89 protein-coding genes (1 of these 89 running past the window's edge) are annotated in these 115,343 nt (G+C 37.2%); 19 read left to right on the plus strand and 70 right to left on the minus strand.

From position 1 onward, the window contains the following. Positions 1-406 precede the first annotated feature (406 nt). The 18 genes from SB679_RS20375 to SB679_RS20460 form a co-directional block, all read right to left on the minus strand. Positions 407-1,207 carry a Cof-type HAD-IIB family hydrolase gene (locus tag SB679_RS20375; RefSeq protein WP_410704148.1) on the minus strand — a complete coding sequence of 267 codons (801 nt, stop codon included), beginning with the start codon at positions 1,205-1,207 and terminating at the stop codon, positions 407-409. A 135-nt stretch (positions 1,208-1,342) separates the two neighbouring features. After that, entirely contained in the window at positions 1,343-3,379 is a 2,037-nt protein-coding gene (locus SB679_RS20380) for an alpha-glucuronidase (protein WP_410704235.1), read from the minus strand. Positions 3,380-3,442: 63 nt separating this feature from the next. Continuing rightward, positions 3,443-4,411, minus strand: a complete 969-nt coding sequence (locus SB679_RS20385) for a glycoside hydrolase family 43 protein (protein WP_410704149.1) — start codon at positions 4,409-4,411, stop codon at positions 3,443-3,445. 132 nt (positions 4,412-4,543) lie between these two features. After that, positions 4,544-5,659: an endo-1,4-beta-xylanase gene (locus tag SB679_RS20390; protein ID WP_410704150.1), complete on the minus strand. Its 1,116-nt coding sequence runs from the start codon at positions 5,657-5,659 to the stop codon at positions 4,544-4,546. An 11-nt stretch (positions 5,660-5,670) separates the two neighbouring features. Beyond that, positions 5,671-7,116, minus strand: a complete 1,446-nt coding sequence (locus tag SB679_RS20395) for an MFS transporter (RefSeq protein WP_410704151.1) — start codon at positions 7,114-7,116, stop codon at positions 5,671-5,673. A gap of 45 nt (positions 7,117-7,161) precedes the next feature. Continuing rightward, a complete protein-coding gene (locus tag SB679_RS20400) occupies positions 7,162-9,078 on the minus strand; it encodes a sialate O-acetylesterase (protein ID WP_410704152.1) in 1,917 nt (638 codons plus the stop codon). Between the two features lie 57 nt (positions 9,079-9,135). Beyond that, positions 9,136-10,860 carry a DUF5597 domain-containing protein gene (locus SB679_RS20405; RefSeq protein WP_410704153.1) on the minus strand — a complete coding sequence of 575 codons (1,725 nt, stop codon included), beginning with the start codon at positions 10,858-10,860 and terminating at the stop codon, positions 9,136-9,138. Between the two features lie 619 nt (positions 10,861-11,479). Further along, entirely contained in the window at positions 11,480-12,538 is a 1,059-nt protein-coding gene (locus SB679_RS20410) for an aldose epimerase family protein (RefSeq protein WP_410704154.1), read from the minus strand. Between the two features lie 274 nt (positions 12,539-12,812). After that, positions 12,813-15,338, minus strand: a complete 2,526-nt coding sequence (locus tag SB679_RS20415; RefSeq protein ID WP_410704155.1) for a glycosyl hydrolase 115 family protein — start codon at positions 15,336-15,338, stop codon at positions 12,813-12,815. Positions 15,339-15,371: 33 nt separating this feature from the next. Beyond that, positions 15,372-17,081, minus strand: a complete 1,710-nt coding sequence (locus tag SB679_RS20420; protein WP_410704156.1) for a glycoside hydrolase family 43 protein — start codon at positions 17,079-17,081, stop codon at positions 15,372-15,374. An 8-nt stretch (positions 17,082-17,089) separates the two neighbouring features. Continuing rightward, positions 17,090-18,388, minus strand: coding sequence for an MFS transporter (locus SB679_RS20425; RefSeq protein WP_410704157.1), 1,299 nt, complete (start codon positions 18,386-18,388; stop codon positions 17,090-17,092). Positions 18,389-18,527: 139 nt separating this feature from the next. Continuing rightward, entirely contained in the window at positions 18,528-19,343 is an 816-nt protein-coding gene (locus SB679_RS20430; protein WP_410704158.1) for an SDR family oxidoreductase, read from the minus strand. Positions 19,344-19,383: 40 nt separating this feature from the next. Then, a complete protein-coding gene (gene uxuA, locus SB679_RS20435) occupies positions 19,384-20,580 on the minus strand; it encodes a mannonate dehydratase (protein WP_410704159.1) in 1,197 nt (398 codons plus the stop codon). Between the two features lie 90 nt (positions 20,581-20,670). Then, a complete protein-coding gene (locus SB679_RS20440) occupies positions 20,671-22,614 on the minus strand; it encodes a RagB/SusD family nutrient uptake outer membrane protein (protein WP_410704160.1) in 1,944 nt (647 codons plus the stop codon). A gap of 12 nt (positions 22,615-22,626) precedes the next feature. Beyond that, complete coding sequence (locus SB679_RS20445) at positions 22,627-25,503, minus strand: SusC/RagA family TonB-linked outer membrane protein (protein WP_410704161.1); 2,877 nt, start codon at positions 25,501-25,503, stop codon at positions 22,627-22,629. Between the two features lie 76 nt (positions 25,504-25,579). Continuing rightward, on the minus strand, positions 25,580-26,908 hold the full coding sequence (gene xylA / locus SB679_RS20450) for a xylose isomerase (protein WP_410704162.1): 1,329 nt from the start codon (positions 26,906-26,908) through the stop codon (positions 25,580-25,582). A gap of 112 nt (positions 26,909-27,020) precedes the next feature. Then, on the minus strand, positions 27,021-28,505 hold the full coding sequence (locus SB679_RS20455) for a xylulokinase (protein WP_410704163.1): 1,485 nt from the start codon (positions 28,503-28,505) through the stop codon (positions 27,021-27,023). 18 nt (positions 28,506-28,523) lie between these two features. Then, a complete protein-coding gene (locus SB679_RS20460) occupies positions 28,524-29,249 on the minus strand; it encodes an NUDIX hydrolase (protein ID WP_034713413.1) in 726 nt (241 codons plus the stop codon). Between the two features lie 905 nt (positions 29,250-30,154). Here SB679_RS20460 and SB679_RS20465 point away from each other — a divergent pair. Next, positions 30,155-32,722, plus strand: coding sequence for a phosphatidylglycerol lysyltransferase domain-containing protein (locus tag SB679_RS20465; protein WP_410704164.1), 2,568 nt, complete (start codon positions 30,155-30,157; stop codon positions 32,720-32,722). Beyond that, a complete protein-coding gene (locus SB679_RS20470) occupies positions 32,719-33,423 on the plus strand; it encodes an AcvB/VirJ family lysyl-phosphatidylglycerol hydrolase (protein ID WP_410704165.1) in 705 nt (234 codons plus the stop codon). The genes SB679_RS20465 and SB679_RS20470 overlap by 4 nt, the downstream gene beginning before the upstream one ends. 51 nt (positions 33,424-33,474) lie before the next feature. Here SB679_RS20470 and SB679_RS20475 read toward each other — a convergent pair whose 3' ends face one another. From SB679_RS20475 to SB679_RS20530, 12 genes are all read right to left on the minus strand, one after another. After that, the gene (locus tag SB679_RS20475) at positions 33,475-34,035 is read right to left on the minus strand and encodes a cysteine hydrolase family protein (protein ID WP_410704166.1); all 561 of its coding nucleotides are present in this window, start codon (positions 34,033-34,035) and stop codon (positions 33,475-33,477) included. A gap of 11 nt (positions 34,036-34,046) precedes the next feature. Then, a complete protein-coding gene (locus SB679_RS20480; protein WP_410704167.1) occupies positions 34,047-35,318 on the minus strand; it encodes an MFS transporter in 1,272 nt (423 codons plus the stop codon). Positions 35,319-35,372: 54 nt separating this feature from the next. Beyond that, a complete protein-coding gene (locus SB679_RS20485; RefSeq protein WP_410704168.1) occupies positions 35,373-35,999 on the minus strand; it encodes a TetR/AcrR family transcriptional regulator in 627 nt (208 codons plus the stop codon). A gap of 124 nt (positions 36,000-36,123) precedes the next feature. Next, a complete protein-coding gene (locus tag SB679_RS20490; protein WP_034713408.1) occupies positions 36,124-36,516 on the minus strand; it encodes a membrane protein in 393 nt (130 codons plus the stop codon). A gap of 17 nt (positions 36,517-36,533) precedes the next feature. Beyond that, positions 36,534-37,532, minus strand: coding sequence for an SDR family oxidoreductase (locus SB679_RS20495; RefSeq protein ID WP_410704169.1), 999 nt, complete (start codon positions 37,530-37,532; stop codon positions 36,534-36,536). 210 nt (positions 37,533-37,742) lie between these two features. Next, on the minus strand, positions 37,743-38,039 hold the full coding sequence (locus SB679_RS20500; RefSeq protein ID WP_410704170.1) for a hypothetical protein: 297 nt from the start codon (positions 38,037-38,039) through the stop codon (positions 37,743-37,745). Between the two features lie 15 nt (positions 38,040-38,054). After that, positions 38,055-39,404: a S41 family peptidase gene (locus SB679_RS20505; RefSeq protein ID WP_410704171.1), complete on the minus strand. Its 1,350-nt coding sequence runs from the start codon at positions 39,402-39,404 to the stop codon at positions 38,055-38,057. Between the two features lie 28 nt (positions 39,405-39,432). Beyond that, positions 39,433-40,173: a hypothetical protein gene (locus tag SB679_RS20510; protein ID WP_410704172.1), complete on the minus strand. Its 741-nt coding sequence runs from the start codon at positions 40,171-40,173 to the stop codon at positions 39,433-39,435. Positions 40,174-40,370: 197 nt separating this feature from the next. Further along, a complete protein-coding gene (locus tag SB679_RS20515) occupies positions 40,371-41,291 on the minus strand; it encodes a choice-of-anchor J domain-containing protein (protein WP_410704173.1) in 921 nt (306 codons plus the stop codon). Positions 41,292-41,368: 77 nt separating this feature from the next. Continuing rightward, positions 41,369-42,658: a hypothetical protein gene (locus SB679_RS20520; protein ID WP_410704174.1), complete on the minus strand. Its 1,290-nt coding sequence runs from the start codon at positions 42,656-42,658 to the stop codon at positions 41,369-41,371. 298 nt (positions 42,659-42,956) lie between these two features. After that, the gene (locus SB679_RS20525) at positions 42,957-46,253 is read right to left on the minus strand and encodes a TonB-dependent receptor domain-containing protein (protein ID WP_410704175.1); all 3,297 of its coding nucleotides are present in this window, start codon (positions 46,251-46,253) and stop codon (positions 42,957-42,959) included. Between the two features lie 57 nt (positions 46,254-46,310). Next, complete coding sequence (locus SB679_RS20530; protein WP_410704176.1) at positions 46,311-47,258, minus strand: FecR family protein; 948 nt, start codon at positions 47,256-47,258, stop codon at positions 46,311-46,313. A gap of 243 nt (positions 47,259-47,501) precedes the next feature. Between SB679_RS20530 and SB679_RS20535 the strand changes: the two genes are divergently transcribed. Further along, positions 47,502-48,128 (plus strand): RNA polymerase sigma factor, encoded by a 627-nt coding sequence (locus tag SB679_RS20535; RefSeq protein ID WP_410704177.1) that lies wholly within the window; start codon positions 47,502-47,504, stop codon positions 48,126-48,128. A gap of 91 nt (positions 48,129-48,219) precedes the next feature. Here SB679_RS20535 and SB679_RS20540 read toward each other — a convergent pair whose 3' ends face one another. Together SB679_RS20540 and SB679_RS20545 are read right to left on the minus strand one after the other, a co-directional pair. Further along, positions 48,220-48,753 (minus strand): hypothetical protein, encoded by a 534-nt coding sequence (locus SB679_RS20540; protein WP_410704178.1) that lies wholly within the window; start codon positions 48,751-48,753, stop codon positions 48,220-48,222. A gap of 57 nt (positions 48,754-48,810) precedes the next feature. After that, the gene (locus SB679_RS20545) at positions 48,811-49,656 is read right to left on the minus strand and encodes a helix-turn-helix domain-containing protein (RefSeq protein ID WP_410704179.1); all 846 of its coding nucleotides are present in this window, start codon (positions 49,654-49,656) and stop codon (positions 48,811-48,813) included. 74 nt (positions 49,657-49,730) lie between these two features. On the opposite strand from SB679_RS20545, the gene SB679_RS20550 reads away from it, so the two are divergent. Both SB679_RS20550 and SB679_RS20555 read left to right on the plus strand, forming a co-directional pair. Then, on the plus strand, positions 49,731-51,113 hold the full coding sequence (locus SB679_RS20550; protein ID WP_410704180.1) for an MFS transporter: 1,383 nt from the start codon (positions 49,731-49,733) through the stop codon (positions 51,111-51,113). A gap of 40 nt (positions 51,114-51,153) precedes the next feature. Further along, positions 51,154-51,543: a hypothetical protein gene (locus SB679_RS20555; RefSeq protein WP_410704181.1), complete on the plus strand. Its 390-nt coding sequence runs from the start codon at positions 51,154-51,156 to the stop codon at positions 51,541-51,543. A gap of 72 nt (positions 51,544-51,615) precedes the next feature. On the opposite strand, the gene SB679_RS20560 is transcribed toward SB679_RS20555, so the two are convergent. Beyond that, on the minus strand, positions 51,616-52,236 hold the full coding sequence (locus SB679_RS20560; RefSeq protein ID WP_410704182.1) for a helix-turn-helix transcriptional regulator: 621 nt from the start codon (positions 52,234-52,236) through the stop codon (positions 51,616-51,618). 192 nt (positions 52,237-52,428) lie between these two features. Here SB679_RS20560 and SB679_RS20565 point away from each other — a divergent pair, with 192 nt between their 5' ends. From SB679_RS20565 to SB679_RS20580, 4 genes are all read left to right on the plus strand, one after another. Continuing rightward, positions 52,429-53,055: a superoxide dismutase gene (locus SB679_RS20565; RefSeq protein WP_410704183.1), complete on the plus strand. Its 627-nt coding sequence runs from the start codon at positions 52,429-52,431 to the stop codon at positions 53,053-53,055. A 29-nt stretch (positions 53,056-53,084) separates the two neighbouring features. Then, positions 53,085-53,582: a DUF2480 family protein gene (locus SB679_RS20570; RefSeq protein WP_410704184.1), complete on the plus strand. Its 498-nt coding sequence runs from the start codon at positions 53,085-53,087 to the stop codon at positions 53,580-53,582. Between the two features lie 6 nt (positions 53,583-53,588). Then, positions 53,589-54,155 (plus strand): NADPH-dependent FMN reductase, encoded by a 567-nt coding sequence (locus SB679_RS20575; RefSeq protein ID WP_410704185.1) that lies wholly within the window; start codon positions 53,589-53,591, stop codon positions 54,153-54,155. Between the two features lie 172 nt (positions 54,156-54,327). Continuing rightward, positions 54,328-54,675, plus strand: coding sequence for a 4Fe-4S dicluster domain-containing protein (locus SB679_RS20580; protein ID WP_410704186.1), 348 nt, complete (start codon positions 54,328-54,330; stop codon positions 54,673-54,675). A 105-nt stretch (positions 54,676-54,780) separates the two neighbouring features. Here the strand turns inward: SB679_RS20580 and SB679_RS20585 are convergent, their stop codons facing one another. The 3 genes from SB679_RS20585 to SB679_RS20595 form a co-directional block, all read right to left on the minus strand. Next, on the minus strand, positions 54,781-55,932 hold the full coding sequence (locus tag SB679_RS20585; protein ID WP_410704187.1) for a tetratricopeptide repeat protein: 1,152 nt from the start codon (positions 55,930-55,932) through the stop codon (positions 54,781-54,783). 117 nt (positions 55,933-56,049) lie between these two features. Continuing rightward, positions 56,050-56,985 (minus strand): ketopantoate reductase family protein, encoded by a 936-nt coding sequence (locus tag SB679_RS20590; RefSeq protein WP_410704188.1) that lies wholly within the window; start codon positions 56,983-56,985, stop codon positions 56,050-56,052. A 51-nt stretch (positions 56,986-57,036) separates the two neighbouring features. Then, positions 57,037-57,411: a VOC family protein gene (locus tag SB679_RS20595; RefSeq protein ID WP_410704189.1), complete on the minus strand. Its 375-nt coding sequence runs from the start codon at positions 57,409-57,411 to the stop codon at positions 57,037-57,039. A 636-nt stretch (positions 57,412-58,047) separates the two neighbouring features. Between SB679_RS20595 and SB679_RS20600 the strand changes: the two genes are divergently transcribed. Continuing rightward, entirely contained in the window at positions 58,048-60,378 is a 2,331-nt protein-coding gene (locus tag SB679_RS20600) for a TonB-dependent receptor (protein WP_410704190.1), read from the plus strand. Positions 60,379-60,381: 3 nt separating this feature from the next. Further along, positions 60,382-61,188, plus strand: coding sequence for a DUF4249 domain-containing protein (locus SB679_RS20605; protein ID WP_410704191.1), 807 nt, complete (start codon positions 60,382-60,384; stop codon positions 61,186-61,188). Positions 61,189-61,312: 124 nt separating this feature from the next. Here the strand turns inward: SB679_RS20605 and SB679_RS20610 are convergent, their stop codons facing one another. The 4 genes from SB679_RS20610 to SB679_RS20625 form a co-directional block, all read right to left on the minus strand. Continuing rightward, positions 61,313-62,611, minus strand: coding sequence for a TolC family protein (locus tag SB679_RS20610; protein ID WP_410704192.1), 1,299 nt, complete (start codon positions 62,609-62,611; stop codon positions 61,313-61,315). A gap of 48 nt (positions 62,612-62,659) precedes the next feature. Further along, complete coding sequence (locus tag SB679_RS20615; protein WP_410704193.1) at positions 62,660-65,074, minus strand: ABC transporter permease; 2,415 nt, start codon at positions 65,072-65,074, stop codon at positions 62,660-62,662. A gap of 32 nt (positions 65,075-65,106) precedes the next feature. Next, positions 65,107-65,844 carry an ABC transporter ATP-binding protein gene (locus tag SB679_RS20620; protein ID WP_410704194.1) on the minus strand — a complete coding sequence of 246 codons (738 nt, stop codon included), beginning with the start codon at positions 65,842-65,844 and terminating at the stop codon, positions 65,107-65,109. Between the two features lie 88 nt (positions 65,845-65,932). Beyond that, positions 65,933-67,174 (minus strand): efflux RND transporter periplasmic adaptor subunit, encoded by a 1,242-nt coding sequence (locus tag SB679_RS20625; RefSeq protein ID WP_410704195.1) that lies wholly within the window; start codon positions 67,172-67,174, stop codon positions 65,933-65,935. A gap of 194 nt (positions 67,175-67,368) precedes the next feature. Here SB679_RS20625 and SB679_RS20630 point away from each other — a divergent pair, with 194 nt between their 5' ends. The 3 genes from SB679_RS20630 to SB679_RS20640 all read left to right on the plus strand — a co-directional run bounded on the left by SB679_RS20630 (position 67,369) and on the right by SB679_RS20640 (position 70,850). After that, positions 67,369-68,712 (plus strand): sigma-54-dependent transcriptional regulator, encoded by a 1,344-nt coding sequence (locus SB679_RS20630; protein ID WP_410704196.1) that lies wholly within the window; start codon positions 67,369-67,371, stop codon positions 68,710-68,712. 126 nt (positions 68,713-68,838) lie between these two features. Then, entirely contained in the window at positions 68,839-70,155 is a 1,317-nt protein-coding gene (locus tag SB679_RS20635; protein WP_410704197.1) for a sensor histidine kinase, read from the plus strand. A 299-nt stretch (positions 70,156-70,454) separates the two neighbouring features. Further along, on the plus strand, positions 70,455-70,850 hold the full coding sequence (locus tag SB679_RS20640; RefSeq protein WP_410704198.1) for a VOC family protein: 396 nt from the start codon (positions 70,455-70,457) through the stop codon (positions 70,848-70,850). Between the two features lie 98 nt (positions 70,851-70,948). On the opposite strand, the gene SB679_RS20645 is transcribed toward SB679_RS20640, so the two are convergent. The 3 genes from SB679_RS20645 to SB679_RS20655 all read right to left on the minus strand — a co-directional run bounded on the left by SB679_RS20645 (position 70,949) and on the right by SB679_RS20655 (position 74,457). Then, the gene (locus tag SB679_RS20645) at positions 70,949-71,344 is read right to left on the minus strand and encodes an ACT domain-containing protein (protein ID WP_410704199.1); all 396 of its coding nucleotides are present in this window, start codon (positions 71,342-71,344) and stop codon (positions 70,949-70,951) included. Between the two features lie 113 nt (positions 71,345-71,457). Further along, complete coding sequence (locus SB679_RS20650; protein WP_410704200.1) at positions 71,458-72,549, minus strand: DUF5700 domain-containing putative Zn-dependent protease; 1,092 nt, start codon at positions 72,547-72,549, stop codon at positions 71,458-71,460. A gap of 102 nt (positions 72,550-72,651) precedes the next feature. Next, positions 72,652-74,457, minus strand: coding sequence for a serine hydrolase (locus tag SB679_RS20655; RefSeq protein ID WP_410704201.1), 1,806 nt, complete (start codon positions 74,455-74,457; stop codon positions 72,652-72,654). 252 nt (positions 74,458-74,709) lie between these two features. Here SB679_RS20655 and SB679_RS20660 point away from each other — a divergent pair, with 252 nt between their 5' ends. The 3 genes from SB679_RS20660 (at position 74,710) to SB679_RS20670 (ending at position 79,035) form a co-directional block, all read left to right on the plus strand. Beyond that, a complete protein-coding gene (locus SB679_RS20660) occupies positions 74,710-75,738 on the plus strand; it encodes a rod shape-determining protein (RefSeq protein WP_034713537.1) in 1,029 nt (342 codons plus the stop codon). Positions 75,739-75,940: 202 nt separating this feature from the next. Continuing rightward, entirely contained in the window at positions 75,941-77,941 is a 2,001-nt protein-coding gene (locus SB679_RS20665) for an ATP-binding protein (RefSeq protein WP_410704202.1), read from the plus strand. Positions 77,942-78,063: 122 nt separating this feature from the next. Further along, positions 78,064-79,035: an alpha/beta fold hydrolase gene (locus tag SB679_RS20670; protein ID WP_410704203.1), complete on the plus strand. Its 972-nt coding sequence runs from the start codon at positions 78,064-78,066 to the stop codon at positions 79,033-79,035. A gap of 31 nt (positions 79,036-79,066) precedes the next feature. Here the strand turns inward: SB679_RS20670 and SB679_RS20675 are convergent, their stop codons facing one another. Further along, complete coding sequence (locus SB679_RS20675) at positions 79,067-80,233, minus strand: cytochrome-c peroxidase (protein ID WP_410704204.1); 1,167 nt, start codon at positions 80,231-80,233, stop codon at positions 79,067-79,069. Between the two features lie 151 nt (positions 80,234-80,384). Here SB679_RS20675 and SB679_RS20680 point away from each other — a divergent pair, with 151 nt between their 5' ends. Beyond that, positions 80,385-80,552 carry a hypothetical protein gene (locus SB679_RS20680; protein ID WP_410704205.1) on the plus strand — a complete coding sequence of 56 codons (168 nt, stop codon included), beginning with the start codon at positions 80,385-80,387 and terminating at the stop codon, positions 80,550-80,552. On the opposite strand, the gene SB679_RS20685 is transcribed toward SB679_RS20680, so the two are convergent. The 18 genes from SB679_RS20685 to SB679_RS20770 form a co-directional block, all read right to left on the minus strand. Continuing rightward, complete coding sequence (locus SB679_RS20685) at positions 80,536-81,141, minus strand: hypothetical protein (protein WP_410704206.1); 606 nt, start codon at positions 81,139-81,141, stop codon at positions 80,536-80,538. The two genes, SB679_RS20680 and SB679_RS20685, sit on opposite strands and share 17 nt — an antisense overlap. A 1-nt stretch (position 81,142) precedes the next feature. Beyond that, a complete protein-coding gene (locus tag SB679_RS20690; RefSeq protein WP_410704207.1) occupies positions 81,143-81,643 on the minus strand; it encodes an RNA polymerase sigma factor in 501 nt (166 codons plus the stop codon). A 191-nt stretch (positions 81,644-81,834) separates the two neighbouring features. Next, the gene (locus tag SB679_RS20695; RefSeq protein WP_410704208.1) at positions 81,835-83,400 is read right to left on the minus strand and encodes an ABC transporter permease/substrate-binding protein; all 1,566 of its coding nucleotides are present in this window, start codon (positions 83,398-83,400) and stop codon (positions 81,835-81,837) included. Beyond that, positions 83,397-84,320, minus strand: a complete 924-nt coding sequence (locus SB679_RS20700; RefSeq protein WP_410704209.1) for an ABC transporter ATP-binding protein — start codon at positions 84,318-84,320, stop codon at positions 83,397-83,399. Before SB679_RS20700 ends, SB679_RS20695 begins: the two co-directional genes overlap by 4 nt. A gap of 9 nt (positions 84,321-84,329) precedes the next feature. Next, a complete protein-coding gene (gene egtB / locus SB679_RS20705; protein WP_410704210.1) occupies positions 84,330-85,502 on the minus strand; it encodes an ergothioneine biosynthesis protein EgtB in 1,173 nt (390 codons plus the stop codon). An 18-nt stretch (positions 85,503-85,520) separates the two neighbouring features. Continuing rightward, positions 85,521-86,510 carry an L-histidine N(alpha)-methyltransferase gene (locus SB679_RS20710; protein WP_410704211.1) on the minus strand — a complete coding sequence of 330 codons (990 nt, stop codon included), beginning with the start codon at positions 86,508-86,510 and terminating at the stop codon, positions 85,521-85,523. A gap of 626 nt (positions 86,511-87,136) precedes the next feature. Then, positions 87,137-87,970, minus strand: a complete 834-nt coding sequence (locus SB679_RS20715) for a GLPGLI family protein (protein ID WP_410704212.1) — start codon at positions 87,968-87,970, stop codon at positions 87,137-87,139. A 57-nt stretch (positions 87,971-88,027) separates the two neighbouring features. After that, positions 88,028-88,231, minus strand: a complete 204-nt coding sequence (locus SB679_RS20720; protein ID WP_131368579.1) for a bacteriocin-like protein — start codon at positions 88,229-88,231, stop codon at positions 88,028-88,030. Positions 88,232-88,275: 44 nt separating this feature from the next. Then, complete coding sequence (locus SB679_RS20725) at positions 88,276-88,473, minus strand: hypothetical protein (protein WP_410704213.1); 198 nt, start codon at positions 88,471-88,473, stop codon at positions 88,276-88,278. A gap of 175 nt (positions 88,474-88,648) precedes the next feature. Then, positions 88,649-89,014 carry a response regulator gene (locus SB679_RS20730; RefSeq protein ID WP_034713307.1) on the minus strand — a complete coding sequence of 122 codons (366 nt, stop codon included), beginning with the start codon at positions 89,012-89,014 and terminating at the stop codon, positions 88,649-88,651. Between the two features lie 29 nt (positions 89,015-89,043). Then, positions 89,044-89,619 carry a chemotaxis protein CheB gene (locus SB679_RS20735; RefSeq protein WP_410704214.1) on the minus strand — a complete coding sequence of 192 codons (576 nt, stop codon included), beginning with the start codon at positions 89,617-89,619 and terminating at the stop codon, positions 89,044-89,046. Positions 89,620-89,632: 13 nt separating this feature from the next. Beyond that, entirely contained in the window at positions 89,633-90,463 is an 831-nt protein-coding gene (locus SB679_RS20740; RefSeq protein ID WP_410704215.1) for a CheR family methyltransferase, read from the minus strand. Then, positions 90,464-90,829, minus strand: coding sequence for a response regulator (locus SB679_RS20745; RefSeq protein WP_410704216.1), 366 nt, complete (start codon positions 90,827-90,829; stop codon positions 90,464-90,466). A gap of 14 nt (positions 90,830-90,843) precedes the next feature. Continuing rightward, the gene (locus SB679_RS20750; protein ID WP_410704217.1) at positions 90,844-94,455 is read right to left on the minus strand and encodes a response regulator; all 3,612 of its coding nucleotides are present in this window, start codon (positions 94,453-94,455) and stop codon (positions 90,844-90,846) included. Between the two features lie 6 nt (positions 94,456-94,461). Beyond that, a complete protein-coding gene (locus SB679_RS20755) occupies positions 94,462-95,931 on the minus strand; it encodes an ATP-binding protein (protein ID WP_410704218.1) in 1,470 nt (489 codons plus the stop codon). A gap of 346 nt (positions 95,932-96,277) precedes the next feature. Further along, entirely contained in the window at positions 96,278-96,778 is a 501-nt protein-coding gene (locus SB679_RS20760; RefSeq protein WP_410704219.1) for a GNAT family N-acetyltransferase, read from the minus strand. A 31-nt stretch (positions 96,779-96,809) separates the two neighbouring features. Continuing rightward, positions 96,810-97,301 carry a GNAT family N-acetyltransferase gene (locus tag SB679_RS20765; RefSeq protein WP_410704220.1) on the minus strand — a complete coding sequence of 164 codons (492 nt, stop codon included), beginning with the start codon at positions 97,299-97,301 and terminating at the stop codon, positions 96,810-96,812. Between the two features lie 349 nt (positions 97,302-97,650). Next, positions 97,651-97,962, minus strand: coding sequence for a hypothetical protein (locus SB679_RS20770; protein WP_410704221.1), 312 nt, complete (start codon positions 97,960-97,962; stop codon positions 97,651-97,653). Between the two features lie 419 nt (positions 97,963-98,381). Here SB679_RS20770 and SB679_RS20775 point away from each other — a divergent pair, with 419 nt between their 5' ends. Further along, positions 98,382-100,388 (plus strand): peptidoglycan D,D-transpeptidase FtsI family protein, encoded by a 2,007-nt coding sequence (locus SB679_RS20775; protein WP_410704222.1) that lies wholly within the window; start codon positions 98,382-98,384, stop codon positions 100,386-100,388. A 479-nt stretch (positions 100,389-100,867) separates the two neighbouring features. On the opposite strand, the gene SB679_RS20780 is transcribed toward SB679_RS20775, so the two are convergent. From SB679_RS20780 to SB679_RS20815, 8 genes are all read right to left on the minus strand, one after another. Continuing rightward, entirely contained in the window at positions 100,868-102,775 is a 1,908-nt protein-coding gene (locus SB679_RS20780) for an alpha/beta fold hydrolase (RefSeq protein ID WP_410704223.1), read from the minus strand. Beyond that, on the minus strand, positions 102,776-103,420 hold the full coding sequence (locus tag SB679_RS20785) for a 4'-phosphopantetheinyl transferase family protein (RefSeq protein WP_410704224.1): 645 nt from the start codon (positions 103,418-103,420) through the stop codon (positions 102,776-102,778). Then, complete coding sequence (locus SB679_RS20790; protein WP_410704225.1) at positions 103,420-107,871, minus strand: amino acid adenylation domain-containing protein; 4,452 nt, start codon at positions 107,869-107,871, stop codon at positions 103,420-103,422. The genes SB679_RS20785 and SB679_RS20790 overlap by 1 nt, the downstream gene beginning before the upstream one ends. A gap of 14 nt (positions 107,872-107,885) precedes the next feature. Further along, positions 107,886-109,508 carry an ATP-binding cassette domain-containing protein gene (locus tag SB679_RS20795; RefSeq protein ID WP_410704226.1) on the minus strand — a complete coding sequence of 541 codons (1,623 nt, stop codon included), beginning with the start codon at positions 109,506-109,508 and terminating at the stop codon, positions 107,886-107,888. Positions 109,509-109,589: 81 nt separating this feature from the next. After that, a complete protein-coding gene (locus tag SB679_RS20800; protein ID WP_410704227.1) occupies positions 109,590-110,006 on the minus strand; it encodes a 6-pyruvoyl trahydropterin synthase family protein in 417 nt (138 codons plus the stop codon). A gap of 18 nt (positions 110,007-110,024) precedes the next feature. Next, entirely contained in the window at positions 110,025-110,732 is a 708-nt protein-coding gene (locus tag SB679_RS20805; protein WP_410704228.1) for an SDR family oxidoreductase, read from the minus strand. A 176-nt stretch (positions 110,733-110,908) separates the two neighbouring features. Beyond that, a complete protein-coding gene (locus tag SB679_RS20810; protein WP_410704229.1) occupies positions 110,909-111,607 on the minus strand; it encodes a thioesterase II family protein in 699 nt (232 codons plus the stop codon). Between the two features lie 199 nt (positions 111,608-111,806). Then, on the minus strand, positions 111,807-115,343 hold the 3' portion of the coding sequence (locus SB679_RS20815; RefSeq protein WP_410704230.1) for an amino acid adenylation domain-containing protein. Its footprint extends 870 nt past the window's final position; the window shows 3,537 of its 4,407 coding nt (coding positions 871-4,407); its start codon lies off the right edge, out of view; the stop codon is at positions 111,807-111,809.

Raw genomic sequence — 115,343 nt, forward strand, 5'->3', positions numbered from 1 at the left:
AATCTCTCTGTGTACGCTTGACATACTGGGTTTCTAAATGTTCTTCCATAACGATTCTTTTTTTGTGTATCGATATTTCAGGACTAGACATTGATATTAAAATAAAACCTTCAGATCATGTCTGAAGGTTTTTTATTGAGGAAATATTTTATAGAACTTGTCAAAACTTAAATCAATTAAAGTGTTGATAGTATTTCACACAGCTTTTGTGACTTTTGTGGTTATAAGATAAGAATATACAATTTCCACTAGGCTTTATTGCTAATTATTCTGCTGTCATTCAGAATGCAACGAAGTGAAATGAAGAATCTAATCTATAAATGAGATTCCTCCTTTGTCGGAATGACAATACAAGTGAAGTTCATAAATACGTTCAACTAGTACTTAACATATCTAAATTTTAAAATTATTCTGCGTTCAGATATCTTTTAATGGTGTTCAGTACCCCAAAGTTATCATTGGAACCCGCTTCAAAGCTTGCTGCTGCTTTTACGGCAGGGTGCGCATTTTCCATCGCATAAGAATACTGAGCTTTTTTAAGCATTTCGATATCATTCATATAATCTCCGAAGACCATGGTCTGTGCGGGAGTAATATTAAGGGTTTTCTGCAATTTTTCCAATGCATTTCCTTTGTTGATGTTTTTATTCATAATATCCATCCAATGCTGGCCAGAAATGACGACTTCAAGACCAAACTGATCAAAGTCTTTTACAACCGGATATAAATATTTTTCAGAGCTTTCAGGATGGTAAACAGCAATTTTAAAAATACTGTCATCTACCGGCTCCGTGAGGTCCTCTCTCCTTTCGTTATCGGTATAGAACCGAGCAATATAGTCTATGAAATCCTGGTTATCTGTTTCGTAATAGGCTTTTTTCTTCCCGGATAAAACGGCGGTTGCGGCTGGAACCGTACGGATAGAACGGATAATTTCCGCAATATTTTCCTGGTTCAGCTGATCAGCAAATAATTCCTGATTCTTGTACACCATATACCCTCCGTTTTCAGCAATAAAACCAATTTCATTTTCAATCGCTCCGAAATATTTGGTGATCCCCAGCATCTGCCTTCCGCTTGCCGGTACGAAGAGAATATTTCTTCTTTTCAGCTCTTCATAGATTTCCGGAAACTCCGGGCTTACTTCATATTGAGAATTCAGGAATGTTCCGTCCATATCGGTTACGATCAGCTTAATATCATTCATACAACATTTTTTTGGTTACAAAATTGTCAATCAAGGCACAAAGATACCACATATAGTTGTAACGGGTGACTTTCGGAGGATTGTAAAATTGTCAATATTGCATGAACCAGGTCTTAAAAACACTACAGATTAATTTTAGTTATGATGTTTCATATCCAGTTTGATTTTTTTAAGATCTTCCAGCTCATGAACAGGGCGTTCTATATCGTAAGGAACCGGCATCTTCGAATAGGTCTGAAAATAAAGCAGGCAGGCATCTTTCCACCACACGGCATCTTTCGACTGAATTTTTAACCTGGATTGAACATGATGGAATCTCTCTGCATCCACATACGGTTCCATTCTATCCCATGTTTTTTGATATTCACGAACGTTTTTCACGCCTTTATCATAGGTGTAGCAGAGTTCATCCCACAGGCTTTTCCCGTCTTTCATAGTATATTTCCAAGGAACATGATGGAACCAGAGGATGAGATTTTCAGGACAGGTTTCTATATTTCCATAGGTCTGGTTTAAAGGTGAAAAATACTGGGCAACCGCATTACTGCCTGTTTGCGTTCTGTTGAATCCCAGTCCGTTTTCATCGGCTTTATGATAATATACGGGCATCCAGTCCGGCCTTCCACCGGGAATATCTCCCCAGGGTTCAGGCCCATAATGATGGTCAAAAGCAAAAATATGGTGCAAACCAAGCGGCATCATGTAGTCTACAGCTGTTTCCCGGGAAGAAAGCATCATTTCTTTCACCGGATTTACAAAATTCCGGTCATTGGTGAACGTCATTTTTATCCACTCTGCGGCAATCTGATCGGAACTCAGCTGATGATTCCATGCCAGTCTTCCGAAGGCATACCAATTGGCCTGGGCAAAATGACTTCCGGTCCAGTTGGTTTCATCACCAATATTGGCTACGGCGGAAATAGCTGTTAATTTTGCAGGTCTCAATGTACCGTCTGTTATTTTTGAAACCGTAGATCCTTTTCCATAGGCATAGGTATCACTGTCCAGAGTTTCTTTAAACAGCGGGGCAAGAAAAACGAGATGGTTGGAAAACCCCAGATATTCCTGTGTAATTTGAAATTCCACCATTTCAGAGGTTTTTTTTAACGCTCCGAATAAGGGATTAAAAGGTTCGCGGGGCTGGAAATCAATCGGACCGTTTTTGATCTGAATAATCACATTATCCCTGAATTTTCCGTCCAGAGGCAGAAACTCCAGATAGGCCTGTTTGGCTCGGTCTTCCGGGCTCGGACTGTATACAAAAGCACGCCACATCACTATTCCGCCATGAGCTTTCAATACATCAGCCATCATATTGGCACCATCAGCATGGGTTCTTCCATAATCCTGAGGTCCGGGCTGCCCTTCTGAATTGGCTTTCACCAAAAAGCCTCCAAAATCCGGTATTATCTTATAAATTTCATTGGTTTTCTCCTTCCACCATTCCTGAACTTTTTTATTCAGTGGATCAGAATTTTCAAGTCCGCCAATGACTTTTGGGGAGGAAAAGTTCACTGAAAGATAGACCTTAATTCCATACGGACGAAAAATATCGGCCAGTGTTTTTACCTTGATCAGATATTCATTCTTCAGCATATTCGGTGAAGCATTGACATTATTCAGCACGACAGCGTTAATTCCGATCGAAGCATTGGCTCTTGCATAGGCTTCATAACGCGGGGAAATTGTGCCGGGCAGATCTTCCCATTTCCATAACGAATGTCCTGCATATCCTCTTTCTATACTTCCGTCCAGATTATCCCAATGGTTGAGAATTCTTACGTCATAAGAAGGCTTTTCTGTAATATTCAGGTGAGTAAGATCCGATTGCGTCTGCTGTAGGCGGAGAATATGATACACTCCATACAGCAAGCCCGTTTCTTTAGCTGAAGAAATAATGATTTTCTCCGGTCCGGATGTAATGGTGTATCCATCTTTAAGATTTTTCAATGATTTTTCTGTACGCAGTTCAACAGTCTGTCCCTGCCAATAAGTAGTAAGCTCTTTTTTCGCAATATCAAGCGTCGGATTTTTCCCTTTGGAAATAATCTTTTCTGCACTGATTCCATTTTTTACGTTTGGAAACCGAAGCCAGAGCTGGCTACCATCTTCTGCAAATACACAAAATGGAAAGAGAAAAAGAAACAGTATACAGGTTCGAAGATAAAACATACAGGAAATTTTCATAGATTTTTTATTTTTTATGAAAGGATAAAAACGACCTTATCGGTGACTTTAACCTTCTAATCCGTCAATGGTTTTGATGGTTCCGTCCGGATGATACTCCATTTCAATCATTTTCATGCTTCGTAACCAGGTTTTTCCACCGCTGGGAACACTGTCATGAAAAAATAAATACCATTTTCCTTTATATTCGGCAATGCTGTGATGCGTGGTCCATCCTACCACCGGGGTCAGGATAACGCCCTGATAAGTAAACGGTCCGTAAGGAGTATCCCCTGTAGCATAGCATAAAAGATGAGTATCTCCCGTGGAATAAGAAAAATAATATTTTCCATTGTATTTATGCATCCATGAGGCTTCAAAAAATCGGTGTTCATCGCCCTGAAGCAAAGGTTTTCCATCGGCATCGAGAATGATAAGATCTTTTGGTTCTTCTGCGAATTCCAACATATCATCACTCAATAAAGCAACTTTAGAATGAATTGCGGGTTCATCATCATTTGGAATGACTGCATATTCCAGTGCTTTATTGTTGCGGTAGCGTTGAAGCTGTCCACCCCAGATTCCGCCAAAATACATATAATGCTTCCCGTCTTCTTCAAAAATACAGGGATCAATACTGTAACTTCCCAACATCGGGTGTTTTTCAGGAATAAAAGGACCATAAGGTCTGTCGGCAACGGCCACTCCTATCCTGAAAATATCATTTTTATCTTTCAAAGGATAATACATATAATATTTCCCATTTTTAAATGCTACATCACAATCCCACAACTGACGCCCTGCCCATGGAATATCCTTTACCGAAAGGACAACTCCATGATCCGTTACCGCTCCGTTCTCTATGTCATCAATGGAAAATACATGGTAATCATTCATATCAAAATGATCTCCGTTGTCATTTTCCTCAATGCCGCTTTCTCTGTCGTGGGATGGATAAATATAGAGTTTACCTTCGAATACATGAACGGATGGATCTGCCATATAATCACTCGGGAATAGATATTTTGCTTTTTTCATGATCGTAAAATTTATCTTTTTTTATTTAGTTGTTGGTTGTCAGTTGCTAGTGTTTGGTCTTTAACCTGTGTGTTAAGCTGATAGTCTGATGTCTGATGTCTGATGTCTGAAATCTAACATCTTGTCTATTCCCTACTTTCCCGCCAGTTTGACGATCTTCTCAATCACCGGTTTTGCCTGATCTTGACGGTCAAAAAGTAAGGGATAATCTGTTCTTCCTTTTATCGGAAAATCATTTTTCCAGGACTGCGTATCGGTAACTCCCCACAAGGTAACTCTTCTGATTTTATCCGAATGTTTTAAAAACAGGCCAAAGAAATCCACATACCGCTTTTCCCATTGTGACTGTACATTCGCGGGAAGTCCCTGAGTATAGGGATTCATTTCTTTTTTATAAGCAACCGTGTCTGAAATGTTGGCGGAATTTCCTCCGGGTGAAGGAAGTGCGCTGATTTCCATCTCTGTCACATTCACTTTTACTCCGGTTTCAGCATAGGCAAGAATGGCTTTTTCATACTCGTCTATGGAAGGAGCGTCCATTCCGACATGGGCCTGCATTCCCACTCCGTCAATCCGGATTCCCTGAGATTTCAGCTTTTTCACCATTCTGGAAACAGCCTGTATTTTGCCAGGATACCATTCATTATAATCGTTGTAATAGAGTTCTGCGTCGGGATCTGCTTCATGTGCATATTGAAATGCCAGTGGAACAAATTCTTCGCCCAGTATTTCGTAAAACTTAGATTTCCGGTACGAACCGTCTTCCAAAATAGCCTCGTTCACCACATCCCAGCCTTTTACTCTTCCTTTGTACCTGGAAACAACAGTGGTAATGTGGTTTTTCATTCTCTGTTTCAATACTTCCGGAGATACATTGTTGCCATTACTGTCTGTGAAAAACCATTTCGGAGCCTGAGAGTGCCATATCAGGGTATGTCCAATAATAAACATTTTATTTTTCTCTCCGAAAGCAACAAACTGATCAGCGTCGTCAAAAAAGAATTTTCCTTCAGCAGGTTGCAGGAACATGCTTTTCATACAGTTTTCTGCAACAATAGAACTGAACTGTTGTTTGATAATTTCTACTGATTTCTGATCTGTTCCATGGATCTGCTGAAGATTCATGGCTGTTCCGATGTAGAATTTTTTATTAAAAGCTTCTTTCAATGAAGCATCGGAAGTACTCTGTTTTACTTGTGTGCAGGAAACGGCAAAAGCCATAAGGCCTACTAGGATAATACGATTCATATATTTGGTTTTTATTTTCTTCTTTCTGACAGATCTTTCTCAATCTGCACTTCCATTTCTTTATTGATTTTATAGAGGAAAAGCAGTCCGCATGCGATAAAAAACGGAATCGCAGGAAATACACTGACTAGCATTTTGGCGCCTTCTGCCACGGTTTCAGGCTGAATAACCTGCTGGGTCCCTTCGGTTGAAATATAACCGTATTTACCGATAATCATGGCAACCAATGAACTTCCAATGCTTAATCCCACTTTTAACCCTACCATCATGGCAGAAAAAATAATGGCTGTGGCTCTCCGGTTATTTTTCCATTCTGAATAGTCGGCTACATCAGCAATCATGGCCCAAAGTATGGGTGTACTGATTCCATAGAAAAAGCCGTGGCAGATCTGTGATAAAAACATCAGTTCAACTGATTTCGGCGGGTAAAAAATAAAGACTACAATAAATAAGGTTGAGATAAAAAGTGACAGGACAAATACATCTCTTTTTCCGTAACGGTCGGCAAACTTCTTTGAAAATGTAATTCCTACAATCATCATGATAATTCCACCGGCATTAAAAAGTCCAAATCCTGCAGATTTCACATTCTCTCCAAAAAAGTTCATCCCAATGGAGTCAAAGAAATGGGTAATCGGAGCAATGAAGCTTTTCAATGCTGCTTCGTCTACATAATTATTAAAATAATAGACATAGGAACCTCCTTTCATGGCCAATGTAATGAATATCAACGCTGTTACCGTCAGCATAATGACCCAGGGTTTATTCTGAAACAGATCTTTTACATCTTCTTTTACACTTGATTTTTGCTCCGGCTTAGGAATAACTCTTTCTTTCGTTGTAAAAAACGTGATTAAAAGCATCACAGAACCGATGATGGCCAGCCAGGTCATTACTTCTTCAATTCCCACTGCTTTATCTCCATTACCTACTGATAAAATAATCGGAAGCATGAAAACCTGTACAAAAAACTGCGCAAACATCACCGCTACGAAACGGTAGGAAGATATACTGTTTCTTTCACTCATATCCCCGGTAATGACTCCGCTCAAAGCTGAATAAGGAAGATTGTTGGAAGAGTATAATAATAACAGTAACGTGTAGGTAACAGCAGCATACACCATCTTGCCTTTATAAGAAAAATCCGGGGTACTGAAAGCCAGCAAGGCGGCAATTCCTAACGGAACGGCTGTAAACAGAATCCAAGGACGGAATTTCCCCCATTTTGTAACGGTACGATCTGCCAGGGCGCCAATCAACGGATTGAATCCAAAACCGGCTACCAGGCCTACAATCAGAGTGATGACCGAAGCATCTTTGGCTTTTAATCCATAAATATCTGTGTAAAAATACGCCAGATAAGTCACCAGAGTCTGGAATACTAAATTGGCAGCCAGATCGCCTAAACTGTAGCCTATTTTTTCAAGGACCGATATTTTTTGAGATTGATTATTCATAAGTAGTTGTAATTTCAGATAGGATAATGGATATTTTATGTTTTTTTATTCCGTGGTAAAAGGGGAAGCCGGAAGCCCGTTTTTATTTTTCAGGTTGGCCTGATCCGGATTGTCTGCCCAGGCATATCTTACAGCAGTTGGATTTTTAGCAGCATCGCTCCATACCATGATTTTATTTCCTTCTATTGCTGCATTGGCCCATACAAAATTTCCGTTTTCATTTTTAACGGCAAAACCTTTCAGTGAGGAAACCGGAGAAAAGTCATCGGTTCCTTTTTTAAACGAAAGAATGATGGTATTCCCCTCTTTTTTGAATGATTCATAGACAGGGCCGTCTGCCACTATGTTTTCTTTATAGGCGATTTTCAGTGCCTGAAGAGCAAGCCTGTCACCAATTGTTTTCTTGTGTAAAGGATGGATATCGTTCCATTCTCCGGCGTCGATGGCCACGGCAAGTCCGGTATTGGGAACGGTAAGGGAAACATTGCGCTGCTGTTCGCGCAGTTGTGCCCAACTGCTTTCTACAGGCTGGGATTTCGCTTCCATAAAATTGGCAAGCTGTACAATGAGAAAAGGAAGATCCTTTTGATTCCATTGGGAACGCCAATCCTTAATCATCGTGGAAAGCAGATCTTCATATTCATTAGGTTTTGCAGTATTGCTTTCTCCCTGGTACCATATTACTCCTTTTATCGCATATCCTGTAAGCGGATGAATCATGGCATTATACAATCCCGTTGGTTTCCAGCGGATGAAAGTCTGCCCGGGAGCATTTCCATTCATTTTGTACCCTATTTTGTATTTCCATTCACCTTTCAGGTCTATTGTCTGATCTCCAATATGTAGTTCATAAGGTTTGTCTTTAATAAACTCTCCTTTTCCACTCCCGTTGAGTACACGTACCGTAATGATGTTTTTCCCTTCTTTTAATACCCCTGCCGGAATATCATACCAGCGGGGTGGATATTCATAGGTCACATTTCCAGCTTTTATCCCGTTGATATAGGTGATATCGGCATCTTTTATTCTTCCCAGGTTGAGAAAAGCAGCTTTAGCTCCTGCTCCTTTGGGAAGTGTTATCTCTTTCCTAAACCACACAGACCCTTCAAAAGCCCCTTCTTTATCTTCCCAGGAGCCCGGAATATTCATGGTGCTCCACCCGGAATCATTCCATTGAGACTGTTCCCAGTGTTCGCTCACTCCTTTGTCATTCTTATCTAGTTCAGAATACCAGGCTTTGCTTAGAGCCTGTTCAGAAGATTCTGTGGTTTGTATGAGTTGGTCATTCTGCCATTTTTTGGCTTCTGAAAGGTATTCCGGATATTTTTTAAGGGAATTTTCACCCATCCAAGCCTGAACGGGTGAACCGCCTAAACTTGCATTGATAATTCCTACCGGAACATTCATTTTTTCTTGTATTGATTTGGCAAAAAAATAGGCCACTGCAGAGAAATTTAAAATGGTCTGCTGGTTGGTCGTTTCCCATACTCCACCGTCCAGGTCTTCCTGCGGCGATTTGAAATCGTATTTTTGAGGAACAGTAAAGAAACGGATGTTCTGATTATTCGCGCTTTGGATTTCCTCCTGATACAAAGGTTTTACCCTCCGCATCGGAAGCTCCATATTGGATTGCCCTGATGCCAGCCATACTTCACCAATCATGATATTATGCAATGTTATTTCATTCACGGTCATGGTAAAAGGGCCTCCTGCTTTCATGGCAGGCAGCATTAGATTCCAGTTTCCTGTTGTATTGGCTGTGGTGCTGTATTTTTTATTCTGAAAGGTTATATTCACTTTTTCACCTACATCTGCTTTGCCCCATATTTTTATGTTCTGATCTCTTTGCAATACCATTCCATCTGAAACCAAAGCCGGAAGTTTCACTTTGGCATTAACCATATCGGTCACCCAAAAAGCAGTGAACAGGATCAATATTTTTAAAACATTACAGGTACTCATTTTTATAGATTTGTATACAATATTGTTAATAGAAGTTCTTCAGTAAGCTCATCCAGTCTATTGATATTCATATAATCTGACGTGAAGAATCGCAAACTCATCAACACCAATCCGTACATGTCTTCCCTGATGGGTTTGGTCGCCATTCAGTCTTCTTATTGGAATGAAATTTCCTTTCTCATCGATTCTTATTTCATCCACAGGACCAATTCCTGCCCTTTTTCCGCCCGTCCATTGATTTTGAGTATTTTGAGTCTGCGTTTTTCCACCTTGCGCGGCAAAACCATCTTCTCCCAAATCTTTAGCCTGAATTTCTTTTTTTTCATTGAGTTTTTCAAACTCCACCACGATCCCGCTTCCGGCAATAAGGTATTCGTCTTTAGCCAACCGGAGAATGATTCCGCCTCCTTCAGGCCACACACTTCCGTCTTTTGCTCTTGGATCCCAAGGAAGAGTGAAAAAGTGTTTTGCCGTAAGGGTAAGATCATCAAAACTGATTTTACGTTCTGAATTGTTCTGATCGAATAAAAGTCCTTTGGACCATCCCTGGCCCTGATATTTTGTAAGAACCGGAATCAGCTGTTTCAATTTGGAGTAGGCATCTGCCAGCCTTTTGCTCCCTGTTTCGGAATTATTCTCTATGGAAAACGGACTGTATCCAATGGCATCATGTTCCCCGAAAGCATAGAAAGCCTGCACCCCGTTATTAGCCGTCATTTTTACTTCCGGTACAAAAAGCGGATTATTATGAAGTCTGTATTTAGATACCCATTCGGCAAAATTCCCGTCATATAAATCAGGGGAAAGTATATCTATGTTGGGTGCTGCTGCATGCCAGATATCAATCAGATGAGCCAGCGGACCACCTGCAGGATATTCTCCCGGCTGTCTGTTCCGGCTGTTCATAGCCGCATTTACATATAAAGGAATATGATAAATGGATTTGGATGTTTTAGCCAGTTTTTCTACATACTGAGCATATGACCAGGCCGTAAAAAGTTCATCGGTATACAGGTCATTTCCAAAGATTTCCTGCCAGTTTCCTTTGGTTTTAAACCCTTGTTTCCCCCATTTCTCTGCCAGGGAGGAATGAAGTTCTTTTTTATTGTTAATTAAAAATTTGATCAGTGTTTCAGGAACCTGGGCATTGAAGGAAGCATTGGCTTCTTTAGAATAATCACGAGCACCTTCCAGCATTCCGATTTCGTTTTCTACCTGTACCATAATGACCGTTCCCTGTTTGGAATCTACGGAAGCAATATGTTTCATTACTTCAGAGAAGGCTTTGTGATCGGCATTCAGGACGTTTTGTGAGAAAGAGCTTGCTATTTCCATAGGTTTTCCGGCTTTGGAATAGGCTCTGGGATATTTTTTATAGTCTTTTTTAAACCACAACGGAGCATAGCAGCTCATTGAGTTTTTCCAGGCTCCGAACCATAAGAAAACAATTTTAAGATCATTTTTCCTGGCCTGATCAATAGCTTTGTCAAGTAAACTAAAATCTAATTTCCCTTCTTCGGGTTCTATCATATCCCAATAGGCAGGCACTAAAACGGTGTTCAATCCCATCTGCTGAAGTTTTGGAAAATGCGTTTCAATATCCTGAGCGGAAGATGCGGAAGAATTTCCCAACTCACCGCCTATGATAAGAAATGGTTTCTGCTCTACGACAAGCTGGGTTGCCGTACCTTTTTTCTGCAAATGAGGAATGTTATCCTGCGCCTGTAAACAGAACGAAAGGGCTATTCCTGAAAGAATCAACGCTTTATGTATCGTCATCATCAATTGATTGATTTTTAGTTCATATGTATTGTATTATTTACAAGACAAATGGTATATTATGTACCGTTTTAAAAACAAATAAAACTGAATGTTAAAATATTCTCACCATAGATTGTATTAACCTACCAATATCTTTGTGATCGTTTTTAAAAATATAAGAAACAATCTATATAGCAAAGGAATCCTGAGAGTACCAGCTCTCCGTTTGTCAAAGTGAGCCGTAACACTTTAGTATTTCTTAGAAAAAAACAACACCCTTATCATAGATTGTACGATTATAAAAATGGAGTCTTTTTCATTTCCGGATCCTGCACCAACCTCAGCATACAGCATAAAAATATTCCGGGCCAATTCTTTACACTTTCAACACAGGGCTTATCATATTTTTGACAATAACTATACTGTTGTTTATTTTTAAAATTAAATCTGCAATATTAATAAACTTTAACATATGTTTAACATTAATTTTGCTTTATTTCCGCCTATTTTTTACATAAAACACAAATATTCACTTGATTGTATTGCCTGAAATGAGATCCAACATCGTTTATTAATGAAAACCTTTTCTCAAATGTTCAAAAAGCAAAATTTCCAATGAGTAAAAAAGCAAACTTTACCTTTATCCTACTGAAAATTTATAGATCGTTTTTGTCTGATATTTTTCTCCAGGAAAAAGCTTTACAGATGGAAAATGAACCTGATTGGGAGCATCGGGATAATGTTGCGTTTCTAAACAAATTCCTGTTCTTGCCGTATTTTTACCTCCTGTTTTTGTAGTATGTTTTCCATCTAAAAAATTCCCGGAATAGACTTGCATACCCGGCTGATCGGTAAAAGCCTCCATTTTCCGTCCGCTTTCCGGGTGATATAATGTTCCGGTCCGCCTCATCCCGCTTCCTCTAAGGACAAAGCAATGGTCATATCCGTTGGCTCTCTTTAGCTGCTCATTTTCGGTATCGATATCTTTTCCTATGAGTTTGGAAATCCTGAAATCAAAGGGGCTACCTTCAACATCCTGAAATCCTCCTTCGGGAATAGAAAAGGTGTCAATAGGAATAAACTGGTCTGCTTCCAACTGTAATTCATGATCGGTAATGGGCTTTGTAAACCGACCGGAAAGATTGAAATAGGAATGATGCGTCAGATTGATAATAGTCGCATGATCAGTTACCGCTTCATAAGAAATAATGAGTTCATTATCGTCGGTCAGGCTGTAAAAAACCTTCGCTATAAGTGTCCCCGGATATCCTTCTTCACCATCAGGACTTTCATAAGTTAATTGTAAAGTGGGGATTTCAGTCTTCTGTACCACTTCAGCAGTCCAAATCTTGTTAAAAAATCCTTCTTTCCCGCCATGAAGATGATTGGGGCCATTATTTTCTGCCAGGTGATAGCTTTTACCTTCCAATTGAAAAACAGCATTTGCAATCCTGTTCGCAAATCTCCCAATAATGGCTCCGTAGAAATATGAATTCTGGTTAAAATAATCCTGTGGTTCTACAAAACCCAGCACCACATCTTCATAGTTCCCGTTTTTATCCGGAGCGGTTAATGAAGTAACAATCGCTCCATAGTTGATGATTTCAGCGGTCATTCCATTTTTATTCGTGAGGGTGTATTTTTTGATGTTCTCCCCTTTATCTGTGGTTCCATATTCTGAAATCTGAATATTTTCCATATTGTTTTGTCTTTTCGTTTTTTTATTATTAGATGTCAGATATGAGATTTCAGATATCAGACGTCAAACTTGCTTATAAGAATGTTTCTATTAAAATGTATAATTATGTAAGGTTATTATATACAATTTTTTATGTATTGTTATTCCGGCGAAGGAGGAATCCCATTCATCGATTAGATTCTTCATTTCACTACGTTACATTCTGAATGACAGCAGAATGAAGACAATAAAGTCCGTGTAAAATTGTATATTTTTACTTAATTTTATATTAATATTATTCATAGTCACTTTCGGGAGGGCCTAAATAGGATGGCTGTAATCCTCCTGTATTGATGAGTATTTTTTCGATGACAATTCCGGAATCCAGCACCCGGAAACGCAGGGTATGTTTTCCTGGTATCGTTATGGTATGCTTTGTCATTGATTTTATAATATGCTCAGACTGCCATTGTCCCAGTTCGCCCCGGTAATTTCCGTTAAAATTAATGATTTGCGGTTGTTGTCCGTCAAAAGAAATTTCATACCGCAAGCCTTTATTGCTGTTAAAATTAAGGGTAGGCGCCAATAAAAGCTGGACTTCAAATAGTCCTGTTGAGGTAACATTCATATCATATTCGAGATAGATATTGTCCTCATTCTTAAGCTGACTCTTCTGCGGAAAGGTAGTTACACCGGACTTTGTTTTTCCGAAATCGGGAATTACTTTCCACTGTATATTGTCTGAAGTATGCTGATCTGCAAAATTCTCCGCTTCTATTGAAATATAGCCCTCTTTTTCTTTGAACGTTTTATTTTTTTGAGTGGATGTTTTTGAAACATAAACTACTTCCGGCATTATATTTTGATCGGGCTGGTTCCAGCCTGTATATCCGATGTGAGGCTGATCCATCATATGTTTCCATTTTCCGCCTGCAATTTCAGTGTTGTATTGCTGCTGCAGCAAAGCGTCATATGCAAAGTTCTTTTTTACTTTATCGGCATATTCGTTGGCACTAGGATCATTTTTCGCCGCCAGCTGCTTGTTTTTTGCCACGTTATAATACATTTCATACAGAGTACTGCAAGCCTCGATCGGATAGAGCACCAACTGGAAATAAGCATCCTTATATTCCTGCGGGAGTTCTCTGGACAAGCGTATTGCATCAAGAGCCAGAGTACGGTACTCATTTACCACCGTTTCAAATTCATTATAATTATCGAGGCTGTACGTGGTACTGTTAAGCGTTTCAGGTGTTACTCTGCGGTTGTATTTTGCATACAGATTGATCATTCTTGCAATTTCTTTGGAATGCTTCTCACCAAACTGCTCTGATGCCCATTTTTGGGTATATTCCATTAGATTATCCGCAGTAAACTGTTTGGGATTCCAGGCCATATCCATAAAGAAACTGATCGGAAATTCCATAGGTTTTAAATCGCCTACGTTGACTACCCATACCTTATTCACCTGATGTTCGTAGGTCAGGTTCATCTGTTCCCAAACCCGCTGAATAGGACTGATGTTGATCCATTTTGAATTTCTCGGTCCACCCACATAATCAAAATGATAATACATTCCATAGCCGCCTTTGTGAAGCGGTTTTGACAGATCGGGAAGTTTGCGGACATTTCCCCAGTTGTCATCACAAAACAGCAGAATGACATCATCAGGAACTTTCATTCCTTCATCATAATAGTCCTGGACTTCTTTGTACAATGCCCAGATCTGAGGTATTTTTCTGGCCTGCTTTCCTGTTTCGTTTTCTATAATCTTCCGCTGATCTTTTACAATCTTCTCTAAAAGAGAAATATTCGTTTTCTCTCCCATGGCTTCGTCCCCGTCACCACGCATTCCTATGGTGATCAACTTTTCCCAGTTTTTACTTCTCTTGATCCCCGTTTTCCAGAATTGCTGCAATACATCAGCATTTTTGTTATAATCCCAGATATTGGAAAGGTCATTTTTCTTGATATATCGATGCCAGTCAGTTTGTGCCAGTGCCATCGGCTCATGATGGGAAGTTCCCATGATAATTCCCATTTCATCCGCCAACACTCCATTTTGAGGATCATCATCATAGAAAGCTTTTCCCCACATTGCAGGCCAGAGGTAATTACCTTTAAGGCGAAGGATTAACTCAAAAACCTTTTCATAAAACTGGCTGTTGATTCCACCAAAGCTGTTTCTCGCCCAGGTTCCCAAAGAAGGTTCTTCGTCGTTCAGGAAAATACCCCTATACTCTACTGCTGGCTCTCCGTCGGTATATGTTCCTTTTTTAAAATATAGATTTTCTTTTTTTTGTACCGGAACATCCGCCCAATAATACCATGGTGAAACGCCGATCTGTTTTGAAAATTCATAAATCCCGTAGATCGTCCCGCGTTTGTCACTGCCGGCAATCACAACAGCTTCTGAAACTCCTTCGAAGGGATTTTTAATATTCTGAATGATGAATTTTTCCCGTTTTCCGTTTAGTTCTTTACCATCCAGTTTATGTTGTCTGATCAGAAGATCAATGATTGAATTCGTTCCTGCACTTCCAATAATAATCAGCGGAGAAGATCGATTTGGATTTTGATGAATCGTATCAGGTAATTCTCCGGTTACTTTCTGAAGATCAGTACTTAGCGTATGAACGGCTCTTGCAATACCTTTATCAATTCCCTGATCGGTATACAAGGCCAGCTTTACGGATTGATTTTTTAACAGCAATCCTTCTGCACTTGTTTCAGTAGTGATAAAGGATCCAACAGACTGAGCCGTCCCGCTAACGCAGAATATAAAGGCTGTGATGATGATTACTTTTGATAAAACTTTCATTGGATTGACTATGTACGTTGATTAAAGAATTTTTCACCAGTTCATATCATTGGATACTGTACTGTACAATCCGATCAGGCTACCTGTAAATCCCCCTGCAATATCGGTTGACAGGATATCTCCTGAAACTTTTCCGCCCAGATTTTTAAAAGTTTTCCCGTCAAGAGAATAATTAAAGGTATAATCATCCCCTTCGGCGATTACCTTAAGTTGCATCGTCTTAGAAAGCTCAATTTTTTCATGGGCAACAATGGTTGAGTTTCCTTTTTCTGTTCTTTCCAATACCAGATAATAATCTTTATCTTTTTTCGTCAGTCCAAATACGTAGTTAAATTTTTCATTTTGATAACACGTAATTCCGGCCAATTCCTTCTCAGATTTCGGGGTAAAATCTAAAGTAACGGCCGCCTCAAATGATGCATGCTGCTGCCTGTGAAATAATGCTGAAATGGGAGCTTTTGCTTTAACATTGGTGGCAAAAGAATTTATTTTCAATCCTTTTTTAGTGATGGTGATAAAATTTTCACGCGGACCTCTCATCGCAATCCACCTCTGATCGAGATCAGGATTCGTTAAAGCATCTGAAAACGTAAAATTCCCATTCGGAAAAAATCCGGTTTCCCCGGTTTGATTTTTAACTCCTTTCGGCATCTTAAGTGCAGGTTTCATAGGAACTAATCCATTTTGAAATACAGGATATGTTCCGCTCCAGTCTACAGGGAGGATAAAAGTTTCTCTTCCCGTATTTACCCGGTTCTTTTCATTGGGACGGATGGCTAAAAATACTCCGTAATAGTCACCTTCAGGGGTTTCTACCAGATCGGCATGTCCTGCCCAATCCACTTTATCTTTTCTGTCTTTCGGAAAATAGCGCTGGGTAAGAATGGGATTATTTCCTGCGGGAATAAAGGGACCTTTTGGACTGTCGCTCACAAAAATAACTTCACTGTGATTGCCTCCTGTACCTCCTTCCGCGCACATCAGATAATATTTTCCACCTTTTTTATAGAGATGCGGACCTTCTATCCAGATTGGTTTCTGGCTGAGGTCTACTCCACCATTCACAATGATTTTATCCGTGCCCGCTACCACCTGATCTTTCTCGAGATCATAATCCCATATTTTAATCACACGGTGACCACTGTATTGTTCCGTTCCTTTTGGTGGTGCATCGTTATGAATAATATATGCTTTTCCGTTGTCATCAAAGAAAATGGAAGGATCAATCCCATCAAAATTAAGTTTTTGAACTTCACTCCAACCTTTTTCAGGATCTTTGGTTTTGACAATCATATTTCCGATTCCGCTGGCAATCTGAGTGGTCACCATATAAAACGTATCGTTGTATGGGTTGTATTTAATATCCGGAGCATAGATTCCTTCTGAAACACCCGATTTTTCCACTTTCAGCTGTGAAGGCCTGTCTAAAACATGCCCAATCTGCTTCCAGTTGACCAGATCTTTAGACTGAAAGATCGGAACTCCCGGAAACATTGAAAATGAGGAATTCACGAGATAATAATCGCTTCCTTTTCGCGTGATACTGGGATCGGGATAACAACCCTGAAGCACCGGTGAATAGAATTCATCGTCTTTGAGTGGGTTATCCGTGTATATTTTATCATTTCCCTTGTACGTAAAGCCGGAAAAAACCTGGGCTGAAATATTCAGGGAAAGTAATACTGTAACAGCTAAGGCCGTTTTATTTTTAAAAACAATTGGATTGATTAGTCTTCTTTTCATAATTATTATCAATTCGTTTTTATCTTATTTTCTGGCTTTCGGTTAATGAAACGGATAATTAGCCAGGCAGCGATATAGGATATTCCGGCAATAAAAAAGATAATATTGTATCCTCCGTTGATATTTCCGGCTTTTTTAAAAGTATCCAGTATAATTCCAATAAACAAAGGAAAGATAATCCCGGCAACAGAGCCTAGCATTCCGCCGAATCCAATCACTGAGCTTACATATTTATTCGGCAGCCTGTCTCCAACCGTTGTCATCAGATTGGCTCCCCAACCCTGATGCGCTGCTGTAGCAAAAGCAATCACAATGGTAATAACCCACATATTTCCAAGATATTTCGAAAACATCACGGGCACAACCATCAATGCAAAAAGCAGCATCGTTACATTTCTTGCTTTGTTGATTTCCCATCCTTTTTTGATGAGCCACGATGAAAGGTAGCCGCCACCGATACTTCCGATGGTTGTTCCGCTGTAAATAAGGATCAGAGGAAGGGATGGTTTCGTAAGGTCCATTTTAAAAACATCGACAAAATAAGCGGGAAGCCAGAACATAAAGAAATACCATATTGGATCGGTCATGATTTTCCCGATGGCAAATGACCAGGTTACTTTGTATTTGAATAATTCGGAAAGAGGGACTTTAGACTGTTCTTCTGGCTGTGCATCCTGATCGCTTTTTATATATTGGTATTCTTCATGGGTTAGTTTTTTTGATTGTTCAGGAGCGCGATAAAATTTCCACCAAAGAACAATCCAGATCAGTCCGGCTGCTCCAATCCACACAAAAGTCTGCTGCCATCCATAATGTCCGAGAATCCATGGAACTAAAAGAGGGGCCAAAATAGCTCCTACCGTCGCTCCGGAATTAAAAAGACCTGTCGCCAGCGCTCTTTCTTTTTTGGGGAACCATTCTGCTACGGATTTTATAGCTGCAGGAAAATTTCCGGCCTCGCTTAGTCCAAGAGCTGTTCTTGCGAGAATAAATCCGAAGGTATTTTTCACAAAACCATGTCCGATAGACGCCAGACTCCAGATGATTAAAGAAACAGCATATCCTATTTTTGTACCCACTCTATCGATAAAACGCCCCATTGCGAGGTATCCTAATGCGTAAGAAGCGGTAAAAGCCATCACAATATAACTGTAATCTTTTTCTGTCCAGTGAAAGTCTGCTTCCAGGGTTGGCTTCAGCAATCCCATTACCTGACGGTCTAAATAATTGATCGTAGTGGCCAGGAAAACCAAAGACAGCATCCACCATCTCATATTTTGTTTTTTAGGAGGATGTATTTTGATCATGGTTGTATTAATGATTAATTGAGATTTTTACTTTACTTTTTTATAGATGATTTCAAACTAAAAAACAGGGCCTTTCAATCCAATGAATGGCTCCAAGCCCCGTCTACTAAGTATATGAAACTATATGAAACGTGTTTATTTACACTCCGCTGAATGCACTGAAACCGCCGTCAACAGGCAGCAGTGCACCAGTAATGAAGCTTGCTGCATCTGAACACAGGAACTGTACCGCTCCGTTGAGTTCTTCGGCATCTCCAAAACGGCCCATCGGAGTTTTTGCAATGACTTTTACGCTTCGTTCTGTTAATGATCCGTCAGGATTCAATAAAATGTTACGGTTCTGATCACCGATAAAAAATCCGGGAGCAATGGCATTTACTCTTATTGTATCGCCATATTTTAAGGCTAAATCGGAGGCCAGCCATTGGGTAAAATTGGTAATTGCCGCTTTTGCCGCTGAATATCCGGCTACTCTTGTAATGGCTGAATAGGCTGCCATAGAAGAGATGTTGACGATACTTCCACTTCCGTGCTGTGCCATTACTTTTCCGAAAACGTAGCTTGGATATACTGTTCCATTGATGTTAAGATCAGTGACCTGGTTCCATCCTTCGATGTTCATATCAAGAAAAGACTGGTCGGGAGATAAGGTGGCCGCTGGAATATTTCCGCCGGCTATATTGAGTAGAATATCAATTTTACCATATTTTTCCACGATCTTATTTGCTGCGGCTTCTAAGCTTTCTACATCCATCACATTGGCTTCCACAGCAAATGCCTCACCTCCTGAATCCGTAAGTTTTTTCACACGAGCATCCAGGGTTTCCTGGTTTCTTCCTAGTGCGACAACGGTAGCGCCTGCTTTTACGAAACTTTCGGCAAGACTTCCGCCTAATACCCCTGAAGCTCCTGTAATGACAGCTATTTTCCCTTGTATACTAAATATTTCGTTCATTTCTTTTAATTCATTTAATAGCATTTCATTCTATGATTTATTAAGATATTCCACCGGAAATTGTCTTAATTTTCATTTCATTTTGTACGGTTGCCATCACTCCTTCAATTTGGCCAAGTGCTAGCATTCTTCCCAGAAATGAATAACCGGGATTGTATCCTTTATCCATATCATCGGTTAAAAGACGGCCGTGATCGATACGCATCGGCAGGGATGGATTTTCTTTTTCAAATATCCGGATGACGTCGATAAGTTTTCCTCTTCCTCCGAGGTGATGGGCTTCGATAAAGTCTCCGTTCTCAAAAACATTGGTACTTCTGAGGTGCACAAATCTGGTACGTAAAGCGTATTTCTGAGCAAGCTTAGGAACATCATTCTGCAATCCTGCACTGAGTGAACCGGTACAGAATGTGAGTCCGTTGTGGGGATTATCTACAGCATTCAGGAACCAGTCGATATCTTCTTCACAGGTGACAATCCGAGGTAATCCTAACAGGGAAAATGGCGGATCATCAGGATGTACGCACATTTGAATATTCCATTCTTCACATATGGGCAGGATCTTTTCAAGGAAATATTTCATATTCTGACGGAGCTGTTCTTTGTCAATACCATCATACAGCGCCAATAAACTTTTAAAAATCGCTACGGGATCCTGATCGCCTTCTTTAATGTTTCCATTGACGAATCCCTGGGTTTTAACAATTATGGAATCGATCAGATCATTTTTTTCTTCTTCTGTAATGATGTTTTTAAGCTGTTCAACTTTTTCAAGAATCTCTGACGAATAGTCTTTTTCTGCTCCTTTTCTTTCAAGAATATGAATTTCAAAATAGGCAAACTTTGCTTTATCAAAATAAAGCGATGATGAACCATCTTCCCATGGATAATACAAATCTGTTCTTGCCCAGTCGAGAACCGGCATGAAGTTGTAACAAACCGTTGTAATGCCTGCTTTCCCTAAGTTTTCTAGGCTTTTACCATAGTTTTCTATCAGCTGATCCCGGTCTTCTCCTCCATATTTGATGGATTCACTTACCGGAAGACTTTCCACGACCGACCAGCGGAGCCCGGAGCTTTCTATGTGATTTTTATAGTCATTGATGGCTTCCAGCGGCCAGATTTCTCCGTTCGGAATATCATGAAGAGCGGACACAATGCCTTCTACCCCAATCTGCCGAAGCATTTCAAGTTTTATTTTATCCTTTTTTCCAAACCAGCGCCAAGTTTTTTCCATAGCTTTTTTAGATATTTTTCATGAAAACAAAGCAGGTGTTGTAAGCACCTACTTTGTCGTTAATATGAATGTAAAATTGTCTTTTAAATATTAATATCCCGGATTCTGATAGGCCGCCAATGCTGTTGCACTCATTTCCATCGCATCCAGCTGGGATTGAGGAATTGGTCTTAAATACAGGTAATTGGCAATATTTCTGGTATAGACTTTTGGAGTATGATCTCCCACTGCTGTCCCTGCGATGGTATAAGTCTGAGCCAGCTCACCCCATTTTTGGGTTCTTACAAGATCAAACCATCTGTGCCCTTCTCCGTAGTATTCTCTGGATCTTTCTGCCAAGATGTAATCAACGGTGATTGTAGCTGGAGTTGCAGCTGTCATTGCTGCGCTGTTGTCTTCATTTTTGGCAACGTTTCCATTGTTGTCCCAACGCCATTTTCCGGCTCTGCTTCTGATCACATTTACCAGGTCTCTTGCGGTCATTGATCCTGAAGCTCCTTTTACTGCTGCTTCTGCTGCAATGAAATACAGTTCTGAAAACTTAGCAATAGGAAAAGGACGGGTGATTCCACCGTTAGGCTGTCCAAGCCCTGTTCCGTTGTCTGTTCTGTACGTTCCAATTTTCCATAGGTTTGGATAGGCGTATCTGCTGATTCCGCTCGGGGCAATTACATAATCTGCTCTGCCCGGTAAAAACCCTGCGCCAACATTGCTTTTGTACATTGAGTTGGTATAATCTATGGTTTGTGCCGGATCATCATTCAGGAAGGTAAGAATTGCACTTCCGGGTTGTACCGGAAGGCCGTTAGCATTGTATAATGTAGCATTTGAAATTCCTGCTTTATTCCAATTTGCACGGAACGTCGTTACAAAAGTACCGTCGTATCTTGAATCCTGTGTTTTATTAGCGAATGTATTTTTTACGGCTTCAATGGTAGGAGCCATTGTTTTCCATGGTCTTCCGTAAGCCTGAGCGGCTTCTCTCTGTACAGACCGTACTGAAGTACCTGTCCATTGCGGATTTTGAGAACTTTCAAGGAATGTATAATCCCAGGTTGTCATCCATGCCGCAAAATTTCCAGGAGAAGATCCTGTATTATACGAGTGGCTGGATCCGTCATAATATTCACTGGATTCTGTGTGGTCTGCATACAGCAGCATTTCTTTATTTCGGTCGTTCTGAGCAAGATTTACATCATAATAAGTTGCCTGTAATCCGTAAGCTCCGGGACTATTGATCCCTGCTAAAGCAATATCATAAGCCTGTTGGAAGTACCACTGAGCGTTGTGCCCGTCAAGGTCTACCCTTGGCGCCTGCGGATACGTGGGAATTCCGTTGGGATTCTGAAGCCACCATCCGTAGGTAAGATACGCTTTTGCTAAAAATAATCTAGCCACTGTTTTAGTAACACCACCGGTAACACGGGCTCCGGTCGGCAGATCCTGTACTGCCTTTAGCAGATCGGGAAAGATGACTTTTGAATAGACTTCAGGAACGGTATTTCGTACAGACCCTCTGACCGTACTGGTATTAAATTGTAATTCTCCGGACCCCAGATCCAACGGTACTCCTCCAAACGTCTGAGCCAGCATAAAGTAATCAAAAGCCCTGAAAAACCTGGCTTCCGCGATAATACCATCAGAAACTCCTACTCCAGAACCTTTTTGAATAACTCCGTTGGCAGTATTGATATTTCTGAATGCATTGTTCCACAAAACGTCAGCACGGCTGGATGAAGGGGTAAGATTCCCCACTCCGGACATATCCATATCTTTAAAGTTGGCGTCTGCCGCATAACCATAGGTATATTCGTCGGTTCCTGTTTCACAGGCATTCAGCCAGTATCCGTTTCCGTAAATGTATCGTAAATGGGCATACATTGAGGTAATTCCACCCAGTACCCCAGCTTCCGTTTCAAAGTATTCTGGGGTATAAATATTACGGGGTTCTTCATCCAACAGGTTAGAGCAGCTGGAAAGCACCACAGTACACAGTAAAATTTTTGCTGTCGTATGTATTCTGAACTTTTTCATGTGAGTCAATTTTTAGAAGGTTAAGTTGACACCGATCATATAGTTTCTAAGTGATGGTGTATTAGTTCCTATGGTTAAAAATCTTGATGGATAAACATCTGATACAGCCTGGTTTTCATTACCATATGAGTTGGTTTCAGGGTCCATGCCTGATTGTTTATGGTAAGGAGAGAAAAATACAAACGGATTGGTAACAGTAGTATACACTCTCAGTTTGCTGATTCCTGCTTTTTTGAAAACTCCCTGCGTAAAATTATATCCCAACGTGATGGTTCTTATTTTAAGATAAGAGGCATCAAAATAGGCTAATGTACTTCCGTATTTAGGGTTATTGTTACTTTGTACACTTCCGGGTCTTGGATAGTAAGCGCCTGTATTTTCCGGAGTCCAGTAGTCAACATCCACGTTGTTTCGTCTTCCGTTCATCATGTTCAGGTAACTGGTATTTCCGTAAAGCGTACTGATCAGGATTCCGCCGCTTTTGAACGCTCCGATGATACTTAAATCAAAATTCTTGTACGCCAGTCTTGTATTGAAACCTCCCTGGAAGTCAGGATCGGCATTCAGGATCTGTCGGTCATCGGCATTGATAGCTCTCACCGGACTTCCGTCAGCATTATAACCTCCGGTATATTTTACTTTGATAGAACCTTCCACCGATTTAGGATCTCCCGGTTCCAAAATACTCATATAAGGATCTCCCGGCTGCCATAATCCTACATACTGATAATCGTAGATGGAATTGATGGAATGTCCCACAAACCACCAGTTGGCAACGTCTCTTGTCGCTCCTGAAGATAATGAAGTGATCTTGTTTTTATTCGCATAAAAGTTAACCCCGAAATCCCAGGAAAATCCGTCAGGATTATGGATGATGGCTCCGTTTAATGAGATTTCAATTCCTTTATTGCTTGTTGAACCTACATTTCCGGTGTAGCTTCCTACTCCTGAGGTTGCAGGCAGTTTAACATCAAGTAATAAATTTTTTGTATTGGTGGTATAATATTCTACTGTACCCGTTAACCGGTTATTAAATAATCCGAAATCCAATCCGTAATTCAGTGTTTCTGAAAATTCCCATCCTAATTTTGAATTAGGCAGCGTAGATACATACGTTCCGATTGCATAGGTATCTCCAAAATTATACGGTTCAGTTGTTAATCGGCCAAAAGTAGAATAAGGTGCCACAGCCTGATTGGAAGTTTCCCCGTATCCGAAACGCAATTTCATGGTATTAATGACTTTGGAATCTTTAAGGAATTTTTCTTTTGCAATATTCCAGCCTGCTGAAAAGGCATTATAGATATTCCATTGGTATCCCGGAGCCAATACGGAGGAAGCATCTCCCCTGATCGAGGCAGTAAACATATAACGTCCGTCATATTCATACATTACCCTTCCCATCCAGGATTTAAGCCCTCTTTTATAGTATCCCTGGCTATCAGGATTGATCGTAATTTCTCCCTGCGCCTGTCCCAGGTTATAAAACTGAAACTGGTCTGCCGGAATATCCCTGGCTGTGATGTAAGAACTGTTGAAAGTTCTCTGTTCCTGAGACTGTAAAGCCACCACATTCACTTTATGTTTCTCTGCAAAAGTCCTGTCAAACGTTAAAATATTTTCGTTCACCCAATGCGTTGTTAAAGAATTTCCAATAGATGCTGTAGACAGGTTATTCGGTTCTGAACTGAACACTCCTTTCCCGGTATAACTTCCTGTATTGGTGGTTTTAAAATTCAGTCCGACATTGGTTCTTAATGTCAATCCCTGTACCCACGGAATTTTGAATTCCCCAAAGAAATTGTTGTAAGAACTGAACGCAATCGCTTTATCTACCCACGCATCTCCTAGGTTATCAATTACATCTCTTGAATAGACATATTGCGTATCCGCAGACATCACTACCCGCTCTTTCCAGCTTCCATCTGCATTGTAAGGATTGGTAACAGGCGTTGTACTTAATGTATTGTACAGCCCTAGGTTGCTTCCTTTATTTACAGTATAAGCATTATTCGTCGTCATCCCGACCCGGAAATATTTTCCTAATTCCTGATCAAGGCTTCCTCTGATATTGAACCTTTCAAAATTTTGCCCCGGCAATACAGACTGCTCATTGTAATAGCTCATCCCAAAGTTGTAGGAACCTTTTTCTGTTCCTCCGGAAATCCCGATATCGTGGTTGGTAAGAATGCCGTTTTTATACATTAAATCCTGCCAGTCTGTATTCACGTTTTTGGATTCATCCACGCCATATTGGGTGAAAAGTCCGGCATCCTGACGCAGTTTAATAAATTTTTGAGCATCCATCATCGGATATTTAGCAAAAACCGATGTAATCCCGGTATAGGTATTATACGTGAAAGTAGCTTTCTGGCGCTTTCTTCCTGTTTTTGTACTGATTAAAATTACACCGTTTGCTCCACGGGATCCATAAATCGCGGTAGACGATGCATCTTTAAGGATATCCATACTTTGGATATCGTTCGGGCTGATATCAGCAAGTGATCCTGGAAAAGGAATTCCATCCAGTACAATCAAAGGATCGTTATCTGCCGTTAAAGAACGGGTTCCTCTGATCCTGATCTGCATGGGAGCTCCCGGCTTACTTGAAGTCTGTGAAATATCTACTCCTGCTACCCTGCCCTGTAATGCCTGGCTGACATTCGCGGAGGGAACTTCTCTCATTACATCTCCTTTTACAGAGGCTACAGATCCGGTTACTGCTTCTTTTCTCTGTTTTCCATATCCTATCACCACCACCTCATCTATCTTCTTCTCCTTTTCAACAGTATCATTTTTAACCTGGGAATACGCTAAGCCTGAAGGCAGTAAAGCCATTGCAAAAAACAATGCAGCTCTATTACTTTTGGCAAAATAAAGTCGGTTCATAATTATTCTTTTTAAGTATTAAGGGGGAAACGAAAAGGCTGGTGCGGATGATTACGGCAGCAGCCTTCCCGTTTTTTTAGATATACATGTTCACGATCGCTTCAAACAGTTCCTGTTTTCCGCTTTTGGTCTGAGGTTCTCCTACCTCGTGAGCAATTCTCTGAAGATCTTCAAGGGTAAGACTTCCTTCTTCAAAAGCTTTTCCGTTGCCACTATCAAAAGAAGCATATCGTTCTGTACGTAATTTTTTGTAATCGGAGTTTTCAAGAATATCTGCAGCCACTAACAAGCCTTTTGCAAAAACATCCATCCCTGAAATATGAGAGATAAATAAATCTTCCGGATCAGTAGAATTTCTTCTGATCTTTGCATCAAAATTAACTCCGCCATTTCCTAATCCTCCTGCCGGAAGCAATACCAGCCATGCCTGAGCCAGATCACGGTAATCCACAGGGAACTGATCGGTATCCCAACCGTTTTGATAATCTCCTCTGTTGGCATCGATGCTTCCTAATAAACCTGCATCTACCGCAGCCTGAAGTTCATGCTCAAAAGTATGTCCTGCCAGCGTAGCGTGGTTCACTTCGATATTCAGTTTAAAATCTTTGTCTAAACCGTAATGTCTTAAGAAACCAATCACGGTTTCAGAATCGTAATCATACTGGTGTTTGGTTGGTTCCATCGGCTTTGGCTCAATCAGGAAAGTTCCTTTGAAGCCCTGGCTGCGTGCATAATCTCTGGACATAGAAAGGAAACGGGCAAGGTGATCTTTTTCACGTTTCATTTCGGTATTCAGCAAGCTCATGTATCCTTCTCTACCACCCCAGAACACGTAGTTTTCTCCTCCAAGTGCGATCGTTGCATCGATGGAGTTTTTCACCTGTGTTCCTGCGCAGGCTACCACATCAAAATTAGGATTGGTAGAAGCTCCGTTCATATACCTTTCATGCGTGAAAACATTTGCAGTTCCCCATAAAAGCTTGATTCCTGATTCTTTTTGTTTTTCTTTGGCGTATTCCACCACTGCCTGAAGATTGCTTTCATAATTTTTCCAGTTATCAGCGGGTGCCACTAGGTCTACATCATGGAAACAGTAGTATTGAAATCCTATTTTAGACATAAATTCAAAACCTGCATCCATTTTATGTTTCGCTCTGGAAACAGCATCATTTCCAATATCCCATGGATGATGAATCGTTGCTCCTCCGAACGGATCACTACCGTCTGCACACAAGGTATGCCACCATGCCATGGCAAACCGCATCCATTCTTTCATTGGTTTTCCCATTACTACCCTGTCTGCATCGTAATATCGGAATGCCATTGGATTTCTACTTTCTTTACCTTCAAATTTGATGGTATCAACACCCGGGAAAAACGCTTTCTTTTCTGTTAAAATGTTCATATGTATTTGATTTTTATTTTTAGTTTGTTTTTTATAATTTGGCATAAGAATCCCCTGCCTGCCGGGTTTTTATAAGTCCGCAGGTACTATGAAAAGCTTTATTCTAGGGTGATTACATTATTTCGTTAAGATGTTGTTTCCATCTGGTATAGGCTTCTAAATATTGTTCTCTTTTTTCTGTTTCCGGCTCTATCACAGCAATTTTTTCGAGGGAAGAAAATGCTTCTTTAGAATCTGCATAGAATCCGATTCCCATTCCGGCTGCCCTGGCCGCTCCTACTGCTCCGTCCGTATCGTAAAGTTCAATCACTGCATTGCTGACACTGGCAAGAGACTGCCGGAAAATTGAACTTAAAAACATATTGGCGTTTCCTGCCCGGATAACCTGAATATCCATACCCATATTTCTCATGATATTCATTCCGTATTCGTAAGAAAAGACGATTCCTTCCTGTGCGGCACGCAAAATATCTCCTTTTGAATGAATATTGAAATTAATGCCATGCATAGAACAGCTGGTATCTCTATTTTCCAGTACTCTTTCTGCCCCGTTTCCGAAAGGAATGATGCTTAATCCTTTTGATCCTACCGGAGAAAGTGAGGCCAGATCATTCATATCACCGTAAGAGGAAAGTGAAGTGGCAAAATTATGTTTTAGCCATGAATTTAAGATTCCGGTTCCATTGATGCACAATAATACGCCTAACCTGATCTGTTCAGGGGTATAATTGACGTGGGCAAATGTATTGACTCTTGAAAGAGGATCATATTCCAATTGGTCCAGTACTCCATATACCACTCCTGAAGTTCCGGCTGTTGAAGCGATTTCTCCGGGATTGAAAACATTCAGGGAAAGTGCGTTATTGGGCTGATCTCCTGCCCGGTATGAAATCGGTGTTCCTTCTTTTAATCCCAGTTCCTGAGCAGCAGATGCAGAAACGGTAGACTGGATCCCGAATGTAGGGATGATTTCCGGGAAAAAACTTTTAGGAATTCCGTAATAATTAATCACATCTTCGGAAATACAGTTGTTTTTAAAATCCCAGAATATTCCTTCAGAAAGCCCTTCAATGGTTATTCCTATTTCTCCTGAAAGCTTCATCGCGATATAATCCCCGGGAAGCATTATTTTATCAATTTTTTCAAAAATTTCGGGCTCATTATCTTTTACCCAAGCTAGTTTTGATGCCGTAAAATTCCCCGGTGAATTCAATAAATGGGATAAACATTTTTCTGTTCCTATTGCCTGAAAAGCCTTTTCCCCATAAGATACGGCACGGCTGTCGCACCATATAATAGAGGGACGCAGCAGGTTTTGGTCTTTATCTACCAGGATCAATCCATGCATCTGCCAGGTAATACCGATTCCTTTTATATCTTCAGGATGGATTCCAGATTCATGCATTACAGATTCGTGGGCGAGTTTTAAATTCAGCCACCATTCTGCAGGGTTCTGCTCAGCCCAACCCGGGTTGGCTGCCATGATTTTCATTTCTTTTTTAGGAGAAAAATCTGATGCAATAATTTTCCCACTGGATGCCTCTATGAGACAAACTTTAACAGAAGAACTGCCTATGTCATATCCTAGCAAATACATAATTTCAAAAGGGGGTGTTTATTTGATGAGTTTGGTATTGTTTTTCTTAAATATTTTAGCATCGAATTTATAATATCTTGCCGCCCGATGCGATACATTCGTTTCTATCTCTTCTAAAGGAATGATATAATTGAATGACGAGATCTTCTTGTGAAAATTCTTGATGTCGATCTGTTTTTCGCTTAATGCACTGTACAGCTGATACAATTGTCTTATGATAAATTTTTTCGGCAGCAGTTCAAAAATAATAGAGAAATCGGATTCTATCCATTTTCTGATCTCTGTTAACGATTCGTTGATGATCTTATTGTGGTCAAATGGCAGTGTCGGTACTTTATCTATAGGACACCAGTCTACCGTATCATATTTTGTGCTGTTGATTTTATGATCAATCTTGCAAAGAGAAAGATAGGCTACCGTAATAATCCTGTCGATATCATGCTCATACTCCTTCCCCATCCATTTGATATCCTCCTGATTGCTTGCCCGCACGGGATCTGCAAAACACTTAAACTGTTTGAGAACCATTTTTTTGATTCCGGTTAATTCATACAGCACCCGTTGTGCAGCATCATCTACATCTTCATCACTCAGAATTAAACTTCCTGGCAATTTTTTCTGCTTCTCCTTCGGAAAATCATCAAGACGGCGCTGTACCAATAAAATATTCAATTGGTTTTCATGGTCAAATCCAAAAACAACACAATCGACAGAAACATAAGTATGAATAAAATTTGGGCTCATTGATATGTTAACATTTGCGTAACATCACAAATATAAAAATTCAATCGAGATAAAAAAATAAATCTAACATTATCAACTGCATATCAACAGTTTACATATCTATTTTTTATGATAAGAATGACATACATTTTATGATAAGGTTATCGTAAAAGTGATGATATAAAATGCTAAAGAAATTCATTAAGAGTGATTTAACTCTAAAAAAAGACTGTAAAAAGTGAATCGTTTTTAAAACAAAAAATATGATAAGAGAAATTTTAAAATTCTTTAATTTTTTTTCAAAATATGGCAAAAAAAAGCATTTTTAAGTGTAAAATAATTATAAAAATGGAAAATGTTTTACCCATTTACCAGCTCAATTTCCCAATTTTATCAAAATGAGAGAATAATTCATAAAAAATGATCAAAAATTGATCATACTGTGAGCTAGTATTTCACCGGACGATATAAAAAGTCATGAAATAAGCATAAAAATTTGATTTAATGGATGTTAAAACAATATTAATAATACGTTTTACTCCTGTACAAACCTTTTGATGGAATCTGCTCTTGCGGGTAAAATTTCATTGGCTCAAAAATCTCATTTGAATTTGCCCGTAGAAAATACAATAAGTTGTTTCCGTTCCGATTCGTCTCAGCTGTTTTGAAACATTTTGCCATGAATCAATAAGATTCCAATCTTTACTAAATGCTGAATCTGATACAGTAAATGCTGTATTTGATAAGAACCGGATGTTTTTTTTAAAATATGCAGTATTAAGAAATGATCACTAGAAGGCTAACCGCCTTATTCATAGCTATTTGATTTGGGTATAAATATAATCCACTTCTAAAAAATTTTTAATTATTTTTATAAGGTGTTTTTATAGGGATAAACCTATAAAGCTCACATCACTATAAAGCTCATGAAAATTTCAAAAATTATTAAACAGGTAGGCTGGAAAGAAGTCCTGGCTATTATTATTTTGCTGCTGGCATTTGTGTTTTTCAGGAGTGAAAGACATGAAATGGCTTCCATTGGTCCGGAACTTCAAAATGCAGATCTATGGTGGATCGTATCCGGAATTATACTGACGTTTTTTTATGTTCTTCTGCAGGGATTGATGTATGTAACGAGCTTTCGGAGTACCGGATTGAATATAAAGCTGGCTGATGCAGTCGGCTTATTTCTTAAGCGAAATTTTCTGAGTATTTTTCTTCCGGCCGGAGGAGTAAGTTCCCTGGCCTATCTTCCGAGGAATATCAGAACCAAAGGCTATAAGTCGTCTAAAATTCATCAGGCAAGTGCGGTTTACGGCTTTGTAGGATTACTGACGGTTTTAATGGTAGGTATTCCGTTGATTGGTTATGCTGTATTTATCAATAAAAATTTTGGTGACAGCTGGATCGGAATTTCTATACTTTCTGTTGTACTTGCGGGATGTTATTGTATTTTTATTTCATTCAGAAAGAAAAATTCTTTCTATCTGTTTTTCGAGAAAAAATTCCCCAAACTGATCAGTTCTGCTGAGGAAATTTTCAGCAGTGACATTGATAAAAAACAATTCTGGCTCACCGTCCTGGTTTCGATAGCTATTGAATTTTGTGGTGTTTTTCACCTTTTAATAGCCATGTATGCTTTTGGTGTTCCGGCTTCTTTTTCTGCAGCGGCAATTTCATATGTCGTTTCTGTATTACTGATGATCGTATCACCATTTCTGCGCGGATTGGGAGCTGTAGAATTTTCTCTCACTTTTATCCTTGCTAATTTCGGATATAGCCACGCTGATGGTTTAGGAGTTACGCTGTTATATCGTGTCTTTGAATTCTGGCTTCCTTTGGTATTGGGAATTTTTTCTTATTTGTGGAGCGGAAGAAAGCTTTTCGCCAGGGTACTTCCGGTTTTCATGATTTTTTCTTTAGGGATTATAAATCTCCTTTCCGTTATTACTCCGGCACTTACCAACAGAATTCATATCCTAAAAAATTATCTTCCTCTGGAGGCAATTCATCTCTCTAAAATACTGACGCTTATTTCGGGAATCCTGCTGCTGGTAACTTCAGCTAATCTTTTTCGTGGTTCTAAAAGAGCATGGTATTTTGCGGTAGTGCTTACCATAACTTCGGCTGTATTCAATGTATTAAAGGCATTAGATTATGAAGAAGCGTTATTTGCTTTATTTACTTTAGGGTTATTGATATACAGCAGGAAGGAATATATTTTAAAGGCAAAAAGAATATCTATACATCGTGGATTCAGCTGGTTTTTAGGAATTTTCATTATTATATTTATTTTTGACTGTCTTGCTTTTTACTTTATCAGTGAACGGCATTTTGGAATTAACTTCACCAAAGAACAGGCAGTATATTATACGTTACACACCTTTCTTCTGTTTAAAGATTCAGGGCTCGTTGCCAACACTGCGTTTGGAAGGGATTTTCAAAACCTGAATTATATTTTAGGAATTACTTCCTGGCTTTTCCTTATATTTTCATTTTACAGAATGAATATTCACAGGGAACAGGATGATACTGAAAACCGCAGTAATGCGGAGAATCTTGTAAAAGAATACGGAAATTCTTCATTGGATTATTTTAAACTTACCCAGGAAAAGCAGTTCTATTTTTCCGAAGATGTTCACGGATTTGTTTCATTCAGGACAGCTAATGGGTTTGCAGTGGTACTGGAAGAACCCGTATGTCTGGAAAGGGATAAAACAGACCTTATCCGCGAATTTGATCATTACTGTCAGCAAAATAATTTAAAAACCTGCTATTACCGGATAGATGAAAGTGGGTTAATTTACTTTAATCCCCTGAAAAAGCAAAAACTTTTCATCGGCCAGGATGCTATAGTAGATACTGAAAAATTCAGTCTGACCGGCAAGGATAAAAAATCAATCCGGAACAGCATTAACGGATTAGAAAAATCCGGATATTATGCAGAGATACTCTATGCTCCTCATCCGGAAGAGATTATTGCCCAGATAAAAAATGTGTCCGATCTTTGGCTGACAGAATCTGATAAAAAAGAAATCGTTTTTGCTGAAGGAATGTTCAATGCTGAAACGGTACAATCTGAAGATCTTATCCTTATATGGAATGCTGAACGGAAATGTGTTGCTTTCCTGAATATCATTCCACACTGCGCTCCTGATGAATGCAGCTATGATATGGTGAGAAAAACTGAAGCTGCTCCCAGCGGCAGTATCGATCTGCTTATTGTAAAGTTGGTAGAATATGCCAAAAGCAAGAATCTTCAATACATCAATATGGGAATGACTCCTATGGCCGGAATGCAGCAGCCCAGCAATACGGCAGAAGATGTCTTACAGTTTGCGTATCAGAGAGTCGGCAGTTTTAAATCGTATCAGACGCTTAGAAATTTTAAAGAAAAATATGCCAGTACCTGGGAAAATAAATATCTGGTCTACAACAGTGATTTTGATCTGTTACAAATTCCAGCCTCACTTAATAAGGTTATGAAGCCATGAAAAATGCAGTATTATTCCTCCTGAAACTACTTCCTGTTGCCGCATTGTTGCTGTTGCAGGCCTGCAGTTCTAAAAATGATTTTGAAATATCTGTATGGAATTCGCATACTGATAAGCCTATTATTTTTTACATCAGTGGAGATGCAGGGTTTAATTCTTTTTCAAAAGGGTTAAACAATGACTTTCATACGTTAGGATATGATGTTTTTGCTTTAAATACAAAAACGTATTTCTGGAATAAAAAAACACCGAAACAAACTTCTGCAGAGATCGAATGGTATATCAATCAGCAGCTTAACGGACGAAAAAATCAAAAAGTTATTTTAGTAGGTTATTCTTTCGGTGCGGACGTCACCCCTTTTGTGTACAATCATTTTACCGGTCATTTAAAAAAGAAAATTCAGCATATTTTCATTATTGGTCCTTCAAAAACTACTGATTTTAAAATCCATCTCAACGAATATTTCGGTATGGAACCTAAAGGCAGTATGGCTGTAGTCCCTGAAATCAATAAAATACATACGGTTCCGGTAACCTTGATCCTGAGTAATTTTGAATTTCTCCACTTTCCTTACCAGCAAATTACACTGGGTTCCAATTATCAGATGAAACATATTCAGGGAAATCATCATTATAGCGGGAATACAAAGCTCCTGTCCGGGTATATTCAGAAGGTTCTTGAAAATAAAACGGCACATTAGCAGTAGTTTAGAAAAAATCCCCGATACACAATGTACAGGGGAAAATTTCATTTAACCTTTGATCCACTCTTCACAGGTCTGAATAACAGCGTGTCTGGGAAGTATTTTTTCCATCAACATCTGATGAACATCAAGCTGTTGGTCCTGGCAACCATCGGACAAAATGGTCAGCTGATAATCTTTATCAGCCGCTTCCAGTGCCGTAGACAGAATAACACCGCTTGTAACGACCCCGCACATGACCAGATGTTTGATTTGCTGTGACCTTACAATAACTTCCAGATCACTGCCCACAAAAGCACTGAATCTTTTTTTGATAACAACGGGCTCATTTTCAACCGGGGCCAATTGAGGTACGATGGTCATAAAGTCTTCCATTCTCGTTTTTTCCAACATGGATGCTAAATTCCCAAAGGTTTTGTTGTGGATATTAATTTCCGGAAGGCCTTTTTTAAATCCTACCACTGCATAGATCACCGGAATGGTATTCTCCCTGGCATATTGTATGGCTTTTGACACGTTATCAATCAGTTTTTCACTTCCCTCCAATCTCTGCAGCAGATTTTCCTGCATGTCGAGAACTAGCAATGCTGTTGAATTGTTGTTTTGCATTTTTATCGTATTTATGGGTTTAAAATAATATCTTTTTTATGTTGAATCTCCAGATCGCCTTCACAGGAATCCGGTTTCTTTTCCCCTTTTAAAAATTTGTAGAAAAACATCACAATAATAAGACAGAGAATTCCCTGCGCCAATTGGCAATGCTGTGCGCTGATGTATTTAGAAATCCAGCCAATAATCAGACTTCCCAAAGGCAATGTTCCCAGCGTAGCCATGGCAAAGAAACCAATCACACGTCCACGCATTTCCACTACAGAAACGGTTTGAATAATGGTATTACAGATCGGCATAATAGACATGGTTCCAAATCCGCAGATGAAACAGAATATGATATAAACGGGAAATATTTTTACAAATGACATGGCTATAAGCCCTGCTCCCAGTAGCAAAAGATTGAAAAAAAGTATTGTTTTAAGATTGCTTACTTTTTTCTGTGACGCTATGAATAAAGTACTGGTAAAAGCACCCAGTCCTGTCGCCGCAGTCATATACCCGTAGGTAGCGGCATCTCCATGAAACACCGATTTGGCAAAATAAGGCTGCAATGTATTATAGGTAATTACAAAAAAACTGACCAGGCTGCAGAGCAAAAGTGTTTTAGAAATCTCCGGCTGTTTTTTCATATAATCGAAGCCTTCTTTAAAGTCTGTCCACGGTTTTTTTCTTTTCAGAGGAGCTTTATAGGCCGGAAAATGGATCATATTTAAACAAATAATCACTGCAATAAAACTGATGGCATTGGTTCCAAAACAAATGGCTGCACCATAGTTGGCAATAACAATTCCCGCTAGCGCAGGTCCCGCAAGACGGGTTAGGTTATTGAGGGAGGAATTCATGGCGATAGCGGCCGGCAGATCTTCATTGGATTTTACCAGATCATTGACCATAGCCTGTCGAGCCGGAATATCGTAGGCATTGGCGATCCCAAGCATTAGACTTAACAATAGCAGTATGGTTACAGAATGGTATCCGTACACATAAGAAACAGTTAATAAAACAGCTTGCAGTGCGGAGATAATTTGCGTCGCCATCAGAATTTTGTAGCGGTTGTACCGGTCGGCGGTAATTCCTCCCGCCGGAGATAATAAAAAGGAAGGAAACTGCTCGGCAAAAGTGGCAACTCCTACCATCAGAACAGAGTTCGTCATGGTGTAGATTACCCAGATTACCGCGGTACGCTGCATCCACATTCCTATTCTTGAAATTAACTGTCCGGTAAAAAACAACCGGTAATCACGGGATTTAAAGACTCTGAAGGCGTTAGCAAAATTCATATTATTTTTTATAGACTAAAATTAAAATTGGGTCGAAAAATGAATAAAAAAATATTATCGGATTCCCCGATAATATAATTCACAGAATTGGTTAAGAACATCTTTTCCATCATCATCAGGATTTCCATGAACAACAAACTCTCTGTTGATCCCACGTATCGCGGAAAGAAAGAGAAAAATATTCTTTTCAATCTGATTAATATCCATGTCAGGAATTTCATTCCGTTGTATGGCATTAAAAAATACCTGTTGTAAAATAAGAATCTCTTTCTGCAGATATTTTTGGTGAATCTGTTTTTTAGCTTCCATATACTGGGAAAATGCCTCAGCATCCATACCGGCTTCCATGGCTTTATATAAGGATTTACGCTTTTGAACCATCTCAAATTTTGTATGGGTAAAAGCTTTCAGTTTATCCAGGAAAATATCATGTATGCTGAGCCTTTTTAATGTTTCAGTAACTACATCACTGATCTCAGAATCCAAAACTGCATTGAAGATTTCTTCTTTGCTTTTAAAATAATAATAAAGGGTACTTTTCCCTTTTCCTACCGCTTTTGCGACATCTTCCATGGTCACCATACCTAATCCGTGTTCCTGGAAAAGCTTTTGAGCAGCAGTAATTACCTGATTTTTAAAATTCTCGTTGGCCATACTTATAATCCTGATGCAAATGTACATATTTTTCGACTACATTTTAATATTGGTCTAAAATTTATATTATTTTTAACTAAAAAGAAATTCTTTCCCATTTTTGAAGATTATTTTTCAGGTAATTCCCCTTGTAATCTTAATAATAGTCTATTTATTTATCTGTTTTTGTAGAACCAAGAGCCCAGGCTATTAAAACCGGCTGAAAGAATAATCTCAGCAGTCTTTTATTATCAGTATCCAGACCGAAACCATCTTTCCGGTCTTTATACTGCGCAATATTTCCTGGGAATACCGCAGCGAAAAAAGTTCCTGCCACTTTTCCTACGATATCCTGTTGTTTTTCAGAAGCTCCAATTAATGCAGTTCCCAAAGCAATTTCAGCAATACCTGAGTAGAATACAGTATCATCTTTTTCAAGAGGTACCCATTCCGGCACCTGTGCTTTAAATTCTTTTCGGGCAAAGGTTAAATGTCCTATACCGGCTGATATTAAAAATCCGCCTAATGCATATCTTCCTATTTTTTTGATGAGTTGCGTATCCATGTGATTAATGTTTAAGTTTAACTGTCTTTTTTATCAGTGTGGCTTTTCAGCAGTATATAAGTTAATCCAATTCCAAGTCCTGCCAACAATGCCATTTTAGTATTTCGGGAAGGTACGGGAAGCATGGTTTCTCCATAAATTCTGTGGGGATTTTTGGATTCCTGCAGAACATTTCCGGGATCAGAGGGCGCATTTTTCATCTTCATCATGAGACGCATTCCTGCTGAAGCGATATTAATAATAGGTTTTGGGAATAGGCCGTATACGGTTTTAAGAACGAGTGAAGTGGTATCGGGAAAGAGGTCTTTTTGCGGACTTCTTGCGAGTTGTACTATTTTAGCGGCAGTATCGCGTGGATCGGCTGCAAATGGCGGTATTTTAAAATCCAGTCCGGAATATTTTGCGGAATGCATATTTCCTGTAGACTGCTGGATTTGCGGATAGAGATTACAGATGTGAATATCTTTAGAATCGGAAATTTCTCCATTCAGGCATTCCATCATTCCCCGGATCCCAAATTTTGTAGCGGAATAAACGGCACTGTAAGGCGCCGGCATAAAGCCTCCAATGGATACATTATTGATAAGAATTCCTTCCTGCTGTTTTTTAAAAATCGGCAGCACGCTGTAGGCACCATGCATGTATCCAAATAAATTGGTTTTTATGACCTGTTCATGAAGTTCCATGGGAATTTCCTCAAATTTTCCACTGGCCATGACGCCTGCATTATTAACCCAGATATCAATTCTTCCATTGAACTGTAAGGCTTCTTTGGCCAGATTTTCAACCTCTGATGCTATGGAAACATCGGTAACAACACCAATGACTATGGCTCCTAAATCTCTGCATAATGCTACGGTTTCATCCAGAGCTTCTTTTCCTCTGGCGGCAATAACGATATTACATCCTTCTAATGCAAATGCTTCAGCAGCAGCTCTTCCTACTCCGCTGCTTCCTCCTGTAATAACAACGGTTTTCCCGCTTATTTTTTGTGGTAATTGATCCTGTGATTTCATTTTGTGAGTGGTTTTAAAGTTTCAAGTAGTTAGTTATAATGAACCTATTATTGTGCCACAAAAATGAATATTATTCTTAAAATGTATAATTTTTGATTTAAAATTTACCAATAGACAGTAAATTCATTTATTTATTTCACTCCTTGTTTTTAATAATATCGGGAAGTTTGGAGCCGGAACTGGGAGGTTATTGTTGCTTCTAAACTCACATTATTTATGTATTTTCTTTTCCCTTTTGCGTAATTCTTCAGTTTTTTTTAATTCACGCATTTTTATGTTCAGCAGCTTGCGGAGATCGTTATTATATTTTCTGTAATTTTTTATAGTCTGCTCCAGTTTTCTTTTGGTAATCAGATAGTCTTCATACAATCCACCCAGTTCTGAAGCCCGGGAAATAATATCTCCGGACTGTCCATCAGCATCATCAGCGATTTGTTTTACTAACCAGCGGTAATGCTCCATCCTTTCGGTCAGGTTGCTGTGAAATTTAGGTTCTATTCCCTGCATAATTATATTTATTGATTAGTTTTCAATACTGATCAGCGGTGCATCACTTTGAAATATAATTTTCATTTTCTCACCGGATATTTCTTTGCTTCCCTGTTTTGAATAAATCGAATTGAGCACTGATGAAAGCAAAACCTCATCGGGATTTCCTAAAGGAAGTAAGGGCAACGATGCATATTCACTGACCGGTTTCTGTGGGGTAATTCCACTGCTGTATCCGCCTTCGTCATTGGCATTGAAAACTTTATAAATAACGGGATGAATCTGCCAGGAGATTTTACGCGGTTTTCGTTTATCTTCTACGGTAAATCCTGCCATATCTTTTCCCAGCGTGATGTCACCAACCTGTACGACCTGCATATACGGTTTAAGATTATTGATCACGATTTCAGAGGCTGATGCGGTACTGCCGGATGTGAGAATATATACTTTATTTATTCCCAATGCATTGGCCCGTAATGTAGTGAAACCCAGAGCACCGGGATCATAGGCAATCTGCTGAGAGAAGGTTCTCTTTACTTCTCCGCCGTTTTTATTTCCTTTATAGGTAATGAAATGGGAGCCGGAGGTGATGCCTGAAGGAATCAGTGTACAAAGTGCAGCCGCAGAGGCAACGGAACCGCCATAGTTGTAGCGGAGATCCAGAATTAAATCCTGTATTCCTGCTGCTTTAAATTCTGCAAATTTCTGATTGAGTATGGGAGTCATTCCATCAGGAAAATCATACACATACAGGTATCCTGTTTTTTTTCCGTTTTCTTCAAAAATTTTCGACATCACGGGCTGATCTAAAGAAAACCCGTAATAAATAGTCATATTTTTTTCGTTAATGACAGTGTCGTCTTTCCAGTCTCCCACGGTAAGTGTAAGGATGGTTTGCTCAGGAATGGAGGTGGTCAACTGTTCTGCATTAGAAGCTGTGACAGATGTTCCATTAATTTTCGTAATGATTTTTCCTCTTTCCAGTCCGGCATTCTGGGCCGGAGAATTTTTAAGGACAAGCTTGATAACAGTGACCACTTTACCCCCCGGTATTTGAAGAGTGGCATAATCAAAACCGTACATATTCCGTACTGAACGGGGATATGTCGAGGGATCATCTGTATTGACAATGAAGGAGAAACGGTCCTGGGAAGAGAGCAAACTTTTAAAGAAGTCTTTGACCGGCAGGTGATAATCCGGTTTTGCAGGCATCTGCTCTGCCCAATAGTAATACCGCCTCATACTGTCCTGAACCCAGACATTCACTGATTCTGTACTTCCTTCCGGAAAGTTGGGAATATCTTCATCCCTATCTTTGCAGGAAATGATAAAGACAGCGATTACTGCAAGTACCGGTACAGCATTTTTAAAAAAACGTATCATATTTTGAGTTGGCATACAATTCAATTCTTTATAAGTAATCGGCTACATCAATGTCGCCTTTAACAACTAATTTTCCGTTCTCCAATACTTCCTGAAGAACGATCATATTGGCGCCGATATCCTGTTTGATTTTAACTTTAATGATTTCAGAACCGATGTATGGATCTGTAGTTCCGGGTTTGTATAATTCCAGATATACGGGTGCTGAAGCGCTGAAAAAATTATATATTTTCACAGCCGTAAAATGATCTTTTCCGATGTTGTCGAATTCTGCAAGGACAACTCCGTTTTCTCTTTTCAACACTCCTTTTATATTTGTCAATTGGGAACCGGAATATTCCCCGAGATTTGGGAAAATAAATTCAAATCCTACTTTCCCAAGATTGACCTGAGGTTTTACAGCATAGGTTTGCAGAAAAACACCCGGAAGATTGAAGAAATTCAGATCTTTGAAATCCTGTATATTATGATAATTGATGGTGTATCTGGCTATTTCCGTATGGGTCTGATTATTATGAATGGTAAGCTGATCGGTTTCATTTTCGTCTACCACAAAACTCAGCCTGGTTTCTATTTTATTGGTATAGGAGGTATTTCCATTAATGGATACGGGAACTCCGTTCAGCCTGAGCTGAATGATATCCGGTTTGGAATATCCTATAATATTGATGTCCGCAGGCTTCTGCGCTTTGTCGTACGGCTGCATCACACTGCTGTCTGTACAGGAAAACAGGATGAACAGTACGATCAGTGTTACAATCTTTTTCATGGGTATTATATTAAATTATAGTGTATCGGTTTAAAACTATTGCCCTACCCAATCGCAGGACAATAGAACAATTATAAAAAAAACTATGTTGGATATATTTTTGAGTCAAAGTTTTTGCGGTCAGGCGTTTAACTTATCTTTATATAAATTGTATTTCATGGCAATTCCAGCGGAATTAGTTTTAAGGATAAAAAGACTTACTTTTTGATAAATTTCAGTCTTTCTGTGATAATTCCATCAGACACTTCCAGCATATACGTTCCGGTATACAGCATCATAACATTGATACTTTTTAAATATTGCGTCATCAAAACTTTTTGTCCGGCCATATTATATACGGCAACCTTTGTATTATTTTCTTTCAATGCTGGATTGAGTTTCAGCTGTAAAAATGCTGTTACAGGATTCTCCGCTACCTGTGTTTTGTTTTTATTTGCTTTGGTATCTTTTGTTACTAACAATGAAGTGGAAAAAATAGCCATCTCATCAATATTGATATTCTGCGAATTGGAAGCGGCTCCAGATGAAACTCTGTTGGACCAAAGTCCGATGTAAATTTTCTTTCCGGCGAAAGTTGAGATATCAATTAATGATTCAGCAAACTGAGTTAGGTCTGTAGGCAAAACAGCACTAGTTGCACTGAATTTATATAATGCCCCGCCTGTATTTTGTGCCTCTGTTGCCAATTGCTGGAAGTCAGACAATCCGGGAACCTGTTTTTGGGGAGTGCTCACAAAAATATACACATCTCTGCTCACACTGTTATGGGTAGATCTTTGTCTTCCGATGTATCCGGCTAATGTGATGGTTCCGCCCACTCCTGTAAGATCAATTTCAGGGGAAATGATCCAGTCATTTTCTGTGGCAAAATTTGTAGCATTTCCCGTAGGAACCAAATTGATAGAATGACGAAGAACGCCCGATGTTCCGTAGGTTAGTGCGGTACCGTTATGGTAAATATTCTGTCCCTGCATCCATCCGTTTCCGTTGCTGTTCAAATCATGGAACGTCCATCCCTGTAAAGCTGCTGCAGAATCAAAAGAATTACTCCAAACCACATACTGTGCAGCGATTGATTCTGATAAAAATACAATAGATAATAAAATTATTTTTTTCATAATACCAATTATTAAAGTTTTTGTTTGTAATAAAAGCAGGGAATAACAAGACTGCCTTCCCTGCTTTTTAAGTAAGTTTATTGTACTACTGAGAAATCATATTTTGTCCAGATTCCCTGGAAATTTCCACAGTTTCTTGGCGATACATTCCATCCTCCGTTGTTAAAGAATGGCTGTGACATTCCCCAAACTGAAGATGCTCCTGTTAATAAATTAGCAACAGGAATTCCCGCTGTTCCTGTTCCCAGAACAGCTGTTGAAAATCCGTGTACTTTAATCGTACTGTAAGCAGAGGCAGAAGATAATTCTGAACCTGAACCTTCTACTCTGATTCCTGTAGGATATCCTGTAACGACCGCATCATTTAACGTTAATCTACCATTTCTTCTGATATGGATTCCGTTTTCATATACTGCTCCGTTAGCTGTACTTGAAGCTCCTATAATCGTAAGGTTATTGATGACAGGATGAGTAAGCAATGCAGTAGAGGTACCACCGGCATTGTTATCTAGCTCGATACCGTTGGAATCAGGACTTCCACCACTTACGGTATGTGTAGAATTATAATCCGCTAAAGAAAGTGCACAGGTAATTGTTCCGGTGTACCCATTGTCAAAATCGAAGTTATCATCTTCTGCAGCAAAAGAAACCAGGTTGGAAGCGTTAACCGTACCTCCGAAGAATTCGAAAGAATCATCCTGACCGTAAGATACCTGGATATGGTCTAATGTTGTTCCGTTTCCGACACCTCCTAATGACAAGGCATTTACTTCGTTACCAGAATTAGCGCCTACAAAATCGTATCCGGCAAATTCAATACGAACATATTTTAATGTACCTGCATTATGGGCAGCATTGGTACCTCCAAAATAATAATCGCTACCTGTTAAACCTTCGATAGTCGTTGTAGTCGGTACATTGGTTGGTGCATCTCCCAAAATAACAACTCCTCCGAAATCTCCCGGCGTAGCTGTGGTATCTTCGTTTCCATCCAATAACTTATAACTTGTAAAAATAATAGGCTGAGATTCTGTTCCGGTAGCATTGATTTTACCTGTTTTAGTAATCACCAATATTCCTGAACCTTCTCCTATAGCGTTTGGTTTTGCCTTAATAAATGTACCTGGCTGTATGGTAAGCGTTGCTCCATCTTTAACGGTAACAATCCCGTTGATTTCTACCACTCCACTCCATGTCGTATTGGACGTAATGGCACCACTAACAGTAGTTACAGGAAGTGCAGAAGCCGTAATATATTCAGCAGAAGCTGATTTCATTTCAAACGGAGTTGATGAATCTGCTAATGAATCATGTTGACACGCAGTAAGTGATAATGTTGCTGCAGCGATCAAAGTTAGTTTTCTCATAGTTAAAGATTTTAGAATAATCAGATCGGTTGTTGATGTTTCAGACCTGATGATTTTTATTTTAGAAATACCCACCTCAGCATTTCTACGATTTGGTTAATTTTTTTTACCCTGCAATACCGGAGGAGCTGTAGTGCAACGTTTCCCAATTGATCTGTCCGTATCCGGGAACCACAACGGACATCCGGTTTTGCCTGAATCTGTACTGTTTTGCGCATGAACAGTAACTATTTGATTCATTCTCAGGGTACCGAAACCTGTACATTGCTATTCTGAGCTCTTTTCTTTATTGTATGTTTTAAAAAGTATAATTCACACTTACTCCCAATACCCTTCCGCTGTAGGCCCGAAAAAGTATTTTATCAATTCCTTTGTCGTATTTATCAGTAGCACCGGGCAGTAATCCCCACAATTCCCTTTCTGTTTGGGAAGCACCGCCTTTTGACACTGAGTAGGAATTGTAATTGTTGTAGTATTCCTTCACTCTGTTGAACAGATTTTTGACATTGAATTTCAGCTCCAGATTTTTATTTCTCAGGAATTTATAAGAGATCTGTGCATCTGCCACGGCATAGGCACGCTGTATTTCTTCTCCGTTGTACGCATAGCCTACAGTAATGTACTGGTCGCCTTTTGCATTGTATAAAAAGCTTAGTCCCAAACGATCTCCATCGTACATCAGGCCCAGGTTATAGGCATACGGTGTCTGCCCGTACAGAGGTCTTTCCACTTCATAGGTATCATCGGTGTCCATTGTTTTTTCCCTGTCTTTGAAAGCAATGACCTTCGTATTGTTGTAGGTAAAATTTCCGCTTATAAAAAGTTTCTCCAGGAAAGAATCCGTTGCAATGAATCCCAGGTTTTTTCTTATTTCCGCTTCAAACCCTTTCAGTTTGGCATTTTTTGAATTTCCGTTATAGAGGTATAAATTTCCTTCGTTGGAAATATATCCTTCCCGTTCAATGGGACGGTCGATATTTTTATAGTATAATCCTGCAGAGAATATCTCTCCCAATCCCGGAAACCACTCGAATTTAAAATCATAATTATTTACCACCGATGAAACCATTTCAGTATTGTAGATGAGGCCGTTGGCTACCGGATCAAAATAAGGTAATCCCGTTCTTTCATTAAACTGAGGACGGATTACCGTTCTGCTGTAGGCCAGCCTCAGATTTATTGTATTTGTGGGGCTGTATGTAAAATTGGCCGAAGGCATCCATTGCCAGGGTTTATCTTCAACCTCAGTTTTATTTACATTCCTTGAATCTTTGGGATCCAGCTGCTGGGAAATAAGATCATACTTGAAATATTCTGCCCGGACTCCCCAGACCAGCCTCAGTTTATTTTTCCAGCGGTTGTCAAACATCACATACATCGCATGCTGTTTCACTTTCCCTTCATATTTTTCGTTTTTATAGAGCGGTCTTGTCTGCCATCCAATTCCTCCCGGTACATAATGAGAGCCGTTAAACCACTCAGCAAGTGAGCCGTCCAGGGTCAGCATATTGTTTCCGCCGTTCGGTACGTCCCTGTTTTCATCTACCCGTAATAAAAATTTCTGCTGCTGATTGGTATTGCTTTTTGAAGCTCCTGCATATCCAATTTTCAGATCATTTTTAAAGTTGCCTGTATTTCTGTTCCATTTAAGGGACCCGCCGTAATTATAATCTATTTCTTTGCTTTCGATATACCCTCTGGAGAAATCACTTGAGGAATTATTAATCTGATGATAGGTTAAAATTTCGCTTCCTATGAAATCATAAAAAGTCTGATGTTGTGTATAATCTTTGGTATCCGAAGAAACTCCCGTTCTTGCTGCAAACCAATCGACATCCAGATTTCCTATTTTGTGATTGCCTTCCAGCTTATTCTGTAAAAGGGTCTGGTAGATAGGATAATCCGTATTGTCTGTATAAGGTTTGTCTAAAGATTTTATTTGGGAAGGGTCATTGTTCGGGATGACTCCGTTATAAAAATAATTATAGGAAGTTTCGGCATTGGCAGGCATTCCGCTTCCGCCGGTATATTCATTCCAGCCTGTAATTCTCGTTAGGGTATTGTCATAAATATGCGTGTACGAGTTTCGGAAAGAAAGCCTGTTTTTACCAAGCTGCAATCCGAAATTCAGCATGCCCGCTACCGTAGAATTATAGGTGTAGGAAGCTCCTTTATTTTTAAAATTGTAAAATTTAACGGGTGCTGCTCCTTTTTCCTGCCAGTCATTGATAAGTTCAGTCGTATCCAGCCAGTTTCCTCTTCCTGTATGATCAATATCCAGCTTATTCTGTTCATTTCTTATCGTAAAAGCTCCTGCAAAGCCCCATTTGTTATTGCTTTTAAGCTTAAAGCTTCTTCCCAGGGCCAACTGCATATTGGAACCCAGATCTGCTTTTGTTCCGTAGGTTGTGAAATTATCATTGACAAATTGTTTAGACTGGGTAAAAAATAAAGGATTGTTCCAGTCCATGGGTTCGAGTCCTTTAGGGAAATTCCTCGTTCCGTCATCATACCCGAAATAATCATATTTACCCTGTTTACGCGTCAGAAATTCTTTAAATGTTGAAAGGTCATTATAAGAGGAACCCACACTTACCGTCGTAAAGTTTTCATTAGGAATATCTTTTGTTTTTACTTCCACATACCCCCCGGCAAAATTGGCATTCATATCAGGAGTGGCTGTTTTGCTTACCACAATACTCTCCACCATCGCGGTAGGAATAATATCAAATGAAAAATTCTGGTTATACGCTTCCGTACTCGGCAAACTGATTCCGTCCATTGCTGCCGTATTCCAACGTTCTCCCATGGAACGCACCACTACATATTTGTTATCAATGGTTGTGATTCCCGTCACTCTTTTCAGCGTTCCGCCCACGTCATTATCAGGGGTTTTGGAGATCTGTTCCGCAGAAATACCGTCACTCATCTGGGCCGCTCTTTTCTGCTGGGCGAGTAATCCTGCCTGGGTATCAGTCTTTCTGTTTCCCGTAATGACTACTTCTTTGATATCTGTTATTTTATCTGAAGCGGGCTTTAACGCAAATGAAATCATATTTGTTTCATGAGTACGTACTGACAGCTTTTCTACCCGTAAACTGTTGAATTTTGTAGCTTTTATCATCAAAACATATACTCCGGAAGGCAAATCCACCACAAAATCACCATTATTATCCGTTACTACAGTCTTTCCTGCCACTGTAATCTGTGCTCCCACTACCGGGTTTCCAACTTCATCTACAATTTTCCCTGAAATTCTACCTTCTCCCGCTACGGAAACAGTTGCTCCTTCATATTTAATTGAAATAAGATCCCCACGAAGGCGAAACGCCACCGGAAGTCCGTTTACGATATCTTTCAGACAGTTATTCACAGGAATATTTTCACATTTCACTCCTTTTACTTTCAATTCTTTAATATCCATTTTTGAATAGGCCAGCCGCATTCCTGTTTTACCAGCAAAGTCTTCCAGGACTTCAATCAGCGGTTTGCTGGCAGGGACCGAAAACGATACCTTTTGTATCAGTTCCTGTGCTTCTGCTGTCACCGTAAAAAATAGTACCGCGGTGGTAAACCCGCATTTCAAACTTTTCATCTTCACTTTCTCTTTTTAATTTTATGTATCTGATTATTGTTTTTTGATGATCGGATCTTATTTTTTCAGGGTATAGATGCGTTTTTCTTTTTGTACCTCCAGCCCCAGTATAAAGGCCAGTGCGTCCATATTTTCATCCGTACTGCCTCCCGTAAAATCTGCGGTGATCTTCTTTTCTGCTGCTTCCGAAGGATACAGGATACGTATTTCATCATTTTTCTGTAAAATATCAACGACTTGTTTTAACGGAACATCATTAAAGCTTAAGGACAACACTACCGGATGTTTTTTACCGGATATTTTTGGTACGATCAGAGAAACAACTGCTGATGTATGGGCTATCCCGAAGTTGGTCCATTTCTGATGAGGTGTAAGATAAGATACTGGAGTTCCGGACGAGGATACTGCCACTTTCCCTTCGTAAAGCTCTACAGCCTTGGTGATTCCCGATTGGGAAATTTTAAAAACCGTTCCCAATACTTTGGTGCTGAAACCATCAGCACGAACGATAAAAGGATGGATTTTAGATTTGGCTACAGAAAAGATAGCATCTCCCTTTAAGTTGACCACCCGGGTTTCTGCAGGAAAAGACTTTTCTACCGTAAGTTCAGCACCCCGTAAAAGTGTTACGACTGAACCATCTTCTAAATGTACAGTACGCGTCCCGGATTCTGCAGTATAAATATCTGCTTTAAAGAATGTTTGGTACGCAAAAATACCTCCCAACGAAAGGAGTAAAATAATGACTGCAGCAACTTTATATGCATAGTTCCTAAAAGTAAGACGTGGAGCTATGGTAACGGGCTGTATAAAATAAGGTTCCAGCAATGATAGAACCCTTTCTCTGGATTCCTCCAAATGGGTTTGGTCAAGGCTTTTTTCTGCATGTGCTTTCCAGATGGTTAAAACTTCCGTTTCTTTTTCAGAAATGGTCTCGCCTGATATTTCCCGCTTCCAGAGTTTGAAGACAAAAGCTTCGGTATTTTTATATTTTAAACTTTTCATACAGTATTTCATTGGCATCCACAGATGCTGCTATCTATAAGACTATGAAAATGAAATACTTCCCTAAGCTATTCGTAACATTCTATTAACTTTACACGAGCTTATCAACAATTTTGAGGGATTTTATCTGTTTTATCAACATTCCCGTCATATTTACCTGCTGATTTTCAGAAATAATTAATCTTACCTTATTGAAAGTTCACAAAAAGTTAATTTTTCTTTAGGTAATTTTGCGGTACAACTATGACACCTACAGATTATACTTTATTAAAGAAAATAAAATCAGGCGACCGGCCTGCCTTTATGCTATTGTATGAACGGTACTGGGCCCATCTCTACCGCTTTGTTTTCGTAAGAACCAAAGACAAAGAGATCTCAGAAGAACTTCTGCAAAACCTTTGGATAAAGATCCTTGAGGATACGGCCACGATACAGACAGATGAATCGGAAAGCGCCAAAGGTTATCTGCTTCGTTACCTGCATTACAGGGTAATTGATCATTATAACAGCTATAAAAAAACGCCTTCAACAGTAAGTATTGATGAGTTTGATATTCCAGCGGTGGCAGAGAGTACGGATACCGAATATTTTGAAATCCTTGAAGGAAATGAAATCTCTGAACTGCTGTCTATGATTGATGAGGTAGTTAGTCAGCTTTCTTCTACCGAACAGCAGGTTTATGATATGAGGATCCGGAAAAACATGTCTGTGAATGATACGGCAGAAGCTTTAGGAATAAGCAGCAAAACCGTCAGTAATAAGCTTAGCAAAGCTCTTGGAGAAATCCGGGAACAGCTCAACCCAGAATATCAGTCTTCTAAAAAACTGGTTTCTATATTGATGCTGATGGAGGTGCTGACTAGGTATTGATTATAATAAAAAAAGATAGAAATTATAATCCATCAGAAAATTTATTGCCAATGAATTGATAGAAAAGAGAAAGATAAAACAGATTTTTCACCTACCCTAAAGCCAAAAGTTCCTTCCCTTTAAAAACCCACTTGTCATTTACCTGCTTAAAATAATAAATTTCATATTTTGCTCCGCTTCCTAAAGATTTAACAACCTCAACAGCAGCATATTGACTGTTTTTGCTAATAACCAGATTAACAAAAGAAACATTGATTACGTCATTGCGGCTTTTAGAAGTATTATCACTGTTAAAAAAAAGTCGATACTCACCAATCTTTTTTTGGGGTATTTCTGCCAGCTTTATAGGATCATTATCTATTTTTTCATTGCTTAATTTAAACTTATCCTGAAATTTTTTAATTACAGTTTCTTGGTCAGCCTTAATCTCGCCTACATATTGATAAATGGAAACATCCAAAGGATTACCAGATAATTTGAAATAATCTAAATGATCTAACAGTATTGTGAAATTTTGTGTAATTAATTGTTTTCCCAGCTGCGTTTTTTGTTTATTATTCTGACATGAAAAAAGTAAAAAAAGCAGCAGATACTTAAAATTTCCAAGTATGTCTATTTGTTTCATATTATTACTATTAATTTAATCATAATCAATTCATTACCATCGTAAACACTTTCACTTTTAGATTTTCTTTCGATATTCCCCCGGCGTCATTCCTTTATGTTTTTTAAAGAGCCTTGAAAGGTGGCTTTCATCACTGAACTGAAGGTCATAGGCGATTTCAGCAAGCCTTACACTGCTGTACCTCAAATAGGTTTCTACAAGTTTGAGACGGTAATCCAGCAGATAGTCCTGATAAGCTACGCCAGTCTGCTGTTTAAAATATTCTCCAAAATAATTTTTGGAAATCCCAAAATGAGCAGCAACTTCCTGAATACGTGTTTTCTCTTTATCTTTTATGTGCTGTTGAATATAGGTGATGATTTTCATGATAGAAAAAGCCTTGGTGTTTTTCTGCAGATCGGAAGTTTCACTTTCTATAAGATTTCTGGCGATAAGATTTAAAAGTATGGAAATGCAGTTCCGGATAATCAGATAATCATCAGCAGCACTTCTATATTCTCTTGCAATTTGCAGGATAAGCATTTCCGCCAATCTTTCATCATCCCGGTTCCGGAATATACATCCAGCCCTGGCATGATAATGATTACTAATGTACTGGAGTTTGTAAAGATTTTCACAGCTTTCTATACGATCTGCTTCCATCCTGATCCTGTCGATAAATTCTACCGGACATTCTATAACGATCAGTTCCGCATCTTCACTGGTAAAATGATACAACTGATGCTGAGGAATCATAAAAAGCTTGTTTTTTGTAAAAGTAATGGTATGGTCTTCGTACACCAGCTTTCCGGTTCCGGCAGCTACATATACAAAGGAAAGAAAAGCCTTTGTTTTCAAAGCAATTGCTTCATTCTTTACCCTGAGTTCTTTTACTTCAATACGTTCAACAGATAAAACCTTCATCTAATCATACTAATTATTCCTCCAAAAGTACAATTTAAATAGTATAATTGAAGGTTAATTTTGCAAAAAAAAAGATGAATTTGTATCCAAAAAGATGGCATGCGCTGGGATATCTGATTGCCGGGGCCTTTCTTTCCCCACTGGATTATTTTATTGTTAATATGGCACTGCCTTCCATACAAAAAGCATTCAGAGCCAGTGATCAGCAGCTTCAAATGGTCATTGCCATTTATGGCCTCACCTATGCTGCTCTGGTTGTTTGCGGAGGACGCCTGGGAGATCTGTATGGGCGGAAGAAGATATTTACTTTGGGGCTATACCTCTTTTTATTGTCTTCCATTGCCTGCGCCTGTTCTCCCGACATTGGATTTCTGATTATTTCCCGACTGTTTCAGGGTATCGGAGCTTCGCTTCTTGCCCCGCAGGTATTGGCTTCAATCCGTATTTTATTCAGTACCGGGGAACAGCCTAAAGCAGTAAGTTTCTTCAGTTCTGTATTCGGGCTCGCTTCCGTTGCAGGGCAGCTTCTCGGTGGTCTGCTGCTTAATCTTCATTGGATGAAGTTGTCATGGGAAATGGTATTTCTTGTGAATGTGCCTATTACCCTTATTTGCATTACAGGTATTCATTTTACTATGGATAATACACCTGAAGAGAAAAAACAGAGTATTGATTATAGAGGAGCATTATTATTAATATCAGGATTGCTGGTCCTGATCTGTCCTCTTATTTTCGGACAGAAATACCATTGGGCATGGTGGATATTTGGTCTTATTTCTCTTGGTTTATTGTTACTGATTATATTTTTAAAATATGAAGTACAACTGCAGCAACAAGGAAAACCTGTTTTGATTGACCCTGTGCTGCTGCGACACAGGCCCTTTGCCTTATGCCTCTCCGTTATTTTCTTTTATAATTTCACATCAGGCTTATTTATATGCTATCCCTATTATTTGCAGCAATTTCTTTACTTAAACCCTGTTGAAACAGGACTAGCCATTATTCCCTATGGAGCTTCTTTTTTCCTCGGCCCCTTCCTTATTCCAAGAATACAATACCCGCCCAGTGCCATGATATTTTTAGGACTGGGATTCCTGATCAGCGGATTCTCGCTGACCGCTTTATATTTTTATTTCTATCAGCAACCCGGCTTTACAACCAATATCACCTTATTTTTAGCGGGTTTGGGTCATGGAATTATCATGCCTGTCATCATGCGGGAATCCATTTCTCTTGTGACAAAGGATAAAGCAGGCCAGGCATCAGGACTGATCAGCATTGCTATTCAGGTGGGAAGTGTGACGGGAGGTACTGTTATTGGGACGCTATTTTTCGGTACTATAGAAATTTTCGGATTTTCCAAAGCTTTTGCGCTGGCTATAGGCATGATCGCTGTCTTTCAGGTAGCTGGAATATTCAGTACGACTCAGCTTCTCAAATACAATAAAAGCCTCTAAAACTTGATGAATTACCCCTAAATATTATAATTTTAACCTTATGAATACTACAGAAAAAATTAGTAAAGAAGTGAAAGGATTCCATGAAGATATTGAAAAATGGTTCCACGGACAGGAAAAAGATCAGGATAGTCTGTATGAAAAGCTTTTGTCCGGTTTTGCACCCGATTTTACAATGGTGAATGGTAATGATGATATTATTTCTTTATCTGCCTTTGCTGAATGGCTACCAGGAGTATACGGTAAGTTTCCTGAGCGTCGTATTATTCTTGAAAATATTGAAATAACCCATACCGAAAGCCATGGACTGGCTTCCTATATTGAGATCCAGATCACGGGTGATGCTACGACGAGACGTCAGTCGTCCGCAGTATTTCTGGTGAATGAGGAAAAAGCAGTATGGCTTCACCTTATCGAACACTGGATTTAGTGCTTGTTCCGGAAAAGTTATCCCGTAAGATAAAGGTCCGGAAACAATATTATTGTAAAGAAAGTTTATAATTTACTGAGTGATTTTATACACACAACGCTGTGCTCCTGAAAGAATATGCTTCACGCGGTCTACTTTGTAAGGGCTGCCGATCAGGTTTTGAAAATTAGATAATTCGGCACGGCAAAATCCCTGACATTCAGCAGCAGCGGCACATATCGGACAGTGATTTTCAATAAGGAAATATTCACCCTCTTCTTTTTTCCATTCTGCCATATATCCTTCTTCCGTTCTGATATTAGCCAAAATTTCCAGGCGCTGTTCCAGTGATTCTGCTTTTTCCAGTAGTTTTTCATACCGTTCATAGGTATTCTTTTCACGGTCATTGATTAACAAATTCAATGCATTTTCACCCAACAGATTTTTTACCGATCTCAGCAGCTGAACGGTTACATCGGCGTGCATATCGGGAAATTGTGCAAAGCCTTTTTCTGTCAGGGTATAATAGGTAGAAGGTCTTCCGACTCCTTCACTTTTAGCAACAGATCTGATCAAACCTTCTTGTGAAAGATTCAGTAAATGTTTTCTCGCCCCTTCCTTTGTTATGGCTAATTCTTCAGAGATTAAAAGCGAAGTCGCCTCTCCTCTCATCTTTAAAAACATTAAAATGCGTTCTGCTGCCGGTTTTTTCATTTGACAATACTTACGTTGTTTTATTTTAAGACAACAAATATAGTCATTTTCTATAATCTCCAATTTACAAGCATAAATCAATATTGTACAGCCAGTTATCAAATGACTGCATAATTTAATTAAACAACTTAAAGGTTGCTTAATTAAATTATAGTATTACCTTTGTCACCTACTAATCAAATAAACTACGTTATGAAACCATTTACATTACCACAGCTGCCTTATGCTTATGATGCACTGGAACCTTTTATTGATCAGGAAACGATGACCATTCATCATCAGCGTCATCATCAGGCCTATGTTGATAATCTGAACGCAGCTTTAGAAAAAAGCAATGAAACCACTACTGATCTGGAGGCTCTATTACAAAGAATAAGTGAATACAGCCCGGCAGTAAGAAACAACGGCGGCGGACATTATAATCATTCTTTATTCTGGGAACTTCTTTCTCCTGAACCGAAGCATATTCCTGAAGGAAAATTGGCAGAAGCTATTGATTCAGCTTTTGAAAGTTTAGAAAACCTAAAAGCAGAAATGAAGAAAGGCGGTTTGGGACAATTCGGATCTGGATGGGTGTGGCTGTATGTAAAATTCAGCGGTACTCTTGCCGTAAGCTCAACACCGAATCAGGACAATCCTATGATGGATATACAGTCAACAAACAGAGGTTTTCCCATTCTGGGAATTGATGTATGGGAGCATGCCTATTATTTAGCATATCAGAACAAAAGAGCCGATTATTTAGAAGCTTTCTGGTCCGTACTGGATTGGTCTGTTGTTGAGAAAAAATATGAAGAAGCTCTTTCAAAAATCAAATAACAGATCGGTATCTGATTAAAATATATATCATGGATCAAGTATTCGTTAACAAAGCAGCAGCCTCGGGAATTATAGCCATTGACCTGTTACTCTATAAACCTTCGATTGAAGTACTGGAATTAGATATTAAAGATCATCTTTTCATGGGAATGATTGTGAAAGAAAAGGAGTTTAAAGATTCCGTTTCGGCAGTAGATTTTTCTATGTATCAAGGGAGAGCAGTGGCTGTATGCTGTTCCGTAGATGCTATCATTCCGCCCTGGGTATATATGATGCTGATGGAAAAGCTGTATCCACATGCCATTTATACTGATCTGAACACTTCTGACATCGTAATTCTGGATCTATGGAAACAAAATCTTATCCGTGCAAATCTGGAACCGTATAAAAATCAGAAAGTGGTAGTCCGGGCAGGAACAGATATCCCTCCTGCCCTATACCTTCTGGCTACCCAACTGTTGAAACCGTTAGTCAAAAGTCTGATGTACGGCGAAATTGGCCTGCCAAAGATAATTTTCAAAAATTAAAACAAAATGAAAGCACTTATATTTAACGGAGCGTTAGAAAGAAGACCATTTTCTACGTCAGGGCTCCTTACTACCTATTTTACAGAGAAACTCAAAATGCTGGGGATTACTCATGAAACTTTTGCGCTAGCAGATTCAGGTATTCCTCTTTATGATATCACCCTTACCAAAACGCCGCTGGCCGTAGAGCGTATGACTCAATTGTTTCTGGATGCAGATATTCATTTCTGGCTGGCACCGCTTTATCATGGAAGCATTCCGGGAGTAATGAAAAACTGTCTGGACTGGCTTGAAGTCACTGCGGATGCACCACAGCCTTATTTAACCGACAAAACGGTAGGAATGGTATGCTGGGCGGATGGTCTTCAAGCCATGCAGGGCATTAATACAATGGACGCTATTGCCAAGTCATTACGGGCATGGCCGCTTCCCTTCAGTGTTGCTATGATTCGAACGTCTTTATTCGATCAGGAAAATAGAATTACCCCGATGTATGCTGATAAACTCGACCGGCTGATTGACATTGCAACCACCAAGAAAATAGAAAAAATTGTACTTGCGGATAGTTTATAGATAAGATAAACAGAACTCCGTAGCTATTGTTCATTATTTTTGATTACATTTAGTAAAGGGATTCTAAAACAAAATCCTGTTGAAAGAATCCCTTTTTGAACAATTAAGATTCGGAGCATTGTTCATCATCTCTTCAAATTAAAAAAGTAACTGAGCCTAAATAATTAACAGCATGGCAATAAAAATAACAGACGATTGCATTAACTGCGGTGCATGTGAGCCTGAATGTCCTAATTCAGCTATTTATGAAGGTGCCATTGACTGGCGGTGGCAGGACAAAACAAAACTTTCCGGAAAAGTAATTTTTCCTGACGGTACAGAAAAAGATACCAGTGCTTTCAACGAGGCTGTTTCAGATGATGTCTATTACATCGTTGCCGGAAAATGTACGGAGTGTAAAGGATTTCATGAGGAACCGCAGTGTAAAGCGGTATGCCCGGTAGATTGCTGCGTTGACGATCCTGACCATCGTGAAACAGAGGAAGTCCTGCTGAGCCGGCAGAGATTCCTTCATACCTAATCAAATTTATAGTTACCTGTCTCATCATAATATAACCACTGTTTTGCAGTGGTTAATTTGTGTAAATAAATAGGTAAAGCAATATATTCCCGCAAAAACAGCTCCTTACCGAACTTCTTTAGGATTGGCTAAAGCGGTTATCCTGAATTTTGCATAATTAATCTGCTCTTTTTCTTTTTCCTGATCCGGTTTGTTTTTCAGGTACATCGTATAATAATTGACTGCATTTTTAGGCTGTTTTAAATTGAGGTCATACAACAGGCCCAGCCGATAATAAATAACATTACTGGTTGTAAAAGTCAGACCTCTTTTATACGCAGCGAGAGCATCTGGAAATTGATTTTTAGCCTCGTAAATTCCTGCCAATGCAGCATAATAGACCGAAATGTGATCTGAAACAGCTTCATCTATCGTTTTCTGGGCATACAGAGCAGCCTTATCATATTCTTTCAGTTCGCGATAACTCAAAGCCATATAATATAAAGTTCCTTCATTCTGAATATCCAAAGCTTCTAACATGCTATAAAAACTGATACATTTCTGATAGTCTTTAAGATAAAAATAAGCCTGTCCCATATCATTCATTACATTCGGATCAGCATTTACTTTCATTAGTTTTTCTCCTGTTTCAACAACTTCCTGGTATTTGCCCAATTGATTTGCCAGTGATAATTGACTCTGCTGCAATGTGAAATTTTCCGGATCCGCAGCAATGGCAGTTTTCAGCACATCATATCCCTGCTGATATTGTCTGAGATCACGGTACAGCATCGCCAGATCATAGGCCGCATCTGGATCTGCAGGATTCAGGGTATTGGCTTTTTTGAGGTAAGAAAGTTTTGTTCCAGGCTTATCTTCAAATACCGCCAGTTGTTTATAGGCATTGAAATTGAGGCTGTCCAGCTGGATAATCTGCTGAAGATAGGATTTGGCTTTCGTGGCATTCTTCCGTCTGGAATTGATATGAGCCAAACTAAAGAGAACCGGGAGGTTGCTGGGTTCTATAGCATTTACTTTCAGGTAGTTTTTTTCTGCTTCCTGTAATTTTCCGGCCATCATATTGCAGTAGGCCATTTGGGTTAATGCTTTTATATCCTGTGTGTTTTCAGGGTAGATGCTTTGCAGGTATTGGGCAGCATCCGCGTAACGCTGTGTTTCGTAATATCCGAGGAGTTTTTCTTTATCTATATCTGCTTTTTGTGCAGCTGCATTATGAAAAATGCATACCATAAAAAGCAAGGGAAGCCCGATTTTCATATGCTGTGATTTTTAACCAAATTATCAGTTATTTATTAAGCCACCAAATTTTTCTGTTATATTATGATCTATATTCAGCTCATTTTAAGAAAATTTGGTGGCTTAAACAGCACTCCTTTATTTTGCTTTTACTTCATCGTATATCTTTTGAGTATTAGGTGTATCTACATGAAGTTTCGCACCCAGTTGTAAGACGGCACCGCCTAACAATTCCAATTCATTATTTTCTTTTCCTGAGTTGACATCCAGTTGTAACGATGTAGGAGTTTCAGGAGGAAATCCGGCTGCTTTTTCAAATGTCTTTTCAATAATATCCTTTTGAAGAGGAATATTTTTACGGTCAGCAATCTGCTGTATTTCCTTCATGATTTCCTTGGCTTCCTGTTTCTGCAATTCGTCCGTACAAACTGTACCAATGGAAGAATTATGCTTTGCCGTTACCAGTCCGAAGCTTGATATGAAAATAAACTTTGTCCAGATATCCGTTAATGAATTGTCCTTAAAATCAAGATCAATTTTACTTTCTCTTAATAAACTGACAATCCAGTCCACATCTGCCGAAAAATGCTCCGGATCTCGTCCTACGATCATCTTTCCAGCCTTTCCTTTATGTTCTACCACTCCTTTTTCTTTGATATGGGAAGCTACATAAATACAGGTTGGCAAAATAACGTTATCAGGAATTACTTTTCGTATTCTTTCGTAAATATCAGCCCCATTCATCATTGGAAGCAATACTGTATCTTTATTGATAACCTGCAACAACTGGCTGCAGACATTCTCCAGATCATATTCTTTCACACAGATCAGAACCAGATCAGGATTTTTAATATCACTGATATGCTGCACTACGGCATCGGGATGCGTCTGGCTTACGGGATGCTCAGGAGAAAGTAAGGTTAATCCTTCTTCTTTTACTTTTTTATAGGTTTCTCCTCTTGCAATAAAGGAAATGGTATGGTGTTGCAGAGTTTCATTAGTTTGGTTAATTTTAAAACCAAAATATCCGCCTACGCCACCAAGTCCGGCGATAACAACATGTTTCTTATTCATTAATTTATTTTTAAAATGCTTCCAGTTCTGAAAGCAAAAAGTTGATGATCTTTATTTCGGTTCCCACAATTCTATTTTGTTGCCTTCCGCATCAAGAATGTGAACAAATTTTCCAAAATCATAGGTTTCTATCTTGTCTACAATGGTTACGCCTTCTTTTTTGAGCTCTTCCACCAATCCTTCCAGATCTGCAACTCTATAATTGATCATAAAATCTTTTGAAGAAGGCTCAAAATATTTTGTATCGGCAGCAAAAGGAGTCCATTGGGTAGCTCCTTCCTTTGTCGTATCGGATGCTTCCCGCCACTCAAAAGTTGCTCCATAATCGTTGGTGTCTAAACCAAGATGCGTTTTATACCATTCTTTCATTTTGTTTGGATCTTTGCATTTAAAAAAAATACCTCCAATTCCTGTTACTTTTTCCATATTTTCTGTTGTAATTAAAATTTCAGGCAGCATCATCACCGAATGATACCAACACAATTGATAAAATTATTACTATTTTTTTATTTTCAGGCAATATTTTATGCTTTACATAGTTTTTATGTAGAATTCCGGACCACCTTTTATTCAAACTTAGAATCCTTAATTAAAGGTAAACGATATCTCTGAAAAACAATTATACTGGCTTACTTATTTAAAGTGTGGTATTAATGAATGATCAAAATATCAAAATGAATAATGACTCATTTGCTTAAAAATTAAACAATGATCATTTATTATTTCACAATACATTGAAAAATATCAAATAAAAATACAGTAATGCAATCCAATAATTAAGGTTTAATCCCGTTTAAAACATAAAAATTAACATATCCGAATCTTTTTTAAAAATTAAAATACCTATTTTCGCGCTACTTATTTTAGGTATAAAAAAATTTAAACACCATCACCTTATAAAAAACTATTTAGCCTTGACTTATCTATATATTTTCTTCTCTGTTCTTTCGATAGACCACTCAACATAAGTTTTATCTTTTAAAACACGATATTTTCTATTTTCTTTAACCCTAATCCACATCCTATTATTCTTAGATTTTTACTATTTTAAACATCAACTGAATGCAAACATCTTTTTTAAAAATTGCTACTGCCACAGCTGCGCTCTGTTTCAGCACGTTCGCAATAGCACAACAGAAGTATTCCGTAAGCGGAACCATTAAAGACAAAAAAAATGGGGAATTGCTAATCGGAGTAACTGTAAAAGTGGCTGAGGATCCAACGATTAACGTTGTTGCTAATGAGTACGGCTTTTACTCGCTGTCATTACCAGAGGGTAATTATACGATGATCATTTCGTATCCGGGTTACAGAGATTTTGAACAGCAGGTAAAAGTGGATCAGAATATTAAACTGGATCTGCCGCTCAACCAGGAAGAACAAAGCGTAGGAAAGATTGATGAAGTCGTTATTTCCGGGATTAAAAAAGATAAAAACCTGACGTCTGCCCAAATGGGTACTGAGACGTTAAGCATCAAAAATATAGAAAAACTGCCTGTCTTGTTCGGGGAAAAGGACGTTATGAAGACGATACAGCTGTTGCCGGGTATTAAAAGCAACGGTGAAGGAAGCAGCGGATTCAGTGTAAGAGGTGGTGCTACGGATCAGAATTTAATATTATTAGATGAAGCGCCTGTTTACAATGCGTCTCACCTATTAGGATTTTTCAGCACATTCAACAGTGATGCATTAAAAGATGCCAGCATCATCAAAGGAAATAGCCCGGCACAATACGGAGGCCGTCTTTCTTCGGTGATGGATGTAAAAATGAAGGACGGAAATAATCAGGATTATAACGTCAACGGAGGAATCGGTCTTATCAGCAGCAGGCTGAGTGTGGAAGGACCCATTCAAAAAGAGAAATCATCATTTATTGTATCGGGAAGAAGAACCTATGCCGATTTGTTTCTGAAATCAACGGATGATTTTAAAGACAGCAAATTGTATTTTTATGATCTTAACCTGAAAGCCAATTATCAGATCAATGATAATAACCGCCTTTATCTGTCCGGATATTTTGGAAGAGATGTGCTGGGTATCGGGAAAACGTTCTCAACAGATTGGGGAAATACTACCGCGACATTGAGATGGAACAGTATTATCAACAGTAAATTGTTCTCCAATACTTCATTCATCTACAGCAATTACAATTATAAAATCAGCTTAGAAAGCAACGATAATACCTTTGGCTTAAATTCCCAGATTGAAGACTGGAATCTTAAGCAGGATTTTACATGGTTTGCAGGAAATAAACATTCCGTTCGTTTTGGTTTCCAGTCTATTTACCATACCCTGACGCCAAGCAGTGCTTCCGGTACCAGCGTAAGCAGTTTTCCAAGAAATCCAAGATATTCATGGGAAAATGCGGTGTATATGAATGACGATTTTAAAGCTTCAGATAAGCTTACCGTTAATTATGGACTAAGACTTTCTACCTTCAGTGTGCTGGGTGGTGACACATTCAATACGTATGAAAATGGAATTCTTACAGGCAGCCAATATTTAGAAAAAGGGAAATTCGGAAAGACGTATGTTAATCTTGAACCGCGTATTACTGCCAATTACCGTATCAATGAAGTAAGCAGTGTAAAAGGTGGCTATTCCCGTAACACTCAAAATCTCCATCTCCTAAGCAACAGCAGCAGCGGAAATCCTACCGACCAGTGGATCGGAAGCAGCTATACCGTAAAACCGGAAATTGCAGACCAGGTAAGTTTGGGATACAGCCGAAATTTCAATCATAACAATTATGAGATTAATGCAGAGATTTATTATAAATCCATGCAAAACCAGATTGATTTTAAAAATGGTGCTCAAATCACCTTTGATACAGCCGCAGATGTAGAAAGTGAATTGCTGTTTGGGAAAGGAAGAGCTTATGGTCTGGAACTGATCGCCAAAAAGAAATCCGGGAAACTGACAGGCTGGATCTCTTATACGTTATCTAAAACGGAAAGAAAAATCAATGGTATCAATGATAATGAATGGTACGATGCAAGAATGGATAAAACCCATGATCTTTCGATCGTTGCAACGTATGAACTGAATAAAAAGTGGTCTGTTTCAGGGTTGTTCCTTTACAGCACCGGAAATGCCGTTACGTTTCCTACCGGGAAATATGAGCTGAACGGGCAAACGATCTTCCAGTACAGCAGCCGGAATGCAGACAGAATGCCTGCATACCACAGAATGGATCTGAGTGCTACGTATGAGCCGGAAACCACCAAACGTTTCCGTGGATCATGGTCATTCGGTATTTATAATCTGTATGGACGCGAAAATGCCTATACGATCACTTTTGAAGACAATCCGAATAACCCGGGGACTACCCGTGCTATGCAGACATCATTATTCCGTTGGGTACCAAACATCACTTACAATTTCAAATTTTAAATCATGAAGAATACATTTTTTATCATATTATCGCTGTTTTTATTAACGTCTTGTGAAAAAGAAATCGACCTGGATCTTGCCGACAAAAGCGGAAACATCGTTATCGAAGGAAATATCACCGACCAGCCCGGACCTTATTATGTGAAAATAACAAAATCCGTAGCTTTTACTCAAAACAATCAGTATCCTGCTGTTACAGGTGCAGAAGTTATTTTAAGTGATAACACCGGACAAACCGAAACCTTGCAGTATGTAGGCGACGGAAAATACAGAACGTCAACCTTCACAGCGGTTACCGGGAGAACGTATACATTGAAAGTTCAGGCGGAAGGAAAACAATATACTGCCCAGAGTACAATGCCGGCGGCAGTAAATTTCGATGGTCTTACGCAGGACTCTTTTGTTTTCGGTGGCGTAACGACTTATACCCTTTTACCTGTTTTTACGGATCCTGCAGCATTAGGCAACCGTTATCTCTTTAATTTTACGGTTAATGATAAACCTAAAAAGACCTTTGAAGTATTTTCGGATAACGTTAATAACGGATTAGTTAATCAGCGTCCTCTTTTCCTTCCTAATGATGATGGCGACGATCCTGATGATGTTAAAGTAGTCCCTGGAGATACCATCCACGTTGAAATGCAGTGTATTGATAACAACATTTTTACGTTTTACAGTGCTCTCCTTCAGATCAGCGGAGATAATGGCGGCGGTGTCACTCCCTCCAATCCTCCAAGTAATGTAAGCAATGGAGCTTTAGGTTATTTTTCTGCCCATACAACGAGCACGAAAAATTTTGTGATTCAATAAGAAGTTATACACTTACATCTTATATAAAATAACAGGCTATTAAATAACAGGCTATTCCTAATGATTGAGAATAGCCTGTTTCTATTGAAATGAAACGTGATTTTATTTTTTAAAGCCAGATCCTCTATTGACTGGACTCAAGTACTTTTAATAATTCTGTTTGCTGGATCACCTCATTTTTACTGCTGATAAGATTATAATTGGCCTGAAGCCAGCCGTTACGTACCACAAAAAAGGTGTAGGCATCCATCAATCCTTCTTTATATTTTTCCTCAGATTTCTGAAAAGAAAGTTTCTGATTTTCGAAATTGGCATCCAGCAGAGTATATTTTTCCTGAGCATTTAAAAACTGGGCTTTAATGGCATTAATGCTCTGGGTAAGGGTATTAACAATCAATTCTTTATCATACTCCGAATAGATTGTGTTCAGTTTTGCCATTTCGCTATTGATTTTCACCTGTAACTTATTGAAAACAGGAATACTGAGTCCAAAAGAAAGTGACTGGTTTTTATTCTGGGTAAACTGATCCGAGAAACTGATCGCAGGAACATCATTTTTACCCAGCACTTTATTATAAAAACTCGACCAGCTGTAACTTCCATTCAGCGTTGGCCAATACCCTGCTCTCGCGATATCTTCTCTTTTTTTCTGGGCATTGATTTCTGCCATCACCGATTGATAGGCAGGATTTTTTTCCAGCAGCTTTCGGGTAAAATCAGGATCCTGAAATTCATTTTCGGAAAGAACTTCTCCATCCGTCATCACAAAGTCCAGAGAATCCTGAGTAACCGCCAAAGCATTCAGAAGATTAATTTTTGACAGATCACGCTGATTTTTTGCGGATACCCACTGTTCCTGCAACGTTCCAAGATTCGCTTTGATATCGTACACATCGCTTTTGGGACGGTTGCCGATTTCCACTTCTTTTTCGGTACGCCTGATCTGTTCTTCAATCCCTGAAATCTGTGTTTCCAGTACATTCAACCAGCTTCTGCTGTTCTGGTAAGTAAAAAACATTTGAATTACGCTCAATTTCACTTCATTCTGCGCTTGTTTGAGCTTGTAAGTACTGGTTTCTTTATTAAGCTTAGACAGGGAAATATTCAGAAAATTTTTCCAGTTGAAAAGTTCCCAATCTGCTCTTGCATAAAATTGGTCATATTGCGTATTGAGCGTTTCCCTTTGATTGCTCGACTGGTTGATGGAAGATCCAAAGCTGTTCGTGTGATTGACACCTGCTTCTACAGAAGGAAGCAGCATTCCTTTTGAGCCAACCACCAGCCTCTCATTCTTTGTAACGGTAACCGTAGCCTGCTTAATCAACGGATGATGCGCCGTGGCATAGTCGAGACACTGTTGCAGGTTCCATGATTGCTGTGCCGGAAAAAGGCCAACAAAAAATATGAAAATGAAATTTTTCATGAGTTCGTTCTGGTTTTAATACATAGTAAAAGTAATAGGATAATCCGGTTACTCATACTTCAGGTAGGTGACAAGATTAACTTTGGTTGCTTTATAGGCTTTAATGCTTACCACAGCAAACGTCAGCACAAGCAGTACACAGAAACTGACGATAAACGGCCAGACCGGCATATCAATTCTGTAGGCAAAATCTTTTAGCCACTCATTCATCAGATAATAACAGATAGGAATGCTGATGAACACGGCTATCACAGTAATCCATAAGAACTGGCGGGTAAGCCCGAATATCAGCATATTGTCTGATGCTCCCAGTGTTTTTCTGATGGCTACATCCTTCAGTTTCTGCTCGATCATTAAGGAAGAAAGTGCAAAAAGCCCCAGTAAAGCTACCATAAGTACCATGGCATTCAGAATGGTAAATAAGGTCTGCTGTTTTTGATAGGTAACAAAGGTTTTTGCAAACTTCTGATCGATAAAAGAATATTCAAAAGGATAGCCTGATTCTGCTGTGGTTCCCCAGAATTTTTTAATCCTATTTACGGTTTCATCAATATCATTCGCTTTTAATTTCACCTGAATATTATATACTGTAAATCTTTTCCAATCGGTAACTTTATAATGAAAAAATAATACCGGATCAATCTTATAATTAAGACTCTTAAGATTAAAATCTTTAACAATACCTACAATTCTATATTTTTTATTATCAAATCCAGGATCAAAACTACGCTCTAATACCTGCTCATCTGTAAAACCAAATTTTTTAACAAATGCTTCATTAACGATTGCATTGCTTATTGTATCCGATGCCAAAGAGGGATTCAACCAACGTCCTTTTAATAATTTCACCCCCATAAACTGGAGATAATTATAATCCATAGAGCCCATTTGTATACCCACAACATCTTGTTTATACTTTATATCCGAGCTACTTATCCGTTCATCTCCTGCCACTGCTTCACCAAAAGAAACAGCTTCCACTCCATTAATTTTTGAAAGTTCGGTCTTAAGTCTTTCATATTTCAGCCATGGTTTAGGATGATTTCCTCTAAAGTCGATCATCATAACCTGCTTTCCATTAAAGCTAAGGTCTTTATTCATCATGTATTTAACTTGACTGTTAACAATGAGCCCGCCAATAATAAAAAATGAAGAAATAACAAGCTGAAGCGTAAGAATTCCGTTTCTGAGCCATATGCCGTTCTTGCTTCCTGCAAAATTTCCTTTCAGAGTTTCAATAGCCTTAAAACTGGAGAGATAAAAAGCAGGAATTGATCCGGACAGTAAAGTGACCATCATCACCATCGCGAATGAATAAGCATAGACATGCCAATCATTGAGCTTTATTTCTTTATTAAAGAACTTATTGAAAGAGGGAATTAAAAACTCGGTCATTGCCAAAGAAAGAAGATACGACAGCAAACAAATAATAAAAGTTTCCAAAAAGAACTGTATCATCAGAGAAGATCTTGTTCCGCCAATCGCTTTTCGTACTCCAACCTCTTTAGCCCGTTGTGATGCTTCCGCCGTTTTCAGGTTGATAAAATTAATAGCTGATAAAACAACAATCAAAACAGATAATGTAAATAAAATCATAATTGTCTTGAGATCCCCTACTCCGAACCATGATGCTTTTGAATGGAGTTTCATCTTATCCAATGGTGTGAGTAAAATTCCGTTAGGACCATACATATACCTAAATTGCTCCAGGGTTATTCCTGTGTTTTTAGCACCAACCGCCACTCTTAATTCTATAATATCGTTTTTTAATTTCTCTTGTATTACCTTAGGATCAGCCCCTTTTTTAAGCATGAAAAGACATCCATAATTATAATTTCCCCATTCTTCTTTATCATTTTTCAGTTGTTCAGAAGGAAGGATAACAAATTGAGGTTTTATCTGACTGTTACCTTCAGCAAGTTCATAGACAGCTGTAATAATAAAATTTTTATCATCAACTTTTATGGTCTCGCCTGCCACTTCAGTTTTTCCGAACAGTCTTTTTGCAGTCTGCGTAGAAATAGCGATTGAAGTCTCTGATTTTAAAGCATCTTTAGCACTTCCTGAAACAATTTTAAATGGAAAAAAATTAAAAAAACTATCTGACACTGTGAAACCTTCCTTCTGAAAAACAGTTGTCGATTTTGTCATTATCTTACATCCTAACTTTGGATTGTTAAAAAGAAGAAAATCTTCCACTTCAGGAATCTTTTTTACAGCATTAAAAGCTATAGGATAGGATATTCCTCCTCCATACGTTTTATCTTTTTTATAATAAGTCTGATAGATATAGATCTGATCTTTTTTGGGATTCCATTTTTCATAGGATTCCTCGTCATTCCAATGCATCAGGATCAGCATAAATCCCGTAAGTCCTATCGTAAGTCCAAAGAGATTAATGAGGGTGGACAACGCTTTTTTTTTATAATTGATCAGAGCAATTTTGAGCCAGTTTTTGAGCATATTTGTAGTGTTGTAATGAGTGATACTTAACCTTAATCCTTCTTAATGTATTCGAATTCTTTAGCATCCGCTTTTGCAAAAACATCCTTTCTCTGGGAAGCATGTTCTTCGTTAAAAATTTCGCCATCTTTCATATTGATGATCCTGGACGCAAATCCTGCATCGTATGAAGAGTGGGTCACCATGACAATGGTAGATCCTTCCCGGTGAAGTTCTGCCAGAACATTCATCACTTCATTTCCGTTGGAGCTGTCAAGATTTCCGGTCGGCTCATCAGCAAGGATGAGTCTTGGTTTCGTCACCAAAGCTCTTGCTACCGCTGCCCTTTGCTGCTGCCCTCCTGAAAGCTGTTGAGGATAATGCTTGGCACGGTGGGAAATATTTATCTTTTCCATAATTTCTTCCACTTTTCTTTTTCTTTCTGAGGAAGAAACGCCGTTATAAATCAAAGGCAGTTCGATGTTTTCATACACAGTAAGCTCATCAATCAGGTTAAAATTCTGGAAAATAAAACCTATATTTTTTTTACGGACATCAGATTTCTTTCTTTCACTCAGTCCTATCATTTCAGCTCCTTCAAACTGATAAGAACCGGCAGAAGCTGAGTCGAGAAGTCCAAGGATACTTAAAAAAGTAGATTTCCCACAACCCGAAGGTCCCATTATGCCCAAAAATTCGCCTTCTGTAATACTGAGATTCACTTTGTTTAAGGCATGGGTCTGTACATCTTCTGCTTTATAAATTTTTGAAAGATTATGGATATTGATCATTGTATGTATGTTTAAGGGTAATGTTTAATGATATTGTTGATAGCTTTTTATGGCTGATGGTTATCAAGGTCTAAAAATATTCATCTTTTTACTTTTTAATGGTAAGGATTTCATATTTTTTCAGATCTGAATAATCTGAAGTAATAACGGTTTCTCCGGCCTTTAGCCCTGATATCACTTCATAATACAGAGGGTTTTCTCTTCCAAGGCTGATGGTTCTTTTTTCAGCCTGATTTCCTTTGACCACAAATATCCATTTCCCGTTAGTGTCTTTGGAGAAACTCCCTTTAGGAATCATCATGCTTTGGGTATCGGCTGAAAGTTTTAATTTCACCCCGAAAGTCATTCCTATTTTCAGGTTTTCCGGCTTTCTTTCGGTAAAGGTAAGCTCTGCTGAAAACTGTCCGTCTTTTACCTCCGGCAGAATTTTCGTAATCATTACTTCGTCGGATTTACTGTTATTATCAAGCGTTCCTTTGATCCCGATATGAAGTTTGTTGATATAATACTCATCTACCTTCGCTACGAGTTTATATCCGTCCATCAGGTCGATTTTCCCGATGCTCAATCCGCCCGTCAGGTTCTCTCCGAGTGAAATATTGAATGATGAAAGTCTTCCGGAAGCCGGTGCCGTGATCAGGAAATTATTTGTATTGGAACGTAAAATCTGAAGACTTTTCTCCATCTGTCCTATGGATGTATTCACCGACGACATCTGGGCATTTCTGGAGTTTTTCTCCGTTGAAAATCCTTTTTCTACAATTGATTTTCTTTGTTTCTGGTAGGTAAGGTTCTGCATACTGATATCGTAATCTGTTTTTTTACCGATCTCGGCATCGTAAAGACGTTTCTGAAGATTAAAGTTCTGCAATGCCGTATTGTAATCATTCTGGGCTTGCAGTAATTCTTTATCCTGAGCGAACTCCTGATTCTTCATTTCAAGAAGGGTACTCCGCATCTGGCTGATCTGCTGCATAATCCCCGTTTCCTGGTTCATATAATTAAACTCCGTATTGGGATTGTAGACCCTGGCAATAGGCTGGCCTTTGATCAACATAGCTCCGTCCTCGGCAAAAATTTCCTTCACGACTCCCCCTTCCAGTACATTCACCAGTGAAGAATTAAGAGATTGTGTCTGTGCGGTAACCATAAGCATATCTTCAAATTTCCCATGGGTTACCTGGTCTGTCTGGATGTCTTCTGCGGAGACATTGTACGTTTTTTTCTGTCTTATAAAATACAAACTGGAGGCTGGTATGATCACCATTACTGCCAATCCGATTAAAACAAATTTTAATTTCGATTTCTTTTTTACTATTTTCGTATCCATATTGAAGATAACTCATTTTGTCACAATGAATTACACAAGGCAAGTGCCAGAAAATTATAAACGCGTAAGTCTCTGACAATCTGCAATACTCATGTAAGCAGCAGAAAGCTCACTGTTCATTATCGGACACTTTTTGTCCGAAAGTGAACACTTTAATTAAAAAAGAATTAGTTTTAATACAGTCAATACAAAACATGCGTAAAAAAGAAGCCCACATTCTGATTGTGGATGATGAAGAAGATATTCTATTCTCTGCAAGAGTCTGGCTTAAAAAGTTTTTTTCAGAAGTGAGCTGTCTCAGTAAGCCTGCCCAGATTCTGAAATTCATGACCGAAAACCAAGTGGATGCTGTCGTTCTGGATATGAATTTCAGAAAAGGATTTGAAAGCGGACAGGATGGTCTTTACTGGATGAACGAGATCAAAACCCTCGACCCCAACCTTCCTATTATCCTGATGACGGCTTATGGCGAAGTGGAATTGGCTGTAGAAGCGTTAAAAAATGGTGCCTCTGATTTCATTCTAAAACCCTGGAACAATGAAAAACTTTATGCTTCGGTAAACCTTGCTGTAGATATTTCAAGAAAAAACAGAAAGCTCAGCCAATGGGTGAATGTGAGCCAGAAAAGTAATCAATATCAGCTGGACACTTATTCTTTAAAAATGAAGGAAGTGCTTGAGCAACTCAGAAAAGTAGCCCCCACAGAAGCCAATGTTCTGCTGTTGGGAGAAAATGGAACCGGAAAATATGTGCTGGCGGAATCGATTCATGAACAGTCGGACAGGAAGAACCAGCCTTTTGTTCATATTGATCTGGGCAGTATTTCTGAAGGGCTCTTTGAATCTGAATTGTTTGGATATAAAAAAGGAGCTTTTACGGATGCCCATCAGGATTACGCCGGAAAAATTGAAAATGCCCAAAACGGAACCGTATTTCTAGATGAGATCGGAAACCTGTCAATTCAGCTGCAGACCAAACTTTTAAGTTTAATTCAAAACAGAAAATTATCGAGGTTAGGAGAATCGAAAGAGCGTTTATTGGATGTCCGCTTTATTTTTGCGACTAATGAAAACCTTAAAAAAGCGGTTGCTGAAAATCGTTTCCGGCAGGATCTCTATTACAGGATCAATACGGTAGAGATTCAGATTCCGGCTTTAAGGGAAAGACCGGAGGACATTGGCTTATTAGCTCATTATTTCCTCGACCGCTACAAGCAGAAATACCATCAGCCGAATCTTGAACTTACGGATGATTTACTGCTGACCTTAAAAAATTATCCATGGCCGGGAAATATCCGCGAATTGGATCACTGTCTGGAAAGAAGTGTTATCCTGTCTAATGATAATCATCTTCAGCTGCTTATGCCGCAACCGGAAGAGTTTGAAAATACCATCGTCAACCTCAACATTGAGGAAATGGAAGAAATCCTGATCAAAAAAGCGTTAAAAAAACATACGGGAAATATTTCTTTAGCCGCTGAAGACCTAGGACTTTCACGGGCTGCGCTGTACAGAAGAATGGAGAAGTTTGGGTTGTAGGGAGAAGCCAAGATTTTAGATGTCAGATATCAGATATCAGATGTCAGATGTCAGATGTCAGATTGTTGGTTAAGGAAAGTATTGTTACATTGTTACATTGTTACATTTAAAAAATATACAGAATTTATGGGTAAAAACAGGTATCTGTGGGTGATTTACAATCTTCTTACCATCGCCAGTGGTATTACAGCATATCATTTCTTTTCAGAAGGAAAATGGTTTAATGCCCTGCTTTTTGTTGGTTTTATCGTTGTTTTTCTGGTTATGGTGTATTCCTCACTTACTTCGCAGATTTCTAAAGCGGAAAAAATCATTCTTTCCATCAGGAGAAAAGATTTTTCGTTATTTCCAACGGAGGAAGGCAATGAACTTGTGGACAGCAGTATCCGTTTATATTACCAGAGCAAAGAGGAACAGCTTTCCCTATCTTCCTATAAACTCCTGTATGAAACTATCCTTGATCATATGGAAACAGGGCTGATGATTCTTTCCGCACAGCATGAAAAGTGGGATGTATTTTATGTGAACGGTGCTTTTCTTGAGATTTTACAGGTTCCCAAGTACAACAGCTGGGAGTTGTATGCCACAAAAGTTCCGGAGTTTTATAAGATTATTGAGGACACGGGCTATAACAATTCTCAGGAATTTTTTGACATTTCGATTCATGGAAATTCCAAACAGTCTTTTTCATTACGGACAAAACAGGTGAAAAATACACAGCATCATTTCTATATTATCACCCTTGAATCGGTCCAGAAAATCATCGAACAGAAAGAAAAAATGGCATGGAACAACCTGATGAAAGTAATTTCGCATGAGCTTCTTAACACCTTAACCCCAGTTAACAGCCTGATCCAGAACCTGGAATATATCAGCAACCAGGAAACCATTGATAAAGAGGATCAGCAGGAGATGAAAGAAAGTCTGATGATCATTAATTCCAAATCAAAACAGCTTTTGAATTTCGTGGATGATTACCGCCAGGTAGCCGAACTTCCCAAACCTGTCCTGGCTCCTGTTTCGCTGAAAAATGTGATAGAATCTGCTGCCAGTATTTTAAAATCTACGCTTACACAACAAAATATTCAAATGATGATGGATATTGAAGATTTCAGAGTTTTTGCAGATGAGAAAATGATAGAACGCAGTCTTATTAATCTTTATCTGAATGCGATCTTTGCCGTTTCCGAAAAGGAACACAAAGCTATCAAAACAAGTGTCAGATCACACAATAACAGGATTGTGGTAAGTATTACGGATAATGGGTCTGGTATTATACCTGAAATTAAGGACAAAATATTCCTGCCTTTTTTTACCACAAGAGCCGGCGGCTCCGGAATTGGATTAACGCTGACCAAAAGCATTATGGAAGCACATGGCGGATACCTCAACTATCAGGCACTGGAAGAAGGAAGCACTTTTGAGTTATGGTTTTTGAAATAAATATTCAGCGTTTCTATTGATTTCCAATCAATAGAAATAGGCATTAAAATTCTATTAATTTGTTGGAAATCGCAAAGGCGCAAAGTCATACTAACCTAATGAATTTTTTTAAGACGCAAGAAAATCAAAGATTTTCAGCAAAAGGTTTATGTAAATTTGTAGATATGTTCAATTAATCTCTGATACAATTTTTACTTTTAAAACTAGTTTCAACAAAAATCTATGACCCTGCTGACATGCTGTTGTCATAGCTCTGCCCTACTTTTGTATTATTATTTACATGATCTATTTCAAAGCGTATGAAACTAACTTCATTAAGAATTATTACAAAAGACATCCAACAATCTGTTGCATTTTATGAAAAGGCAATTGGATTAACAGCTCAGTGGTATACCGAAGATTTTGCAGAGCTTTCTGCCAGCTCCATTACCTTAGCCATTGGAAGCACCCGTACCATGAAAATGTTTGGTGAAAATCTAACAGGGTCAACTGGTGGTAAAAACAGTATTATCGAATTTCTGGTTGCCAATGTTGATGATGAATATGAAAGAATTAAAGAGATGACAACCGACATCATTCAGCAGCCAACTACTATGCCTTGGGGCAACCGATCGCTGCTGTTTTGTGATCCGGATGGAAATTTAATTAACTTTTTCACTCCTGTAAGTGTTGAAGCAATTAAAAAATTTAGCTAGTATTTTAGTCTCTTATGAAAATTCCGCTTCAGTTGTGAGGCGGAATTATTTATTAATATAAAAGAGACAATTGCTTGGAGTTCATATGATAATGCAATTTAAGTACTGAGTTTTCTCAACGCTTCCATCGCCCTTCCGGCATCCCCTTTCGCTACAAAAATATGATCATGAAAATAGGCGGCAATTACATTACAGCTAATGTTTTCGCGCTTCAGTGCATTGGCAAAAGCAGCTGTTAATCCTACCGCTTCCAGTGAAGAATGCACACTGAGGGTAATCCAGGATGAAATATAATTGTATTTTAAATTCCATTCATCAGCAATAGATTTTTCCAACACTACCGTAACAGCCTCTTTTTCCCGAAAGAAAAACAACAACTTTTCCATATTTGGGATTTGGCTCAGATTTTCTACGGTAGAGAAAACATAGTCGCCTGAATTCAATACAGGTTCCATGTTTTGAAGCAATATGGTAAGATTTTTTTCTCCTGACATTTTTTCTGTAAAACTAAAAGTTATGAACCAAAATTTATTTATCAATTGATAAAAAATATAGTTCTGATTTCTAAAAAAAATATTCAGCTTATCCTTTACATCAGTACTATACTTTACTGATACTGTTCAATCTTAGCTTTAGGTCTGTACTTTTTATCCAGCTCACGAACAAGTTCCATTGTCGTTGCAGAGAGAACATAGGCATTTTTGTCTTTTTTCGATGCTTCATCATACAGATAGATAAACTTGAAAGGATCTTCAATATGTTTGATCAGTTCTTTTTTATAACCTCCTTTTTCGATGATATTGGACATATAATATCCCGGAACGTGACCGCTGGTGTTCCAGTTATTAATGAGTTTATTCATCTTTAGCTTAGACCGGTCTAAAGGTTTTACAGATAATAAAGAATCAATATTTTTAAGCACGCTTGCTCCGTCTGTAATGAATTCTGCAGCAGTTTCCCGCTGAAATGCCAATAGCTTTACCGCGTCTTTGCCCATATATCTTTTATCTGTTAAATCAGCACTTCCTTCATTCAGTATTTTCTGAAGCAGGTTTATGATAACAGCATCCTGATCTTCCACTTCAAATACAAGTTGGGGCCTCAAAACATGATGGAATTCGTGACCTCCCATTGCACCCATCTTATTAGAATCTTGAAAATAAGCTGCTATAAGGGTGAATACCATCCAACCATTCTCAATGTGGGCATCATTATGTATCGGAATGATGGTCACTTTGTATTCAGGGACTGTTTTGTGGCTTTGCTTGGGAAGCATCTGATAGGTATATTGATAACACGTTTCAAAATAATGTTTAGGATCTTTTTTGATATCGGTGAGATAAGTTTTCATCTGGTCTTCGTTCACCTTATATTCATTCACAATATAGATCCACCAGTTTTTTAGAGGATCTTTTAGCCTTTCCTGTAATGCCACACTGTTTTTTGGCATATAGACTATTTCCATGCTCCTCCTATAATTTTCTATATAAGCACTGTCGACACCCTGATCTTTCAGATATACCTGTATGGCTTCATTTTTTAAAAAGGTATTCCATGTTTTTTTGTCAAGAGGCTTATTATTTTTTAAGTCTGCCGTAATTTTAAAATATTCCCAGCAGGAAGTATCATCAAAAGTTTGAGAATACATCATCTGAGAAGATAAAAAAGCAAACAAAATGAATATAATTTGTTTAATCATTGATTTATTTTTTAATGAAATGTTATGTAGTTAAAGTATAATAAAACACACTGAGACTGTAAGTATGTTATCTGAAATCCAGCATCTGACATCTAAAATCTATTACAATCTTTTTAAAACGTTAGCAGCGTTCGTGTTGTTGGGATTGATGTCCAGTACTTTTTGGTAATTCCGTTTGGCTTTTTCCTTTTCTCCGGCTTCCAGATACGCTTCCCCCAAACTGTCAAATACATTTTCACTGTTAGGATATAGCAGGGTATTCACACGAAATATGTCAATTGCTTTTGTAAGTTCTTTCTGTTGAAGTAAAGCGTAGCCTACTCCATTCAGATAGTTTTCAGAAAGAAGATGATGATAAGGATCTTCTGTTTTTGCTTTACGGTATGCTTCTGATCCTTTCTCAAAATGGCCTTCCAGAATCATTTCTAACGGAGTTTTTTCATTATCATTCATCAGCGGATTTGATGAGCGAATTGTTTTATCATTCAGGATCTGCACCAACTCCTTCTTTCCTGTTTTTTTGTTTTTTTCAAATTTCACAGTATAGTCCCAATCACGAAGGGCAAATGTATTATTTCCTACTTTAATCAATTCTGCAGGAGTTTCTGCATTATTCACTGCCATTAGCTTTCCTTTTTCACGGTAGATTTTGTAAAAGCCATAGATATCAGATTGGTACCGCCCTACATTGTTGCTAAAGTCTTGGGGAGTTACCGACATCACTTTATAAACTGGAGCTACAAAATTCGGCCATTCATAAACCGTTGCCACAGAACGGATCAGCTCTTCAATAAACATAGGCTTATTGGTATTGGTTAAAATCACCATTCCATCACCGTTAGTTTTATTTCCGATGAATTTGCCGGAAAAACCTTCATTATCGCCTCCATGGCTGAAATATACCTGTCCACTTTTATTTTCGATGAAAATACCTAATCCCATAAACGGATCGATAAAAGGAGTGGTAAATTCTTCTGCCATTTTTTTTGAAATAATGGTATGGCTTTTATCGCTCAGCGTATTTTGAATATCAATAACAAACTTTGCGTAATCTTCAGCAGTAGTCCATAATCCCGCAGGTGCCATCTCAGGATAGGTATGATATTTCCCCTGAACTTTCGCCCCGTTTGCAGAATATGCGGTAGCTGCCCATTGGGACTGAGCTTCTGGCAAAGGCTGGGTATAGGTACTGTTTTTCATATCCAGCGGCACCAGCACTTTCTCTTTCATGATGGTGGCGAAATCTTTCCCTTCAATGTCTATAAGCATTTGCTGCATGACACAATATCCGCCGCCGCCGTACCGGAAAGGACTTCCGGGTATTTTATCAACTACAATTCCCGGGGAATTGGCCGGACTTTGTCCGTTCAGAACCTGAAGCAAGGTAGGAACAGGCTGGCCGGCTTCATATCCTAAAAACCCACCTACTGTAAGACCTGCAGTATGGCTTATTATATTTTTAAGGGTAACTTTCTTTTCTTTTGTAAATTCATTTTCGGGGACTTTCCAGGATTTCAAATAGGAATTTACATCAGCATCAGGATTTATTTTTCCCATTTCAACTTCCTTTAATGCGGCGTAGGCACTTACCGGTTTGCTCATTGATGCAGCCTGAAAAAGGGTTTTTGAATTAACCGGAACCTTAGTGTCCTCATCTGCTACACCATATGTTTTGCTCCAGATTACTTTAGAATCTTTAATAACGGCGATGCTCACTCCGGGAATATGATAATATTTCATCCGTGATTCAATCGTCCAGACCGGATCGCCTTCAAAGCGTACAGCAGGCACTAATCCGGATTCTACTTTAGAAATTTCGTTTTTTAATGAAGACTCTTTCTGTCCAGAAACTAGGTTCACCATCATTCCAAAAACGAGCGTAATATAAAAAGGAGTTTTAGCCTTCATTGTATTTCATGGTTTGTTGGGCTAAAAGTAGATAAGTTTTATGGATATATCTATATACAATTTAATAACTGGTAATGAATTAATAGTATGGATGTTATCTATTCAAAAACAGAGCAATTTGGATAACCATAAGTGAAAAAGTTCACTTTACAAGGATAATTAACACAACTTTAACTTCTATTGTTAGGTATTTCAGCACTTATATCAATACATAAAACCATACTTTTGTAATCTAATAAAAGAATGAAAAAGATGGGGTTATTTGATATGTTTACCCAAGAGATCGCAATGGATCTTGGAACCGCTAATACACTAATTATACATAATAATAAGATCGTTATCGATCAACCCTCTATCGTCGCTATTGACCGTACTACAGGAAAGCCCATTGCAGTTGGCGAGCAAGCCAAGCTTATGCAGGGGAAAACCCATGAAAATATTAAAACCATACGTCCGCTAAAAGATGGAGTGATTGCAGACTTTCATGCTTCAGAGCATATGATTAAGGAATTCATAAAACAGATTCCCGGTATCAGAGGCCGGTTTATACAGCCTGCACTCAGAATTGTCATCTGTATTCCTTCCGGAATTACCGAAGTTGAAAAAAGAGCTGTAAAAGATTCTGCATTGAAGGTAAACGCCAAAGAGGTAAAACTGATCTATGAACCTATGGCTGCTGCAATTGGAGCAGGAATTGACGTTCAGAATCCTGAAGGAAATATGATTATTGATATAGGGGGTGGAACAACTGAAATTGCAGTAATAGCGCTTGGAGGAATCGTTTGCGATAAATCTCTGAAAATAGCAGGAGATGTATTTACCAACGATATTGCTTATTTTTTAAGATCGAATTACAATCTGTATGTCGGGGAAAGAACCGCCGAAAGAATAAAAATCGAGATAGGTTCGGCTCTGGAAGAACTGGATTATCCTTTGGAAGATATTCCTGTACAGGGAAGAGACCTCATTACGGGTAAGCCAAAAGAAATCATGGTGAATTATAAGGAAATCTTCAAAGCGCTGGACAAATCTATCATGAGAATTGAGGATGCCGTGCTGGAAACGCTTTCGCTTACTCCACCAGAACTTGCCGCAGACATCTATAAAACAGGGATTTATCTTGCAGGAGGAGGTGCCCTTCTTAATGGTTTAGCCGATAGAATACACCGAAAAACAGGATTGCCTGTATGTGTAGCTGAAGATCCTTTAAGAGCTGTAGTCCGTGGAACGGGTATTGCCCTTAAAAATATCAACAAGTTCAGGTTTTTGATGAGCAGTTAAAGCTCGTATCATTAAAACAGTACTAAAAATCATCATCTCATCGGATATCCCCTATCCGATGAGATGTTCTGGATACCTATATCATCTGTTTTCAAACCTCAAAAAACACCTTTATTTCTGCTGATAAGAAGTGTTTAAAAAACCCTTTTATGCCCGCTCATTGAAGGATATTAATTATCTTTGTGTACTTTTTTAATCTATTATGAATTCTCCAGATTATATTCTTCCTGAACAGTTATTGAGTATACTTTTCAGGTCACCCAATGCAACAGCGGTATATACTGGTGATGACATTGCCATAATCAGCGCCAATGAGGCTATGCTGAAATTCTGGGGAAAAGATCGTAACGTTATTGGTGAACATTTCATTAACGCTCTTCCAGAACTTTCAGGACAGCCTTTTCTTGATATTTTAAAGCAGGTATGGAGATCCGGAGAAACGTATATTGCAAAAGACTATCCTGCCATTATTGAAATTGATGGCGAGCTTCAACACTTTTATTTTGATTTCGAGTACAAAGCAATAGGTAATGACAATGGTAAAACGGCTTATATCCTGCATACCGCTTCTGAAGTATCAGAAAGGATGGAAGCCAGAAAAATGGTCAAAGAGAAATCAAAAGCAGAACAACAACTCACTCAGGATCTCGTAGACCTGAACGAAGAATATATCGTAACCAACGAAGAACTTTTACACATCAATGCCAAGCTTGAGGCAGCTAACAAAGAACTCGTCTATTTTAAAAACCAGCTGCAGGAGGCTAATAATACACTGGTTGAAAGTGAAAATCGTTTCAGATCGCTTGTAGAACATTCTCCCGTTGCCATGGCATCACTTAAAGGAGAAGACTTTACAGTAGATGTAGTGAATGGTACCATATTGGAAATTTGGGGTAAAGACCGCTCTGTAGTAGGCCTTCCTTTACGTATAGCACTCCCTGAATTAGAAAAACAGCCTTTTTTGGGTATTCTCAAAGAAGTTTATGAAACAGGTAAGGAATTCTATGGACAGGAGCTCAAAGTACAACTGATGGTAGGCGAAAATCTTACTGAACGTTATATTAATTTTGTATACAAACCGATCTCGGGTACAGATGGAAAAACGACTACCATTCTGGTGGTAGCCTCAGATGTCACCGATCAGATCAATGCCCGGGAATCCGTTCGTGAAATCAATACCCGTCTGGAAATTGCAATGGATGCAAGCAGCCTGGGATCTACCGAAGTAAATCTTGCAACAGGCATCATGCTGAGCACCGATCAGTTTAAGCGTAACTACGGTTTTTCTCCGGAAGAAAATTTCACATACGCAGACCTGTTTGAAGCAATATTCCCAGAACACAGAGAAAGAGTCAGAGGACTGGTGCAGGAAGCCATCAGAGTAAACGGTATTTATAAAACTGAATACCCTATCAAATGGCGGGACGGCTCTTTGCATTGGATAGAAGCCCACGGACGTCCAAGATACGACGAAAATGGAAATGCTGACCGAATGGTCGGGATGACGGCTATTATCACAGAAAAAAAGCTGTTTGAACAGCGTAAAGATGATTTTCTAAGTATTGCAAGCCATGAACTGAAAACTCCGATCACTTCTCTTAAAGCATCGCTTCAATTGCTGGACCGTATGAAAAATAAACCTTTTTCAGAGACCCATATCAGACTCATTGAACAGTCCGGAAAGAGTGTAGAAAAAATCGTGGTGCTTATCGACGATCTTTTAAACATGAGCAGACTGAGTGAAGATCAGCTAAAACTTGAAAAAACAAGGTTTAACCTTCATGATATGCTTTCTATGAGCTGCAATCATATAAGAATGGAAGGTAACTATGAGCTTATGATCCAGGGAGATCAACATCTGGAAGTGTATGCCGATGAACACAGAATTGACCAAGTGGTGATCAACTTCGTGAATAACGCTGTAAAATATGCTCCGCATTCTCAACACATCCACATCACAACAGAATTACTGGAAGGTTATGTGAAGGTGTCTGTCCGGGATTTTGGAAACGGAATCGATGCCAAGGTTCTTCCCAATCTTTTTGACCGTTATTTCCGGGTAGATCATTCAGGGAAATCCTATTCAGGGCTTGGTTTAGGGCTGTATATCTGTTCAGAAATTATCCGGAAGCATCAAGGCCAGATTGGTGCTGAAAGTGTAATTGGTGAAGGAAGTACATTTTGGTTCACGATTCCTGTTTAAAAAACACCATTCATTTTTATAATTTTAGGACTCTCAAAATTTATCCTTCTATCCAGAATAAATTTCGTAGACTTGTCTATCCCGGAAAACTCAGGTAAAGAGGCGGGTTCTAAACTATAACTATGAAAAAAATAATTTTCTTTCTCCTGTTTTTTTCTCTGATCACAACAGTAAAAAGTGCGGTATCCGATAAGGACAATCCTTTGAAAATCGACACCACAGAGATCGTACAGATCGGTGGAATCAAACAGTTTATTAAATTACAGGGAACAGACAATGCAAAACCTTTATTACTTTTCCTTCATGGCGGACCCGGAACATCATTAATTCCTGTGGCAGATTCATTTACCAATAAGCTTAAAGAACATTTTGTAGTGATTCAATGGGATCAGAGAGAAGCTGGTGAAACCTTAAAACTGAATCATTCTCCTGAACAGCTTTCTCTGAGTTTATTACAGAAAGATACCGAAGAAATTATCCACTATTTACTAAAAAAATTCAATCGTAAAAAGCTATTCCTGGTTTCCCATTCGTTCGGATCTATGCTAGGCTTTAATGTTGCCGAAAAACATCCTGAATTATTGTATGCATACATTCCCATCAGTGCTATTGTGGATCAGCTGAAAAGTGAAAAACTGACCATGAAAATGCTTACTCAATGGGCAAAAGAAACCCATAACGCCGAGGCTGCAAAAGAACTGGCATTGGTGAAAATCCCATTTGAAAAAGAAGACGATCTGTTCTATTCACAAAAGTGGTTATTCATTCATAATGGAGTGGATTTCGCCAAGGAACCCGGTTTCAAAGCAAAATACCACGAGTGGCTGGCCGTTTGGTTTCCTATGTGGAAGAAGGCGGTAACCAACAATCTTTTCAAGACCTTACCGGCACTGCAATGTCCGGTATATTTTATAGAAGGAAACGGCGATCAGCAAAAATCCCATTACCTTGTTGAAGATTATTATAAGTTGTTAAAAGCACCCAAAAAAGATCTTTTTTGGTTTGAAAAATCAGGACATACTGTTTTTAACAGCGAACCGGATAAACTCCAGCAGGTCATCATTGAAAAAATACTTCCTGAGACTTTTCAATAACTCTTTCAATATTCAATAATAAAGAAATTCACTATTGTGGCATTGGCGGCGGAATAAGTCTTTGGGTTTTGGTCGATAATGTTCCAAGAAATGCCTCTAACTGTCTCATTTCTTCATCTGTCAGTTCCAAAAGCCTTACGATCTCAGATTTATGAGAGGTCAGCGTAATTCCGTCGTGAACCGTCGAACGATATGGAGAGGGTTCAGGATTTCCTTTATTATACAGCTGTATCACTTCTGCAAGTGAAACCATAGATCCGTTATGCATCCACGGTCCTGTTTTCGTTACTTCTCTTAAACTAGGCACCCGGAATTTCCCGGCATCTTCAGGATTTTTTGTCACGAGATATCTTCCCAAATCTTCCTGTGCTGAGCCTAATAAAGAAGTTCCTACATTCTCAAAACGGCTGTTGGAAAAATATCCGGAATTGTGACAGCTGATACAATTCGCTTTGGTACGAAAGATATGAAGTCCCATTACCTCATCATCAGAATAACGATCTATTTTACCATCTATAAACTCATCAAATTTAGTCGGCGGGCTTTTAACCGTTCGTTCAAAAGTAGCAATAGCCTGGGCAATCTTCTCTTTGGTAACGGTTTTACTGCCAAAAGCTTTCTCAAATAAACTTTCGTATCCTTTGATCCTGGCAATTTTTCCGGCGGCTATTTCAATATGTCCATTCATTTCCCGCTGATCCTGGATCGGCATATGAGACTGCTCTTCCAACGAGCTGGCACGTCCATCCCAGAATAATGATGTGGCATAGGCAGCATTAAGAATCGTCATTGAATTTCTTGTTCCCAACTGCCTGTCATGGCCATAAGATAAAGCTCTGTTATCGGTCCAGCCCAGTTCGGGATCATGGCATGAGGCACAGGCAATCTGATTGGAACCTGAAAGACGCGGATCAAAGAAAAGGGTTTTCCCTAGAAATGCTTTCTCACTGGAGTACGGATTATCCTCCGGAAACTGAATTTCCGGCAGATGTCCGATTTCCTGAAAATAAGGTTTCGCTTCGGGATCTATTAATGGTTTAGGCCATTTTGAAGCATCTCCTGAAGCATATAACTTTCTGAGTTCGGCAATAAAAGAAGCTTTTTGGGTAATGTCTTTCTGAACCTTACTACTAAAACAGTTGTTGAGGAAGAAAACCATAATTAATAAAACCAAAACCCAGCTTAATATATTCTTCATTTGAGTTTCGCAAAAAAGGAGTTATTTTTAAAATTAAATTTTAACAAAGAAAAGCATTTTAAAGGATAATCATTGGTGTAAGAATATACAATTTTGCACTAGACTTTATGGCCTGCCTATTCTGCTGTCATTCTGAATCTAACGAAGTGAAATGAAGAATCTAATCTATGAAAGAGTTTCCTCCTTCATCGGAATGACAATCCATGTAAATAACCTTATTGATTATTTTAATCAGTTATTTTTACTTACACTGTACCCTGACACCATAAAAAATCCCTCCGCTATTGTAGGAGGGATTCTTTTTACTGCATCTCTATAAGGATGCTTTTAAGCTGTCTGATGTATTTTCCAAAATAGAACGTAAAGGTATAGCTGCTCACCACATAATGGAGTCCAAAAATTCCGGCATAGATCAGCACCCGTAACGGGAAAACAGTATTTTTCATGATTTCAAGCCCCGGAACTAAATCCAATCTGTTATTTCTGAGCAAGCCTTCAACACCTATGATCAACAAGGCAAAAACGACCCGTGTGACCATCAGATACACCCGGTTGGTGTTGATGAGTTTTTTTATTTTATTTTGAATATCATCTTTTACAGAGCCACTCACCTCTTCCAAATCATTTATTAATTTTAGATTGAAATAATAATATACCGTTGTTAAAGGCAGAATCACTAAGCCCATCCAAATCAGAATATTATGTTGGGCTTCGGGCATTTTAACGGCTATCACCACTAAGAAAGCGAATAAAAGCGGTAAAATTTTAATTTGCTTCTGGACTTTTTTCTTCAGGCCGGCTAAGGGAGATTTCATTTCTTTTTTGGTGGCAGAAATGATGTCGAATTGATCCCGGTTCACATCTACGGAAAGGGTATTCCAGCTATTTTTTAAGGTATCTAATTCCATATTATTTATTGTTGGTAAGGGTTCTTAATTTGTCTTTAATTCTGTTCATTTTTACTCTCAGGGTAGCATTGCTGATTCCTAAAATTTCTTCCATCGCATCATAAGATTTATCTTCCAGATATAGGATCACGATGGATTTTTCAACATCATTCAGCTGTTGGATAGCGGTATCTAATTGCTGATGCTGCTCTTCTTTGACTCCAATATCTTCTTCATAAGGCATTTGGATATTGTACAATTCTACTTCGCTGGTTTGTATAACCCTTTTTTTCCGGGTAAAACTTGCCAGGGCTGTATTAATGGCAATCCGATAGAGCCAGGTACTGAATTTTGCTTCGCCTCTGAATTTGGGATACGACTTCCATAACTGTATGATAATATCCTGATATAAATCCTGAATATCATTGGGATCATTTTTATACATCCGGCAGACTTTATAGATTACAAGTTTGTATTCTTTGAGCCTGGCTTCGAATTCTAGTTCTAGATCTGTCTTTTTCAAAAGATATTGATTTGGCTATTTGTTCCCCATTCTGAAAAAATGTTACAGGATTGGGAAAATTAATGAAATAATTATTCATTAAATTAAAACTTCAGAATCTTTTACATCAATTTCAAAGCAACAAAAAAACCTTTACTTAATTGCTAAAGGCTTTATATATTCCGAAAATTTCCAATCAGTAATTTTTATGATTATTCTGAATCAAGATATTTTTTAAGGTCTGATATATTTTTGATATGGAGTTCTGCAGCCTGTTTTTTACGCATCATCAGGGCATACGAATTATTAAATCCCAGTGGTTGCAGCCATTGAATCCCATACTGTTTCTGAAATTCTTCGCTGACATACTGATACGTCTTTTCGGGACTTTGAGTAACGGTATGAATGGTTTTTTCTGTGGGTTTCAGCAAAACCAATAGCCCTGTCCCGGTATATTCGGGATAAAAATCTATCCCGTCATTCTGTAAAGCATCGAAACAGATTTTCGTACCTCCCAGGCCTGTTTTTGTTTCTACTTTATATTCTGTATAGCCTTCAATCAGCATCTTATAAATTTCTGTGAGAATATATTGCTCGCCAAAAATCTTTGATCCAATCCGTACCGTTCCGGCATTTCCCTGACGGGATATTTTGTATAGTTTGGTTTTCAGTAAGAAGTCTTTGGCTGTTTTTTCAGGAGTCTGATGAAGATAATCGGCTCTGTAATTGAGATCTGTCATCACGGCATCGTTGAACTGACCTGCCAGCAGGTTCAGTGTTTTTTCGAGACCAGGAAACTTCTGTAATGTCTTCGTTTTAATGATTGGGGCTGCAAAATAGGGAGGAAAGATCTTTTTATCATCTTCCAGCACATACAGATCAAAGGCTTTGATCCTGCCATCCGTAGAATATCCGCTGATGAGATCCAGCTTATTTTCATAGGCTGCTTTGTACATTACGGCATCATTCACAACCTTTGGATGGGCATTGAGTCCGTACACAGACCGTAATCCCAGATCACCGTCCTGTCTGCCCATAAATTCAGGGGTAAATCCGGCTTTAAGCTTATCTTCCGAGCGTGTTGTCAGCCAATACGCTGCTCCTACGATTACAAGAACCAATGGCACGATATACCACAGTTTACGGAATTTCTGATATCCTGACCGCTGCAATAATGCAATCATCTGGTCCAATATAATCGCAAGTAATGCTGCTGGAATAGCTCCTGCAAGGATCATATTGGTATTGTTAAGGGAGATTCCTCCAAAAATAAATTCTCCTAATCCGCCTGCGGCTACAAAAGATGCTAAGGTTGCTACTCCAACATTAATAACTGCCGCCGTTCTTATGCCGGCTATAATAACGGGCATTGCCAAAGGGAGCTCTACTTTTAAAAGCATCTGCTTTTTGTTCATTCCCATTGCTTTTGCCGCTTCAATCACGGCAGGATCTACTCCTTTTATTCCTGTGTAGGTATTCCGGATGATGGGGAGAAGTGCATAAATCAATAATGCAGCAATGGCAGGTGCGGCACCGATTCCCAACACCGGTATCATAAAACCCAGCAATGCAATGCTTGGAATGGTCTGCAAAACACCGGCTATTCCAAGCACGGAACTGGATATTTTTTGTTTTCTTGCAATGAGGATTCCTAGAGGCAGCCCGACAACAACTGCCAGCAATAAGGATAAAAAAGTAAGCCCAAGATGTTGAATAATCTGGGTTCCTAATTTTTCCTGCTGTTCGGCAATAAAGGTCCAAAGGCTTTGATTTGTCATGCTACCTGTAATTTTCTGTACTCACTGAATGCTTTGGTCAAAGTATCATACCACTCTATATTGTCATGATCTGCGCTCAGCTTTTGTAAAGCGGCCCAGACACTTGTATCCTTAGTGAATTTATAGGTATCATACAATTGTTGCCCATTGATAAGAAAAGGATGCAGATCCTGTAAAGCAGCCACCTTATATTCAAGTAAAAGCCGGCTTTCCGCAAAAAATTCTTTTACAAAATCATTTTTGGGATGATAAAGCATTTCTTTTGGAGTGCCGATCTGTACAATTTTCCCTTTATCCATCAGGCATATTTTATGACCGAGCTCAAAGGCTTCCTGCACATCGTGAGTAACGAGTACGATGGTTTTGTTTTTAAGTTCTTCCAGGGATTTGAATTCTGAATGAATTTCAGCTTTCGTAATATTATCTAATGCTCCAAAGGGTTCATCCATTAGCAGAACAGGAGTATTGGCAATCAATGCCCTTGCAATGCCTACGCGCTGTTGCTGTCCTCCGCTCAATTCATGAGGAAACCGGCTGAGAAGATCACCGGAAAGATGCAGTTTATCCATCAGTTCTTCAGTTCTTCTCCGGATATCTTTTTGATTCCACTTTAATAATTCCGGAACGACACTGATATTCCTGCCAATGGTATAATGGGGAAACAGTCCTGAGTGCTGCATCACAAAACCGATACTCATGCGAAGGTCTTCAATTTTTTTATCACGGATGTTTTCACCGTCAATCAAAATAGTCCCGGCATCTGATTCTATCAGGCGATTGATCATTTTAAGGGTTGTTGTTTTCCCACAGCCACTGGTGCCCAGCAATACCATTATTTCCTTATCATTGGCCTGAAAGGAAATGGTATCTACGGCAGCTCTTCCACCAAAATATTTAGAAACAGATTCTACTGTAATCATACGCTGATATTATCTGGCAAGCCTGATTCCCGTAAACTGCCACTGCAGCCTGGCATGAAAGAAATTACGGTAGGTATTTCTGCTGTGTCCGGCAGGCGTTGCATCTGATGCACCGCGCAATACCATTTGATTGATCATAAATTTTCCGTTGTATTCTCCTACTGCTCCGGCTTCTTTTTTGAAACCGGGATAAGGCAAGTAGGCACTTCCTGTCCATTCCCAACGGTTTCCCCAGTTAAAATGGTCCGATGCTACCTCCCACTCTGCTTCTGTAGGCAAACGCATCCCTTTCCAGGAGGCATATGCTGATGCTTCATAGAAATTGATATGACAAAGGGCTTGCTCAAGATCGAGTTCCTGCAATCCATATAAGGTATACTGCATCCATTTTCCGTCTATGAAATGCCAATACAACGGGGATTCTGCTTTGTTTTCTTTTACCCAATCCCAGCCTTCTGCATGCCAGTGTTTAAAATCATGATAGCCGCCAGCTTCCATAAATTCCAGATATTCTCCATTGGTTACGGGACGGGCTGCGATTTCGAAATCATGAAGGAATACTTTATGTCTTCCCAATTCATTATCAAAACAAAACCCTTCTCCCTGGAAACCAATTTCATAAATACCTTCGGAAAACGGGATCATTCCGGAAGCTTTGCTGATTTCTGCTTCAGTACTTTTTTCTTTTGTATAGGCTGGAAACAGAGGATTATGTCCTAAAATATATTTAATATCAGTCAATAATAATTCCTGATGCTGCTGTTCGTGATTGAGTCCCAGTTCCAGTAAAGGTTCAAGGGCTTGTTTCATGTGCTCGCTTTGAAGAAATATTTCCATTTGCTCATCGACATATTTCCGGTAACGATAAACCTCAGAAACAGAAGGACGGCTTAAATTCCCCCTATCGGTACGGATTACCCTAGCCCCGATGGTTTCATAATAGCTGTTGAATACAAAATTATATTGAGGATCAAAAACCATATACCCCGGAAAATTCGGAAGCAATATGAACGTTTCAAAAAACCAGGTTGTGTGGCCTAAATGCCATTTTGGAGGACTTACATCTACCATGGGCTGTACGACGTAATCTTCAATTTCCAGAGGAGCACAAATGGCTAGAGAATGATTACGGACCGCTGTATATTTTTTTACGGCATCAATATTTTTGGGACTTGCTATCATCTTTTTATATTTAATTGTTTACTGTACTTTCCATACGGAATCTATGAACCATTTTTTAGAGTCTTTTATTTCTCCTGCGATGGTAAAGCCTGACCTTTCTGCCAGTTCTTCTATATCTGATTCGGAGAATTTCTGGGAAACTTCCATATCGATAAGTTCGTTTTCCATGAATGATATGATTGTATCATCAATGGTTACCTGTTGGTCTGTAAGGCTTACCAGATAGCTTCTGCAGGCTCCGCTCACCGGATCATACGTCTGGTAATGCTGAAAGTTTTTCAGATCAAAATCTGCTTCCAGTTCACGATTGATACGGGTCAAAAGGTTAAGATTAAAATCTGCAGTGATCCCGGTTGTATCATTATAAGCATCTAAAATGGTATGAGGATTTTTTTTAAGATCAAAACCTACCAGTACACGGTCTCCGGAAGTGAGACTGCGGTTCAGGTGTGTACAGAAATCATGGCCTTCCTGTACTTCCATATTCCCTATATTGCCTCCTAAAAACAGGACTACTTTTCTTCTGGAAGATAGTGCTGCTGCTTTATCAAGCATGTCAAAATACTCACCTTCTAAGCAGACAATGTCTAAACCGGGTATTTCCTTTTTTAATTTCTGATCCAGAATTGATAAAATATTTCCTGAAATATCAATCGGCATATAGGTATAGTCTACTCCATTATCAACAAGGTATTTCAGCAGATAGGAGGACTTCATGGCATCGCCTGCTCCAAGCTCGATCAGATCAAAAGGTTCATTATCTATCGTGATAAGACTGGCAATTTCGGCTGTTTTATTTTTGAATATATCCAGCTCGCACTGGGTGAGATAATATTCGGGCATTGCCATAATTTTCTGGAACAGATGGTCACCTTTCTTATCATAAAAGTACTTTGAAGACAGTCGCTTAGGATCTCTTGTTAAACCTTCCAGTATATCCAGACGAAAGTTGGTAACGGCAGGACTGCTATTTTCTATTTGAGAATTTATATTTCGTTTCAAATTCATTTTTTGCGATTTTCATATGGTTTGGTAAGTACTACTACAATCTTGCCATCCCCTTCATTACTTCGATAAAAGTATACCGCTACATTCTCATTAAGTTAAATATACGTTTTATTCCTGAAGTCGTACAGCTGTTTTAACTTTAATATAAAATTCTGATTATCAACACATATAAAAATAAACCTTCTGTATTTCTAATATTTTTCAATGTTAATTACCTTCTGTTCCTAATGGTATTCATCATTAAAATAATCGGACCTGATGATATAGAAATAAAAAATCCCTGCTAGAGATTTTCAAAAAGCTTTTCAAGCAATGAATTAAACTTTCAAGCAAAAATATAATTCCTTTTGCTTAAAATATTGTTTTGTTATGAAAAAACTTAAACTTTTTTACGACATATCAGATACGAGTTACTATGTTCTTTCTAAAGCTCCTTGCAAAGATTTATTTTTAAAGTAGATCAGGTTAATCGAACAATGCTTTCCAGAGAAATAGAGCATGCAATGTTTTTAACAAAACATGAAAGAGATAAAGTAATTGAAGAAATGGAAGAGTTTGTTAAAAATGAATTTGAAAAATTAAAAGATGGATTTTAAAATTAAAGCACCTACTAAGGTGCTTTAATTTTATTTTTTTAATAGATCAAGTTCAATTATATTATTGTCTTTTTTTATTCTTTCTTTATTTAGCTTTTCCACTAACATCATATGTTCAATTCTTTTTTCTTCAGATTCATAATATATTTTACCACTCACGGCATTTTGTTTAAATTCTTTTACAGGATCTTTTCTATACTCCTTATAAAATTTAACAAAATCGCTAAAACTAAGATTTTTAGTATTTGTTCCTTTATCTACCTTACTTTCATATGGGTTGTTATTATTCTTTTGTACTCCTTTTAATTGGAAAACATGATACTCTTTTGAATCTCCAATTTGAACAATTAATCCCGGTAAGCCTCTAAATTTATATGGACCATCACTAAATGGTATTTCCTCAGTAAACCAAGCCGTCCATTGTCTACCTGCAAAATCTAGTACTGCTTTTTGGCATTGATACTCCCCAATCATCTTTTTTTCAGGGAGAATTTTCCAATTTAAAGGTCTTTCATCAACTATTACAAATTTATAAGAAGTGGAAAATTCTTCTGTAATTAATCTTGTCTTTACATCTGAATATTCTTTTGTAACAATATATTTAGTCTGAATACTAGGGTCTGGCATGGTCATAATCCCTTTTTTAGCATCAGCAATCATTACAGAATCAGAAATGATTTTTTTTTGACTTAGAAAAACAGATTTATTGTCTCTAACCTCTAGAATCATATCTTCATTTATTATATTATTTTTATTGAGAGTATCTGGTATTGATCTATAATTATAGGTAAAACGATAGTTTTGACCATAAATAATAGAAAAAGAACAAAAGATTCCAAGTATTAGACATTTCAAAAATTTCATATTTACTTTCTATTAAAAACACCCTAAAAAAAATTCTAGGGTGTTAGTGTTAATTTTTTAGCATGCTACCGCATATGATCCTGTACTACAAACAGGATTACTATTAATATGGACACAAGCGCTACACGCATCACTATTGTTTGAGCAGCATTTATAATTCCCTCCCTGCCCTTCTAAACCAGCTCTTGGTCCTCCATTAATAATTTCACCACCACTTAAATTTTTAAGTTGAGATCTAGATAGTTTTTTTAAATTTTTCATAATAATTCTGTTTTTGAATTCTGGATAAATATATATATAAAATTTTATTCTCCACTACGGGAATCCGTATTTACTAAAACTTTGTTATTGTGTAGAATACAAGCAAGTTGAAATAACGTTTTTGCTTTATATTTTTCTTTAATTTGATTTAATTTCTTTTCAACTGAACTTTGACTATTTGGGTTAATAGCACTTTTTTTTAACTGATTTGCAATTTTAGCTTGATTTAATCCTTTCTGCATGTGCTTAATTCTTCTATTTCATCTATGAAATAAAATTATTAATGTCTTACACAATATCCTTACGGTTAACCTCATACAATAAAAAAATCCCTGCTGTTTCCAGCAAGGATCATAAGGAATAACTGACCTTTTTTATGTATTCAAAAGACAGATCAGTAGATTTTTTACTGTAGAATTAGTCTTTCATGTATTTTGCCACCTTTTCTTCCAGATCATCAAGATTGAATGGTTTTGCAATATAATCATCTGCCTGAGCACTTTCCGCCAATGCAGTGATATCGCTATTGGCTGTAATGTAGATCACCGGAATTTTCTTAAATTCTTCATTACTTTTCAACAACTTTGTTGCTTCTACCCCACCAATATTAGGAATCCAGTTGTCCATCAGAATAACATCCGGCTGAAACTGAGAAACTTTCTGTATAATATCGTGTGACGTTTCTGAGATTTCCACTTCGTAACCACCCTCTTCAAAAATGATCGTTATTACTTCCAGAATAACTTTGTCATCGTCAAAAATTAAAATTTTCTTCTTGCTCATATCAGGCTATTTTTAAATCTTTAGGTATATTATATTGTTTGTAACTGATTAATGTGTGCTGCCAGCTCATCGGGCATAATAATAAGGTCGTGGATGCCTGCTGCTACAGCATGTTTTGGCATATACCCTACTTCTGCTGTCTCCGGATCCTGGATCCAGACTCTTCCATTATTTTTTTTAATGTATTCCAAACCTTCCACACCATCAGCGTTGGCACCAGACAACAGGATTCCGACAAGGCTTTCGCCATATATCTCTGCCGCAGATTTGAAAGTGACATCAATAGAGGGACGGGAATAGTTTACTTTTTCTGAACTATCCAGGGAGATGATTTTTTTATCTTCAAATAAGACATGATAATCAGCAGGGACTATATAGATCTTGTTTTTCTGAATTTCTGTTTTGTCTTCAGCTTCAATGACCTCCATGTATGAGAACTGCTGTAACAGCGTGGGCAAAATACTTACCGACTGTGCCTTCCGGTGCATCACCAGCAGAATAGGAAAACCGATCTCTTTATTGAGTTTTCTGGCCATATCCAAAATGACCTGCAGACTTCCTGCAGACCCTCCTATTACAACCAATTCGGTATTCTTCGTTTCCATTTTTTATTAATAATTAACTATGATCTGCTTTTTTCCATATTTTCTGGTCTTCAATCTGATGGTAAAATTTCCCTAAATTCGAGAATCTCAGGGTTTCTTTGGAACCTAAAGCCAGATAACCTAAGTTTTCCAAACTTGCGTCAAAAAGATTGAATACGCGCTCCTGCAGTTCTTTATCAAAATAAATCAATACGTTTCTGCAGATAATCAGCTGAAAGCTGTTAAAAGAGCTGTCTGAAACCAGATTATGGGTAGATAAGATCAGTTTTTCCTGCAGGCTTTTGTCAAACCTCACACTGTCATAATTGGCAGTATAATAGTCTGAAAAATCCTGTTTACCTCCTGAAAGCATATAGTTTTCCGAATACAGTTTCATCTGTTGCAAAGGAAAAACTCCGGCTCTTGCTGTTTCCAGAACGGAGGGATTGATATCTGTTCCGTAGATCAGTGATTTGTGGTACAAATTGGCTTCTTTCAATAAAATTGCCATGGAATAGGCTTCTTCTCCTGTAGAACATCCGGCTACCCAAATTCTGATAAGCGGATAAGTTCCTAATTGCGGCAATATTTTCTCGCGTAATACTTTGAAAAAATAAGGATCACGAAACATTTCGGTGACATTCACTGTGATTTCTTCCACAAAATGTTTCAGGTATTCCGGGTCATTGAGGATGGTATACCGCAGCTCTGCAAAACTGGTGAATTTATCAATCAGACAGATACGGTTAACCCTTCTTTTAAAGGAAGCTCTGCTGTACAGGGAAAAATCATACCCATACAGTCCGTAAACGTCTTTTATCAGGCATTCTACCTCTTCATCTTTTACAATACTAGGCTCCAGCATCTAGGATAGTTTTTGGATAGCAGTTATCAACTGATCTACATCAATCGGTTTTTTCACATAATCCTGTGCTCCTGCATCCAGGCATTTCTGACGGTCTTCCGGCATTGCCTGTGCAGTTACTGAAATAATCGATACATGACTGATTTCCGGTGTATTGCGAATGATACGGATCGCTTCATAGCCATCCATTTCGGGCATCATCATATCCATCAGCACGACCCCAATCTGGGGATCTTCATGCAAAAGCTTAATGGCTTCCTGAGCCATTGTACAGCTTTCCATTTGATAACCCCGGGCTTTCAGGGTTAATTTCAGGGCAAATATATTACGTGGATCATCGTCCACAATCAAAATTTTCTTATTCATCAGAATTGATCTGTTTAACTTTCATATAACCAAACACGCAGCAATGATAACAGCTGATCGAGATCTACAGGCTTCGAGATATAATCTGAAGCTCCTGCTGTAATGCATTTCTGGCGGTCACCAATCATCGATTTTGCAGTTACGGCAATAATCGGCAATTTGGCAAACATCGGTTTTTTTCTTATTTCCTGTATGGTTTCGTAGCCATCCATTTCCGGCATCATCATATCCATCAAAATAACATCAATATCCGGATGGGCTTTGATCTGCTCCAGCGCCTGTTTTCCGTCCATTGCCAATACAACCTCTACTTTGTATTTTTCGAGTGCTTTGGTGAGTGAAAATATATTGCGGACATCGTCATCGGTGATGAGTATTTTCTTTCCACTCAAGACTTCTGTTAATGATCCTAATGTTTTATTTTTAATGGTTTCTATCGAGCTGTTCTTTTCCTCCACCAAGTGTAAAAATAATCCTACTTCATCCAGGATACGCTGATAAGAATGTGCTGTTTTTACCACAATAGAATCTGCATACTGCTTGATTTTAAGCTCTTCTGCCTGGGATAAATTATTTTCGGTAAAGATGATAATCGGAAGGTTTTCTAATCCTTCATAGCTTTTAATGGATTCTACAATCTGATAGCCATGTCCTTTGGAAGCTCCCACTTCTAAAATCACGCAATCCACATCGTTGGAAGTTAATGCTTTTACACTGTCTTCTACATTATTTTCTACTGCTAATGAAATATTGAAATTGCTTAAGAAATAGGATAAAGCACTGGCATGTTTAGAATTTTCCTCTACAATTAAAACTTTTTGAGGGGATCTGCGAAGGGCTTCTTCAATTTTCCTGAAGACATCCGTCATCTGCTCTAAAGCCACCGGTTTGTTGATGAAATCAATAGCTCCTTTCATCAGACTTTCTTCTTTTACATGCAGTGACGACATCATATGCACCGGAATATGTTTGGTTTGGGCGTTGGATTTTAATGCATCCATTACCTGCCATCCGTCTTTTACCGGCAACTGAACATCGAGTAAAATGGCCAACGGATGATATTGCAATGCAGCGGACAAGGCATAATCTCCTCTTACCACCACTACTCCTTTATAATCCTGTCGGTGAGCGTATTTTAATAGTGCTTTAGCGAAATTGGTATCGTCTTCTACAATTAAAATGACTTTGTCTCCATCCTGTATATTGTCGCGGTCATCTGCTACATCTTCCGGTATTTCCAATACATTGACAGAAAGTGAAGTTTCAGTATTCGGATAATCGATGATGTTTTTGATTTCTTCTACATCTTCGCGTATAATTTCAACCAATTCCTGGTCCTGCTGGATGTGAACAGGCTCTAATTTCCCGTCAACCGGAATGATCAAACTAAACTCACTTCCTTCATCAACCTTGCTTTTCAGCAGTAATTCGCCGCCTAATAGTTTCGCAATTTCACGACTGATGGACAGTCCTAATCCTGTTCCCCCGAATTTTCGTCGGGTAGATCCGTCTGCCTGCTGGAATGCTTCAAAAATGATTTTCTGTTTGTCTTCTGCAATTCCGATTCCTGTATCTTTTACACTAAAAATTATAAAATCTTTATTCTTAGGGTCTTTTTTAATATTCAGGGCAATGCTGCCTTCGGTTGTGAATTTCAATGCGTTTGACATCAAATTGAGCAATACCTGGTTTAGTCGTAATGGATCTGTTTCAATTCTTTTTCCCACCTGCTCTTCTATCTGAATATCAAACTGAATTCCTTTTTCTTTCACTAAAGGATTGAATAAATTCTGAAGATCTTTTACAACATCCTCAATCACGACGTTTTGATATTCCAGGGTCATTTTCCCTGATTCTATTTTAGCAAGGTCTAATATTTCATCGATCAACGTTAACAGACTGCTTCCGGAGCTTTGAATTACTTTCGCTGATTCTATCTGGTCTTCGTTCAGGTTCTCGTCAGGATTTTCAGCCATTAAACGGGAAAGAAGAAGGATCGAGTTCAGCGGAGTACGCAATTCGTGTGACATATTCGCCAAAAACTCAGATTTGTACTTGGTACTTAATGCCAGTTCTTCTGCTTTTTTCTGGATTTCTATATTTCGTTCGGCGATCAGATGATTTTTTTCTTCTAATAATTTCGAACGTTCTTCCAGTTCAGCATTGGTCTGCATCAGCTCTTCCTGCTGTACTTTTAATTCTTCTTCTGATGCCTGTAATTTTTGAGTTTGTGCTTCTAATTCGGTATTCAGATTTTCCAGTTCAGAATGCTGTACCTGCAGTTCTTCAGACTGAGCCTGTGTTTCTTCTAATAGGCGCTGTTCTTTTTCACGGCCTTTTGCGGCATTCAAAGCAATGGCAATATTCCTACAGCCTTCCGTGAAGTAGTTAATTTTATCTTCATCAAAATTATCTGCGGAACTTACTTCCAACACACCGATGCTTTGCCCGTCCAAAATAATCGGAACCAATAGAATTCCGTTAACCTTCACTCTGCTGCTGGCAAAAGTAATGGCGAAATCATTTTCGTTAAGGTCATTGTATACTTTTGACTTTCCTTTGATAAAGGTTTGGCCTACCATTCCTTCTCCCGGTTCGAAGAATTTTTTCATGGTATTTTCCAGACCGAAAGCAGATTCCAGTTTTAGTTTTCCATCGTCCAGCAAATAAATGGCTCCATTGCTGCAATTTGTATATTCAATGATTTGAAGTAGAGAATCATTCGTAACGTCTTTTACGGATCTGTTTCCTACTAAAGATTCATTCAACAAAGCAAGACCTTTCTGATGCCAGTCACTTTTATTGATTTTATCGAAAGATTTTTTCAGAGAGTCGGTCATATGGTTAAGAGAATCTACCAGATCTCCAAGATCATCCTGTGAGTTGTCTTCGGCTCTCTGGCTATAATCGCCATTCGCCACTCTATTGGCAACCTGCTGAATAACACTTACTCTTCTGCTAATTTCCAGATCCTTCGCTTTTAATGCTTTTTCAAGCTTGTCTCTACGGATCAGATCTTTACGTAACTTAATGTATAAAAACAGAGTCACCGCGATTGCCGCTAATGCAGAAAAAATGATAAACAGAACGGTTGTATCGGATGAAGTATTGAGGTTTTTATTCTTTTTATCAACCTGTTCTTCTTCATATTTTACAAAATCCCGGACCAGCATACGGCATTTGTCCATATAGGATTTACTCAACAACATCTGCTCCTGAGTCATTACCGCACCTTTTCGTTTATTTTCGACAAGCTGTTTCAGGTTATCAACACTGGTAACCACATTTTGCTCTAAGGCATTGATTCTGCCCAGCTGACTTTTATCTGTAATTCCTATCGTTTTGGCACGTTCAATTGCTTTAGGAAATTCTGCTAAACTTCGGTTATAAGGTTCTAAAAAACTATCTTTTCCTGTTAACTGATATCCCCTGTTACCCGTTTCAGCATCTAAAAGAGCGATTAACACATCTTTTACAGCGGTTACCGAGCGTCGGCTTTTGGATAGGCTCTCCCTATGATCCATCTGCCTTTGGATACTAATATATGATGCGGTTGAACTTGCTATTAAGATTAATAAAGACAGTCCAACCCCAATTTGTAGATTTCTTATGATTTTTTTCGGCATAAAAAATTAGTTTAATGGTAAGGTAAAATAAAATGTAGACCCTTCACCTACGATACTGGATAGACCTATGGTCCCGTGATGTTGTTTGATAATTTCGGAACAGATATACAGCCCTATTCCCATACCCTGAAATTGTAAAGATGATTCTTCTACCCGGTAAAATTTACGGAATACGGCATCTTGTTTAAAATCCGGGATCCCAATTCCGAAGTCGGTGATACTTACCTTCACTTCATCTTCATCTGCAAATGTTGTTACAATAACCTGGTTATTCTCAGGTGAATATTTAATTGCATTCGTTAGAAAGTTGATCAGAACCTGTTCTATGCGTATTTCATCGAAAGGGATAAGAAGATCCGGTACTACCGCATGGTGCTGGATTCTGACTTTATTTTCTTCGTGGGTCTGCAGGATGGTTTCGATGGCATTATCGATCACCTTTTCAATGTTGGTAGGCTTTTTATTGATCTTTAGTTTGCCGTTTTCTATTTTGGAAACATCCAGTAAATCGGTAATTAAAACATTCAGTTTTTCAATCTGATCCTGCACCTTTGTTACGTAGTTTCCTTCTGCGCTGTCTTTATCTAGTTTCAGTTTACGGTCCAGCAGCTGCATATAAGCTTTAATACTTGTAAGGGGTGTTTTCAGTTCGTGGCTGGCAATACTCAGGAATTCGTCCTTTTCTTTTTCCACCTTCTTTTGATCATCAATATCCGTAAAGGTTCCTACCCAATTTTTAACAATATCACCCTCGTAAACAGGAGACATTCTTAGTAAATGGTACCGGTAATCACCAGTTTCAATATTTTTGATCCGGGCCTCCAATTCCAGGGCTTTACCTTTCTTTCTGCATCGTTCAAATTCGTCTCTGATATTAAGATCATCGGGATGAGCTTCAGGAAAGTCCTTATCGGTAGCTGAATATTGGTACCATCTGCCATTCACAAAATCTACGATGCCTTCTTCGTTTAAAGTAAACGCTATTTGCGGCAGCCCTTCCAGCATTAAATGAAAATGGTCAATTTCAGACTTCATGGTTACCTGAGATTCTCTTCGCCCCTGTACTTCCAGTTCTAAACTTTGCTGAGTTTTTTTCATTGCAAGACTTTGTTCCTGCAAATTGTAGAATGTTTTGACTTTGAGTAAAAGAATTTCCGGATCTACCGGTTTGGTTACATAATCCATCCCCCCGGATGCATATCCGCGCGTGATGAATCTTTTTTCGGTATTTACCGCAGATAAAAATATAATGGGTATTTCTTTCGTCTTACTATAGCCTGCAAACGTTTCTGCAACCTCAAATCCATCCATACCAGGCATTTGAACATCTAAAATAATCAATGCATAATTATTTTTTAATGCTTTACCCAGTGCTTCTTCACCAGAATTAGCTGTATCAACAGGAAAATCTTTGGATTCTAATAATTTCTTTAACGAATAAATATTGTTCTGGTTATCATCAACAATTAAGACCATAAAACGTAAAATAATCTAGTGAATAGTTCATACTTCCTTAAGACATCAAAAATACTGACAAAATTCCAAAAAACGGATTATTTATTCAATATTATTAATCATAAAAGAATATAATGCAATAAAAAATACTAGTAACTATTTTATTCACCGAAATCAATTTAAAACAATGATTATTTAATCGAAATAAGTGCAAATATTTGCCAATACAATCTTTAATGATCACTGCAAAGTATTCAGCCCAAGATCACATATCCGCCATTCTTATATTTCTCAGTTTGTTTCACCAAGTTTCATTCCCAGAAACAAATCTGTTGAAATAAATTCCGAAAAAATTAAAGTTTATACGTTATTTATTTGGGTTGAATTCAAATTCAATCTCATCATTTTCCAACAATACCGTTCTCCTGAAATTAAGCCGTTCAAGAAGCTGAATTGCTTTTGTATTCTGCTGGCTGGTTGCCGCCCAAACCCTTTGTAATCCAATGTTTTTCAATCCAAAATCAATGGCTAACGACATCGCAGCAGTCATGTATCCTTTCCCATAATACTGAGGCAACATTACACATCCTAATTCCCCATTTCCGTTATCAAATCCACGGTAGTAGCCACAAGTACCTACAACTTTTTGGGTTGTATTATCTATAATCGCCCAATGAATTGAATTTCCATTGGTGTAATCTTTATTAATTTTAGACTGCATTTCCGCTGCCTGCTCTACTGTTTCCGCCTGAATGGCATCGTAGAATGAAATTTCAATCAGATCCTGAAGATCTGAGTCAAGAATTTGTCTGAGAGGCACTCCTTCCCCAGTTACCGTTGGAAAACTATCATATTGAGGTAACGTCATAGTAGTTTTAAAATGTTTGCACCTAAACAAATCATTGAATAGCTTTTTCATAACAGTTGAATATCCCCTTGCGAAAAGTCACTGTTCCTACAAATTCATATCCTTTTTTCAGATAGACTAAATTGGCCGTTTCATTAAGAGAGAATGCATCTAACCGAATTGAGTGATAGTTATTCTCAGATGCATACTGTTCTGCGTATTTTATCATGATACTGGAAACTCCCTTTCCCTGGGCTGACGGGCTAACAAACAGACGGTGGATAATAAGAAAAGGTGACGAGTACTTCCAGCTCAAAAGATTGTATTCCTCATCACAGAACTCATTCAAAACCATATAAGATAAGATGTCTCCATTTTCAACAGATACCCATCCTACCTGAGATTCAATATCCCTTTTAAGTATTTCCTTATTGGGATATTCTGCATCCCATTGATCAATGTTATTGTTGTGCATATCCGCTTTTACAGCTTCTAATACTTTTTCGATTTGAACCAAATCAGCGGGTACTGCTTTTCTTATCATAGATTGTCAGGTAACTTAATTAATATTATCCTATTTGTATCAGCTAATTTAGTGAATAATTAAATGCTCACCATTCATATCCAGTCATTATCAAAACAAAAGCAGGATGTATAGCAATACAGCTATTCCATAAAAAAGCTGGTGTATTTCTACGCCAGCTTTATCATTCATCTAAAAAACCTACATTAAAATAATAGGTCTCTTCGAAAAAGCATTTGTTTTACGCTCTGCTGTATGTTGAGGGAACATCATCTGTGAATTTAGAATCTAAATTATGCGTTGAAAAGTCAGAGAGTAAAACAGTGCCATCAATTATTTACAGCCAGAAATCATTATCAATTTTGTTTAATTACCTGCTGTATCGCCATATAAAATACCATGTATTCAGAATTTGAAAAAGAATAAACGAAGGAAGAATATAGGGATATTGCTCAAGAGGTTTCAGCATATCACCGTGGCCTAGCATGAGTGGTAAATCCATAATATTAAATACCACAATAACTATAAGCAAGTTTTTGTTGCCTTTAAAATACCACCAACAAAATATTCCATACATCAGCTCGAGTACAAAATTCAAAAGAGGATGATCAATAATCCCCCACCCCCAAACAGGAGTTTCTGAAAATGGTGAAAGGCGGATATCTTTTTCGTGAAATATCATATCAATAATAATGTGCGAGAAAACACCGATTGAAAATGCAATAGCCAGCTTCCGATTATTATAGAGGCCATTTTTTGTAATGCCGTCTCAAAAATATAACTAATTGTTTTAAGTGAACTTATAAATCATCAATGGAAATTAAACAGAATTACAGTAATATCGTACAAAATTTTGATAACCTGCAGGAAACATAAAATTGTTTAGTCTCTAAAGTTTACGGGATTTATTACTATTTTTTGCATTTTGAATATATCCAAAAATGCAGTTGAAAGCAATCGTCTGATTATGATTATAATTGGTCAACAAGAGTAAACTTTTAGAAATAAAATGTAAATTTGTATCACGATTAATTATTAAAAATGTATTTTTCTTAGAACGAGGCATTATGCTTCATAATTTATACAATTTAAAAAAAAGATTTGAATACGCGTTATCTAAAAATTTTTTCCGCCCTTGTTATTATCGCATTTATTTTTGTTGCAAGGTTAGCTTATTTGCAGTTATTTACTGACCGATATGCATTGAATGCAGCTAATACTTCCATAAAAACCGAATACGTTATTCCTCAACGTGGTGTTATTTTTGACCGTAATGGGAAAATCATGGTGGGAAATCAACCTGCTTATGAAATTTCTTTCACACAGGCTCTAATGAAACCTGATTTTGATACTTTGTCTTTTTGTAGCTTAATGAACATCGACAAAAAAGATTTTATCAAAAGAATCAATCTGATTAAAGGTGAGAAATATTATTCAAAACTGACTCCGATGACTTTCATCAAAGATCTTAGCAGAGAAGAAGTTGCCAGAGTTCAGGAAATAATATTTAAATATCCCGCTTTCACTATTGTTCAGCGTCCACAAAGACAATATGAGGTTTCCACATCCGGAAATCTTTTGGGTTACACAAGTGAAGTTAACGACAAAGAAATCAAAAAGGATTCTATCTATTATCTTCCGGGTGACCTCATCGGAAAAACGGGGATTGAAAAATCCTATGAAAAGGAGCTTCGTGGAATTAAAGGGATAAAATACATTCAGAAAGATATTAGACTTAGAAATGTAGGACCATATAAAAATGGAACATTAGACCGTGACGTGGTTACAGGAAAAGACATTACCTTAACCATTGATTACGATCTACAAAGAATTGCTGAAGAAATGCTCGTCAACAAACATGGTGCTATCATTGCTATTGATCCAAATAATGGTGAAATTTTAGTTTCAGCTACCGGGCCAGATATTGATCCAAATCTCTTTACCGGACCTAATAAATCTAAAAATTTATATGCTCTTTCAAAAGATACGATTTACGAAAACAAACCTACTTTTGATCGATCTTTACAAGCGGGTTATCCGCCAGGTTCAACATTTAAGCTACTGACTGGTTTAGCTGCAATGCAAATGGGTGTGATAGATGAGAATACAGTTTTCCCTTGTGGTGGTGGTTTCAATTACAGAGGATTAAGGATTAAAGGCCATGGAGGGGCAGATCCATTAATCCCGTCAATTCAGGTTTCCAGTAACTGTTTTTTTTCTTATACTTATTTAGCAATCATCAATAAATATCCCGGAAATCCTTCAAAAGGAGTTGATGAATGGAAAGCAATCATGAGTAGCTTTGGTGTAGGTGAATTCTTAAATAATGATTTTGCTGTAGGCGCAAAAGGAAGAATCCCGTCTGGAGAATTTTATGAAAAAAGAATGAAGTCCATTCTGAAAGCAAGCGGGTCAAAAAAAGATTATAAAAACTGGGATGCTTTGGCAACAGGAGCCATATTCAACGGAATGGGTCAAGGTGATGTAATGGTAACCCCTTTGCAATTGGCAAATTATGTTTCTGCGATAGCAAATAAAGGCTGGTACTACACACCTCATATTGTGAAATTGATTGACGGAAAGGCCAATCCTGATCCGAGATTTAAAAAGAAACACCAAACTTTAGTTAATCCAAAGCATTTTGAACCAATTCTTAAAGGTATGGAAGCTGTGATTTTAAGGGGAACCGCAAGAGGATTAAGATCAAATGATTTTACGCAATTGGCTAAAACCGGAACAGCACAGGTTCCACAGGGAAAAGATAACTCAATTTTCGTTTTAATTGCTCCTGCTGATAAACCTAAAATAGTTGTTGCAGCTGTTATGGAACATGCGGGTGTAGGAGCCGCATGGGCAGGCCCTGCTTGTACCCTGATTGCAGAAAAATATATCACTGGCGACTTGAAACGAGAGCAATTATATAAAAAAATGGTGACCTCTAGTTTTATGCCAGAGTATAAAAGGCAATGGGAGGTAGACCTTAAAAGAAAAGGATTATATAAACAAATAAAACCTGACTCCGCTAAATTAAAAAAAATACAGGATAGTCTGAATTCTATAAAACAAAAAAAGGAAAAATTAATAAAAAATAGTGCGGTTAAAAAATAAAATCTTCAGAAAAAAAATGGTTAATATAGGTTTGGGAGACTATCGGATTTAGCTTATTCATTATTGTAAATGTATATAAATTAGCCCTATAAGCACTATTTCTATTCTTATTGATTTTAATATCTATCTCATTTTTTTTAAACACTACTTTTAGTGGTTTTTAATGATCTTCATAGTTATTCCTATTACTTCAATCAAATTATTAAAATTTCTTATATATGGAAATTTTTACTCGGTAGCTATATACTCTAAATGTATATATTCAAATGCCTTTCTGATATTATGAAAAACGTTTATTCATATCACAATTTAAACTTTCGATAGCCATTTTTTGAGGTTTCTGATTACTTAAATAAGCAAATGTCTATAAAGATATTTTCAGATTCCCAGCTTTATTTTAGCAAGATCAACGCATTACCGTTGATCTTGCTAAAACTAAATTTTTATATTATAAATCATCCATTTGCAACCGTTTTTAGCTACAACACACAACTGATCAAATAATAATGAATGATTCCAATAGATAAAAATATAATAACATATAAAGGAATATTGTTTTTAAATACTTTAATTAATGTAATAATGAAAGTAATGATAGAAAATATTATTGATACTTTATATACTAAAAACACAAACTTCCATTTTGACGGCAACCCAAATGCCAATAAATAAAAATTATCGTTAAGAACACTATTAATTCCAAGTCCTAAAGAAATAGTAAATAATAATAATGCTAATGAAGTTAAAAACAATCCAAGAATAGCTAAGTCTGATTTCTTCTTTTTAGAAATAATAATACTTAAACTTCCTATAAACACTACTAGAACGACTAATAAAGATATTATCAAGGGAATAAAATAGTACCATTGTTTTGAACTAATATCTCCTGTCATTTTAACAACGCCTTTGTTTAAGGTAATGTCTGTTTTAAAAGCTACATCCTTCTTATTAAAATATTGCTTTAAAGAATCTGTTATTGGTTTATTTTCGACAAAATTTCTAATTATATTGGCTCCTGAATAGGTATATCCTAAACCATGACCATAAATATACCCATTAATAATCTGAACATTTTTATTGAAATTTTGAGATGTTTCATTTGCAAAATATGTAGGTGTTATCGGATCAAATCCTCCTGAAAGTATCAATACTTTAAATGCATTGTCATTTTTTAATGACATCCTATTTTCTGATGTGGAAGTTTGGCCCTCATTCCATTTACTACATACATTAAAGTCTGATCGGTAAAAAGATAATCCTCCCTTCAATTTTTTAAATTTTAACGAAATTGAATCATATTTCTGCAAATTGTTATAAGGGATAACTTCATTACATGTAAAACAAAAATAGTTTCCGTAATTCAACGATAGTGCTCCTGAAAAGGCCTGAACTAATCCTGCCAATGTAGCGGTATTTTTTGCTTTAAATTGATAAATCAGTAATGGTAATACTTCCACCAATTTTTTGTCATAAAATGATTGTTGTATTGCTATTTTATAATCCTCACTATTGTAAGTAAACTTTCCTGAAGAAACAATCGACTTGTCTACTTCTACAGTAATAGGTGCCTTTTCTAATTCAGAAATATTATTGTAGTAAACTTCTTCCAGATTTGGATATTCTTTATTACACTTTGAATCTTCCTGACAGCTTTTAAAAAGTTTACCTAAGCTTAACATATAGTTTTGAGTATTATTAGTATAGTACTCTGAAATATTAGGTATGGAAGAATCTAATGTTAGTGTTTGAATATCATTTGGAAAAATTTTAGCATAGTTCTGACTAATGTATGTTCCGTAGGAAACTCCATAAACATTCCATTTTGCAATTTTCAAAGCATTTTTTAAAGCATGTAAATCACTTGCTACAGATATGCTACTGTATGAATTTAAATCTATTCCTTGATTAATCATATCTTGTTTACATTCAAACGAAACCTGAACTTTATCTTTTACATCTTGTTCGTCAGTCTGGTTTTTAGATAATATTTCAAAAAACTTTTTGCCTAAATCAGGACATAATCTTGGTGTTGAAAATCCTGTCCCTCTCAAATCCACTAATATAATATCATGATTCTTTCTCAAAGGATTATCTGCCCAAAACATGGTTTCTTCAATCGTATTTCCACCAGGCCCTCCCTGAATGAACACAATAGGTTCTTGTTTTGATTTTGTCTTTGATTTTAATCGGGCAACCGCAAGAGAAATTTTTCTTTCATTTATTTTGTCCCAATTTTCAGGTACTGAAAAACGATACCAATCTATATTATCCTTTTTTAATTCTTTTGAGTCAGGAAAATACGATTTCACTTTTTCCAGTTTTGTTTGAGCACTTAAAACAATCGAAATAAACAGTGCTATAAGGGTTAAAAGACGAAAATTTCTCATTTATAATTTGTTCATATTTATTTGTTCTATATCAATTTTTTGTTGTCGAATATCTTTGTTTGCAGCTATACAGCATTGATATTCTTCATGTATAAAAATTTCTTTTAAATAAAATTTTTCATTTTCGATTACGGCTTGATTTTGAAAAATCTCAAAGGATTGCAATGGGATTAATAATCCTTTTCCATGAGCCTTAATAACAGCTTCTTTTTCTGTCCAATATTTAAAAAAACTTCTGACATGGTCTTTCGAAAAGTGTACTTTATCAAATTCGTTCAGGGTCATTTGAAATTTAAAGTCCATGTATTTTGTTTTATGGTCTAGATATTCTATATCAATTCCTAGGGGAAAATCCCCCATACAACAAACTACTAAATTTCCTGCATGTGATATATTAAAGTGTAAATCCTGATTTACTACAAATGGTTTATGATTTGATTCACGACCTATTTCAAAATCTTTTAAATGAAAGTAGTGATTTAAACCATATTTCAACAGTACTCTTCCTACCAAAGATAATTGAGCATCTTGCCATCTTCTATATTTTAGGATTTTTGCATTGAACTCTTCAGAACAAATTGAAGAATATCTATTTAATAAATATTGATGTTTCTCCTCTTCTATGAAAGTATATAAAATTATCATCAGAAATTAAAATCAATGTCTAAAGAATTTTTCATTTGTGTTTCCTGGACTGTAGATAAATCAGCTCCTTCAATAACTTTATTTGCATATTCATAAACCCAATCGATTAATAATAATAGCTTTTCCCAAAAGAGATTAATGAAATTCTCATCCGTAATTTCACTATATTCTACTTCGCATTTTAATTCATTTGATTCAAAGAAATTGAACACGATCGGAAATCTTGATTGTGTAGAATGTATCTTTTGTTTTTTTAATATAAATGAACCAAAGTCTATACGTTCTTTTGATAGTGTATCTGAATGTTGGTATATAACTAAAAAATCAGTAAATTCATTAAGATTACCCATAAATGGCAGATTTATATTCTCTTCTAATGTAATTAACGAATTGTGATTCATTTTTGCCAAAGACTCAAAATCAGAATTTTTACTTACAAGTAGACTTACAGGTAAGGTCTTTACAAACATTCCCACCGCCTCTTCCAGTTGCTCATTATTCCTACCACTAAAAACAGTTCCCAAACAAATTGAATCTTGCTGATATATTTTATGAAGTACAATACTGAGTAAGGTAAGAATAGAGGAAAATACCGTCGTTTTATTTTTATTTGAAATTTTTTTTAATTTATAATAATGGTCTACGGATAATTGAAAGGTATTACTGCGGGTAATTCCTTGTATTTCATTATTCCCGAAAATTTTTGTTTTTACACTCGGGTCTACATGAAATTTAGGTACATCCGTTTTTGGGTTATTCATTTGAGCCTGTTGCCATTCAGAATAATCTTTGAACTTAAGATTATTAACAGTTTCTACAGTTTCATTATTATAAATCCTTATAAGTTTGTTCAATAAAATTTCCAAAGAAATTCCATCAACAATAATATGATGAGTAAGAAGAATTAATTCTTTTTTGTTTTTAACGTTAATGATGGCTGCTTTAAGAAGCAAGTCTGTTTCTAAATTAAATACTTGAGAGACGTATTTATTCTTAATTGTAGATGAAATTTCCGTTTCATTTGCATCAAAAACATCTAATCTGAAATTTTTTATTTTTCCAATTGTCTGGAATATTTTCCCACCTTTTTCTATAAAGTTACTTCTTAATATTTCATTTTCTAAAATGATTTTTTGAATAGATTTTTCCATTAAAATCATATCAAAATTTCCTTCTATTTCAAAAATAGAATACATATTATAGGCGTTTAAAAAATTTCCTTTTTGAGAGTCTAACCAAATTTTCATCTGATCAAAAGTTAATGCATAAAAATCTTTTTCTTCTGCTTTAGGAATAATTATTTTTTCTTTAGGACTATCTGTAATTACTTTCACCAAAGACTCTATGGTTTGATTCTGAAAAATATATTTTAATGATATCTCTTTATTTAATTCTTTGGAAATACTATTGATTATTTTCCCTGCCACCAAACTGTGTCCTCCCAATTCGAAAAAGTTATCCGTGATTCCTAATTTCTCTATTCCAAGCGTTTTCTGCCAAATTTCTACAAGCTTCCTTTCTATTTCATTTCTCGAAGCCACATATTCTCTCTTAATGATGTCTTCGCTTGTAACGTCTGGCAATCCCTTTCGATCAATCTTACCATTTGGTGTCAAGGGAATATTTTCTAGCTCAACAAAGAAGCTGGGAATCATATATTCCGGCAACTTATTTTGAAGGTATTCTCTTACATCTACTTTGTTGATCTTATTTTGTTTCACCACCTCGTTGTGGCTTGTATTTGTTATGTTTGTAATATAATAAGCAACTAATACTTTTTCTTCATTTACTTCTATAGCATCCACAATTGCTTGTTTGATGCTAAAATGTTCCATGAGTTTAGTCTCTATCTCATGCAATTCTATTCGAAAACCTCTCACTTTAACTTGAAAATCATTCCTACCTAAAAATTCTATCTCTCCTTCTTCATTCCATTTTCCTAAATCTCCGGTTTCATACATTTTAGCGTTATTATTTTCCATTGTTGAAAATGGATTGTCAGTGAATTTTTCTTTGGTAAGGGATTCGCTTTTGTAATAGCCTTTTGCTAATCCGTCTCCTGCAATAAAGATTCTCCCAACAGTATTTTGTGGTAGTAGATTAAGTTGTTTATCTACAATATAGATTTGAGTATTGTTAATCGGATTTCCTATATTGGAAGCATCTGATGATTTTTCTAGTTGTTTTATACTAGACCATATGGTAGTTTCAGTTGGCCCATACATATTCCATACTTCTTTGCTATGGGTAATGAGCTTTTCTGCTAAAGATTCGTTCAGACTGTCTCCCCCACAAAGTATTTTTAGGTCTTTACTTCCACTCCAGCCCGCATTGAATAACATTTGGTAGAAGCTTGGAGTTGCCTGAATGATGGTAGGTTTTATTTGTTCTAACTGCTCTTTTAGAAACTCAACATTGTTTAGTGTATCTCTACTCGCTATAAATACGCTTGCTCCTGATATTAATGGTGCTAAAAATTCTAAAATAGAAATATCGAAAGAGTAAGTGGTAACTGAGTATAGAATATCATGAGCCTGAACTTTTGGTTTGGTTTGAATACTGATTAAAAAGTTGGCTAATGCCTGATGTCCTATTTCTACCCCTTTTGGACTTCCGGTAGATCCTGAGGTATAAATAATGTAAGCAGTATCGTTAGGAGTAACTTTAAGGTTAGAATTAATTATTGAGGCAGATCCAAGCTCCAGGAATTTGTCTTTGCTAATAAAATGTACTTTCCTTTGATTATCATTATTTGTTACTTCAAATTTCTGTAAAAATGCATCTTCAGTTATGATAACTGATACCTGACTGTGATTGATAATATATTCAATTCTTTCTTTCGGAAGCATAGGATCAATCGGGATATAGTATTTTCCCGCTTTGAAAATGCCTAAAAGAAATATAATAAGCTCAACTGAGCGATTAATCAATATTCCCACAGGCTCACTACCTTCTCCAAAATTATAAGTTAAATATTTTGCTACTCTGTCTGATTCTTCTTTTATTTGTTCGTAGGTCAATATTCTTTTGGAATCACGTACGGCCATATTATCAGGAGTTTTTTCTACTTGCTCCTCAAAAAGCTGTATGATGGTTTTATCGCTTGGGTAATCCATCTTTGTATCATTGAACTCTACAAGCAACTGGTTGCGCTCCTCAGGTGTAAGGAAGTTTAAATTTTTTATTTTTTGATCAGGATTATTCAAAACTTCCCCCATAAGAATTAGAAAGTGTTCTGTAATCTTACAAATAATTTCTTCTGTAAAGTAATTCAGATTATAATCAAAATCTATTTTTACATCTTTTGTTTCATCAAATTCTCTTATGTATAATGCAAGTGCTACTCTTTCTGATTCATGGCTCAAAGGAACTACTTTAGTAATTGTATTATTAAAATGAGATGAATAGTCCTGCTTTTCATAAGACAATGTGATATTGAATATTCTTTCTTTTTGATTAAATCCTCCCAACTCTTTTACCAATTGTCCCAAAGGAAAACGCTGATGACGATAGTCTTGTTTGAGCTGGTTTTTAATTTTTCCAATTAATTCGGTAAATGTTTCGTCACCATCAGGTGATAACAATAAAGAATTGACTCCCATGAATAGGCCCACAGTCTTTTTGAACTTAGCACCATATCTATTTAAAACAGGCAACCCTATCGAAACTGATTCATTCTGTGATTTTTTTCCCAAATAAACATATAAAATAGCCAATATAATATGGAACGTGCTCGATTTTGTTACCAGAGCCAACTCTGTTAGATCATTATAAACAATTCTCTTTATAATAAGTTCCTTTCTGGAGCTTACGTTAATTGTTTTCGAAGAGTCAAGCTTTTGGAATAAATTTTCGGGTAACGTTTTGAATTTTTCTGCCCAATACTGTTGATCAATATTAAATTCTTCTGAATTGAAATACCCCCTATCTTCACTGACAAAATTCTCATAAGAATACGGATATTCAGAAACAATTTTTCCATTTTCTAAAATCTCATTATAGTTTTTCACCAAACGGGTGAACATCAATGAAGTACCCCATCCATCCGTTATTATGTGGTGATACACAGAAAACAGATAATGAAATTTCTCACTAACTTTTATAAGAACAAAACGGTATAAGAATTTATCTTTTTCAATATTAAAAGATTTTTTAAATTCTTTTTGCATGAATTCCAATACCGATTTTTCACTATCTTTTTTATTCGAAAAGTCAATACATTCAAGTGGCCGGATTTTATTTGAAATCAACATTTGGGCTTCCTCCATATCTCCTTGTAAAAAGCACCTATAGGCGTCATGCTGCTGTATTAAAGCAATATAACTTTGTTCAAATAATTCTTTATTTAAATAGCCATGTATAGAAATTCTTGCACCAATATTGTAAATAGGTTCATCAGGAAATAAAAGCTGTTCAAAATAAATATCTTGTTGAGGAAGTGTAAGTCTCATTTTTTATCTGAAAATTATAACATGGATAAATTAAAATCAGAATCAATTTTTATGTCACGAACAATTTGACCATAATCAAACTTAATAATTCTGTCTGCCTGCTTAAAATAGGCATCATCGTGAGTTACAGCAATTATTGTTTTACCTTCTTTTTTAAATTTTGGAATTAGAACTTCGTAGAAATATTTTCTGAAATGCGGATCCTGATCTGCTGCCCATTCATCTAAAACTAAAATTGGTTTCTCTTCTAGTAGCGCAAATATCAAAGACATTCTCTTGCTTTGCCCTTTTGAAAAATTACGTCTTGCTGATTCTTCTTTACTATCTTCAACCACTTCCTGCATTTCCATTATTTCCAACAAAGATTGGTATTGCGAATTATTTTCTAACCGGTAATTATCATAATTGTTAGAGAAAACATAATTATCTGTGAATACCGGAGATACCTGATGCTGTAAAGTTTTTTTTGAATTCAAGATTTCATCGTTCAGGCTAATTTCTCCTCCCTTATAATCATATAACCCTGTTAATATATTGATAAAAGTACTTTTGCCACTTCCATTGCCTCCTACAACAAAAATAACTTCTCCCTTTTGAACATTAAAGTTAATTTTATCTAAAGCAAAGGATTGTTCACCAGAGGAATTTTCATATTGAAACGAAATATTTTTTAAATTTAATGACTGAAAGTCATCATTCATATCCTTTTCATTCTCAACAATTTCCGATTCTTCAAGAAAGTCTTTTAAAAAGTTATTGATTCTTCGGTTAGCAACAGAAAACCTTGTATAGATATTCTGCATATTAATCAAATTACTGATTGGTCCTGTAATAAACAAAAGAATAACAACATAAGAAACAACATCTTCTTTTGGAAGTAAATTAAACTTTGGCAAAACAAACAATATTGCACCAATTATCAAGTATAAACCATACTGACTAATAAGATTAATTGATAGAAAAACATAGTTGATATTATAATCCAATGCTTTTGCCTGGTCACGGTTTGGAAATAAATTTTTAGACAATAGATTTTGGGAAAGTATCGAATTTATCTTAAGATTTTTAAATCCTTTTATTACATCATTTACATAATTGTAATAATGTTCATTGAACTTTCTTAAAACAGCGATTCTATCATTCATCATATTGATCACCATAAAATAAATCACTGCAATAATTAATATTAACCCTAAAATTGTTAATCCTGCATATAAAGACAAACTAAACATATATAACAAACAAAGCAATAACATCAGCAATGAATTTATCGTATGGGTTATTATTTCAGGTAAAGAAGAGAATATCCTTAGATCTTCTATCGCTGTATAAAATCTTTGAGTTCCATATTTTTCTAATACGATTAATCTTGTCTTTAATATCCTCTTAAAAATATTTTTCTCATTTTCATACAATATATCGTAGGAATACTGATTAAGTTTCTTTTGAAAAATAATATTTAGTAAATAGGTAAAAATAATAATAACTAAGAAGCTCCAGCCTAAATAGGGCTCCTCATAGCTTTTATTACCCGATATAACATTATTAATAATAAATACAATACCAAAACTTAATACGGTATTAGGAAGTGCAAATAGGATTAAAAAAAATATATTTCTTACTGAAATTTTTAACATTATTATTTATATAGATTTCAAAACAGTTTCTAAAGCGCTTCAAATTATTGAAACTAAATTACTATTTACTTTTAGCCATTGTTAGTGTTCTCCTTCATTTATTTCAGCAAAATTATTTTCCGTTTCATATAGTATTACTGATAAAATAAGTTCTTGGGCTATTTCTTTTCGGAGTTTATCATATATAACTTTTAATATATTTTCTAATGTTGGATTCAAAGTTTGAAATTCGAGAATCTCTATATTTAGATTTTTATGATCAAAATAATTAATAATTTTGTCATCTATTATTTTTTTAAGCTCGTTTAAATCAATAACATATCCTGATTCTTCACAAATTTGGCCTAGTACTGATACAAAAAGAGTATAGTTATGCCCATGGTAATGGGGATTATTACATTTTCCAAAAAAAATTTTATTCTTTTCTTCTGACCAATTATTGTTGTGGAGTCTATGCGCTGCATTAAAAGTCGCCTTTCTTGATACTTTAACTTTCATTGTTATTTAATTATTTTCTTATGGTGTTGATATAGCAATAGGAATTATTTTTCCATTAAATAAATTTCTGTAATTCTGCGAAAAATTGCAGATAAATTGAGCAATTTCTTCACTTGATACGGAAGCATGATACGATGGAAAAGCCGCTCTAAACATCTCTGTATCTACTGATCCCAGTGATAAACAATTACAATGGATATTATCATCCATAAATTCTTCAGCTAAACATTCTGTTAAGTTTACAAGTGCTGCTTTACTCGAAGAATAAGAAGATAATCCAGAAAATTTTTGTGTTCTTTCAATTCCTCCCATGCTACTAATATTAATTATATGTGCAGATTTACTATTTTTTAGTTTAGGATATAACAATCTAATTAAATTGACAGGGGCTAAAAAATTGATATCGAATGTAGTTATCCAATCCTCTTGTGTTAAATCTATAAATTTTTTATTTATTAATATTCCTGCATTATTAATAAAAATATCCACAAATTCAATGTTTTCTAATATATCCAATAAATTCTGGTTTTCGATATGTGATGTAGTTATATCATACTGAATAATCTTAATTTCATTATTATACTTTTCATAGCATACTTTTTTTAAATCATTTAATTTATTAATATTTCTAGAAATTGCTATGATTTTATTTTCTTTGTTTTTACTAAACTCCAGAACTGTATCATAGCCAATACCTTTGCTAGCGCCTGTTACTATTATATTCATATTATGTAATGTTAAAATTAGAAAGAAAAGTTATTCTTTCATAATTGTTTCGGGATGTTACAAGAAATTCTCTTTGCTTTTGCGACTGTTCTATATTCATTCTCTCTTTAAAACTTCAGTAGAGGGGATAAGTGTTAAAGATATTGTATCAGTAAATCTTATAGAATGATAAAAAATTAATTGTTAATTAAAGTATTACTTTTAATTAAACTTTTAAAATATTCAATGAAATAATCTACATGATTAAATATAAAAAAATGGTTCCCCTCCATACTTTTTATTACAACTTGCTGGTTACTTTCATTTTCCCATTCCGTTATTTCAAATTCAGTGGCATTTTCTTTGGTTCCGAAAAACACATCAATCGGTATATCCAGTTTCTCTGTTATTATATGATTATAACTATAAACAACTTCAAAATCTGCCTTTAAAATTGGGATATAAAACTCCATAAGTTCAGAATGTTCCTTCAATTCGTCAGGAATTCCCCCCAATTTAATTACTTCTTGCCAGAATAAGTCATCAGATAAATCAGATATTATTTTCCCTATTTTACTAGAAGGAGCCCTCCTACCACTTACTATTAGTTTTAATGGTTTTTTTGCTTTCAATTGCTGTAACCTTTGACAAATGACATATCCTACCAAAGCTCCCATGCTGTGCCCATAAATAACATACTCCTGACAATTCCTAATTTCTTCAATAACTTTTGGAAGTAAGTCCTCTACAAGCGTATCAATATTAGTTATTAATTTTTCATTGAATCGACTTCCTCTTCCAGGGTATTCTAAAACAACAAAATCAGTAATACCTTTAGAAAGTTTTGTGAAAGAATATTTATTTCCCCCTGCAAAAACCAGTGCTATTATTTTCATTTTATTTAAAAAAGTTTGTAAATATATAATTTAAAATCATATTGATTATTTCTTAATACTTCTAATAGGTGTATTCCCAATTTTCAAGAGTATTAATTTCTTTTGGGTTATCCTTATATAAACATAATTTTAGACCTGAAAAACTAATGTACACTCACTAATTTATTTATGTATTTTCAAGTCTAAAATCATGAATTTCTTATAACTGATGTATTATCCTATTTTTTGTAGATAATAATTTAATATTTTTTTCAAAGGAATCCATTAATTCAGTTATGAGCCTTTCACTATATTGTTTTTGGTTAAATTCCACTGTAATTCCAAGCTGATTATTCGTAATACGGGTTGTCATCATAATGTCAAATCTTTGCTTTCTATTTTGACTTATATGATACTTATTTACATCTTCAATTATATATTCAAAATCTCCATCAGAAGAATTAAATCTTCCTTGATGATTCAATAAGATATTAGGTTGTAATCCATTAACTAAATTATTATCATAATGATTATTCAAATATTTTAACATGCCATATCCAATTCCTTTATCTGGTATATTGTTAAAATCCATACATACTTTTTCAGCTATATCTTCTATATTATCAGATATTGAAGTGTCAATAACGAATGGATACATACAGGTAAACCATCCTATACTTCTACTTATATTAAGATTTGTAAATGGTTCATCTCTACCTATACCATAAATATTCAATCCTATTTTATTTAATTTAAAAATATTTTTAACTGCAGCTCCAAAAGCAGGAAGTATAATATTCTTTAAATCGCCGTCTATTTTTATTTTCGGAAGCTCTATTTCACTTCTTATAAATACAGAATCATAATTGAAACACGTATTTTCTATCTGGTCCTTTGGTAGGTTTTCTACATTTGTTTTTGCAGCATCTTTCCAATATTGGGATGTCAGAGAGAACTCATCAGTATTGGAATAATGATATAACTGATCTACCCAGTCTTTATAAGAATCTGTTTTTGAAGACAATTCAAGAGCTTGGTTTCGTTTTAACTGTAAATAAAGGGTTTCTATATCTTCCAATAATATTCCCCAGGAATAAGCATCACATATTAAATGGTGCATACTTATAAATATCTTGTCACAATCTTCAAACTTGAATAAACCTATTTTGATTAATAACCCTTCTTCTAAAGTGATACTTTGCTGGATTAATAGCATTTTATCATAATAAGAGGATTCATTTACAGAAAATGGATGCTGGGAATAGTCAAAAACTTCGACGTCAGTACCCAAAGGAGATGCTATAATATATTGTCTTATTTCATTATTGCTGTCTAATCTGAATACAGCCCTTAGCTGATCATGATGTTCTACAATCTTTGTAAATATCTTTTTTATATCTTTTTCATCTACTTTATTAAAAACCTTCAATACCATTGACTGATTAAAGTAATGAGAATCAACACTTTCTCTAGAAAAGAATTCTTTTTGAATTGGTGACAACCTTAATTCTCCTTCAATTGCTGTTTGAGTAACAGAATCGGTATTTAATGAATGAATAGAAGAGAGCTTCGCTATAGTGGGGTTGGAAAATAGCTCATTAACTGGGAAATGATATCCTTTTTTTCCAAGCTGTGCCAAAAGTTGTAATACTTTTATTGAATCCATGCCTAAGTCATAAAAACTGTCATGGATGCTAACTTTATCCAGTCCCTTTAATTCTTTGATAATAGTTGCTAATTCCAACTCTAGCTCATTTTGTGGATCTTCGTGTTTATTTTGGTTTTTTATTAAATTTTGTTGAACATCTGGAAGAGAATTTACATCTATTTTTCCGTTTATATTGATATTAAATCTTTTAGCTTTAACCAAATAGCTAGGTATCATAAACTCCGGCAGATATTTTTCTAATCTATATCGGAAGTCTTCTAAATTAAGATCAGTCTTTAGAATAAGGTAGGCAATAATTTGTCCTTCTACATTCCCTTTTTTACCAACGGTGACAAAACAGTCTGAAACTTCATCAATATTTAAAATAACTTTTCTTATTTCGTCTAATTCTACTCTATAACCTCTAATCTTAACCTGATTATCATTTCTACTTAAAAATTCAAGGGTATTATCATAGTTTAGCTTTCCTAAGTCACCTGTTTTATATAATCTGCAGTCGCTAAATGGGAGCTGAACAAAACTTTCATATGTTAACTCTTCTTTATTAATATATCCTCTTCCAACTCCATCTCCCCCAATATAGATTTCTCCGATTATTCCTGTAGGAACAGGTTTCTGCCGATCATTCAGTATATAAATAACAGTATTTTGAAGTGGATATCCAATAGGAGCATTTGCTGATTTTAATTTTGTATCTGGATCTATAACATAATATGTAGCATCGACACAACATTCCGTTGGACCATAGAGATTAACAATAGTAGTCTTTGGATATTTTTTATGTAATAAATTTACTGTTTTTGTTTGCAGCTGCTGCCCCCCGCACAAGAAGTATTTAATACCAATCTCCGGTAATGCTATGTTATCAATTAATAAAGCATCTAAATACATTGGAGTGATATCAGTAATATCAATTTTATTATCAACAAAATATTGAATTAAAGATGTTCCATCTCTTTTAATCTCGTCAGGAATTATATGCAAAGTATGTCCCAATAAAAGGGAGGAAAAAATTTGTTTAATTGAACCATCAAATGAAAAAGAAGCAATTAGACCTATATTTAATTCCTTTTCATTCTCCTGATAGATCACTTTATCCAAGCTATTAACAAGACTATGAAGATTTCTATGCTCAATCATTACTCCTTTTGGGTTTCCTGTGGAACCGGAAGTATAGATTACATAAACCATATCATGCACCTCGTTAATATCATTAATGGCATTAATTATATCATTCTCTTCTTTTAATAATTCATCAACAAATATCGGATTATCATTATATTTTTCATATGCTATTGGTAACTCACTACTTGTCAACAGCAGTATCTTTACACTACTATCTTTGAGCATATATTTAATTCTCTCTTCAGGATAAGACAGATCAATTGGTAAAAAGGCACCACCTGCTTTTATAATTCCAAGGATACTGACAATCATATTAAGAGAACGATCTCCTAAAATAGCTACAACATCATTGGCTATTACTCCTAATTTTCTTAGCTTAACAGCGATTTTATCAGCTTTATTATTCAGTTCACGATATGTTAACCATTTATTATCATAAACGACTGCTACTTTATCAGGGTTTAGATATACCTGTTGCAGAAAAAGAGCTGAAATTGTTGTGTACGAATCTGTACTCTTGAAGCTATCAATAATTAGTTCAGTATTTTCAATCCGGTCACTTTTAAAGCCGGACAAATCAGACAAAGATTTTGATAAATTGCTTAATGCGTACGTTAATAAATCAATATAATTTTCATGAAATTTATAAATTTCATCCTTTTTAAAAACATATTTGTTAAAAAAATAATTTAATTTTAAATCTTTATCAGACTCTATAAATCCTAGTTTTAATTTATAAAATTCATTATTGCAGTCAATATCTTTTATTTCAAAACTAATATCATTATTGACTAACTGATCACCGATATTAATGTATTCTGTAATTAAAGAATAGCTACTAAGTTCGTTATTAAGCTTGGGAGAAAATTCGGTCGGAGAGAAATAATCCTGTAAAGAAGAAGCTTCATCAATAAAGTTCTCTATATAAAGTATTAATTCTTTAAAATTAAAATCTTCAGGATT

This window comes from Chryseobacterium sp. SIMBA_029, from assembly GCF_046535275.1.
GTDB lineage: Bacteria > Bacteroidota > Bacteroidia > Flavobacteriales > Weeksellaceae > Chryseobacterium.

What these genes read in the sequence shown, in the direction of transcription:
- SB679_RS20375 (WP_410704148.1), bottom strand. Translation starts at nt 1,207, where the DNA reads ATGAATGATATTAAGCTGATCGTAACCGATATGGACGGAACATTCCTG.
- SB679_RS20380 (WP_410704235.1), bottom strand. Translation starts at nt 3,379, where the DNA reads ATGTTTTATCTTCGAACCTGTATACTGTTTCTTTTTCTCTTTCCATTT.
- SB679_RS20385 (WP_410704149.1), bottom strand. Translation starts at nt 4,411, where the DNA reads ATGAAAAAAGCAAAATATCTATTCCCGAGTGATTATATGGCAGATCCA.
- SB679_RS20390 (WP_410704150.1), bottom strand. Translation starts at nt 5,659, where the DNA reads ATGAATCGTATTATCCTAGTAGGCCTTATGGCTTTTGCCGTTTCCTGC.
- SB679_RS20395 (WP_410704151.1), bottom strand. Translation starts at nt 7,116, where the DNA reads ATGAATAATCAATCTCAAAAAATATCGGTCCTTGAAAAAATAGGCTAC.
- SB679_RS20400 (WP_410704152.1), bottom strand. Translation starts at nt 9,078, where the DNA reads ATGAGTACCTGTAATGTTTTAAAAATATTGATCCTGTTCACTGCTTTT.
- SB679_RS20405 (WP_410704153.1), bottom strand. Translation starts at nt 10,860, where the DNA reads ATGATGACGATACATAAAGCGTTGATTCTTTCAGGAATAGCCCTTTCG.
- SB679_RS20410 (WP_410704154.1), bottom strand. Translation starts at nt 12,538, where the DNA reads ATGGAAAATATTCAGATTTCAGAATATGGAACCACAGATAAAGGGGAG.
- SB679_RS20415 (WP_410704155.1), bottom strand. Translation starts at nt 15,338, where the DNA reads ATGAAAGTTTTATCAAAAGTAATCATCATCACAGCCTTTATATTCTGC.
- SB679_RS20420 (WP_410704156.1), bottom strand. Translation starts at nt 17,081, where the DNA reads ATGAAAAGAAGACTAATCAATCCAATTGTTTTTAAAAATAAAACGGCC.
- SB679_RS20425 (WP_410704157.1), bottom strand. Translation starts at nt 18,388, where the DNA reads ATGATCAAAATACATCCTCCTAAAAAACAAAATATGAGATGGTGGATG.
- SB679_RS20430 (WP_410704158.1), bottom strand. Translation starts at nt 19,343, where the DNA reads ATGAACGAAATATTTAGTATACAAGGGAAAATAGCTGTCATTACAGGA.
- uxuA (WP_410704159.1), bottom strand. Translation starts at nt 20,580, where the DNA reads ATGGAAAAAACTTGGCGCTGGTTTGGAAAAAAGGATAAAATAAAACTT.
- SB679_RS20440 (WP_410704160.1), bottom strand. Translation starts at nt 22,614, where the DNA reads ATGAAAAAGTTCAGAATACATACGACAGCAAAAATTTTACTGTGTACT.
- SB679_RS20445 (WP_410704161.1), bottom strand. Translation starts at nt 25,503, where the DNA reads ATGAACCGACTTTATTTTGCCAAAAGTAATAGAGCTGCATTGTTTTTT.
- xylA (WP_410704162.1), bottom strand. Translation starts at nt 26,908, where the DNA reads ATGAACATTTTAACAGAAAAGAAAGCGTTTTTCCCGGGTGTTGATACC.
- SB679_RS20455 (WP_410704163.1), bottom strand. Translation starts at nt 28,505, where the DNA reads ATGTATTTGCTAGGATATGACATAGGCAGTTCTTCTGTTAAAGTTTGT.
- SB679_RS20460 (WP_034713413.1), bottom strand. Translation starts at nt 29,249, where the DNA reads ATGAGCCCAAATTTTATTCATACTTATGTTTCTGTCGATTGTGTTGTT.
- SB679_RS20465 (WP_410704164.1), top strand. Translation starts at nt 30,155, where the DNA reads ATGAAAATTTCAAAAATTATTAAACAGGTAGGCTGGAAAGAAGTCCTG.
- SB679_RS20470 (WP_410704165.1), top strand. Translation starts at nt 32,719, where the DNA reads ATGAAAAATGCAGTATTATTCCTCCTGAAACTACTTCCTGTTGCCGCA.
- SB679_RS20475 (WP_410704166.1), bottom strand. Translation starts at nt 34,035, where the DNA reads ATGCAAAACAACAATTCAACAGCATTGCTAGTTCTCGACATGCAGGAA.
- SB679_RS20480 (WP_410704167.1), bottom strand. Translation starts at nt 35,318, where the DNA reads ATGAATTTTGCTAACGCCTTCAGAGTCTTTAAATCCCGTGATTACCGG.
- SB679_RS20485 (WP_410704168.1), bottom strand. Translation starts at nt 35,999, where the DNA reads ATGTACATTTGCATCAGGATTATAAGTATGGCCAACGAGAATTTTAAA.
- SB679_RS20490 (WP_034713408.1), bottom strand. Translation starts at nt 36,516, where the DNA reads ATGGATACGCAACTCATCAAAAAAATAGGAAGATATGCATTAGGCGGA.
- SB679_RS20495 (WP_410704169.1), bottom strand. Translation starts at nt 37,532, where the DNA reads ATGAAATCACAGGATCAATTACCACAAAAAATAAGCGGGAAAACCGTT.
- SB679_RS20500 (WP_410704170.1), bottom strand. Translation starts at nt 38,039, where the DNA reads ATGCAGGGAATAGAACCTAAATTTCACAGCAACCTGACCGAAAGGATG.
- SB679_RS20505 (WP_410704171.1), bottom strand. Translation starts at nt 39,404, where the DNA reads ATGATACGTTTTTTTAAAAATGCTGTACCGGTACTTGCAGTAATCGCT.
- SB679_RS20510 (WP_410704172.1), bottom strand. Translation starts at nt 40,173, where the DNA reads ATGAAAAAGATTGTAACACTGATCGTACTGTTCATCCTGTTTTCCTGT.
- SB679_RS20515 (WP_410704173.1), bottom strand. Translation starts at nt 41,291, where the DNA reads ATGAAAAAAATAATTTTATTATCTATTGTATTTTTATCAGAATCAATC.
- SB679_RS20520 (WP_410704174.1), bottom strand. Translation starts at nt 42,658, where the DNA reads ATGAGAAAACTAACTTTGATCGCTGCAGCAACATTATCACTTACTGCG.
- SB679_RS20525 (WP_410704175.1), bottom strand. Translation starts at nt 46,253, where the DNA reads ATGAAAAGTTTGAAATGCGGGTTTACCACCGCGGTACTATTTTTTACG.
- SB679_RS20530 (WP_410704176.1), bottom strand. Translation starts at nt 47,258, where the DNA reads ATGAAAAGTTTAAAATATAAAAATACCGAAGCTTTTGTCTTCAAACTC.
- SB679_RS20535 (WP_410704177.1), top strand. Translation starts at nt 47,502, where the DNA reads ATGACACCTACAGATTATACTTTATTAAAGAAAATAAAATCAGGCGAC.
- SB679_RS20540 (WP_410704178.1), bottom strand. Translation starts at nt 48,753, where the DNA reads ATGAAACAAATAGACATACTTGGAAATTTTAAGTATCTGCTGCTTTTT.
- SB679_RS20545 (WP_410704179.1), bottom strand. Translation starts at nt 49,656, where the DNA reads ATGAAGGTTTTATCTGTTGAACGTATTGAAGTAAAAGAACTCAGGGTA.
- SB679_RS20550 (WP_410704180.1), top strand. Translation starts at nt 49,731, where the DNA reads ATGAATTTGTATCCAAAAAGATGGCATGCGCTGGGATATCTGATTGCC.
- SB679_RS20555 (WP_410704181.1), top strand. Translation starts at nt 51,154, where the DNA reads ATGAATACTACAGAAAAAATTAGTAAAGAAGTGAAAGGATTCCATGAA.
- SB679_RS20560 (WP_410704182.1), bottom strand. Translation starts at nt 52,236, where the DNA reads ATGAAAAAACCGGCAGCAGAACGCATTTTAATGTTTTTAAAGATGAGA.
- SB679_RS20565 (WP_410704183.1), top strand. Translation starts at nt 52,429, where the DNA reads ATGAAACCATTTACATTACCACAGCTGCCTTATGCTTATGATGCACTG.
- SB679_RS20570 (WP_410704184.1), top strand. Translation starts at nt 53,085, where the DNA reads ATGGATCAAGTATTCGTTAACAAAGCAGCAGCCTCGGGAATTATAGCC.
- SB679_RS20575 (WP_410704185.1), top strand. Translation starts at nt 53,589, where the DNA reads ATGAAAGCACTTATATTTAACGGAGCGTTAGAAAGAAGACCATTTTCT.
- SB679_RS20580 (WP_410704186.1), top strand. Translation starts at nt 54,328, where the DNA reads ATGGCAATAAAAATAACAGACGATTGCATTAACTGCGGTGCATGTGAG.
- SB679_RS20585 (WP_410704187.1), bottom strand. Translation starts at nt 55,932, where the DNA reads ATGAAAATCGGGCTTCCCTTGCTTTTTATGGTATGCATTTTTCATAAT.
- SB679_RS20590 (WP_410704188.1), bottom strand. Translation starts at nt 56,985, where the DNA reads ATGAATAAGAAACATGTTGTTATCGCCGGACTTGGTGGCGTAGGCGGA.
- SB679_RS20595 (WP_410704189.1), bottom strand. Translation starts at nt 57,411, where the DNA reads ATGGAAAAAGTAACAGGAATTGGAGGTATTTTTTTTAAATGCAAAGAT.
- SB679_RS20600 (WP_410704190.1), top strand. Translation starts at nt 58,048, where the DNA reads ATGCAAACATCTTTTTTAAAAATTGCTACTGCCACAGCTGCGCTCTGT.
- SB679_RS20605 (WP_410704191.1), top strand. Translation starts at nt 60,382, where the DNA reads ATGAAGAATACATTTTTTATCATATTATCGCTGTTTTTATTAACGTCT.
- SB679_RS20610 (WP_410704192.1), bottom strand. Translation starts at nt 62,611, where the DNA reads ATGAAAAATTTCATTTTCATATTTTTTGTTGGCCTTTTTCCGGCACAG.
- SB679_RS20615 (WP_410704193.1), bottom strand. Translation starts at nt 65,074, where the DNA reads ATGCTCAAAAACTGGCTCAAAATTGCTCTGATCAATTATAAAAAAAAA.
- SB679_RS20620 (WP_410704194.1), bottom strand. Translation starts at nt 65,844, where the DNA reads ATGATCAATATCCATAATCTTTCAAAAATTTATAAAGCAGAAGATGTA.
- SB679_RS20625 (WP_410704195.1), bottom strand. Translation starts at nt 67,174, where the DNA reads ATGGATACGAAAATAGTAAAAAAGAAATCGAAATTAAAATTTGTTTTA.
- SB679_RS20630 (WP_410704196.1), top strand. Translation starts at nt 67,369, where the DNA reads ATGCGTAAAAAAGAAGCCCACATTCTGATTGTGGATGATGAAGAAGAT.
- SB679_RS20635 (WP_410704197.1), top strand. Translation starts at nt 68,839, where the DNA reads ATGGGTAAAAACAGGTATCTGTGGGTGATTTACAATCTTCTTACCATC.
- SB679_RS20640 (WP_410704198.1), top strand. Translation starts at nt 70,455, where the DNA reads ATGAAACTAACTTCATTAAGAATTATTACAAAAGACATCCAACAATCT.
- SB679_RS20645 (WP_410704199.1), bottom strand. Translation starts at nt 71,344, where the DNA reads ATGTCAGGAGAAAAAAATCTTACCATATTGCTTCAAAACATGGAACCT.
- SB679_RS20650 (WP_410704200.1), bottom strand. Translation starts at nt 72,549, where the DNA reads ATGATTAAACAAATTATATTCATTTTGTTTGCTTTTTTATCTTCTCAG.
- SB679_RS20655 (WP_410704201.1), bottom strand. Translation starts at nt 74,457, where the DNA reads ATGAAGGCTAAAACTCCTTTTTATATTACGCTCGTTTTTGGAATGATG.
- SB679_RS20660 (WP_034713537.1), top strand. Translation starts at nt 74,710, where the DNA reads ATGGGGTTATTTGATATGTTTACCCAAGAGATCGCAATGGATCTTGGA.
- SB679_RS20665 (WP_410704202.1), top strand. Translation starts at nt 75,941, where the DNA reads ATGAATTCTCCAGATTATATTCTTCCTGAACAGTTATTGAGTATACTT.
- SB679_RS20670 (WP_410704203.1), top strand. Translation starts at nt 78,064, where the DNA reads ATGAAAAAAATAATTTTCTTTCTCCTGTTTTTTTCTCTGATCACAACA.
- SB679_RS20675 (WP_410704204.1), bottom strand. Translation starts at nt 80,233, where the DNA reads ATGAAGAATATATTAAGCTGGGTTTTGGTTTTATTAATTATGGTTTTC.
- SB679_RS20680 (WP_410704205.1), top strand. Translation starts at nt 80,385, where the DNA reads ATGAAGAATCTAATCTATGAAAGAGTTTCCTCCTTCATCGGAATGACA.
- SB679_RS20685 (WP_410704206.1), bottom strand. Translation starts at nt 81,141, where the DNA reads ATGGAATTAGATACCTTAAAAAATAGCTGGAATACCCTTTCCGTAGAT.
- SB679_RS20695 (WP_410704208.1), bottom strand. Translation starts at nt 83,400, where the DNA reads ATGACAAATCAAAGCCTTTGGACCTTTATTGCCGAACAGCAGGAAAAA.
- SB679_RS20700 (WP_410704209.1), bottom strand. Translation starts at nt 84,320, where the DNA reads ATGATTACAGTAGAATCTGTTTCTAAATATTTTGGTGGAAGAGCTGCC.
- egtB (WP_410704210.1), bottom strand. Translation starts at nt 85,502, where the DNA reads ATGATAGCAAGTCCCAAAAATATTGATGCCGTAAAAAAATATACAGCG.
- SB679_RS20710 (WP_410704211.1), bottom strand. Translation starts at nt 86,510, where the DNA reads ATGAATTTGAAACGAAATATAAATTCTCAAATAGAAAATAGCAGTCCT.
- SB679_RS20715 (WP_410704212.1), bottom strand. Translation starts at nt 87,970, where the DNA reads ATGAAATTTTTGAAATGTCTAATACTTGGAATCTTTTGTTCTTTTTCT.
- SB679_RS20720 (WP_131368579.1), bottom strand. Translation starts at nt 88,231, where the DNA reads ATGAAAAATTTAAAAAAACTATCTAGATCTCAACTTAAAAATTTAAGT.
- SB679_RS20725 (WP_410704213.1), bottom strand. Translation starts at nt 88,473, where the DNA reads ATGCAGAAAGGATTAAATCAAGCTAAAATTGCAAATCAGTTAAAAAAA.
- SB679_RS20730 (WP_034713307.1), bottom strand. Translation starts at nt 89,014, where the DNA reads ATGAGCAAGAAGAAAATTTTAATTTTTGACGATGACAAAGTTATTCTG.
- SB679_RS20735 (WP_410704214.1), bottom strand. Translation starts at nt 89,619, where the DNA reads ATGGAAACGAAGAATACCGAATTGGTTGTAATAGGAGGGTCTGCAGGA.
- SB679_RS20740 (WP_410704215.1), bottom strand. Translation starts at nt 90,463, where the DNA reads ATGCTGGAGCCTAGTATTGTAAAAGATGAAGAGGTAGAATGCCTGATA.
- SB679_RS20745 (WP_410704216.1), bottom strand. Translation starts at nt 90,829, where the DNA reads ATGAATAAGAAAATTTTGATTGTGGACGATGATCCACGTAATATATTT.
- SB679_RS20750 (WP_410704217.1), bottom strand. Translation starts at nt 94,455, where the DNA reads ATGCCGAAAAAAATCATAAGAAATCTACAAATTGGGGTTGGACTGTCT.
- SB679_RS20755 (WP_410704218.1), bottom strand. Translation starts at nt 95,931, where the DNA reads ATGGTCTTAATTGTTGATGATAACCAGAACAATATTTATTCGTTAAAG.
- SB679_RS20760 (WP_410704219.1), bottom strand. Translation starts at nt 96,778, where the DNA reads ATGACGTTACCTCAATATGATAGTTTTCCAACGGTAACTGGGGAAGGA.
- SB679_RS20765 (WP_410704220.1), bottom strand. Translation starts at nt 97,301, where the DNA reads ATGATAAGAAAAGCAGTACCCGCTGATTTGGTTCAAATCGAAAAAGTA.
- SB679_RS20770 (WP_410704221.1), bottom strand. Translation starts at nt 97,962, where the DNA reads ATGATATTTCACGAAAAAGATATCCGCCTTTCACCATTTTCAGAAACT.
- SB679_RS20780 (WP_410704223.1), bottom strand. Translation starts at nt 102,775, where the DNA reads ATGAGAAATTTTCGTCTTTTAACCCTTATAGCACTGTTTATTTCGATT.
- SB679_RS20785 (WP_410704224.1), bottom strand. Translation starts at nt 103,420, where the DNA reads ATGATAATTTTATATACTTTCATAGAAGAGGAGAAACATCAATATTTA.
- SB679_RS20790 (WP_410704225.1), bottom strand. Translation starts at nt 107,871, where the DNA reads ATGAGACTTACACTTCCTCAACAAGATATTTATTTTGAACAGCTTTTA.
- SB679_RS20795 (WP_410704226.1), bottom strand. Translation starts at nt 109,508, where the DNA reads ATGTTAAAAATTTCAGTAAGAAATATATTTTTTTTAATCCTATTTGCA.
- SB679_RS20800 (WP_410704227.1), bottom strand. Translation starts at nt 110,006, where the DNA reads ATGAAAGTTAAAGTATCAAGAAAGGCGACTTTTAATGCAGCGCATAGA.
- SB679_RS20805 (WP_410704228.1), bottom strand. Translation starts at nt 110,732, where the DNA reads ATGAATATAATAGTAACAGGCGCTAGCAAAGGTATTGGCTATGATACA.
- SB679_RS20810 (WP_410704229.1), bottom strand. Translation starts at nt 111,607, where the DNA reads ATGAAAATAATAGCACTGGTTTTTGCAGGGGGAAATAAATATTCTTTC.